This is a genomic window from Aureispira sp. CCB-QB1, assembly GCF_000724545.1.
Lineage (GTDB): Bacteria > Bacteroidota > Bacteroidia > Chitinophagales > Saprospiraceae > Aureispira.
The window spans coordinates 1-115343 of the sequence record NZ_JHBV01000041.1; the positions used below are offsets into that span (position 1 = coordinate 1).

General features: G+C 35.7%; 82 protein-coding genes and 2 tRNA genes (1 of these 84 running past the window's edge). 49 read left to right on the forward strand and 35 right to left on the reverse strand.

Features of this window, described 5'->3' with window-relative positions; genetic code table 11:
- Together CG11_RS30225 and CG11_RS20590 are read right to left on the reverse strand one after the other, a co-directional pair.
- The coding region (locus tag CG11_RS30225; protein ID WP_156039841.1) for a hypothetical protein at positions 1–277 on the reverse strand (277 nt) is incomplete at its 3' end.
- Between the two features lie 310 nt (positions 278–587).
- Positions 588–1625, reverse strand: coding sequence for a T9SS type A sorting domain-containing protein (locus CG11_RS20590; RefSeq protein WP_052598741.1), 1038 nt, complete (start codon positions 1623–1625; stop codon positions 588–590).
- Between the two features lie 531 nt (positions 1626–2156).
- Between CG11_RS20590 and CG11_RS20595 the strand changes: the two genes are divergently transcribed.
- On the forward strand, positions 2157–4745 hold the full coding sequence (locus CG11_RS20595; RefSeq protein ID WP_052598742.1) for a TonB-dependent receptor: 2589 nt from the start codon (positions 2157–2159) through the stop codon (positions 4743–4745).
- Positions 4746–5178: 433 nt separating this feature from the next.
- A complete protein-coding gene (locus CG11_RS20600) occupies positions 5179–6168 on the forward strand; it encodes a DUF6089 family protein (protein ID WP_156039842.1) in 990 nt (329 codons plus the stop codon).
- Positions 6169–6291: 123 nt separating this feature from the next.
- Here the strand turns inward: CG11_RS20600 and CG11_RS20605 are convergent, their stop codons facing one another.
- The gene (locus CG11_RS20605; protein WP_052598744.1) at positions 6292–6996 is read right to left on the reverse strand and encodes a head GIN domain-containing protein; all 705 of its coding nucleotides are present in this window, start codon (positions 6994–6996) and stop codon (positions 6292–6294) included.
- A gap of 254 nt (positions 6997–7250) precedes the next feature.
- Here CG11_RS20605 and CG11_RS20610 point away from each other — a divergent pair, with 254 nt between their 5' ends.
- Both CG11_RS20610 and CG11_RS20615 read left to right on the forward strand, forming a co-directional pair.
- Positions 7251–8345, forward strand: coding sequence for a methyltransferase (locus tag CG11_RS20610; protein ID WP_052598745.1), 1095 nt, complete (start codon positions 7251–7253; stop codon positions 8343–8345).
- Between the two features lie 294 nt (positions 8346–8639).
- The gene (locus CG11_RS20615) at positions 8640–9008 is read left to right on the forward strand and encodes a response regulator (protein ID WP_052598746.1); all 369 of its coding nucleotides are present in this window, start codon (positions 8640–8642) and stop codon (positions 9006–9008) included.
- 65 nt (positions 9009–9073) lie between these two features.
- Here CG11_RS20615 and CG11_RS20620 read toward each other — a convergent pair whose 3' ends face one another.
- On the reverse strand, positions 9074–9805 hold the full coding sequence (locus CG11_RS20620) for a DUF5683 domain-containing protein (protein ID WP_052598747.1): 732 nt from the start codon (positions 9803–9805) through the stop codon (positions 9074–9076).
- A gap of 245 nt (positions 9806–10050) precedes the next feature.
- Positions 10051–10542, reverse strand: a complete 492-nt coding sequence (locus CG11_RS20625; RefSeq protein WP_197043898.1) for a peroxiredoxin — start codon at positions 10540–10542, stop codon at positions 10051–10053.
- Between the two features lie 298 nt (positions 10543–10840).
- On the opposite strand from CG11_RS20625, the gene CG11_RS20630 reads away from it, so the two are divergent.
- From CG11_RS20630 to CG11_RS20645, 4 genes are all read left to right on the forward strand, one after another.
- Positions 10841–13840 (forward strand): CHAT domain-containing protein, encoded by a 3000-nt coding sequence (locus CG11_RS20630; RefSeq protein ID WP_052598748.1) that lies wholly within the window; start codon positions 10841–10843, stop codon positions 13838–13840.
- Positions 13841–14164: 324 nt separating this feature from the next.
- Positions 14165–14872 (forward strand): YebC/PmpR family DNA-binding transcriptional regulator, encoded by a 708-nt coding sequence (locus CG11_RS20635; protein ID WP_052598749.1) that lies wholly within the window; start codon positions 14165–14167, stop codon positions 14870–14872.
- Positions 14873–15045: 173 nt separating this feature from the next.
- Positions 15046–15816, forward strand: coding sequence for a TIGR02757 family protein (locus tag CG11_RS20640; RefSeq protein WP_052598750.1), 771 nt, complete (start codon positions 15046–15048; stop codon positions 15814–15816).
- A 57-nt stretch (positions 15817–15873) separates the two neighbouring features.
- Complete coding sequence (locus tag CG11_RS20645) at positions 15874–16812, forward strand: ADP-ribosylglycohydrolase family protein (RefSeq protein ID WP_052598751.1); 939 nt, start codon at positions 15874–15876, stop codon at positions 16810–16812.
- A gap of 23 nt (positions 16813–16835) precedes the next feature.
- Here CG11_RS20645 and CG11_RS20650 read toward each other — a convergent pair whose 3' ends face one another.
- On the reverse strand, positions 16836–17687 hold the full coding sequence (locus CG11_RS20650) for an AraC family transcriptional regulator (RefSeq protein ID WP_052598752.1): 852 nt from the start codon (positions 17685–17687) through the stop codon (positions 16836–16838).
- A gap of 108 nt (positions 17688–17795) precedes the next feature.
- On the opposite strand from CG11_RS20650, the gene CG11_RS20655 reads away from it, so the two are divergent.
- Positions 17796–18758, forward strand: a complete 963-nt coding sequence (locus tag CG11_RS20655) for a polysaccharide deacetylase family protein (protein WP_052598753.1) — start codon at positions 17796–17798, stop codon at positions 18756–18758.
- Positions 18758–19876, forward strand: a complete 1119-nt coding sequence (locus tag CG11_RS20660; RefSeq protein ID WP_052598754.1) for an alkene reductase — start codon at positions 18758–18760, stop codon at positions 19874–19876. The genes CG11_RS20655 and CG11_RS20660 overlap by 1 nt, the downstream gene beginning before the upstream one ends.
- A 7-nt stretch (positions 19877–19883) precedes the next feature.
- On the opposite strand, the gene CG11_RS20665 is transcribed toward CG11_RS20660, so the two are convergent.
- The 3 genes from CG11_RS20665 to CG11_RS20675 all read right to left on the reverse strand — a co-directional run bounded on the left by CG11_RS20665 (position 19884) and on the right by CG11_RS20675 (position 22023).
- Positions 19884–20210, reverse strand: a complete 327-nt coding sequence (locus tag CG11_RS20665; RefSeq protein ID WP_052598755.1) for a hypothetical protein — start codon at positions 20208–20210, stop codon at positions 19884–19886.
- 141 nt (positions 20211–20351) lie between these two features.
- Entirely contained in the window at positions 20352–20930 is a 579-nt protein-coding gene (locus tag CG11_RS20670; RefSeq protein ID WP_052599041.1) for a non-canonical purine NTP diphosphatase, read from the reverse strand.
- 256 nt (positions 20931–21186) lie between these two features.
- Positions 21187–22023 (reverse strand): queuosine precursor transporter, encoded by an 837-nt coding sequence (locus tag CG11_RS20675; RefSeq protein ID WP_081909615.1) that lies wholly within the window; start codon positions 22021–22023, stop codon positions 21187–21189.
- 318 nt (positions 22024–22341) lie between these two features.
- On the opposite strand from CG11_RS20675, the gene CG11_RS20680 reads away from it, so the two are divergent.
- From CG11_RS20680 to CG11_RS20690, 3 genes are all read left to right on the forward strand, one after another.
- Positions 22342–23100, forward strand: a complete 759-nt coding sequence (locus tag CG11_RS20680) for a gamma-glutamyl-gamma-aminobutyrate hydrolase family protein (RefSeq protein ID WP_052598756.1) — start codon at positions 22342–22344, stop codon at positions 23098–23100.
- Between the two features lie 373 nt (positions 23101–23473).
- Positions 23474–24160: a lipoprotein signal peptidase gene (locus tag CG11_RS20685; RefSeq protein ID WP_052598757.1), complete on the forward strand. Its 687-nt coding sequence runs from the start codon at positions 23474–23476 to the stop codon at positions 24158–24160.
- 106 nt (positions 24161–24266) lie between these two features.
- On the forward strand, positions 24267–25013 hold the full coding sequence (locus CG11_RS20690; RefSeq protein ID WP_231512823.1) for a lipoprotein signal peptidase: 747 nt from the start codon (positions 24267–24269) through the stop codon (positions 25011–25013).
- A 62-nt stretch (positions 25014–25075) separates the two neighbouring features.
- Here the strand turns inward: CG11_RS20690 and CG11_RS20695 are convergent, their stop codons facing one another.
- The 7 genes from CG11_RS20695 to CG11_RS20725 form a co-directional block, all read right to left on the reverse strand.
- Complete coding sequence (locus tag CG11_RS20695) at positions 25076–27406, reverse strand: GH92 family glycosyl hydrolase (RefSeq protein ID WP_052598758.1); 2331 nt, start codon at positions 27404–27406, stop codon at positions 25076–25078.
- 11 nt (positions 27407–27417) lie between these two features.
- Complete coding sequence (locus tag CG11_RS20700) at positions 27418–29673, reverse strand: DUF5682 family protein (RefSeq protein WP_052598759.1); 2256 nt, start codon at positions 29671–29673, stop codon at positions 27418–27420.
- 36 nt (positions 29674–29709) lie between these two features.
- Positions 29710–30900 (reverse strand): exodeoxyribonuclease VII large subunit, encoded by a 1191-nt coding sequence (gene xseA, locus CG11_RS20705; protein ID WP_052598760.1) that lies wholly within the window; start codon positions 30898–30900, stop codon positions 29710–29712.
- Between the two features lie 134 nt (positions 30901–31034).
- Positions 31035–31697, reverse strand: a complete 663-nt coding sequence (locus tag CG11_RS20710) for a transglutaminase family protein (protein ID WP_052598761.1) — start codon at positions 31695–31697, stop codon at positions 31035–31037.
- A gap of 244 nt (positions 31698–31941) precedes the next feature.
- Positions 31942–32253, reverse strand: a complete 312-nt coding sequence (locus tag CG11_RS20715) for a DUF1573 domain-containing protein (RefSeq protein ID WP_255351964.1) — start codon at positions 32251–32253, stop codon at positions 31942–31944.
- Positions 32254–32324: 71 nt separating this feature from the next.
- Positions 32325–34616, reverse strand: coding sequence for an OmpA family protein (locus tag CG11_RS20720; RefSeq protein ID WP_052598763.1), 2292 nt, complete (start codon positions 34614–34616; stop codon positions 32325–32327).
- A 107-nt stretch (positions 34617–34723) separates the two neighbouring features.
- On the reverse strand, positions 34724–35851 hold the full coding sequence (locus CG11_RS20725) for a PorP/SprF family type IX secretion system membrane protein (RefSeq protein WP_052598764.1): 1128 nt from the start codon (positions 35849–35851) through the stop codon (positions 34724–34726).
- A 479-nt stretch (positions 35852–36330) separates the two neighbouring features.
- Here CG11_RS20725 and CG11_RS20730 point away from each other — a divergent pair, with 479 nt between their 5' ends.
- From CG11_RS20730 to CG11_RS20740, 3 genes are all read left to right on the forward strand, one after another.
- Entirely contained in the window at positions 36331–37125 is a 795-nt protein-coding gene (locus tag CG11_RS20730; protein WP_052598765.1) for a hypothetical protein, read from the forward strand.
- A gap of 168 nt (positions 37126–37293) precedes the next feature.
- Complete coding sequence (locus CG11_RS20735; RefSeq protein ID WP_052598766.1) at positions 37294–38016, forward strand: DUF547 domain-containing protein; 723 nt, start codon at positions 37294–37296, stop codon at positions 38014–38016.
- A gap of 23 nt (positions 38017–38039) precedes the next feature.
- A complete protein-coding gene (locus CG11_RS20740; RefSeq protein WP_156039843.1) occupies positions 38040–39059 on the forward strand; it encodes a DUF4846 domain-containing protein in 1020 nt (339 codons plus the stop codon).
- Between the two features lie 355 nt (positions 39060–39414).
- Here CG11_RS20740 and CG11_RS20745 read toward each other — a convergent pair whose 3' ends face one another.
- A complete protein-coding gene (locus tag CG11_RS20745) occupies positions 39415–40413 on the reverse strand; it encodes a T9SS type A sorting domain-containing protein (RefSeq protein WP_052598767.1) in 999 nt (332 codons plus the stop codon).
- A 216-nt stretch (positions 40414–40629) separates the two neighbouring features.
- Between CG11_RS20745 and CG11_RS20750 the strand changes: the two genes are divergently transcribed.
- The 12 genes from CG11_RS20750 (at position 40630) to cmk (ending at position 66476) form a co-directional block, all read left to right on the forward strand.
- Positions 40630–42129, forward strand: a complete 1500-nt coding sequence (locus CG11_RS20750; protein ID WP_052598768.1) for an acyl-CoA synthetase — start codon at positions 40630–40632, stop codon at positions 42127–42129.
- A 219-nt stretch (positions 42130–42348) separates the two neighbouring features.
- The gene (locus CG11_RS20755; RefSeq protein ID WP_052598769.1) at positions 42349–48186 is read left to right on the forward strand and encodes a T9SS type A sorting domain-containing protein; all 5838 of its coding nucleotides are present in this window, start codon (positions 42349–42351) and stop codon (positions 48184–48186) included.
- 219 nt (positions 48187–48405) lie between these two features.
- A complete protein-coding gene (locus CG11_RS20760) occupies positions 48406–54249 on the forward strand; it encodes a T9SS type A sorting domain-containing protein (RefSeq protein WP_052598770.1) in 5844 nt (1947 codons plus the stop codon).
- Between the two features lie 250 nt (positions 54250–54499).
- Entirely contained in the window at positions 54500–59476 is a 4977-nt protein-coding gene (locus CG11_RS20765) for a gliding motility-associated C-terminal domain-containing protein (protein ID WP_052598771.1), read from the forward strand.
- Between the two features lie 57 nt (positions 59477–59533).
- Positions 59534–60511, forward strand: a complete 978-nt coding sequence (locus tag CG11_RS20770; RefSeq protein ID WP_052598772.1) for a PorP/SprF family type IX secretion system membrane protein — start codon at positions 59534–59536, stop codon at positions 60509–60511.
- A 411-nt stretch (positions 60512–60922) separates the two neighbouring features.
- Entirely contained in the window at positions 60923–62440 is a 1518-nt protein-coding gene (locus CG11_RS20775) for a hypothetical protein (RefSeq protein ID WP_052598773.1), read from the forward strand.
- Between the two features lie 6 nt (positions 62441–62446).
- Positions 62447–62986 carry a hypothetical protein gene (locus CG11_RS20780; protein WP_052598774.1) on the forward strand — a complete coding sequence of 180 codons (540 nt, stop codon included), beginning with the start codon at positions 62447–62449 and terminating at the stop codon, positions 62984–62986.
- A 2-nt stretch (positions 62987–62988) separates the two neighbouring features.
- The gene (locus CG11_RS20785; RefSeq protein WP_052598775.1) at positions 62989–63996 is read left to right on the forward strand and encodes a glycosyltransferase family 2 protein; all 1008 of its coding nucleotides are present in this window, start codon (positions 62989–62991) and stop codon (positions 63994–63996) included.
- Positions 63997–64210: 214 nt separating this feature from the next.
- Positions 64211–64600 (forward strand): hypothetical protein, encoded by a 390-nt coding sequence (locus tag CG11_RS20790; RefSeq protein ID WP_052598776.1) that lies wholly within the window; start codon positions 64211–64213, stop codon positions 64598–64600.
- A 245-nt stretch (positions 64601–64845) separates the two neighbouring features.
- The gene (locus tag CG11_RS20795; RefSeq protein WP_156039844.1) at positions 64846–65247 is read left to right on the forward strand and encodes a hypothetical protein; all 402 of its coding nucleotides are present in this window, start codon (positions 64846–64848) and stop codon (positions 65245–65247) included.
- A 6-nt stretch (positions 65248–65253) separates the two neighbouring features.
- Positions 65254–65646, forward strand: coding sequence for a hypothetical protein (locus CG11_RS20800; RefSeq protein WP_052598778.1), 393 nt, complete (start codon positions 65254–65256; stop codon positions 65644–65646).
- Between the two features lie 122 nt (positions 65647–65768).
- Entirely contained in the window at positions 65769–66476 is a 708-nt protein-coding gene (gene cmk, locus CG11_RS20805; protein WP_052598779.1) for a (d)CMP kinase, read from the forward strand.
- Positions 66477–66650: 174 nt separating this feature from the next.
- Here the strand turns inward: cmk and CG11_RS20810 are convergent, their stop codons facing one another.
- Positions 66651–67199, reverse strand: coding sequence for a pyridoxamine 5'-phosphate oxidase family protein (locus CG11_RS20810; protein ID WP_052598780.1), 549 nt, complete (start codon positions 67197–67199; stop codon positions 66651–66653).
- A 22-nt stretch (positions 67200–67221) separates the two neighbouring features.
- Positions 67222–69261 (reverse strand): hypothetical protein, encoded by a 2040-nt coding sequence (locus tag CG11_RS20815; RefSeq protein ID WP_052598781.1) that lies wholly within the window; start codon positions 69259–69261, stop codon positions 67222–67224.
- Between the two features lie 496 nt (positions 69262–69757).
- Here CG11_RS20815 and lpdA point away from each other — a divergent pair, with 496 nt between their 5' ends.
- Both lpdA and CG11_RS20825 read left to right on the forward strand, forming a co-directional pair.
- A complete protein-coding gene (gene lpdA / locus CG11_RS20820) occupies positions 69758–71155 on the forward strand; it encodes a dihydrolipoyl dehydrogenase (protein ID WP_052598782.1) in 1398 nt (465 codons plus the stop codon).
- A gap of 236 nt (positions 71156–71391) precedes the next feature.
- On the forward strand, positions 71392–74865 hold the full coding sequence (locus tag CG11_RS20825; protein ID WP_081909617.1) for a CHAT domain-containing protein: 3474 nt from the start codon (positions 71392–71394) through the stop codon (positions 74863–74865).
- A gap of 38 nt (positions 74866–74903) precedes the next feature.
- Here CG11_RS20825 and CG11_RS20830 read toward each other — a convergent pair whose 3' ends face one another.
- The 5 genes from CG11_RS20830 to CG11_RS20850 all read right to left on the reverse strand — a co-directional run bounded on the left by CG11_RS20830 (position 74904) and on the right by CG11_RS20850 (position 82322).
- Entirely contained in the window at positions 74904–75878 is a 975-nt protein-coding gene (locus CG11_RS20830; RefSeq protein ID WP_197043899.1) for a glycosyltransferase family 2 protein, read from the reverse strand.
- A gap of 109 nt (positions 75879–75987) precedes the next feature.
- On the reverse strand, positions 75988–77454 hold the full coding sequence (locus tag CG11_RS20835; RefSeq protein WP_052598784.1) for a hypothetical protein: 1467 nt from the start codon (positions 77452–77454) through the stop codon (positions 75988–75990).
- Between the two features lie 103 nt (positions 77455–77557).
- Entirely contained in the window at positions 77558–78388 is an 831-nt protein-coding gene (locus CG11_RS20840; RefSeq protein ID WP_052598785.1) for a hypothetical protein, read from the reverse strand.
- A gap of 552 nt (positions 78389–78940) precedes the next feature.
- Positions 78941–79882 carry a hypothetical protein gene (locus tag CG11_RS20845; protein WP_052598786.1) on the reverse strand — a complete coding sequence of 314 codons (942 nt, stop codon included), beginning with the start codon at positions 79880–79882 and terminating at the stop codon, positions 78941–78943.
- Positions 79883–80189: 307 nt separating this feature from the next.
- On the reverse strand, positions 80190–82322 hold the full coding sequence (locus CG11_RS20850) for an HD family phosphohydrolase (RefSeq protein ID WP_052598787.1): 2133 nt from the start codon (positions 82320–82322) through the stop codon (positions 80190–80192).
- 320 nt (positions 82323–82642) lie between these two features.
- Here CG11_RS20850 and CG11_RS20855 point away from each other — a divergent pair, with 320 nt between their 5' ends.
- Both CG11_RS20855 and CG11_RS20860 read left to right on the forward strand, forming a co-directional pair.
- Entirely contained in the window at positions 82643–83209 is a 567-nt protein-coding gene (locus tag CG11_RS20855; RefSeq protein WP_052598788.1) for a hypothetical protein, read from the forward strand.
- Positions 83202–83687, forward strand: a complete 486-nt coding sequence (locus tag CG11_RS20860; RefSeq protein WP_052598789.1) for a DUF4442 domain-containing protein — start codon at positions 83202–83204, stop codon at positions 83685–83687. Before CG11_RS20855 ends, CG11_RS20860 begins: the two co-directional genes overlap by 8 nt.
- Before the next feature lie 28 nt (positions 83688–83715).
- On the opposite strand, the gene CG11_RS20865 is transcribed toward CG11_RS20860, so the two are convergent.
- Complete coding sequence (locus CG11_RS20865; protein WP_052598790.1) at positions 83716–84597, reverse strand: SDR family oxidoreductase; 882 nt, start codon at positions 84595–84597, stop codon at positions 83716–83718.
- A gap of 453 nt (positions 84598–85050) precedes the next feature.
- On the opposite strand from CG11_RS20865, the gene CG11_RS20870 reads away from it, so the two are divergent.
- Together CG11_RS20870 and CG11_RS20875 are read left to right on the forward strand one after the other, a co-directional pair.
- A tRNA-His gene (locus tag CG11_RS20870) sits at positions 85051–85127 on the forward strand.
- 336 nt (positions 85128–85463) lie between these two features.
- Positions 85464–85540, forward strand: a tRNA-His gene (locus CG11_RS20875).
- A 157-nt stretch (positions 85541–85697) separates the two neighbouring features.
- On the opposite strand, the gene CG11_RS20880 is transcribed toward CG11_RS20875, so the two are convergent.
- On the reverse strand, positions 85698–86363 hold the full coding sequence (locus tag CG11_RS20880; protein WP_052598791.1) for an outer membrane lipoprotein carrier protein LolA: 666 nt from the start codon (positions 86361–86363) through the stop codon (positions 85698–85700).
- Positions 86364–86694: 331 nt separating this feature from the next.
- Positions 86695–87738: a pirin family protein gene (locus CG11_RS20885; RefSeq protein ID WP_052599044.1), complete on the reverse strand. Its 1044-nt coding sequence runs from the start codon at positions 87736–87738 to the stop codon at positions 86695–86697.
- Positions 87739–88472: 734 nt separating this feature from the next.
- Between CG11_RS20885 and CG11_RS20890 the strand changes: the two genes are divergently transcribed.
- The 3 genes from CG11_RS20890 to CG11_RS20895 all read left to right on the forward strand — a co-directional run bounded on the left by CG11_RS20890 (position 88473) and on the right by CG11_RS20895 (position 90486).
- Positions 88473–89174 carry a hypothetical protein gene (locus CG11_RS20890; RefSeq protein ID WP_052598792.1) on the forward strand — a complete coding sequence of 234 codons (702 nt, stop codon included), beginning with the start codon at positions 88473–88475 and terminating at the stop codon, positions 89172–89174.
- Between the two features lie 366 nt (positions 89175–89540).
- Positions 89541–89684 (forward strand): hypothetical protein, encoded by a 144-nt coding sequence (locus tag CG11_RS30410; protein ID WP_197043900.1) that lies wholly within the window; start codon positions 89541–89543, stop codon positions 89682–89684.
- A 100-nt stretch (positions 89685–89784) separates the two neighbouring features.
- Positions 89785–90486, forward strand: coding sequence for a hypothetical protein (locus CG11_RS20895; RefSeq protein WP_156039845.1), 702 nt, complete (start codon positions 89785–89787; stop codon positions 90484–90486).
- Between the two features lie 6 nt (positions 90487–90492).
- Here the strand turns inward: CG11_RS20895 and CG11_RS20900 are convergent, their stop codons facing one another.
- The gene (locus CG11_RS20900; RefSeq protein WP_052598794.1) at positions 90493–91251 is read right to left on the reverse strand and encodes a TerB family tellurite resistance protein; all 759 of its coding nucleotides are present in this window, start codon (positions 91249–91251) and stop codon (positions 90493–90495) included.
- A 361-nt stretch (positions 91252–91612) separates the two neighbouring features.
- Here CG11_RS20900 and dnaE point away from each other — a divergent pair, with 361 nt between their 5' ends.
- The 3 genes from dnaE to CG11_RS20915 all read left to right on the forward strand — a co-directional run bounded on the left by dnaE (position 91613) and on the right by CG11_RS20915 (position 96269).
- Positions 91613–95179 (forward strand): DNA polymerase III subunit alpha, encoded by a 3567-nt coding sequence (gene dnaE, locus CG11_RS20905; protein WP_052598795.1) that lies wholly within the window; start codon positions 91613–91615, stop codon positions 95177–95179.
- Positions 95180–95199: 20 nt separating this feature from the next.
- Positions 95200–95781 carry a hypothetical protein gene (locus tag CG11_RS20910; protein WP_052598796.1) on the forward strand — a complete coding sequence of 194 codons (582 nt, stop codon included), beginning with the start codon at positions 95200–95202 and terminating at the stop codon, positions 95779–95781.
- Positions 95782–95870: 89 nt separating this feature from the next.
- Positions 95871–96269 carry a Fur family transcriptional regulator gene (locus tag CG11_RS20915; protein ID WP_052598797.1) on the forward strand — a complete coding sequence of 133 codons (399 nt, stop codon included), beginning with the start codon at positions 95871–95873 and terminating at the stop codon, positions 96267–96269.
- A 38-nt stretch (positions 96270–96307) separates the two neighbouring features.
- On the opposite strand, the gene CG11_RS20920 is transcribed toward CG11_RS20915, so the two are convergent.
- From CG11_RS20920 to CG11_RS20930, 3 genes are all read right to left on the reverse strand, one after another.
- Entirely contained in the window at positions 96308–96655 is a 348-nt protein-coding gene (locus tag CG11_RS20920) for a DUF4296 domain-containing protein (protein ID WP_052598798.1), read from the reverse strand.
- Between the two features lie 45 nt (positions 96656–96700).
- Positions 96701–98878, reverse strand: coding sequence for a glutamine synthetase III (locus CG11_RS20925; RefSeq protein ID WP_052598799.1), 2178 nt, complete (start codon positions 98876–98878; stop codon positions 96701–96703).
- 165 nt (positions 98879–99043) lie between these two features.
- Positions 99044–99505, reverse strand: a complete 462-nt coding sequence (locus CG11_RS20930; protein WP_052598800.1) for a type I restriction enzyme HsdR N-terminal domain-containing protein — start codon at positions 99503–99505, stop codon at positions 99044–99046.
- A 455-nt stretch (positions 99506–99960) separates the two neighbouring features.
- On the opposite strand from CG11_RS20930, the gene CG11_RS20935 reads away from it, so the two are divergent.
- The 5 genes from CG11_RS20935 to ggt all read left to right on the forward strand — a co-directional run bounded on the left by CG11_RS20935 (position 99961) and on the right by ggt (position 106664).
- Positions 99961–101229 (forward strand): Ser-Thr-rich GPI-anchored membrane family protein, encoded by a 1269-nt coding sequence (locus tag CG11_RS20935; protein WP_052598801.1) that lies wholly within the window; start codon positions 99961–99963, stop codon positions 101227–101229.
- A gap of 492 nt (positions 101230–101721) precedes the next feature.
- Complete coding sequence (gene queA, locus CG11_RS20940) at positions 101722–102780, forward strand: tRNA preQ1(34) S-adenosylmethionine ribosyltransferase-isomerase QueA (RefSeq protein WP_052598802.1); 1059 nt, start codon at positions 101722–101724, stop codon at positions 102778–102780.
- A gap of 136 nt (positions 102781–102916) precedes the next feature.
- Positions 102917–103717 carry an META domain-containing protein gene (locus tag CG11_RS20945; RefSeq protein ID WP_052598803.1) on the forward strand — a complete coding sequence of 267 codons (801 nt, stop codon included), beginning with the start codon at positions 102917–102919 and terminating at the stop codon, positions 103715–103717.
- Positions 103718–103993: 276 nt separating this feature from the next.
- A complete protein-coding gene (locus CG11_RS20950) occupies positions 103994–104761 on the forward strand; it encodes a thiazole synthase (protein ID WP_052598804.1) in 768 nt (255 codons plus the stop codon).
- Positions 104762–104939: 178 nt separating this feature from the next.
- Entirely contained in the window at positions 104940–106664 is a 1725-nt protein-coding gene (gene ggt / locus CG11_RS20955) for a gamma-glutamyltransferase (RefSeq protein WP_072011010.1), read from the forward strand.
- 4 nt (positions 106665–106668) lie between these two features.
- Here the strand turns inward: ggt and CG11_RS20960 are convergent, their stop codons facing one another.
- The 4 genes from CG11_RS20960 to CG11_RS20975 form a co-directional block, all read right to left on the reverse strand.
- On the reverse strand, positions 106669–107553 hold the full coding sequence (locus CG11_RS20960) for a DUF4249 domain-containing protein (protein ID WP_052598805.1): 885 nt from the start codon (positions 107551–107553) through the stop codon (positions 106669–106671).
- Positions 107554–107559: 6 nt separating this feature from the next.
- On the reverse strand, positions 107560–109911 hold the full coding sequence (locus CG11_RS20965; protein WP_052598806.1) for a TonB-dependent receptor: 2352 nt from the start codon (positions 109909–109911) through the stop codon (positions 107560–107562).
- Positions 109912–110130: 219 nt separating this feature from the next.
- Positions 110131–111213 (reverse strand): hypothetical protein, encoded by a 1083-nt coding sequence (locus tag CG11_RS20970; RefSeq protein WP_052598807.1) that lies wholly within the window; start codon positions 111211–111213, stop codon positions 110131–110133.
- A 214-nt stretch (positions 111214–111427) separates the two neighbouring features.
- Complete coding sequence (locus CG11_RS20975) at positions 111428–111934, reverse strand: hypothetical protein (RefSeq protein ID WP_052598808.1); 507 nt, start codon at positions 111932–111934, stop codon at positions 111428–111430.
- A gap of 531 nt (positions 111935–112465) precedes the next feature.
- Here CG11_RS20975 and CG11_RS20980 point away from each other — a divergent pair.
- From CG11_RS20980 to CG11_RS20995, 4 genes are all read left to right on the forward strand, one after another.
- Complete coding sequence (locus CG11_RS20980) at positions 112466–113101, forward strand: hypothetical protein (RefSeq protein ID WP_052598809.1); 636 nt, start codon at positions 112466–112468, stop codon at positions 113099–113101.
- A gap of 169 nt (positions 113102–113270) precedes the next feature.
- Positions 113271–113561, forward strand: coding sequence for a transcriptional regulator (locus tag CG11_RS20985; RefSeq protein WP_052598810.1), 291 nt, complete (start codon positions 113271–113273; stop codon positions 113559–113561).
- 52 nt (positions 113562–113613) lie between these two features.
- Positions 113614–114066: a hypothetical protein gene (locus CG11_RS20990; RefSeq protein ID WP_052598811.1), complete on the forward strand. Its 453-nt coding sequence runs from the start codon at positions 113614–113616 to the stop codon at positions 114064–114066.
- Between the two features lie 69 nt (positions 114067–114135).
- On the forward strand, positions 114136–115343 hold the 5' end (the start) of the coding sequence (locus tag CG11_RS20995; protein ID WP_052598812.1) for an XrtN system VIT domain-containing protein. The gene runs 1294 nt beyond the window's last position; the window shows 1208 of its 2502 coding nt (coding positions 1–1208); the start codon lies at positions 114136–114138; its stop codon lies off the right edge, out of view.

Sequence of the window (115343 nt, forward strand, 5' to 3'; positions counted from 1 at the left end):
CACCACCACCGCCAATGGAACTTGGCTGCCCTTGACTGTCTAAAGCTGCTACTCCTTTCTTCGTAATAATATATTCTACATTTGGTAAATCTGGCGAAGCATTAACAGTCAATGTTGGCGTAACTGTCATTTGGTTCAAATCGATGGAAGTACCTGATGTTGTTGTATTAATTTCAGGTGCTACCGTTGAGATGGAGCAACACTTGTTTTGTGCGATTGCAAAAGTACTCAGGTTTAGGAAAAGTACGAAGGTCTGCAAAAGGTTAATCGTTTTCATATTTTTTTGTTTTAAGATAAAAAAACTACAAACCATGAAAGCATGATTTGTAGTTTTATAATTTATATTAGTAGTTCGTTGATTTTTTACTTTTTTATCAAAAAGATAAAAAATCACATTTATATTAGTTTGATAATCAAAATCTTAGCACAAAATGTAGTAAATTCAAAACTTATTGATTATCAAACTAATAAAGTTTTTCAACGAACTATTGTTATATAATAAACGAACATAATAACAAGCTACTTAAATAGCGAGTTTTTAATGTTAAATTTTTATATCTAGTGCCTTTAAAGCTGTAATAAGTTTTTTACTCTACAACAACTTTAAGTAATTGATTGCTATGACCATCTGTTAATTCAACATAGTACATTCCTGCTGCTAGGTTTTGAACTGGAATTGTTGTATTAAAATCTCCAGAAACATTCCCCAATACTTGGCTGTGTACGCGTTGCCCTAAAGCATCAAATAGGTTGATTGTTAAATCAACTTCTTTCTTAGTTGTGAAGTAAATATTTACAGCATCTTTGTTAGCTGGGTTTGGATATAACATAAACAAAGAAACATCACTCAACTCTTGAACGGCAATCGTTCCTTCTCTGTCATAACCATATTTAGCATTTCTATTGATACCATAAGACAAGAAGTTGTTCGCTCCTGTCCCTCCACAATCTTGAGAAATTTGAGTACCATTGCTATTAATTAAGCCTAATGTAGATACTAAAGTACCTATAGAAGTTTGTCCTTTAGCAAATACATCAAAAATAACTAATACTTCATTCATCCCGTGAATTTGAGTTGAATTGTAAATACCTGCGTTATTAACACTGTCACAGAAACCTGCAATTGCTGGTTCGTTCAAAACAATAGCCATTACACCAAACAAACCACAACAAGGACCTGACCCAGGAGAGTAACCGTTTAATAAAGAATCTGCCAACTCTTTGATTCTTGGCAAATCGTATCCAACAGCTGTCAAATCAAAGGTATCTCCAGGATGCAACGTAACTCCATAACGTCCCATATTATCTGGCATAAAAATACCGTCAGTATCTGCTCCAATAATCACATCACCACCTCCTCCAGTAGTATCTGGGGCACCTGTATCGTCCAAAGCTGGTGTGTTTCTTTTGGTAATGATGTATTCTACAGTAGGTAAGTCTGAAGAAGCGCTTACAGCCATTAAAGAAGTGGGGTCTGGAGTATTTACATTACCACCAATTTGGCTAGTCGTGTAAAAACCAGTTGTAATTTCAGGAGCAGTAGTTGATGGGGTACAGCAAGTTTGGGCATTAACAGCAGAAACTGTCATCAAACAAGCTGCGAATAATGTAGCTAATTTTTTCATAAAGAAAACTTTAATTTTTTTTTAATAAATAGGTTCGATTTTAGAGATTCTGTCCTCAATCCCAACAAAAATAGTGGTTTATTTGAGAGTTTAAGCATTCTTTAACACTTTTTTTTAACCTTTTGTTTAAAAGCAATCCGCCAACGTTGAGCTTAGAGAAATCGTTATTTTCACCAATATGGAAAAATATTCGAATTAAACTTAAAAATCTTTTTTGTACTCTATAAAGGTTCCATTAACTTCAAAAAATAACAAAAAAAACAAACTCTAAACAACTCGCTTTCAAAACACAGTATATCATTTTTTTTATTTCTTATTGAGTAAACTGCCCCTCTTTTTGTAGCCTTTGTTTCTTCATTTTGGGCTTTCTTTTAAGTAGGATATTTAATTTTTAGCTTGCGAAAAACAAATATTGTACTATTTTTACTTGATTTTAAAGTCAAAAAATTCACGTTTCGCCCCGAAAAAACCAATATTGTATTGACTACGAAACGTACTATTTTTTAATTAATTCAATTATAAAAAAGACTTATGAAAAGACAACTATACTGGCTGCTGAGCATAGTCCTAATAATGATGAGTTCCGCTGTTTTAGGACAAGGAACCATCAAGGGAATTTTGATAGATTCGGTCGAAAATGAACCTATGCTAGGAGCTGAAATTCGCATCAATGATAAAGAGGGCAATTTTGTAACTGGAGGTTCTTCTGATGTTATAGAAGGAGCTTATCAAATATCTGTTCCTGCAGGTACTTACGATTTGACCTGTAGCTATATGGGATATGCTACGTATCAAAAAGAAATCACCATCAAAGATGGTCAGACATTGGAACTAAACATCAATATGACCGAAGAGGTCAATGTATTGAAAGTCGTCACCAAAACTGCCTCTAGATTTGAAACCTCTGTTGGTAAATCATCGATTTCTATTGATGTCGTAAAACCTGATTTGGTAGATAATACAAACGCCACAAAAGTAGATGAAGTTGTAGACAAAGTCCCTGGAGTGTCTGTTGTAGATGGGCAAGCCAATATTCGAGGTGGATCTGGTTTTTCTTATGGTGCAGGAAGTCGTGTTTTGTTGTTAGTTGATGACCTTCCCTTGCTAACAGGAGATGCCGGACAACCCAACTGGCGTGATATTCCAGTTGAAAACATTTCTCAGATTGAAGTTGTTAAAGGAGCTGCCTCTGCCTTGTATGGTTCCTCTGCTTTGAATGGAATTATTAATATCCGTACTGCCTACGCCAAAAACAAACCATTTACCAAAGTTTCGGTATTTCAAACGTCTTTTTTAGATCCTGCTCGTGCTGAAACGGCTTGGTGGAACAGAGATTCCATAGAAGTTTGGGATGCTGGCAGCAATGATCCAAACGATCCTGACACCATTAGTCCTCAACTTTTATCTGGTCGCAATGGTTATAGAAAGCCAATTGAATTGGGTGTGCAATTTGCTCATAGACGCAAATTTGGAAAGTATGACTTAACTTTAGGTGGGAATTATTTTTATCAAGATTCTTATCGTGCAGGATCTTACGAACGAAAGTTTCGTATCAATGCCAATAACAGATATCGTTTTAGCACTAAAGTTAATGCGGGGATCAACTTGAATTTTAACTATGGTCAATCTTCTAGCTTTTTCTTATGGAATAATACTGGAAAATACTTAGCAGGTTTTGCAGGTTCTAATGACGCGGGGCATATTTACGAGCCTTTGGCAGGAAGTATTACGGAATCTACTATTCTGCGATTTAACGTTGATCCATTTTTGACGGCTTATGACAACAAAGACGGTCGCCATAGATTGCAAACTCGTTATTACTATGTCAACAACCAAAATGGTCAAGATCAATCTAACTTATCGCATTTGGCTTATGGGGAGTATCAATATCAACGAAAATTTAAAGTAGAATCTTCTTTCTTTGGGGATTTTAAATTGGTAGCTGGGGCTGTTGGTACTTATACTTTCTCTCGTTCCCAACTATTTGGGAATGCTGATTACAATATTTATAATGCAGGCGCTTACATTCAAGGAGAGCAAGGCTTGATTAAAGGTGAGAATTCAGATAATACCAAACTGAATATCACATTTGGAGTACGTTGGGAAGTATTCAATATCGAAAGCCCTGACTCTATTCAAGTAGATGCTAGAAATGATCAGCTGGTTAAAAATCCAGAGCCAAATTCTATTGATAGCACTGGCGTTCCTAGACCTCGTTTTCGCATAGGTTTAAATTATGAGTTAACTCCCTTTACTTTTCTTAGAGCATCTTGGGGCGAAGGTTATCGTTACCCAACAATTGCAGAGCGATACATTACGACCCAAGTTGGAGCTGGTTCAAATGCTCTTGTAATTCTTGCCAACCCCCAATTGCGCCCTGAATCAGGTTGGTCTGCTGAAATTGGAATTAAACAAGGGTTTAAAATTGGCAATTGGAAAGGTTTTGTCGATTTATCAGGGTTCTGGACAGAGTATCAAGACATGATGGAATTTACTTTTGGTGGTGGCGATCCATCTGCTACAAGCATCACTCCTCCTAATATTTTCTTTCAATCCATCAATGTGGACGATACAAGAATTAGAGGTTTTGAGCTCAGTCTGATGGGAACAGGTAATGTTGGTCCTGTTAGCTTTAATGTATTGGCGGGATATACCTTTATTGCCCCTGAATTCCAAAACTGGGATACGGATACAGTAATCCAAACTCTTTCTACTTCTAATTACAACGTTCTAAAATATCGCAATGTCCACAATGTAAAATTTGATATTGAAGCCTTTTTCTTAAAAGACAAAGCTTTATCCGTTGGTTTTACAATGAACTACAACAGTAGAATGGAAAATATTGACAAGGCATTTGAAGATATTATTTATAATGTCCCTGGCAATGACGATATTTTTGGAATTGCTTATTATAGAGAGAATTTTAACAGTGGAGAGTTTTTGAATTTAGGTGCTCGAATAGGGTACCGCTATGCGTTCAAAAACAAGGATGATAAAGAGGTTGCAGCCGTCAAACTTTCTTTGGTAGGCAAAAATCTACTCAATCAAGAATACATGATTCGCCCTGCATTGGTAGATGCACCAGCCAATATTACAGTACGTCTAGACGTCGAATTTTAAATTTAACTACAATAAGTAATTGCATTCTCAAAATAGTCGATAAAATACATTTTTTATTATATATTTTTTAAATCACTTGCTTTATACTAAAGAACACCTTTTGCAAAAAGACAAAAGGTGTTTTTTTTATCCTCTATATTTATAAAAAGACTTTTGTTTGCTTAAGTCCATTTTGTTCATTATTTTTGCCTCTATTAACATTCAGCTTTATCATTACAAAGCTATCATCTCCTATATTTTATATATTAACATTAAACTATAACTAATAATACAAATAGGTAGTGTTATTCACGAATAATTTACAGAAAAAATTCTTTTCTTAAAAGTTATTTCAAAACTGCGTTACCCTACCTTACCTATTTATTCCCCTTATAGAATTTGAGATAGACAGATTAAGACTCGTTTATTCAATCTATAAAAATTCACATATTCAATGAGACTCAAGTTCTTTATCTGTTTTCTTTTTTTGTTGGGCTGTATCTCTAGCTATTCTCAAGATTACGAGTACAAAGAGAGGAAAAAGAAACGGATGCACTACATTCCTCGATACCCCATCGAGCTTGGTTTTCACATTGGTACAAGTCAATTCCTTGGAGATTTGGGAGGGACAGAAGCCATTGGGCAATCTTTTATCATTGATACTGATTTGCCTAGTATTCGTCCTGCTGTTGGCTTTTTTGGGCGTTATAATATGGGAGGACATTTTTCATTTCGACTGGAAATGTCTTATCTTAATTTAAGTGGAAACGATAAATTTGCTGGCAAAGGATTTTCAGCAACGACACACAGCGATAAAGACGGTTGGTTTAGATTTTATCGAAATCTGCATTTTCAAACACACGTATTTGAATTGACGAATAGTTGCCAATTCATTCCCTACAATTTCAAACTAACGGGTAGTCGATATACCAAAACCAAGCAAAATACACTTTCTCCCTATATTGTCCTTGGAGCAGGCTTTTTGGTCTTTAATCCTCAAGCTGAATACAATGGAGACTGGGTTGATTTGCGCCCTTTATCTACAGAAGGACAAGGCTTGGTTGAAGGGCGTCCTACCTACAGCTTGGTTCAGTTTATTATTCCTGTGGGATTTGGTGTGCAATGGGAACACAATCACGATTGGATACTTTCTTTAGAAATCAATCATCGGTTTACCTTTACCGATTATATAGATGATGTTTCGACGGATTATGTAGACCCTGCTGTTTTTGAGAAAAATTTTAATGCTGAAACAGCGCAACTAGCAACTTCATTAGCACGACGTTCAGTAGAACACGATCCCAATAATATCTATGGTTATATTACTGCACCCAATGCCCAAAGAGGCGACCCCAAAGACAATGATGCTTATTATACCATTAATATAAGACTTGCTTTCTACCTCAAAAAGAGCCGTTTCTTAGCTTTGGTAAAAGATTACTAATTATGGTAAATTGTGGTAAAACCAAAGCAAATAATGAAATATCTTTTTTGTTTTATTAATACTTCGTGGCTTTTAAGGGTTTCTAAAAGCCACGAAGTAAAGTTTTTACTTTTAAAGGTAAGCTTAATTGGCGTTGATCACGCTCCCACTTCCTGTTATTTCTGTATTGACTGTAGGTTGCCCTTTATAGCTCACATTACCACTTCCAGAAATATCTACGCTCAAACTATTATTAACCGTAACATCAATATTGCCAGAGCCTGAAACTTTTACATCACTAACATCTACTGGCATTCCAAAGCCTGCATAATTACCAGAACCAGATATTTTAATATAAGAAGAAGCTGCTACACCACTAACACTTACGTCTCCAGATCCCGAAATATCTGTAATCAATTTGTTTTGCCCCAAATCTAGATTTCCTGTACTAATATTTCCACTGCCAGACACATTTAAAGACAAGTCTCCTAAACCAGAAAAATCATTCACCCAAATATTTCCACTCCCTTTTACCTCTACAAACTCTACAGTAGGAATTGTAATATTAGCAACAATGTCCATATTATTATAAATGCCTGGTTTCATCTTAACAATCAAAGTTGTACCATCAACATAAACCTCTGCTCTATCCAAAAGATGTTCACTTCCTGTCAATTCAACTTTTTGGGTAGCTCCAGAATAAATATTTGCATCACAAGCGCACTGTATTGAGACCTTGTTTATTGTCGACAAACTGTAACCATTAGTGATCGTAGGGCTAGTTTTGTCACACGATGAAAATGCAACTATTAATAAGGCAAAAATGGATAAATTGAATATGGTTTTCATGACTATAATTTAATTAAAAAATTGGATAATAATTGGTATTTTGTTGCACCAATACGTAATATACGTAAGTATATTGTCATTAGAATTCGTGCAGCTATTCACCGTTATAAAATAAATTTGATTTTTAAAAATTAAGGCATCTATTAGATGGGCAAAAGTAATCGTTTTTTTTATAGAAACTTTTAAAAAAAGGTTAAATCTTCCGCTTCAAAATAGTACATTCACAAAAAAATAGTTAAACATATCTTTCTCTTGTGGACTTCCAATATCAACAAAAACATTACACCGTCGAGCGTTATCCTTTAACAAAGAAAGGAAATTTACAAGCTTGGAATGCTGCTGACGAGCACTTGCTACAACACTTGGAAAACATTACCTTGGAACAAAAAGAATTGGCCATCCTAAATGATCGTTTTGGTTTTCTTAGTTGTTTGACTCATGCTTATGCTCCCTCAACAATACAAACCAACCACTCGCACGAAAAAGCACTGCGCCAGAATTTACTTTACAACCAAATAAAAGATGCCAATGTTTCTTCTTATACGGTATTTAACATACCAATTCAATCATTCGATGTTGGGCTTTTAAAAATTCCAAAATCATTAGAGCTTTTTCGTCTATATCTACAAGTATTATCCTCTAAATGGAAACAAAATGCCGTCCTATTTTGTGGTTTTATGACCCGACACTTTAGCCCACAGATTTTAACCATAGCTACAACATTTTTTGAGGATGTACAGCAAAGTCGAGCTTGGAAAAAATCAAGGGTTCTTATTTTAAAATCTCCAAGAAAGTTTGAGGATAGAACTATTTTGCATCAAATTCCTTTTCAAGGTCGAACTTATCAACAGTATTTTGGTGTTTTTTCAGCCAAGCACATTGATTATGCTAGCCAATTCTTAATTGCCAACTTGGATGTTGATTTAAATGAAAAAGTCGTCTTAGATTTAGCTTCTGGCAATGGGATACTTGCCGCTACGGTTCGACAAAATAATGCCAACTGTACATTGCATTTACTAGACGATTCTCATTTAGCAATTGCCTCTTCTAAATTAAACCTAAGCTCTGATAATACTTTTTTTCATTGCAATAATGACTTATCTATTTTTGAGGAGAATTATTTTGATTGTGTCCTCTCTAACCCTCCATTTCATTTTGAATATGAAGTAAGTATAGAGACTAGCGTACAACTTTTCAAAGAGGTTTATAATTGTTTGAAGCCTAATGGTCGTTTTATAATAGTTGCCAACAAACACTTAAACTACAAGACGCATCTTCAGCGATTGCTGTTTAAAGTAACTGTTGTCAATGAAAATGAGAAGTTTGTTATTTATGAATGTCGCAAATAATCCCATTTGTAGAATTTATAACCCGTGCTATTAGCTATATAATACTAGAAATTCACGTTTATTGATTCTAGTAATGCATTCAAACAAAAAATATACTTTTATTATAAACAGATATAATAATAAAAAAATAAAGTATTAATTATTGATAGTGATTATTATTAATTATTTTTGGAGTTACCTTTAGTTAGTTAAAATTTGATTTTGAACTACCCCCTCCCTAGTCAAAATAAAAATTACAATTTCCATAAACTCACTTACCTTTATTAAAATACAAGACAAACAACTCAAACAAGAATGGAAGGAAAGAAAATTTTTATTGTTGAAGATGACATGATTATTCAAATGTTCATTGAGCGAATCTTAGGAAATTTAGGCTTGGATATTATTGGAGAGGCACGAACAGGTGATGAAACACTCGCATTTTTAGAGTCTCAACGCCCAGATTTTATTTTAATGGATATAGGATTAGCTGGTAATAAGGATGGCATAGAAACCGCTGAAATTATCAATGAAAAATATCAAATACCTATTATTTTTTTGACAGGCAACTCCGATAAACCTACCTTGGCTAGAGCCAAAAAGACAAATCCAATTGGCTTTATTAACAAACCTATTGATGAAGCAAGCCTAAAAAGCGTTATGCAAAAATATTTTAACAATTAGACCGTTCTCTTGGTTGTCATCGTCTAATCTCAATCCAATCAAAGATACTCCTTCTTCATTTTTATCTAAAAATGTACGGGATAAGCTTGTTTGGTTGCAACTCTAGGCATTACTGCCAACCCTACACTAGGAACATAGTTCTGTGTAACAAAATTATATTCTACTCTAGGCTCTATTCGCATGCTTAAATCATCACTAATATCAAATCGCATTAAGTGAGCATCTACAAAAGCATCAATAATTGTCAAGCCATAAAATAATGTCAAACCTATTAAAAACAATTCTGCACTCTCTTGAGCATTGTCTCTATAAATTTTCAAACTCAAAGAATCTGCATCTGGTGCCCGATAACACTTGTCATTGGTTTGATCGTTTTGATCAACAGTATGCAAATAAGCTTTTCGAAAACAAGCATATTCAGAATAGTTGGCTACAGTAAAGTATCCTAATGCCCCTAGCCCACCATACACAATTGGCAATTTCCAATATCGGCGATTGTAAATTTGCCCTGCCCCTGGTATTAATGCTAATAGGGTCGCTGTTTTCGGGTTATGATTTTTAGGGAGCGTACTAAGGAATTTTTCTCGGCGAGCTTCTTTTTTATATTGCCTTTGTCTTGCCCGACTTTCTCGTAAAAACTCGGAATTATCAGTGGTATTGATTTCTTGAACGATTGAATCTTGTTGTGCATAAGTAAGATTGTTTTGACTAATAAATAAAAGTAATACCCAAAGACTATGCCTCCAATAATTACGCTTTTTACAAACCACCCATTGCAAGAAATTGATCCCAAACATAAATATTTACGTCATTTTGATTGTTATAAAACAAGTTTTTATCCCTTGAACTCTAAGTATAGGTAACAAAGAAACGCAAAAGTAAGGATTTATCAACAAGGATTAACACTCTTTAATAGAATATTGATGCGCAGTAACTAATAATAGCATACCTTTAACTTCCCAACAATACAAAACAAAAATTAGTTCTCCTATTTTCTTAGATTACATCATAATGTAATCTAAGAAAATAGTCATTGGAGCAATCAGGTATATATTTTAATTGCTTCCAAGGCTTTTTTTACATGTTCTTTAGCCTTTATATCAGCATGGTATCTAAAAACTAGTTTTCCTTTGGCATCAAAAACATACGTAACACGCCCCGACACCAATCCCAAAACGCCTTTGGGTACTGCAAATAAATTTCGCACTGCATTATTCGAATCACTTAATATATCAAAAGGCAATTGATAGGCTGTTGCAAACTTTTTATGCGATGCCGTATCGTTGTGACTAATCCCAATCACCTTTACATGATACCCTTCAAAATCATCGAACCGATTTCGAAAAGCACAAGCTTGGGCGGTACAAATTCGTGTAAAATCATCTGGATAAAAATAGATAACAACAGGCTGCCCAATCCAATCTCGACTATGCACCAATACTTCATCTTGGTTTTTCAATGAAAAATCAGGCAAATTATCTCCAATTTCTATTTCTTTCATTTCTATATAGTTTTCTAATATTTTTACGCTCATCTAGTTTGTATTTTTTATACAATCCTAATCGAATTTAGTTCAAGTTGATTTACAAAATTAACAAAGAGGCTTCTTATTTTGCTTTTATCCCTCCATTACTCTGTTGAAAACACGCAGAAGTAACACCGTAGCCAAACAAACAAAGTTAGCAATATTACTAGTCTCAATTCCAATAAATTACTATCCACAACTTAAAATCCACAAAATCCATCTTTTCAATAGTTTTTTTGTATTTTCAAAATACTCCTGACTATCCAAGATACGTTATTCATTTTTACAATCGTCCCAAACAACGACTATGCGACAACTTATACTCTTAGCATTTCTTGTCCTAAATTGTCACTCCTTAGCACAATCGCCCATCGACAACTTATTGGTAAAAATAGAGGATGCAAGTTCACAAGATAATCATTCATTAGTTGTAGAACTTTCTCTACAATTACAGCATCTCAACCCTCCAGATAGTGTCCTAATGGATGTGCTCTATTATCAAGCTCAACACGCGCAAGCACTAGGAGACTTTGAAACAGCTAACCATAGTTATTTGGCATTATTAGCTCTCATAGAGACGATACATGGAAAAGCCTCTATGCTTTACATATGGAACTTGGAGGATTATACCATGATGCTGTATCAATCAGGACAACAAGAAAAAGTTGTTACTTGGTATCAAGAAGCATTAACTACAGCTAAAGCCAATCAGCACTATTTAGAGTATGTTTACCTTGGTTATAGTTTGGGGGCTTATTATGAATTGATTGGTGCCATGACGTATGCCATTCGCTCTTACAAAGATGCTCTGCAATTTGTTCCCAAATCAGGAGAAGAAAATGCTACCATCCATATTATGATTTTGCGTAGTTTGGCTCGTGTACTAGAAATTCAGCACCGTTACGACCAAGCAGAATCTCTATATAAAGAAGCCATCCAACTAGCCAAAGATACACTCCAAGAAAGTGACCCTAATCGATATATTTTAGTTAATGATTTTGGTATGCTCTATTTTTTTACTCGTCGATACAAAAAAGCATTGCCTCATTTCGAATACCTCAAACAATTAATAGACAGCAAAAAAATTCCCATAGATTTCAACACAAGTTTACTCGCTAACTTAGCAGATTGCTATGCTCATTTGGGACGTTATAAAGAAGCAGAGAATATCTATTTACAAGTTGAAGAAATAGAACGGACAACTATCGAAGACTCTTACTCCAACTACCCCGTTACCATTTCAAGAATGGGAGATTTATATGCTTTTCAGGGGCATTATGAAAAAGCCCGAACATTTCACTTACGTGCCATTGACTTGGCTAAAGAATACTTTTTGCCCCAAAATCTTTACTTATTTTATAACATGGAGCAAGCTTACTTATTTTTTGAAAGCATCAAAGATTGGCAACAAGTTCAAGCAATTGCTTTGGACTGCTTTAGAAGCAATTGCATGGATAGTATTGCTACGCCCAATATTTTGGAGAACATCCAAAAACTGGCTCAAGAACAAACCTTTGCAACGATGCCTTATGCTCTAAAATCATTAAAAATTGCTAGCAAGAGTTATTGGGAACGCTATTCAATAGAAAAAGATATTGATTTGTTACATCATGCTTATAATTTGCAGTTGGCTACTCGACTCATTCTACATCGACTCAAAAATTCATTTTCAACAGAATGGGATAAATTAGAATTACTGTCTACTATACAAGAAATATCCGAACTAGGAATTCTAATCTCGCAAGCCTTGTATGAAAAAACAGGGGATCTTGTTTACCAAAATAGTGCTTTTGATTTTCTGGAAAATAATAAATACGTTTTATTGCAAGAGGCATTGCAAAACAAAGAAGCAAAAGTATTTGGGAATTTACCAGATTCTTTGATTCAAAAAGAAGAAGCTCTTGAACAAGGGCTGTTAATTGCTAAAACAAAAAAGATAAATGCGACAACTGCCCGTTCAAAGCAAAAAGCAATAGAGGATTACAATCGCATTTTAACAAAAATTGATCAATTTAAAATTAAACTACAAGAGCAATACCCTGCTTACTATGAGTACAAGTATGTTTCTAAAAAATTTTCTATCTCAGACCTACAAAAACAGCTGGACTCCTCAGAACTGCTTATTGAGTATTTCATTGGCAAAGAACACGTTTATATTTATTCTATAGATCATAAGAATGTTTATTATAACACCTTGCCTATTACTCAACAGATGATCAAAAATCAAGTAAAAAAATTCAGAAAAGTATTGTCTAATTATCAATATATTCTAAAAAATAAAGACGCTGCTTTGCAAGAATACAAAACCTTAGCCTATTGGTTTTATAGTCAATTGGTGGCACCAGCAATAGACCCCTCTGGTAAGAAAGAACATTTGATTATTATACCTGATGGGTTACTGGGGCACTTGCCTTTTGAAGCTTTTTTAACTGTCGTTCCCAACCAAACTTCGCCACTTGATCAATTAACTTTCTTGCTTCAAAGTCATAAAATTAGCTACGCTTATTCGTCAAATTTACTATCCAAAAATGTTTCCAAGGTTTTTCATAATTCTCAAATATTAGCGATGGGTGCAACCTATACAGCCCTTCCTCCTAAAAATAACTTGAATCGAAGTGTAGAGTTGAGCAAGCTCAGAAAAAATTTGGCTCCGTTGGAAGCTATTAGTCACGAGCTAGAAGCACTAAAACCTATTGTACAAGGACGTTATTACTATGGTGAAGCTGCCAACGAAAAAACATTTAAAGCAGAAGCAAGCAACTATGCCATCTTACACTTGGCAATGCATGGTATCTTAAATGAAAAGCACCCGATTTTATCTTCCTTAGCCTTTACTGAAGATGCAGATCCCGATGAAGATAATTTTTTACAAGCTTTTGAAATTTCTCAAATGAAACTAAATGCAGCACTAGTTGTCCTATCTGCTTGTGAAACAGGCTATGGAAAATTCAAACAGGGAGAAGGTATTCTATCTTTAGCCCGTTCTTTTATGTATGCTGGTGTGCCTTCAATGGTGGTCTCTCTTTGGCAAGTCAATGATGGTAGCACCTCTATCATTATGAGTGCGTTTTATAAAAATTTAGCAGAAGGTATGGACAAAGCAGCAGCACTTCAAAAAGCTAAATTGGACTATATTCACCAAGCGCAAGGAGTAACAAGACATCCTGCTTTTTGGGCTCCATTTATTCAGCTTGGAGATGCTAGTCCCATTCCATTACAGGCAAAACGATTTCCATGGTGGTTATTAGGAACCATCGGGGTCTTATTTGCTTTATTCTTTATTTGGCGTATAAAACGAGAACAATAACGCTCAATAGGACAAAATTTAGACAATTGCTTTTTATCATTCCCTTGAAATTGCATAGTAACAACAAACCGAGTTGTGCAAGCCTACGTAACAAAGCTAATGAAGCAAAGCGATCTCACGAAATACCACGCAGTAGCAGCGCAGCTAATCAATAAAGTATTATTTTATAGCGATTAGAAGATATTATTACAAATTGGTTTTATGAATTCAATTAAGTATATTTGAGACCGAAATAATATGAATAGTCCTTGAAACGACTATTATACAAATGACATCACATAATATCCATGAGTATTCTCTAGGACAAAAATAAAGTAAGAACATATGGGAAGAGCGTTTGAATATCGCAAAGCACGCAAAATGAAGCGTTGGGGACAAATGGCAAAAGTATTCACTAAAATTGGTCGCGAAATTGCCTTAGCAGTAAAAGAAAGTGGTCCAGATCCAGACAGTAACCCAAAACTACGTTTGGCTATTCAAAATGCCAAAGTAGCCAATATGCCTAAAAAAAATGTAGATGCTGCGATTCAAAGGGCATCTTCTAAAGACGCAGAGAACTTAGAAGAAGTGGTCTATGAAGGCTATGGTCCTCACGGTATTCCATTTATCGTCGAGTGTTTGACCAACAACACCACTCGTACAGTCGCTAATGTCCGCTTTTATTTCTCCAAAGAAAAAGGCTCTTTGGGAACAAGTGGTTCTGTAAGTTTTATGTTTGATCGCAAAGGTGAATTCATCTTTGACTTAGGAGATCGTGACATGGACGAATTAGAGCTAGAACTAATTGACGGGGGTGCTGATGAAATTGATATTTCAGATGGAAAAGCTTACGTTTACACCGCTTATGAGGACTTTGGAACCATGCAAATGACGCTAGAAAACTTAGGAATTGAAGTAGAAGAAGCTTCTTTACAACGTTTTCCTCAGGTTACAAAAGAGTTAAGCGAAGAAGAAAAACAAGACATCGAAAGTCTGATTGAACGTTTTGAAGATGATGAGGACGTACAAAAAGTTTTCCACGGAATGGCTTAAGACTTTTTCAATATCTTTTAATATTGACCAATAGCGACAAGGCACTATACTTTGTCGCTATTTGCTTATTTGCCTTACTCTATTTTTATTAATGTCAATCAATAGCAGTCCTCTACGCTCCTGTTATGTGGTCTGAATAAGCAGTAATTTTAACAAAACTTCATAATAAAACAATGCTCAAAGAACTTTTGGACGAAAAAGTGGCTCTTTTTAATTGTCCTAAATTTATTGAAGACGATCCCATCAGCCTTCCTCACCAATTTAGTCAGTTGCAAGACATAGAAATCATTGGTTTTTGGGTAGCTATGTTGGCTTGGGGAAAACGGACTATGATTATCAACAGTGGTCGAAAATTAATCGACCTAATGGATGGTGCTCCTTATGACTTTATAGTCAATCACGAGGAGAAAGATCGAGAAAAGTTTTTGAATTTTAAACACCGTACCTTTCAACCTTTAGATACGCTTTATTTTTTGGAATTCTTACAACAGTTTTATCAAAAAAACACTTCTTTAGAAACGGCTTTTAGTCAACATCTTACCGAAGAAGATACCACCATAGAAAAAGCCTTAATTGGTTTTCACGATCTATTTTTTTCGTTGCCAGATGCTCCCCAACGTACTAGAAAACACATCGCAACTCCTAAACGAAAATCTACTTGTAAGCGTTTGTGCATGTTTTTGAGATGGATGGTTCGACAAGATGACAAAGGGGTTGACTTTGGGCTTTGGAAAGAAATTTCTCCCAGTCAATTATTAATGCCTTTAGATGTACATGTTGATCGAATTGGTCGTCGCTACAATCTTATCCAACGCAAGCAAACCGATTGGAAAACAACCTTGGAACTTACTGATAACCTAAGAGTTTTTGATAAGGACGATCCTGTAAAGTATGACTTTGCATTGTTTGGAATTGGAGTCTTAGAAAAAGATACTTTTGGTTAAAATCAATAACATAGTTTGTTGCTATAAACTGTAGTACTTGCTAAACTCATAAAACTCATGACTCAATATAATTTTGTAACAAACAGCCTTTTGGGAGTAGCGATTGGAGATGCTCTAGGTGTTCCTGTTGAATTGGTTTCTAGAAATTTTTTAAAGAAGCATCCCGTTCTAGACATGACTGGTTTTGGCACTCACAAACAACCTAAAGGTACATGGTCTGACGATAGTTCTTTAACCTTTTGCTTAGCAGAAAGCCTTTGCAATGGTTATGACTTACAAAACATAGCCCAATCCTTTATTAAATGGCTTCAAAATGCACACTGGACACCTAACAACCAAGTCTTTGATGTCGGTCATGCTACATCAAAAGCGATTGAAAAACTAATCCAAGGGGTATCTCCTTTAAATGCAGGTAGTACTCAAGAGAATGATAATGGAAATGGTGGCTTAATGCGCATCGTCCCTCTTGCGTTTTATCTTAAAGATTATGATATTAAATATCGATTCAACATTGTAAAAGAGGTAACAGGAATCACTCATGCGCATCTACGTTCCACCTTATGTTCTTTTCTTTATATTGAAATATGCCTTCAGCTCTTAACAACCGAAAATAAGCGAGAAGCCTATTATGAAGCGGTTTATAATGTCAATGAATTTTGTAAAAATAGCTATGAGTTAGAAAAAGAAAGTCTTCATCTAAAAAGAGTTTTAGATTATTTAATCGAAGATATTCCCGAAAACGAAATTTATAGTAGTGGCTATGTAGTTCATTCTTTGGAAGCAGCCATTTGGTGTTGGCTAAAAGAGGATTCCTATTCAGATATTGTATTAAAAGCGGTTAACTTAGGAGATGATTCCGATACAACAGCAGCCATAGCAGGCGGTTTAGCAGGGCTTCACTTAACAGATGGTTTTCCTAATAATTGGCTTCATGCTCTAGCTAAAAAAGATGAAATCATACAATTGGGCAACCAACTATATTCTAAGTATTTTTAAGGTGCATCCCTATTTCTAGAACCCTAATTTTTCTTTCTAAACGCGGAGGGTCTACAACCTTTGTGTTTCTTAAATGTATTACTAAAATGTGCGGCATCTGTAAATCCTAGCTTCTCTGCAATTTCAGATATTGTATAGCTGCTCTGTTGTAATAAGCTTTCTGCCGTCTTGAGTCGGGTCTCTATGATTAGCTGTTTGATCGAAAATTGGGTATGTTTTTTTATAAAAATACTAATATAGTTTTCTGATATAAAAAACTTGTCGGCAATCGCTTTAAGGCTTATTTTTTCTTTTTCCATAATATGCTGTCTTATATGCGACAATATCTTATTTATTTTTTCCTCCTCTTTAAAAACAGCTTGTTCTGATGATGGATTTTTTACATGTAAATTGCGTACAATGATTAACATCATAGACTGAAAAATTCCTCTCAAAATTTGATAGGTATACATTCTTTTGGTAGCATACTCTTCCTTTAGTAAAGCAAGCAGTTGAAATAGCTTTACTCGATCGTTCTCAATACATATAATATCTTGCGGAATTACATTCGGACTATATAAAACTTGCTCAATCGTTTTTTCCCATATTCCTTTTTCCTCTTTGTTCACTTGCTCTAAGAATAACTGTTCTGTAAATTGAATAAATTCAAACGTAGTTTTTTCTACAATTTCAAACAAATGCTCATCCTTTGGAGATAAGAAAAATATATCTCCCTCTTTGTAAGGAAATAGCACACCATTCATAGATTGTTTTCCTTTACCTTTTTTGATAAAGATTAACTCATAAAAATTATGTGTGTGCATGGGAAATTTCCATGCGTCTAACTCAAGAGTAAATATATTTAGTGCATACCTAGTGTAAAATCGCTTTGCCATACTCAAAGATAGTTTTTTACAAAAATAGCATGGTTTTTTACAAAATAAAAAATAATATTTTCGCTGAAATTTGAGCTATTAATACTTAAATCAACTAAAATTACTCTTATGCAGTACCATTGGAAACACTCTTTTATTCTAATTCTATTGATAATTATAAATAGCAGTTGTTCAAAAGAAAAAACAAACACGACACCAACAAACACGACAACTCAATACTGGCCCAATCAAGCACAATTAGTTGTTTCTTTTTCGATGCAATTTGAAACAGGAGGACAACCTATGGGAGCCGAAAGCCCATTTTCGGGAAATCCTCTCCCTCCAAACACCGTAGACCTACCTGCCGAAAGTTGGTTTAGATATGGAGCTAAAGAGGGCATCTATCGGATGTTAAAACTTTGGAAAAAACACGATATCAAGGTTACTTCTCACGTAGTTGGGGAGGCAGCTATAAAATATCCTGATGTAGCAAAAGCTATTGCTAATGGTGGGCATGAAATTGCAGCCCATGGCATTGCTTGGGATGATCAATGGAATTTGAGTTATGAAGAAGAACTGGAATTTATAAAAAAAGGAATTGATACCGTAGAGAGCATCACAGGACAAAGGGGAATTGGTTATAACTGCAACTGGCTTAGAAGAAGCCCTAATACCTTAAAGGTCTTACAAGAACTTGGTTTTCTATACCATATAGATGATTTAAGCAGAGACGAACCATTTATTACCAATGTACGTGGAGAAAAATTTGTGGTTATGCCTTATACCCTAAGGAATAATGATATTGTCAATATATCGGGTAAAAATTGGAGTCCAGAGCAATTTTTGGCACAACTAAAAGCAGAATTCAACCAATTGTATGAAGAAGGCAAACATCAGCGACGAATGATGAGCATAAGCCTACACGATAGAATTGGAGGAGCTCCCTCCATTGTCAATGTTGTGGATGAATTTATTGAATATGCCAAAACTCATAGTGGTGTCGTATTCATGCGCAAAGATGAAATCGCCCGCATGGTAAAAGAAGACCCTAAAACATTATTAGATGATTCTGAACTAAAATATAATAGATAATGAAGTCAATACGAAAATCTACAGCACTTTTTGAACCATTTGCAATGGGAACTATTCCTCTAACCAATAGATTTGTGATGGCTCCTATGACACGTTCTAGAGCAAACGAAAAAGGGGCTGTTCCCAATAACCTTATGGCTGCTTATTACGAACAAAGAGCATCTGCTGGGCTTATCATTACAGAAGCAACCCAAATATCCAAACAAGGCATGGGCTATGCTCGAACTCCTGGTATTTTTACCAAAGCGCAAATAGAAGGTTGGAGAAAGATTACTCAGAAAGTTCATGCTCAAGGGAGTAAAATTTTCTTGCAACTTTGGCATGTTGGCAGAGTATCTAGTGCTCAAGTCAATGGCTTGCAACCCATCGCTCCTTCTCCTATCATTGCAAAAGATACCAATGTTTATATTTTTGATGGAGCACCCAATGGCGATGCTACCTTTATTCCTGTTGAGCAGCCTAAAGAAATGACAACCGATGACATTCAACAAGTTATTCAAGAGTTTAAGAATGGAGCAAAAAATGCTATTGAAGCAGGATTTGATGGGGTTGAAATTCATGGTGCCAATGGCTACTTAATTGATCAATTTCTGAGAAGCAATACCAATCATAGAAACGATCAATATGGAGGTTCTAAAGAAAACCGCCTCCGTTTTTTGATAGAAGTTACTCAAGCTGTTGTTAAAGCAATCGGAGCAGAAAAAACAGGTATTCGCCTTTCTCCATTTATAAAATTTAAAGACATGGATGATCCTGAAATTATGGATACCATTATGCTTGCAGCAAGCGCTTTAAACGATATTGATGTAGCCTATTTGCATCTGTGTGAAGCAGATTGGGACGATGCGCCCAATATACCGATCGGTTTTAGAGAAGCGTTAAGACAACGGTTCAAACACACCATTATAGCAACAGGAAATAAAACGCCTCAAACTGGCAACGATTTAATTCAACAAAACTTAGTTGATTTGATTGGTTTTGGCAGAGCGTTTATAAGCAATCCCGATTTTCCTGAACGAGTCAAAGTTGGTGCAAAGATGAATCAAATTACGGATACCCACACGCTTTTTGGTGGCGGAGGTGCCAAAGGATATACCGATTATCCCAAACTTCCTTAGTATTTCACTACCCATCTGCCTCTAAAGAGTCCACACCTATCCAGATATTTTTCTTTAATTCTAAACAATCAGACGAAAGACAAGTGTCTGCTGTTGTCAATGGCAAGCTATCTATTTCCTTTTTGGAAACAGGAATCTGAAAAGGAATGGTAGCTTGTGCAAAAGCAGAAGAAACAGGCTCAATTCTTACAATTCCAATAAAAGGCAAATTTAAATCTATCATGCGACAAGATTCTTTTCCCTTTATGGTAGAATCTACTTGGGCAATGTAGGCTTGCGCAGAGACGGTTTGATTGATACACAAAAGGACAACGAATAGGGCTAAATATTTCATAAGATGTTCTTAGTTATGAATTACAATAGTTCGTTAAAACCACGCAGTAGTAGCTAAGCGAATCAACGAACTACGATGATTATATACAACAGTCTTATTGAAAATTTCATACCAAAATGAAAATAGCCCTACTATCCTATATTACAAAGACAATAAGAACTTTCTCAATTTTTCGGTAGCACGCCCCCTGTGACTAATTTTACCTTTTTCATCAGAAGACATTTCCGCAAAAGTTCGATCACTTTCTCTTGGTCTAAAAATAGGATCGTAACCAAATCCTCCTGTTCCTTGACGTTCTTTTAGAATATACCCTTCCACAATTCCTTCGAAGGTGTACTCTTTGCCATCCAAAATTAGTGCAATGACAGTTTTAAATTGGGCCGCTCGATTATCTGTATCCCCTAATTCTGTTAGGACTTTATCCATATTATTATTGGCATCTCTCGCAGGACCTGCATAACGAGCAGAATATACCCCTGGTGCGCCATCTAAAGCATGAATTTGCAAGCCAGTATCTTCTGCAAAACAATTCATTCCATATTTTTCGTAGACATAACGTGCTTTTTGGAGTGCATTCCCAACAATAGTGGGTTGTGTTTCGGGAATGTCTTCCGTACAACCAATGTCTTCTAAAGACAGGAAATCATATTGCGCTCCCATTATTTTTTGGATTTCATTAACTTTGTTTTGATTAGCAGTAGCAAACACTAGTTTACTCATTGTTTCTATAAATTTTATGATGAAGTTGTTTAAAATTGCGTCTTTTTGACTGTGAGCATAATTGGGAAGCTTAATCAAAGGCAACAGATTTGAAGAAAAGCATAAGCAGACCTAAGGAACTGCCCTCGCTATAAACTTAAAATCGCAAGTCGTATGTTTTTATTCTTAACATACGGCTCACGATTAAATTTTATGGTAACAATCCAACAGATTGATATTATTGTATGGATTAACTAGATTTTTTCAGAGGGCAATATTAGTTCTTTTTCAAAGCAAGTTCCTTTAATTCATCGGCAACCTCTTTGCCTAGATATTTGTCGATAAGTTTGTGTATTAGATACAACAACGGAATAAAACAGATCGCAATCGTTACTTTATAAACATAATTGGTCGTTCCTATTGAAAATAGCATATCCATAGACCAATCGGCTCCCAGCACAAATGCAATATACAACACTAAATAACTGTCAATCAATTGAGAAACCATTGTAGAAAGTGTTGCTCTTAACCATATTCTATTCTTGCCCGTCCATACTTTTACTCTTCGAAATACAAGTGCATCAACGATTTGACCAACCAAAAAAGCGATCAAAGACCCTGTTATAATCCATAATCCTTGCCCAAAAACACCAGCAAAGGCAGCTTGCATGTTGGGGATTCCTTTAGCGGTATACCCTTCTACCCACCAGTCGGCAGGCGACAAACTGATTGACGCAAATACCATAATAAAAGCATAGGCAATAAGACTAGCCGCCAAATACGACAAAAACCGCACCCCACTAACTCCAAAATATTCATTAATAACATCTGTCATAATAAATACAATTGGCCATAACAATACTCCTGCCGTAAAATTCAATGGACCTTCTCCCCCCATAGGATCTAAGCCCCAAGGAGACATACCCAAGGTACCTTCTAGAGAAAAAATCTTTACTCCAATAAATTCTGCAATAAAAGCATTGGCTAAAAAGAATCCTCCTAAAATAAAAAACAAACGATTGCTTTTAAACTCTGTGACTCTTTTTCCTCCTTCATCAAGTCCCTCCTGAACTTGATTTTCACCTAAAATTTGTTCGTCTTCTTCTATTTTCATTTACATTTTTATCTTTATACTTAATATACGGTAGTATCGATAATTCAAGAGGGTTCTTACCGTTTACATTCGTAATAATAAGTACTATTTTTTATAACTATTAATAAAGGACAAACATTTTATTGAATTCCTTTTCCAAAAATAAACATTCTCTGATTTTAGATACTTTACAGTAAAAATCTAAACCTTTGATTAAGAAGTACATTTACATTTAGTCCTATTTTTTGGGCGGGAATTATATCAATTTAATAAAAAAAAACTTTTTAATATCATCTTCGGCACTTTTTGTTTTGGTTTTAATAGAAAAAATAATTTAATATGATAAAACTAGGCATTACAGGTGGATTATTTCCACCCAACGAACAACGAACTATCTTTCAAAAAAAGCAACTCTGCTATTTAGAAAAGGAGTTTGCAAACTATTGGGCATCCTTTGGGGTAATGCCTATTTTGATCCCCAATCTATCTCCCCAATTATTGCCATCTTTCTTAGAGCAGTTAGATGCCTTAGCATTATTAGGAGGTACAGACATTAGTCCATTGCAATATGGAGAGCAACCCATAGGAGAATGGCACGGAGATTCTTTGAGAGACGACTATGAGCTTTCTATTTTGGACTGGTTTGTGCAAAAAGAATATCCAGTGTTTGGTATTTGTCGAGGATTCCAGCTTTTAAATGTTTATTTTGGAGGTAGTTTGTATCAAGATTTGCCAAGCCAGTATTCTAAACAAGTCAAGCATCACTGCTCAAAAAAATATGACTTACATACGCATCCTATAAACCTAGTAAAAAATGAATTGTTAGATGAATTGGGCGTAAATAAAAGCGCTCATTTGGTAAATTCTATTCATCACCAAGGAATCAAAAGACTAGCCAAAGATTTAGTCCCAATTGCTCATGCAGACGACGGCTTGATAGAAGCTTTTTATTATAATAATGCACCTAAAGGAAAAGTAATGGGTGTACAGTGGCATCCAGAGTTTTTCTTTAATGCTGCTGAAAAATTTATTGATGATAAAGTTATTATTGAGCACTTCTTGCAATTCGCTAGCATCAAACCATCTTTAGTGAAATGACAATGAGATACGCAAATTCATAAGTAAAACTTAATTTTAGATTTACTTTTCGCCATAATCATAATTCTTTCTTATTTTTGATACTTTGGATAAATAGTTTTCCACACTATAATATAAATGTGCTTTTTTATCTTTTTGGTAACTAAGCTTGTGATCTCACGAGCGCAATGAGCTAAAAAAGTAAAAATCAACGAACTACTATTTATTAAGAAGTTGTTTAAAATTGTATCTTTTTTTAAATAGGAATACAACTTTTGATCCTAGTAGGGTAAAAAGTAATTTCATATTTGCTTATTACTTAAGCAAATTCTAACATTACTTCGTGGAAATAAGTAACCTATATTGTTTTTGCAAACTTTTGAAATAAAAAACTTTGAAGAAATCACATTATACGATAGCACTCGCTTTATTGGTCTTGATTTTGGACCAAACTCTAAAAATTTGGGTAAAATTAAACATGCCCTTGGGCGATTATTTTGAAGTCTTAGGATTAAACTGGTTTCACATCCACTTTATAGAGAACCCTGGAATGGCATTTGGAATTGAATGGGGTGGCGAATATGGTAAATTAGCACTAAGTTTGTTCCGCATTGTTGCTATTTCTTTTATAGGATATATGCTGTACAAACTGGTCAAGCAAAATGCCTCTTTTATTGTCCTTACTAGTATTACCTTAATTTTTGCTGGAGCTGTTGGTAATATTTTAGACTCTGTTTTCTATGGTCTTGTATTTTCAGAAAGTACTGCCATTGATGTGGCAACATTTATGCCTCCAGAAGGAGGATATACAGATTTTTTACATGGCAAGGTGGTTGATATGTTTTATTTTCCATTAATTGATTCCCATTTTCCAGAATGGTTTCCTATTTGGGGAGGCAAACCCCTGCAATTTTTTGAATTTATTTTCAACATTGCCGATGCCTCTGTTTTTATAGGAACAGCTATTATATTTGTTTTTTACAAACATTTCTTTAACAAAGAGGAAGAAGAAAACGTTACCATCAATAACAACAAGGAGTCTTCGATTAATGAAGAAAATCTTTCTGTTAGTGATTCCTAGATTTTTACCACGTACCATCTAAGTAAGCGATCGTAACTACCAATATCTAATTTCATTTTAATACACTGTAAAAGAGCACAAAGCTTGCTTAACAATTTCCCTTACAGTGTATTTAATATACAAAAGCACTTATAACTTGAAACGCTCACATTTCGTCTTAGGTCTAATTTTTTTCATTCTAATAATTGATCAAGTACTCAAAATTTGGGTAAAACTAAACATGCCTTTGGGCGATTCTTTTAAAGTTTTGGGCTTGGATTGGTTTCGGATTCATTTTACAGAAAACAAAGGAATGGCATTTGGGATTGAGTTTGGTGGAGATTATGGCAAGTTATTTTTAAGCCTTTTTAGAATTGTAGTTGTTGGATTTATTGCCTATTTTTTAAATAAGCTAGTCCGAAAAAAAGCTAGCTTTTTACTATTAGCTTGTATTTCTCTAATTTTTGCAGGTGCTTTGGGCAATATTCTTGACTCTATTTTTTATGGCGTTTGTTTTTCTGACAGCGGTACCTTTCACAATCCACGTTTGGCTACTTTTATGCCTTCTGAAGGAGGATATGCTGGGGTTTTGTATGGCAAAGTAGTAGACATGCTCTACTTTCCAATGTTTGAAGGTTTTTGGCCCAAGTGGATGCCCTTTGTTGGAGGTAAGTATTTCATGTTTTTTCAACCCATCTTTAATATTGCCGATAGTGCTATTAGTCTAGGTGTATTTATTGCTATCGTATTTTGCCGCCGTTTTCAAAGAGAATTTGACGAACAACAAAATGTCTCCAATGAACCAAGCATAGCCGTTGATAATTCGGATTCTACTCCTGTTAACAATTCTAAAGATTCCATCGATCAACTTTAAAAAAGAATAGTCCGCCATAAATTAGCGGACTGTCATTGCACAAATTATATATAGCTATTAGATTATTTCGATTCTATTGCAGGTTTATTCGACATCTCAAATAAAAGATGTCCCCCTTTGACTAGGTCATGATGAGATAACATTGTCCCATCAAGTTTTTTTCCATTCAAGTAAACTTCTTTTACATACACATTATCTTTATGCTGATTTTTAGCCTCAATTCTTAGCGTTTTTCCATTTTCCAAATGAATTACAGCATCTCTTACTAAAGGACTTCCTAATGCATAATCCGAAGAACCAGGAGTTACAGGATAAAACCCTAGTGCGCTAAAAACGTACCATGCACTCATTTGCCCTGCATCGTCATTTCCACACAAACCATCAACATTAGGAGCGTACATCGTATCCAAAATCATACGAACACGTGCTTGTGTTTTTTCAGGATGCCCCGTCCAGTTATACAAATAAGGGATGTGATGCCCTGGTTCATTTCCATGCACATAATTTCCAATGATTCCATCACGAGTAATATCTTCATGTTTAGCAATATACTTTTCATCAATATCGACTGTAAATAAAGAATCTAAATGTTTACTGAAATGATCTTTTCCACCCATCATCTCAACCATTTTATCAATATCCTGAGGAACATACAATCCGTAGTTCCACGCATTTCCTTCTATAAACCCTTGACCATGTGTGTCCATTGGATCAAAGGATTCTCTAAAAGTTCCATCCGACAGTTTGGGTCTCATAAAACCAATAGAAGGGTCGTAAACATTTTCATAAGATTTAGACCGATCTTCAAATTCTCTTGCAACAGCAGTATTTCCCAATTCCTCTGCCATCTTCATAATACACCAATCATTATAAGCATATTCCAATGTTTTAGATACAGACGAATGCCCTTTATCATCTGGAACATATTTATAATCTATATAAGCACCAAGCTCATCAAAATATCTAACCTTAGCTGTGCTTACTGACGCAGCCAAAGCTTGCTTTTGATTAAAATTTCCTACCTTCTTAACCATTGCATCTGCAAGAACTGAAGTCGCATGATAGCCTATCATACACCAATTTTCATTAGCATAATGACTCCATATAGGTAACATACCATGTACACTTTGCTCATAATGCGCCAACATAGATTTTATCATATCATTATTGCGGCTTGGTTGGGTGATGTTAAACAATGGGTGCAAAGCTCGATAAGTATCCCACAATGAAAAAATAGTATAATTTGTAAATCCTTTGGAAGTATGTATGTTTTGATCTAAACCTCTATACTGACCATCCACATCTTCATAGAGAATAGGTGAAAGATTAGTATGATAAATTGCTGTGTAAAAATTCACTTTATCTTCTTCCGTCAAACTAGTCACTTCTATTTTAGAAAGTTCTTCGTTCCACTTCTTTTTTGTCTCTTCTTTTGTTTTTTCAAAATCCCAATGCGGTATTTCAGCTTCTAAGTTTTTCAAAGCTCCCGAAGTACTGACAGAAGACAAAGCAAACTTAACTTTAATTTTTTCAGCGTTCTTTGTATCAAAATTGAAAAATGCTCTAATGTCCTTGCCCGCCATTTCAGGAAAATTATATTCTTGGTCAAAACGTCGATAAAAGCCATCGTATTTAACAGCGTCATATTTTTTGTGCCCATAGCTTTTGAAAGGCTTAGAGAATTGCATGGCAAAAAACACCTTTTTATCTCTAGCCCATCCCTTAGTTTGTCGGTACCCCGTTACTAAAGAATCATTCTCAACTCGAATAAAAGTCCAAACATTCTTATTATCATGATGATATACATTGTACACCATATCTAAGATAACATGCGCTTCTTCTGACTCTGGAAAGGTGTATTGATGAAAACCAACCCGTTCGCTAGCTGTTAATTCTGCTAAAATTCCATAACTCTCTAAATTAACTTTGTAATACCCAGGAGATACTTTTTCTTCACTATGCGAAAACGTAGAGTAAAACCCCTTTTTGCCTTCTTGCCTCACCATAGGTTCAAGTACCAATTCTCCAGTCGTGGGCATTACTAAAAAATCCCCCAAATCAGAATGCCCTGTTCCACTAAAGTTCGTATGGGTAAACCCTAGAATAGTTGAATCTCGGTACTGATAACCAGCACAATACTCATACGTTTCTGTGTTGTAACTACCGTCCTCATTAAACATCACCTCAAAGTTAGTTTGGGGGCTCAACTGTACCATTCCAAAAGGTGCCGTTGCTCCAGGAAAAACATGCCCCATCTTGCTTGTTCCTACCAAAGGGTCGACAAATTGAGTATAATCAGGCTTTGATTTAGTAGAAACAAGAGTACTTTTTGCTTCTTTTTTGCAAGCATTTAATACAAATAGTATCAACAGAGAAAGCAATATGTTTTTCATTTTACAATTATTTATTCACCAAAAAACAGTTGTAGCATTGGTAAGACAATTTTTACCCGTTCAGGGTCTAAATTTGTATCAAAAGTAGGGCGTTCGATTAATTTACCATCTCGCACCAGTTGTAGCATTTTTTGACGTTCTGCGGGCGCAAAAGCTGCGAAAGTACGGCGTAAAGCAGGCAACATTTGTTGAAATTGCTCGTCCTTTAATCCACTAACCCATTCGTCTACAATTTCCCATAAAATAGGGTTGTGAATTAAGAGCAAACCACTTCCATATAAGAAACCATTCAACCAACTACTTGCGACAACAACATCGACACTTTTAGACAAAGCATAACTTAATATCCCTGCTGCCGTTTCGACATTTAACACCTCATTATCCAACAAAATTCGGGTAGCAGCTCCTCTTATTTTTCCATCAATATGTTGATTATCTAATAATCGTTCTAACGTTTCTTCCCAAACCGTTAAATACATTTCCTCATTTAATAATAACAAAGAGCGATTAACAGACAATACTTGGTCAAACATTTCCTCGCTAGCTGATTCATCCAAAGAAGTACATGCATTGGGTAAAGAAATGCAAATTCGAGGCACTATTTTTTGGAGCAACGCATCGACCATACCAATTTCAGTATTTCGAACATCGCCATATCTATAAATTCGAACCAACGGAGGCAAAGCTGTCATCAAATGATTAATATCCTTTGTTATAGCAGCCAAATTTTTTAATTCCTGCACCAATTCATTGATTGCTTCAGGCAAATTAGCATGAATTACTTTTTCTAATAATTGGGTCAACTCTACCAATGTTTGAGCATGAGTTGCTTGGTTGATCACAAAATTGATTGTCGCTTGCTGGATGGTATTTCCCCACATTCCCGCCTCAATAATTTGCAGAGCAAATTCAGGACGCCATTCCATTTTCCAATATTCATTCTTCGTACTCAACTCCCTACCTGTTGCAACATCGGGTATTCCCCATTGTATGGATAGCAAATTTAAACGATGCAAAAATTGGCTTTGCTTTAAATCATGTTCTTGTCTCAAATCTAACCCTCCCTTGGGTTTGTTGGCAGTAGCTTTTAACCACACCACGTCTGCTTTTTTATACTTTTTTAGTTTTAATGCTTTAATGTTCAGTTCTAAATCTTGCTGTAAAGGAATAATTGGAATTGTTTCTGGAACATCCCCCATTTTATCCCCAATCACCAACTTGTGTCGAATTAAGTCCAGTTGACTTTGATATCCTCCTGAAAAAATAGTCATTACAGATTCCGTCAGTTCTCCTATTCCAGGTACTTCTAGACCTCTAAGAGCAGCCAAAGTTTCTGCCAAACGTACGCCTTCGATCGCATGAGCTGAACTCGTTTCTAAGTCTTCCTTTTTGAATAACTGAGAAACTTTTGCCATCCAGTTAATTGTGGCATTGTCTCTATTAAAAAACAGCAATTCATACCAAGCAGGTGATACAACTCCTGCCCCATACCCACTGGAAGTAGCGATTCGGTCATATGTCCAAGGGATCCAAGTAGCTTTTGTTTTTACTTTGGGAATCCCTTTTAACAATGCATTATCATCTTTTACTTTATAAGCATTCAAATCATCCAAGGCGGGTGTATGCCAAGCTCCACAGACAACAGCAATGCGCTCGTATTTGTCTTTAATTGCTTTACGCAATTTCTTACGCATATATGCTTCTCGAATCAAGTTATAGGCTTGTCCTTGATTGCCTATCTCTGTCCTTAAAGTTTTCATCAAGTCCAGAATCACTCCGAAAATATCCTCGTTGCCATCTCCTTGTTCAAACATAGCCTCCCACCAACGTTCACTATCTGTGTATCCTGCTAAAGATGCCATATAGCCCAACGGATCCTTTGCTATATCCTTTACATCTTCTTGCCCTTCCAGTTTCTTCAATTCAGCTATTTTTTCAGGCACTTCGTCCAATCCTAACCGCAGCGATTGAGGCAAATCCATTTGAACTACAGGGATACCATATTTTTGAGCAAATAAAAACGTTTGCCATTCGGGAGAAAAAACAGTAAATGGGTAATAAACAGCTTGTTGTAAATTCTTAGGATTATAAATCAAAGCAGCAACAGGAGGCACCAATGTTTCGTCTTGCACATAAGGAAGGAGGTTACTCAATTCTTCTGCTCCTTCTATTAAAATTATATCTGGCTGATAGACACTCAATGCCTTTATCAAACTTTTAGAAGAACCAGGACCGTGATGTCTTATTCCAAATAATTTTATATCCATTCTTTAATCTCTCAATAGTTCGCTAAAATATTATGTTTACAGGGTTGTTAGCAAATCTAACTTAATTGGCACTTTTCCATCTTTCAAATGCAAATAATAAATCTTTTCTTTTTCAAGTTTATTGATACTTTTTATTAATCTCCCCTCTTCGTCTGTTATCATAGAAAAACCTCTCTCTAAAATCGTCTGAGGGTTTAACAAACGAAGTTTTTCTTCTATAGCATCTAGTTCCTGATGTGCGGCTTTTAACTGTTGTGCGGCAACCTGTTTTAATTTCGCTTCTAATAAATCTACTCTATTAGAGGCTTGTTGAATTTTTTGTATTGCTAAATGCTTAATATCCAAAGCAGACTGTACAATAGTAGACTCAAAATTTAGCATTCGATGAATCAAATAATCCGCAACAGCTGTTGGTGTTTTCAAGGTTTGATAAGCGACCAAATCCGCTAAGGTTTCATCAATATCATGCCCTATTCCTGTTATAATGGGCAACTCGCAAGTCGCCAAAGCCACACACAAATCGTAATCATCAAATCCCATTAAATCTAGACGAGCACCACCACCTCGAACAATAACAACACAATCAAATTCATCTTTCCGAGCTTCTATTTTATCAATTTGTAACATGACCTCTTGGGGTACATTCACCCCCTGCACAACAGCCTCAAACAATTCATATTGGAATTTATATTGATGAGGATTTGTTTTGATTTGCTGTAAAAAATCCTGTAGTCCCGCAGCAGTACTAGAAGAAATGATAGCAATTCGCTGCCAAACCAAGTTAGTAGGAACTTGCATATTGAGTTCTGTAAACTGTTCTGCCTCTAATTTTTTTTGTGTTTGTAGACGTTTAAGTTCCAATTGCCCAATGGTTACTGTTGGGTCAATATCTTTAATGGATAGTTTCATTCCGAAATACTCATGAAACTCAACCTGCACACAAAGCAGTACTTGTCGACCTACTTGCAAAATTGACCATAAAGAATCTCCAATTTTTCTAGTAATTTTCTCCAAAGAACGCCCCCATATAACTCCTTCGGCTCTAGCAGATATTTTAAAATCATCCCGTTCTACTAAAGATATATATACATTCCCTTTGCTTGTTCCGACATCTGCAATTTCACAATTAATCCAGATCGTTTCACGCATATTAAAAGCAACCACACGTTTAAGATGCTCATTCAGTTCAAAAAGAGAAAAAGTTGGTTGATTGATTTCTTTAGGCATATTCTCAGAGACTTAATTCAGACAGTAGATTAATAAAATAGTAGGCTTACTATTGTCAACAATAAACATCCAATATTCTTTCCCTCCGCAGGCTCACTAACATTAGATTAAAACAGCCACAAAATATAAGATATTTAAGCCTCATCAAATTCAAATATAAATTTAGAGTTGCGAATTTCTTCTTTAAATAGATGGGGATAATGCGCTTTCATTCTTAAATAAATTTTCTCCAAAGGAACGTCTGCAAACACTCCATGATCTGCAACATACTCCATAAAAGGATTGCCTTCTTTATCTGACTCTTGAAAAACAGCATCTTGCTCACCATCAAAATCTAATGGTTCCACCCCTAATTTGTCACATAATTCTGTATTAAATACAGGCGTAGCTTTGATCCATCTATTATTCAAAAACACTTCTGCGTATCCATGAAACACCAAAACATCTGTTTTTAGACGCTCCTCTAAATTAGCGGTTCCTAAATGATTTCTTACATCGCCATAAGCCAATCGGCTAGGAATTCCTAACGAACGCACACACGCCACAAATAAATTTGACTTTTCAATGCAATGACCATAATCTTTGGTTAACAAATGACTAGCCTTTAGGGCATAGGGCTTTAAAACAATGTGATAAGGCGAATATTTAAATCCATCTCTAATAGCATAATACAATGCAATGACTTGATCTTTTGCATTCGTTATTCCACTTACTTTCTCTTGTGCATATGCAACAACAGTAGGATGATCACTATTGGTATAAACCCCTGCTTTTAAATAATTCTCGTTTTCGTCCATTCTAATTATAATATTCCAATTTTTTTAGCAAATAACTTGAATTAATAGTCCACTAAATCAGCGATCAAAACAAACTAAATACAATGAACTAACAAGTTGAGGCAAGATAGATAAAATAGTCTTATTCTTAGTCCGAATCAATCATTTTCTATATAGAGCAACACAAAAAGGAAGCTATAAATGTAAACAAAAAAAAAACCATCTTAAATAAATTTAAGATGGTTTTTTAAAGAGTATATCAACGTTATTTGGTAACGTTTGCTTCAATATCGTAAATAATCATATCATCAGGAACATTTCCATAGATATTCAAACTTGACGAGTATGCTGGATCAACTTTAGCTTGTGAAGAATCAAATTTGAATTTCACAAACCCTTTTTCTCCTGGTTTGATTGCTCCTCTTGACCAATCAATTGGCTCTGTACAAATACAACCACCTTCTAAGTGAAATACTTTAAAATCATTTTTTCCAGTATTCGTAAATTCAACAGTGTATTCTTCTACATCACCAAATTTCACAGGTCCGATCTTCATAACTGGTTCGTCAAAAGCCAAAGTAGTTCTTGGCTTATCTCCAGGATTATTAGAAGGAGAAGTCGTTGTACTAACTACGGTTGTATTAGCCGTTAGTTTTTTTTTTCAGGGGCTCCGTTGATGCCCAATGTTCCATTCACAATTTTGAATTCTACACGACGGTTAAGTGCACGTCCTTCAGGATTATCAGAACCATCTGTTTTAGTATTATCAGCAGCAGGTTGTTGTTCACCTAAAGCTTTTGGTTGCAAACGGTTTTTGTCAATTCCTTTTTTAACCAAGTAAGCAATTGTCGCATTAGAACGTCTGTCAGACAAGCTGATATTGTATTGATCAGATCCCAAAGCATCGGTATGACCTCTTACTTCAACGATCATTTCAGGATTGTCTTTTAAAGTAGCCAATACCATATCCAAAGTATCAGCAGCACCTTGACGGATATTTGATTTATTGAAAGAGAAATAAACATTGTAGAATACAGGAGGAGGCGTCAAATACATTTTTTGTACCATTCCCAAATCTTTTTGCGCTACAACTCTTGTGTCAGCAATATAACCTTCACGATTTGCAAAAATTTTGTAATCTTTATCTCTTGGCACAACGAAAGCAAATTCATTTCCTGTTCCTTTTGTCAATTGTTTTACTTCTTTACCAGAAGAAGCTTCGTAAATAATTACGGTAACGCCATCTAAAGCAGCATTGGTTTTCTTGTCAAATGCTTGAACCATCAAACCAAGTTCTTTGATTTTAACTTCTTTAGTAATCTCCATTGGTTTAGTAATATCTAGACCTGCAGCAGTCAATGCTTCTTTAGTCGCATCAACACTTTCTTTGCTACCCTCTACACCATCTTTTTTAGCAACGATATCATACTTTTTCCCCATATCAAGGCTAAACGTATAATCGTTTCCTTCTGTATTACTTTGCTCATCTACAACTTTACCAGTTTCTTTATCAATCAACTGAACAGTTGCACCAATCATTGGCTCTCCTGTTGCTTCATCCATTACCGCAACATCCATAATAATATCACAACGCTCTGGCATAATTACAGAGAAAATATCATCACAACAAGTTTCGCTTTTCATGGACATAGTACCAGGACGGTTAGACAAGATATAAGCATAACAATCATCTTTTCCTACTTTGTTCACTGTAAAACTAAAGTCATCTACATAAGTATTAAAACCAGCACCCATGTTAACAACTTTTCCCATAGAACCATCAGCAGCACGCTCTGTACGGAAAATATCCCATCCACCAAAACCAGGGTGTCCATCTGAACTAAAGTACAATGTATTGTTTCTTTCGTCAAAGAACGGTGTTAAATCATCTCCAATTGTATTAACTGCTTCCAAGTTTAATGGCTCTTTAGTCGTACCATCTTCATTGATCTCAGCATACCAGATATCCATACCACCTTTACCACCTTCCATGTTAGAAGTAAACAACAAGTAATCTTTTCCATCCCATGTTGCAAAAGCAGGATCTTGACAAGAGTAAGAACTAGAGTTAAAATCTAGCAATTTAGGGTTGCTAACAGTACCATCTGCATAATCAGCTACATAGATACGACTGTTTTCCAATTGATTACCAATCAACTCAGCACGTACAAAATAAAACTTCGTTTGATCATCGTTAAAAGCTGGTTCAACAACATGCAATCCTTCTTTTTGAAGAACATCAGCATTAAATTCTTTTGCTTCTCCCCATTTGCCATCGCCTTCTGATTTAGCGATATAAATTTTAGCATGCTCATAATCCTCACCTTCTTCTTTTACAATAATTGTATCTGCACGCAAAGAAGCATAGATAATTTCATCACGTCCCAATGGGAAAGCCCCACCTTCTGTAGACAAAGAGTTAACGTTAGGACCAGCATTTTCAATAATTAATTCCTCTGTTGGTTCCATGTTATTTTTAGCCCATTTAGCACCATCGATGTGGATTTGAGCCATTTTTTTGTAGTAATCTGCCTTTGGCGCATCTGATGGATACTCTTTGATAAAGGCTTCAAACTCTGGAATACAGTTGTCATAATCTCCTGTCATTTTCATAACAACAGCATGCTCATAACGACTCAATGGAAATTCATCTTTTTTATTTAGAGCAACTAATTTTTGGTACCATTCAGCAGCAGCTTTGTAGTCTCTCAACATTTCATTGGTGGAAGCTATTTTGTAAATAGCAGCACCATCATTGTTATCTGCTTCATAAGCACGTATATACCATTCTAAAGCAGTGTAGGTATTCTTTTTATTGCGTTCTTCATCTCCGATATTTTCCTTCATTTCGGAGGTTAAGTTATTATTTGTTGGTTGAGCAAATGCAGCTTGACCAACAAATAGTAAAGCAATAATTACTAATATATTATTAAGTTTCATTATTCGAAATAAGTTTAGATTAAGTTGTGGATTACTATACTATTTTATAATAAAACAAGATTAGAAATCTTCAAGAGTAGATTTCTAATCTCTTATTGGAGTTATTATTAAAAACGAGGACAGAATAAGATATCATCAATAACAGGTACTTTGTAAATTTTAGCAACATAAGACAATGCTACTTCAAATGCCATACCTCTGTTATTATTACTAAATGCTTGATAGTTCAAACCTTGTGCAGCTGTATTGATATCATATGCAAAACCAAATTTTAGTCCTTTAATATCTAAGCCTATACGAGCAACAGCATCACCACTAGCACGGTAACCACCTCCCAAATATAATGTAATATCTTGCATATCGTTGAAGTGAATCCCTAACAATAACTGCCCGTTGAATTCAAATGCGCTCAAACCTTCTCCTTGACCAGTTGTATTGATTGTATTTTGGAAGAAGAACAAAGGTTTCAAGAACAAGTTACCTTTTTTAGTTAATGCAATTCTAAAAATCAAATTAGAAATAGTAGTCATTGGTAATCTTGCTTCACCATCCTCATTTGTTTGAGGTGTCATAAAGCTATAATTAGGATTCGTAAAATGATTCAAAGACACTCCTGCCTCAAAACCAAAACGTCTACCTCTATGGCTCAACATCAAACCACCAGAAAAATCAGGCAATGTTTTAGTAGCATTTCCTAAAGACATGCCCAATGGGTCAGTCGTAGCATTACCACCATTAACCAACTGATCTTCAAATGTAAAATCTCCAGAAAGTCTACGTTGTAAGATACCACCTTTGGCAGCAAAAGATAAGATTGTATTTCCTTTTTTGCCCAAGCCCAAGTGATAAGACAAAGACAAACTAGCAGCTAAGTTAGAAAGGTTTCCTACGGCATCATAATAAAAAGAAATACCAACACCTGCCCAATTTCTAAGTGGCTTGCCTTTTTTATTACGAATAGCAAAAGGAACGTCAATATAAGCAGATGGCGTTTGGAATCCTGAAAAGCTTGAGGAAGTATTATCAATAGATGGAGCTTGAGAAATAGACAATCCTGCCCATTGAGTTCTATATATACCACCTATTCTAAAAGTACCTGCATAATATCCTGTATGTGCAGGATTTAGCTCTAGTGGAGCCATGTCAAACATCGTAAAACGAACGTCTTGAGCTTGGCTACTGGATGTACAAAAACCTACTATAAAAAGCAGGCATACACTCGTTAAAATTTTCATCGTCTAAGAGGAGTTTTTAAGTACGAATACCGTAAATTAATTCAATAATAAGATTTATACCGCTATAAATAACTTTGGGTAAATATACAGTTTTTATTTACAGAAAGTAAGTAAACTTACATTTTAGTTTAGAACTTTTAACAAAAAAACCTTTATTTCTCGTATTTCTGCTTTCCAAAACTACATTTTGTCACATCAAAAAGTACTTCCTATAGATTTCCTTTGTTAAAAGAACCTTAACATTTTATTAAGCGCTAATGTATGCTTTTTCAAAATATTTTCCCTATTTCATTGCAATTAATTCCCTTTACCCTGTTATATACTTTATTCTTCTTGGAATAAAGGATTGTAGCTTATACATTTGCATACACGATAATTGTTTTACAAATGTTAAAGTTTTTTTCTAGTATTGTTAATAAAAATAAAAAATCCTAGTCACAAAACAACAAAACTTCTCATATTTTTCAATATTTACCAATATGTTCAACACTAATTCTAGGCAATTTTTATACTTTTTTAGCGTTATCCTTTTCGGAAGTAGCATTTTTAGTTCTTGCACCTCCAATACACAAACAGAAGATCCCCTTACCGATCTTCAATCAATCCAATTAGTGCCTTGCCCTCCCCTAGATTCATCTATTTTGTATGATGATGTCGTATTGCAAAATTATACCTACACTCAAAATCAGATGATGTTCCGTCCTGTAAACCTTCGTTTGGGAGGGATGACTCCCCTAACAATAAGTCGCCCCAAATCATATCCTAAGACTAACAAAGGAAATCATTTACATATTTGTATTGACAATCAACAACATCACATTACCAACAATAATATATTTGACTTTCCTCTCCCCGATGGCAAGTATAGATTAACTGCTTTTATCGCTCGATCGTTTTACGAATCTATTAAAACACCTAAAGCAATCATGGCGAAGGAGATAGGCATAAGAAAAGGGGAACTTTACCTTAGTAAAAACCTTTTGAATGCAAATATTGTTTATAATGCACCAATGGGTACTTACCAAAAAGGAGATAAAATTTTATTGGATTTTGTTTTGGTCGGCACAACTATTGAGGAAGGAGGTAATCAAGTAAAAATAACGATCAACAACCATAAGTCATTCTATGTCAACAATTGGCAAGCATACCTTTTGGAGGGACTTGACATAGGAACTTATGAAGTTAAGTTAGAATTGTTAGATGCTTCTGGGAAACAAATTGCGGCTCCTGTCAGTCAAAATTTCATCATAAAAACATCTGAAAAACAAAATTAAAGATTTAATTTCCAAATATTTACCTTTTTTTTAACTTTAACCAAAAGAGGTAAGATTTTTGAACCATTTGTAACATTCAATTAATATCAATGCAAATTGAATCAATAGCATTAGATAAAAAAGCCCCCGATATAAATTATGGACCTAAACTAAAAAAATTATTGTATCATGAAAAAGCTCCTATTATCTGTCTTATTAACGGCAATCTATACGCACCTTTTTGCAGCTACTCCCATCAAAGATGCTGCTGAATTTTTTATCAAAGCGGATGACTTTTTTAAGGCATATGCCATAGAAGGCAATATCAAATATGCCGATCTAAAACAAGATCGCTCCGACTTAGCACTTCTCGTTGATTTTATTGGCGAGACTCCCGTCAACTCTGTTGACGTTTATAGACGCAAAGCTTACTTAATTAATTGCTACAATCTATTGGTTATAAATGCTGTGTTGGAAACTTATCCGATAGAAAAAGTTGCGGACACGAACAAATTCTTTAAAAAAGATAAACATAAAGTAGGCAAAGAGATGATGACATTGGATCATTTAGAGTATAAAATCATCTTTAAGGAATATAAAGACCCTAGGCTTCATTTTGTTTTGGTTTGTGCTGCCAAAGGTTGCCCTCCTATCCCATCATTTGCATATACTCCTGGAGATGTCAACAATCAAATCAATCGCCAATGCCAATTGGCATTAGACGACCCTTCTTTTTTGTACTTAGAAAAAGAAAACAATATGGTAAAATTATCTCCTATTTTTAAATGGTATAAAGATGATTTTTTCCCTTCAATTCCCGAATTTATCAATGCACATCGCAGCACCAAAATCCCTCACGATTATTCATTGGGTTTTTATGAATATGACTGGACATTAAATGCGTGGAAATAATCTTTTTTAGTTAGTCTAACCTTATGAAATTACTACTCTTTTTGATTGTAGCAAGTCTGCTCAATTGTACTAGTTGTGGAGAAAAACACGCTCGTTCTAATAAAACAGCAATTACTACGACACCTATAGAAAACGCAATTGGCTCTACTACTCTTTCGAATTCTTCTACCTCGACAACAAACAATACAAATGGTAGCAAAAATATTCCTGCTGAGGTTATTCAAACAACAAATAATAATGCATCCGCTACTCTAGCCAATTATACTCAGTATAGTTGGCTGGATACCTATCATCCCCAATCAGCACTTCAAAAGCAGATTCCCACACCACCTCAATACACCAGAACACCATCCTCTCCCACTAGCTTTGGGACATGGTTAAGAGGATTGCCTTTGCTTCCAAAGACATCCAAAGTCATGCTTTATAATGGCACAGAAAAGCCCTATCAAGAGGGTGCTTTTCGTGTTTTAGATATTGATATCGGACAACGTGACTTGCAACAATGTGCAGATGCTGTAATGCGCTTGGTAGCAGAATATCATTACAGCAAAAAAGATTACGATGCTATCCATTTCAATTATACAAGTGGACACACCATTCGTTTTTCAGATTGGGTTAAAGGCAAAAAACCGATTATCAAAGGCAGTAAGGTTAGTTTTAGTGCTGCAAATAATAGCCACAATACTTCTTATAAAAATTTTAAAAAGTATCTGACTAATATTTATTGCTACGCAGGAACCGCATCCTTAGCAAAAGAATTAAAAGAAAAAACAATAAGTAACGTTTCGCCTGGTGACGTTTTTATTTGGGGAGGATTTCCAGGGCATGCCGTTATTGTGTTAGACGTGGCGCAACATGAAACAACGGGTAAAAAGATTTTTTTACTCGCTCAAAGCTATATGCCTGCTCAAAGTATACACGTTTTGCATAACTTCAACGATTCTGATCTGTCCCCTTGGTATTCCGAAGATTTTGGCGCGCAGCTTGTAACTCCTGAATGGACATTTGATCGTAATACGCTTAAAAGTTTTGACATTGATTGACCTCCCCATTATCAATATAATATAATATAAATCCTTTTTTATCTTTTTGGTAACTAAGCTTGCGAGCTCACGAGCGAACCGAGCATAGCGAGCTCACGACCGTAGGGAGTAACAAACCGAGCTAAAAAAGTAAACAACTAAGCGATAGCGAACTACCACGAAGTAGCAGCGTAGCTAACTACTACATTATCAATAGTTCGTTGAGAAACTTTATTAGTTTGATAATCAATAAGTTGCAGATTTATTGTGTTTTGTGTTAAAACTTTAATTATCAAACTAATATAAATGTGCTTTTTTATCTTTTTGGTAAAAAAGTAAAAAATCAACGAACTACTAACATTATATAACTTCTTTTTTACTCTAGTACAATTTTCTCACTCTTAACTCCTTTAGGATTATTTAGATAAAGCCAATAAATGCCTTTGGGCAATTCACCTAAAGGTAAAGTAACATTTTCTCTAAAACGTTCCTGCACCATCGCTTGCCCCAAATTGTTGTATAAAACAACTGTTGTTTCCTCTTGCTCCTCTACCACAATATTCAATTTATTTTGAGTTGGATTAGGGTATAATAAGACATTACGAAGCTCATTTTGAGGCTTGATCGTTCGTATTCCAGTTGTTAAATTATTAGTATTAGGCTGAGTAGACTCCGACTGTGTCACCGATTTATTATTGGTATTTTGGATCATTGCAAAAGCAAAGATGCGAGAAAAGTCCCAATTAACATTCCCAAAAGCGGTATAATCATAAACCAAAGAATCTCCAACTGTTGAAGGAATATTGATCGGTAAAAAACCTAAACTAGCTCTATATACATCATAGTGTTCTGCTTCCCCATTTGGTCCCATATAAAATACACTATCTTCGGCTAAACCAACCCACAATTGTTCGGTTCCCAAATTGTGACTGGCTTCCGTTTTAACAATTACACGTACTCGCATAGAATCATCACCATATTTTTGCTGTTCCATTCGAATCCGAATAGGACTAGTCTGAGATTGAAAAGGGGCAAAAATAGACGCTTGACTATAATCACTGTTCAAAGGAATTGAAAAACCATTGATAATCAAAGCAGGGGTTCCAAGTATTCCATAATAAAAACGCCTAGCATCACTGGGCGAAGCATTTTGTTGATACAACAAACATTGTGTGTAAGGAACTCCTGAATGTATTGAAATATGTATTGCCTCATTTTGATTATTCAAATTGGTATAAAAACCAGGATTTCGATTGGCACAATGCGAACAAAGTGTGTTTGTAAAATGTTCTACAAATATCTTTCGAGGGACTTGTGCCTCTACAATATTATTATACAAAAAAGCAAAACACAGACATAGAAATAGATGTTTCATAATTTAGCAACTAGTTTAATTTTTTATGATTTTATGTATCAATATTCAAGGATAGATGGTCTGCTAAAATTTCACAACGGACAGATCTATCAAACTGCTAGAAAAAACTGCCTCTGCTCCAAAAAGGTTGTCAAATCTCAGTTAAGATCCTTTATTTTTATCTGTATTTTGCTAACTTGACAAAACATTGACATTTACTACTCCAAATTACTAACTATGACACTTGGCTTACAGCTAATAGAACGTGCCCAAAATTGGCTAAATCGTACTGCGATTATTTCTAATCATAAAAAATATAGTTATCAAGAATTACTAAACCAATCCACTCATGTTGCCAGCTATTTACTAAATGGTTCAGAGGATTTAAAAGAAGCACGAGTAGCTTTTTTAGTAAGTCCAAGTTTTGAATATACAGCCCTACAATGGGGCATTTGGAGAGCGGGTGGTATTGCTGTTCCGCTCTGTGTACTGCACCCATTACCATCTTTGGAATATGTACTTCGAGACACTGGTGCCAAGATATTAGTTGTTGACCCAACCTACTATGATTTATTAGCACCACTTGCAGCAGAAGAAGATATTCGCTTGCTAACAATCGAAACTGTTTTACAATCTAGGGTTAAAGCCACACTACCTATCATCGAAGATAGTCGCAGAGCTATGATTTTGTATACTAGTGGCACCACCAGCCTACCTAAAGGGGTCGTAACGACACACGCCAACTTAAATTTTCAAATTAGTACTTTAGTAGACGCTTGGAAATGGCAACAAGAGGATCACATTCTAAATGTTTTGCCTCTACATCATGTGCATGGTATTATCAATGTGATGAGTTGTGCACTTTGGGTTGGAGGATGTTGCCAATTTCTACCTAAATTTAATGCGGCTAAAGTTTGGGAATTATTTAGTCAAGGAAAGATCAATATTTTTATGGCTGTTCCAACCATATATTTCAAACTGATTAACTGTTGGGAACAAACAACGGAAGACACACAACAAAGATGGTCAAAAGCAGTTGAAGCCTTTCGTTTGATGGTTTCTGGATCTGCTGCGTTACCTGTTCCTGTCTTAGAGAAGTGGCAAACAATCAGTGGGCATATCTTGCTTGAGCGCTATGGAATGACAGAGATAGGTATGGGCATTTCAAACCCTTATAATGGAGAAAGAAGAGCAGGTCATATTGGACAAGCATTGCCTGGCGTACAAATTCGTTTGGTCAATGAACAAGGCGTCATTAACACAGAAAATATTTCAGGCGAAATTCAAATCAAAGGACCAAATGTTTTTAAAGAGTATTGGAGAAAACCAGAAGCTACTCAAAAGGCATTTAGTGAAGATGGTTGGTTTTTGAGTGGGGATATTGCTCTGTTAAACAACAATTATTACAAGATTTTAGGAAGAGATTCTGTTGACATTATAAAATCAGGTGGTTATAAAATCTCTGCTTTAGAAATTGAAGATATTCTTAGAAAACATCCTTTAATTAGCGATTCTGCGGTTGTTGGTATTCCCAATCCTGAATGGGGAGAATTGATCGTTGCTTGCCTTGTCCTCAAAGATGGCAATCAAACTACTATTGACATAAAAGCACTGAAAGAATGGCTCAAAGAAACGCTTCCTGCCTATAAAATCCCCCGTCAGTTTATTATCCAATCTGCTTTGCCTAGAAATGTTTTGGGGAAAGTAACTAAAAATGAACTAAAAAAATGGTTTTAATTCCTTGCTTAAAATACAGTAGTCAATCAGCTATTCCCTACGGTCGCTGTTCGTTTATTCATATACACCATTCGTTAACCCATTTTCTCTGTTTGTCAAACAATTTGCACCATTCGTAAAGTTACATCTACCATTCATAAATAGCTCTTTTTTCTATACCGTTATCGTTGTATATTTGTGTTTTAATATAATTTATAATTACCCTTACAAACACAAATTATGTTTAAAACTTCAATTTTAACTTTACTATTATTGGTGTTATCCATTCACTTAGTTTCTGCACAAGCAGCAGCTAATTTTGATGGCACTGATGATAAAGCAACGGTTTATCACCACAGTGATTTTAACCTATCTACCCACGATTTCACCATAGAAGCTATGGTTCGAGATGTTGCCTTAGAAAGCCCCATGCTTACCATCATCTCTAAAAGAAATTTAGCTAGCAATGGCTTTGCCTTAATGATTAATACACAGGATGGCATGCAACTAATTGCTGAAATTGGCAAAAACAGATATGAGGTCAATACTTCTGTTTTTGAAGATCGGCGATGTCATTCCGTTGGGCTACGACGTTCTAGGGATGAAATAACTTTATTTATAGATGATAAAGCCTATCCTCTAGGCAAAAACACGACGAACATCAACACCACTGAAAATCTAATTATTGGTGACGATGGTTCCAATACACACCAACCTTTTGAGGGGTACATTGAAGAAGTTCGCTTTTGGAAAGATGCTCGAACGGATGGAGAAATTTTTGACTGGAACCAAAAATGTATTCCTTCCTCCAGCAGTGATTTACTGGCTTTGTGGAATATTGAGGAAAATACAGGGCAATTTTTTCACGATGTTGCCAGCATTCAACACCATGCTTATTTAGGCAGTGGTTTTAGCAGCGACAATCAAGATCCTCTTTGGGCTTCTAATGAGTGTTTGGAATCTTGTTGCGGAACAAAAGCCGATTTTAATGTTTCATTGACTACTCCCAAAGCATATCAGTATGTCAATTTTACGAATACTAGTATTAATGCAACCAGCTATGTATGGATGGTTAATGGCACCGTAGAAGCAACAACAACTGACTTTAAATTTGGTTTTCCGATTGGTACACATATCGTTCGGTTATTAGCTAAAGACAGATCTTGCCAAAGCATGCAATCTTGGGTCGTTGAAGTAACTGATTTCTTAGACAACTGTGGTGCTCCTACCAACATCTCTCCTTGCCCTCCTGACCCACTACTACACGAAAAGCCGCAGATGCGTATCTTGGATGGTTTTGGCAATTGCTATAGTCCAGAAGAACTAGCATTACCGACTCCTATGGTAACTAGAAGTAATGTTCCTGGTTACCCTCCTGGACAGGTTTGCGAATGTGGCATTTTTACCTTGTATTATCAAGATGTTATCAACAATACAGATGTTGGATTTGATGATCCTGCTGCCCCACAAGGCACAGGTTTCACAACCTTGGGAGAAGAAAGAAGAGCCTCACTTTGCCGAGTTTTCGAAGACTTAACCCTACTTATTGGCGCCAATCCTACTGCTAGTAACTTGGGCGTAGAAGATCTCAGAATTACGGTTGGCGCTTCTGACGGAACAGGTGCACTTGCTCTACCTAACAATGCTGTAGCAGCAGCAAGCTCTTACTTTTTTGAACTAACTTCTCCTAATATTCATAAATTTGCATTGGGGGAAGTTGGAAGAACAATTATCGGAGGTAGGGACTCGTATCAGGATTGGTTGTTGTATAATCCCGTTGTTGCTAACGATCCTCATGGAATTGTTCAATTTAATTTTGCAAACGCATCGTTTAATTCAGACTTAGCATCCATCACAGGAAACCATATATATGTAGTTGGTCTACATGAAGTTATCCATGCACTAGGTTTCCGATCTTTGATTGGAGGAACCAATGGTCCTAGTCGATTTGCTAGTAGTAATGCTCCTAATATATATGCCTACTGGGATCAATTTATAGAAAGTAATCAAACTCCTGTTATCAATAGCACCATTACCAACAACAATCTTTCTTTGAGTTTTACGACCAATACCGTCAATAGTTGTGGTTCGCCTAATGCCACCAACGGACTTGCTTTAGATGGCATTTCTGCTGCGGGGAATCATCCTGTTTATTATAATGGGACATATCAAGAAGGGAGTTCTTTTAGTCATTTTAACTGTACAGCAGGGGTATCTGGGTATGTCATGAATTTTAGCGGTATTGCTAGCATTACTCCTAATCCATTGGAAGTAGAAACTTTGTGCAAATTGGGTTATACTATTTCCGGAACATTTGGGCAAAACTTAACTGCGTCCAATCAAAGCAATACATTGGCTACTTACAATGCCTGTACACCTTCTAATTGTATTCCCATAGGATTTACAGATGTTCAAGATCCCAATAACTTGGGCAATCCATTTACAGTCAATAGGAATGGCACGAACAACCAAATTACCATTGACTTTTCAGACTTATTAGCCAATGATTTTGTCCCTGCTGGAACTACAATCGAAAACCTTCAAATTTTGCAGGGCGGTGGTACACTATCAGCTACTAGTTCTAATGGAAATACTTCCTTTACCTACAGTCCAGATTTAGGGTATGGTCTTTCATGGGCATCTCTTAGTTATGTTCCTAGATGCCCAAGTGGCGAATTGGGTGAAATTGTTTACGTTTATATTTGGGTACCTGCAGCACCTTATCCTGCTTGCGATATTCCTACCAATGCTTGTAATTTAGTTTGTAATTACGACTTTGAAGCTTTTGCTCCTAGCATATTCCAAGGCATCCATTCTCAGTTAGAAAATTATTGGTTTTCTTATGGCAATATCCGAGCTTTAAATCGATCATGTGATTTGCATGGTTACGACATCAACAACCTTCCAGGGACACACCCTTTTTTATGCGGACAGATACCACTTCCTGTTGATTTTCCACAAAAAAACAATTACATTGGTATTGTGCTAAATACGAACACATCCGAGTCATTTAATTTAAAATTACAACCAGGAACAACTCTAACACCATCGACAACCGATAACTATAGAATTGGCTTTTGGGTTTGGACTTGCCAACCACAAGATTTTGACGTAAGAGTAGCTTTCCTCCCTGCAAGTCCATGTGCTTCTCAATATACTGACTTACAGGACGCTTCTGGCTACCAACCACCTTGGTTAAATCCATTGTATACAGGAACCGTTTGTGCTAGTTTTACAAATCCCAATGACAAATTCAACTTACAAATTCCTGTTTCCAATCCAACGACAGCAGGAAATGGCAATTGGTTTTATGTCACACAAGATTTTCATACTACTGTCCCTAACTTACAAGAATTTATTGTTCATTTGGATCAAGCCAATGTAGCCAATAATCTGTATGTTCTTTTTGATAACTTTACAATAGAATCGCTGACAACTCCTAAAATTAATATTTCTTCTACTATTATTGGAGGCACTTGCCCAGGAGCTACCCCTATGATCCGTTACACCATTGAAGGAGATGCTAGCATACCAGTCAATGCTCCTTTAACCAATGTTCAATTAGACATTACCCTACCAACAGGAATACCTGCCAACTTAAGTTGGGCAACAGGTGGCGACTTTGTTAATGGACAACACACAATTCCATCCTTGGCACAAGGTGATATTGTCACCTTAGATTTACCACTTAATATCAGCGCCAATGCTCTAGTTGGTTCTTCTAACCAAGTTCTTATTGAGCCCACCATTGCAGGAGCTTGTGTTTCAGCATTTTCTAATCAGTCTACCAATATTATTGTCACCAATACTGCTAGCCAATTAGCCATCAATACCAGCATATTGAACAGTACTCCAACTAGTGCACAATATGAAATTAGTGTTACCAACAATGGTCCCGACGGTATCTACAATATTGATCTAGAGGTTCCAACGGTAAATGGCTTAACCTTTACATTTAATCCTCCTTTATTCGATCTTTTGCCTGGAGCAACACAAACATTTACATTAAATAGTACGTTCTCTATTACTTCTGGGTGTCCTGTTCTTTGTGCAGAAATTCACGCTGCAAGTTTTGCTTGTAATCTACCTGTCTCAGGCTGTGCTCCTCCTGTTTCTATTGGATCAGGTGGAAATAGCATTGATTTTCCAATAGAAGCAGAAAATACAGCTCATACAGATCCAACTCTTTTTACAGCAACAGCAATTAGCAACAATAATGATGTTTATAGTGTAGGAATTTTTAGTAATGATATTGATTTTACAGATGGCAGCAATACAAATACTTTAACCAAAAATCATAGCTGTGCTAGTGGCTTCAGTCCATTTCTAGTAAAATACGGAGCTTGTGGTTTTGAATGGGCAGTTGAAATACCTGTTTGTAACTTGGTTGACTTGAAAGTAGGTCCAGACGTTGAACTTGGACAAAACGGTGATGCTTATGTTTCTTTTTCATTTATAGGCTCTTTTACAATTAATGGCACGACTTATACCAGTCAAGGCGGTTCTGACATTGCAATCATAAAATATGATGCGACAGGAAATCCTATATGGGTACAAACTGCGGGTGGAAATGGCGATGATTTAGTGACCGATCTTGAAACCTATAACAACGGCACCAATGAGCAAGTAGCTATTATTGGAACGCTGATCGGAAGCTCTCCCAATGTTGCAACCTTCTCTAATACCCTAAGTGTTAACTATAATAACCTAGGTAATTTTTGCTCTGGCTGTTCTCTCCCTGGAGGTATTACTTATGTAGCATCCTACACAGACAATGGCACTACGAATACAGTCAACTGGGTGAATTCTTTAAGCAATACAGCTACTTTTTCTGGAAAACTAGATATTGATCCAACAGGCAATATCTATGCAATTGGAACAACAAACTCTGGTTTTACATTTAATGGTTTGACTGTAGGCGCAACAACAACAGCCGTCAATGAGGGTGCTCCATCTTTTGCCAACAACGACATTGATTTGTTTGTTTTAAAATACAATAACTTAGGAAACGAACTATGGGCAGAAGTCTATGGTAGTAATAAATTTGATTTTGGATACCTAGAAGGAATGGGGTTGGAATTTGATATCGAATGTGAGGGCTCAACCCATTTGGGCATATTACTTCCTAGTGCAGCTACTATAGCTTCAGGTAGTCAACCATATATGCAGAATTATGGAACTCATTTACTTCGACTAAATGCCAATAATGGTAGTCTAGATTGGGTACAGCCTCTAGCTTTACCATCAACCACCCCCAATACTACTTTAACTGGAAACACAACTTATCGTTCTAACTTAGCTATTGATGGCACTAATTACATTGTAAATGGTAGCTTTTTCTTGAGTGATCCTAATGGAGTATCTCCTAGTGGATTTGCCAGTATTGATTTTCATGGCACGACACTTAGTTATACATCAATGAGTGCTCACCCTGCTTATGATAGGTATCAAGGAACCTTCACCCTAAGCTTTAATAATACTGGAGCAATACAATGGGTCAATGAAAATAGCACCATTGTTCCTCTTAGCCCTGCCATAGACATGCATGCGTCTCTTGCTATTTTAGGCGTGGAAGTAGACAATTCGGGAGATATTTACAGCCCGTTCTTCCTTAGGGGCACAACAACTTTAGGCTCTGACAACTTAACGGGTGGTGTCAATGGCAATCAAGATGTTGTAGATGGATTTATTAGCAAAATAGATGGCAACTTGGGGAATTATCTTCGCCCTAATGTTAATTCACCCAACACAAATAGTTTGAATGATGTCACTACCATAGGTAATCATCAAGCTTTGACAACAACTGAAACTATTACTAACTCAAATTTATCAACTAGATTATACCCTAATCCAACCACAGGAAAGGTAACTTTAGAAATCAAGAGTGACCTAGCAAACAATCAAATAGAGTACATTACTATTTATGATGTAACGGGTAGAAAAGTACAAGAAATTAATACCCAAACTTCTCAAAATAGTTTTGACATCAACTTGAGCAGCCAACAAGCTGGTGTCTATTTTGTCGAAATGATGATTAATCAAGAATTGATTACCAAACGAATTGTTTTAATGAAATAAAATTTCTTTTTCAAAAAATGGAGCCCTTAAGCACTTACCTGTTTAAGGGCTTTTTTGTTTTTTAGATTGTCCCTTCGTTAAGTGATATATACCTTTCATTAGATAACTTGTACCCTTCATTAGGTAATTTGTTCCTTTTACAATTATTAATTTTTTCATGCTTTTAAAGCCGTATATTTGTCCTTTAATATATTTTACCTATTCATTAAAAAGCCAATTATGTTTAAAGCTTTAATTTTGACTTTACTGCTGTTACTATTATCTTCCCACTTAGTTGTTGCTCAAGCAGCAGCTAATTTTGATGGTGTAGATGACAAAGCAACTGTTTATCACCACAGTGATTTTAACCTTTCAACCCACGATTTCACGATAGAAGCGATAGTTAGAGATGTTGCTTTAGAAAAACCGATGTTAACTATTATTTCCAAAAGAAATTTAGCCACTAATGGCTTTGCCTTAATGATTAACACACATGACGGCATGAAAGTAATTGCAGAAATTGGCAAAAACAAATACGAGGTTAACACCTCAGTTTTTGAAGATAAAGGATGTCATTCAGTTGGTCTACGGCGTTTAGAAAATAACATCACTTTGTTTATAGATGACAAAGCGTATCCACTAGGAAAAAACACTAGTGATATCAATACAACTGAAAACCTAATTATTGGTGATGATGGTTCTAGTACACACCAACCTTTTAATGGTTACATTGAAGAAATTCGCTTTTGGAAAAATGCTCGAATAGATGAAGAAATTTTTGACTGGAATCATAAATGTATTCCTTCCTCAAGTAGTGATTTGCTAGCTTTGTGGAATATCGAGGAAAACGCAGGGCAGTTTTTTCATGATGTCGCTAGTATTAAACATCATGCTTATTTAGGGAACGGTTTTAGGAGTGATAATCAAGATCCTCTTTGGAGTTCTAATGAGTGTTTGGAATCTTGTTGTGGAACAAAAGCCGATTTTAATGTCTCTAATTCTAATCCTCTTGCAGCTCAATGGGTAAACTTCACTAATACATCAACCAATGCTATTTCATACGAATGGAGCATAGATAACCAAGTAATTACTTCTAATCAAGATTTACAATATTCCTTTGCTATCGGCGTTTATATTGTTGGTTTAAAAGCTACGAATAAAAGTGGTTGTTCTGCTTATTATAGTACAGTCATCGAAGTAACAGATAATAATTTTTCTTATTGTGGAGAAGAAAAATTTACATCTCCGCAAATTCAAGCACTAGAAGACTGGGAAAATTCGGAATTGATTCCTAGTCCATTTCCAACCATAAAAATGTATGATCGTTTTGGAAATCGATATCTCCCCAATGACGTTACAATTCCTAGCCAACTAAGATCTACAGGAAGCACTAATTCCTCTTGTGGTTGTGGAATTTTTGAACTTTACTTTGAAGATGTATTTTATAACAGAGACTATGGCTTTGACGATCCAACTTTAGGGGCAGATAGACGAGCTGTTGCTTGTCGAGTTTTTGAAGACTTATCTGTTTTAGTAAATCCATCAGGAACATTAACAAACAATTTAGTTAAAATTCAAGTAAAAAAATCCGAAGGTAAAGCTCCTTTAGAAAGGGCTCCTATTGATGAACTAGACTCGGGTATTCTTGCTGTAGCAGGTCCTTATTTAGTTACGACTTATAACGTAGGGACAATCGATGGTTTAGTTTATAAAACCATTACTTCTGGAACTAATGCTCTTGCCAATACACCAGGCTGGAATACCAACTCTTTTCATGGTTCAATGCGTGTTGATTTTGAGTTACCAAACTTTTTTCTTAACAACAATAACTGGACTAGTATAGCTCCTAACAATCAAACTGATTTATATTCTACTTTGTTACACGAATCCTTACATCTTTTAGGTTTCTATTCTTTAATAGATGCTACAAATAATTTAAGTATAATTAATGGTACACAAGTATACAATAGATATGATACTTACTTAGAAGATGCTGCTGGCAATCCTTATATTGACCCATCTACAGGTATATTAAATCCAACAAGTAATTTTATTGGGAGTACAAGCTGTACTGCTGATGTGAAATTTAATGGTAATGTAAATACCAATCAACAAGTATATTTACCTTCTCCTTGGAATTTCTCGATATTAAGTCATTTCAATTGTAATGCAAGTAATTATCTAGCTTGTGCTTCCAATAATGGATATATTATGAATGCTTGTATACCAGCAGGAGAAATGCAACGTGCTCCTAGTCAAGCAGAATATAGTACGCTCTGTGATATTGGGTATCAGTTAAGTGGGGTATATGGAAATTCAAGTGTAGGAACTCCCAATAATAACATTCCCTACCAAACTTATGTTAGTTGCAGCTTCCCTTGTGCTGTTGCAGGCATTAATGATGATTTAACTACTACGATTTCTGTAGCTCCAGGAAGAACAGTTACCATCAATGCAAATGACTTTTTAGCCAATGATAACAACATAGGTGGTTCTTATAATTTGACAACCTTATTAAGTAGTTTTGGAACATTTACCAATGTAACCACTTCTAGTTTCGACTTTACAGCTGATCCTAACTTTTGGGGTACAGCTATTATTCAATATCACCCAACTTGCGCTAATGGAAACAATGGTTCTAATGCTTTAATATTTATTCAAGTTACAGCACCACCATTCCCCACTTGTGATTTACCTGCTAACAGTTGTAATTTACTTTGTTTTGGTGATTTTGAAAATATTGTTGGGGCACAAAGTGGTACTACTGTTGGTATTTGGGATGATTTTTTGAGTACATATAACGATTCTGGAACGCCTTTATTTGGTAGTGTTACTCCTTTTCCAATTACAACGGAACTCATTCGTTTTAATACAAACACCAATGCACCTATCGGGGGAATTAATTTGGACCCCAAAATATACCAATGTATTGGTGCTACGCCTTCTGCCCCTGGACCTTTGCAAGCTCCACTTCCTGTTAACTACCCCAATAAGACCAGTTATATTGGCATGAATACTACAGCTTCGGCTTATCCAATCTATGACCAAATTTACTTACCTTTAGCAACACCACTAGATGTTTCTACCGCAGGAACAGATAACTATCGACTTACTTTTTGGGCATTTACTTCCTGTGTAGATGTGCATCTAAGAATGATATTAAGTGATGCCCCACCGTGTATTAACGGAGTGAATAATTTCTATGACCCTGTTCATGCACCATATTCCCCAACTCCTATTTGTCCCTCTTTTTATTATGTCTTTGCACAGTCTCCCAACTGCTCAGCCTATACTGCTGCTTTAAATAAAGGCATCATTCTAAACAACCCTTCTAATAATCCTCCTGGAGTATACACTTGGAAACAATACAGTTTAGATTTTCATGTAAATACACCCAATGTTCAACATGCCGTATTTCATCCTGTTCTAGGTACAAGTCCCGTCCCACAGGGTGGTTCAACAACTTGTGCTTCGTCCTACATACTCTTGGACGAAATGGTCATTGAAAAAATTGATCCTCAACCTCAACTAACCATCAACTCCTCTATCATAGGCACCCCTTGTCCAGGTAATAAAGTAATCATAGAATACGATATATGTTCCGATGCCCCTGTGTCTAATCTTAACTTAAACGCTCCGTTGCCATTGGGGAGTGGATTATTGTACACCAATACTTTAGATTTCAACAACGGTCAAATTACAGGTTTAGACTTAGGCACTGGAGGAAATCCACTTTGCACTTTAGTTCAATTAGAAGTCGAAATTCCTGTTGGAGCTAGCACACCTAGCACGCAACGTATTGTTTTGGATGCTACAGGAGGGACGGCTTGTATTAGCGCTTCTTCCAATCTAACTATGGACATCAACATTACAGGAAATACAACATTAGCTCTTGCTGTTGTGCCTTCTGTATCAGGAAACGTAAGTATTGGGAATAATTTCACAGCTGACATAGTTGTTTCTAATACAGGCAACAATGCTGCTCAAAATGTCGTTGTCGAATTGCCAATGGGACCTTACTCTTTAGGTCTTAATTATGTTCTAACTACCACTACAATTCCTAGCATTCCAGCAGGAGGACAATATACCATTAGTGCCATTCCTATTAGTGTCTCTGGTCCTTGTGGAGATGCGCAGGTTTGTGCTGAGATAATTTCTGCTGATAATACTTGCAATTTACCGTCCGCCTGTAGTCCTTTGTTAACTGTTATTGGGGCTAGTACGACTAGTTTCCCAATACAAATGAATGCTGTTCCAACAAATATGACCACAGGAAGTGATGGGAGTATTTATGCTACAGGTTTGTTTAATCAAAATCTTAATTTCGTTGAAGGAACCAATACAAATACCTTATCTTATACTGGAACAGGTGGACTAAGTGTCTTTGTTGTTAAATATGATGGTTGTGACTTTGCTTGGGCAGAGGAAATTCCTATAAATATAAACTTCCTAAACTTCCAAATATCTCCAGATATTGAAGTTGATAGTTATGGTAATGTATTTGTCTCCTTCGTTTTTAACAATTCTTTCTCGACCTATACCAGCAATGGAGCCATTGATATTGCTATTGCAAAATTTAATAACACAGGCATCTTGCAATGGATAAAAACAGATGGAGGTATTGAAGACGATTTAGTTGTTGATTTAGAATTACATGAAACAGGTAATCAAACACATATTATCATTGCAGGGTATACTAGAGGAATAGGCACAAGTGGAACTGCAAATCCCAATAATTCAACAATTGCCTCTACACTTATCCCATATTTTAATGAAATTAACTCTAGTAGTTATGGATATAACTATGGAGTTAGTTTTATCGCTTCTTATTTAGATGGTTTTACTAATAGCATAGGACAGTGGGCACAATATATTGGTGGAGCAACTAATATATTCGCCCCTATTCCACCAAATGATTTTGCCCCAACAATTCCATCTAAAATAACTATAGATCCATCTGGTAATATTTATTTTTCAGGAATTGCCTACGAGGATTTTTCATTTCCTAACAAAAGCAATAATAGTGTTAGTTATCCTAATTCCTTTTATGGCACTAATCCAAGTCTTGATTTTGATATTTTTACTCTTAGTTATAATCTATCAGGAACTAAAAACTGGGGTGTATTTTATGGAGACGATGTTTATGGTGGTTTTGGTAGTGGTGAAAGTTCACGTATAGGAATTGATCTAAAATATAATAACAATATGCTTTATTTGATTGCACCATATAGCCAACACTACGGATCTATTGAAACTCATTTAGTAAAAATTAACACTATCACGGGAACTATTTCAGGCTTCAACTCTCTAACTAATGGAAATGGAACAATTCTGCACTCTAACTTAAGCATTGATAATAATGGTAACCCAATAGTAAGTTCAAACTTTCTCTTAAAATCACCTGATAACCAAAGTATAGACTTTCATTCTAATTTACCCAATGGTCAAAACATAACAATCACATCAGGTGAAATGACAGGCTGGGTTATTCAAAAGTTTAATCCTTCTTTAAATTTTGAATGGATTTTAGCAAACACAAGTATTGTTCCTACGCAAGTGGGTGGTTCTCACCTTGCCGCTCCACCCTTTGATATCGATATTACGCCTAATGGGGATATTTATAACTGTATACTAGTTAATGGTGATATTACACTAAATGGAGGCACCTATGGTCCCACTTTGACAAACTCAATGGGTTACATTGTCCGTATCCAAGACCAAGGAACGGGTGGAATATATGCGAGACAAGCCAATGGCGATAATGGCATTGTACAAAGCCCAAATACGATGTCTATCTTATCAACTGATGAGACGACAAATACAACCAATAATTTGTCAACTAAGTTACACCCCAATCCAACCACAGGAAAGGTAACCTTAGAAATCAAGAGCGACCTAGCAAACAATCAAATAGAGTACATTACTATCTATGATGTAACGGGTAGAAAAGTACAAGAAATTAATACCCAAACTTCTCAAAATAGTTTTGACATCAACTTGAGCAGCCAACAAGCTGGTGTCTATTTTGTCGAAATGATGATTAATCAAGAATTGATTACCAAACGAATTGTTTTAATGAAATAAAATTTCTTTTTCAAAAAATGGAGCCCTTAAGCACTTACCTGTTTAAGGGCTTTTTAGGTTTTTGACCACACAGAACCAAACATTTAGTGCTTTTAAAACTTATTTTAACCTAGCAGTAGAGAAAAGAATTATTATTAAATATTTTCAAAGCGTTAAAAATTTCCTAATTTTAGAGGTTCGATGAACAAAACTTAAAATTGCATACAATCCTTAAAAAAATAACCTTTTTTAATACAAACTTATTTTAAGTATGATAAAAACTACTTACAAAAAACTGCAACTCTTACTCTGTTGTCTGTTCTTTTGCTCGATTGGCTATACGAGTTGGGGGCAGGCTAATATACAGGTTCGAGTAACTTCTATCGAAGTTTTAAATAATCAAGACTGCGATAATGTTTTGTTTAACATAACAGGTGACAGTGATTTTATGTGGGAATATAAAGTCACTGATAATACAATTGGAAGGACAAATAATAATGCCAACTTAATTTCTGGTGGAGAAATTAGTAGCCTATTCTCAGCTCAAGCTAACTATGCTTTAGTCAGTGGAAATAATGGTCCTTATGTAAGAACTACTCCTAATAATTCCATTTTTGAGCCAGGTAATGGTATATTTTTTGACTGGGATTATGTCTGCCCTACTGACGTGCCAACTTCCCTTAATTTTGAATGGGCCGCTTACGAAGCCGATGAACCTATATTTGGTTCTGGAATTACTGTTCTTAGCAAAGATGCGAATACAGGAATTATCAATCAAACTTTGAGTGTTCCTGCATCTGGAGTCAGTGCTCCTCAAACATTTACAACATCTGCTTCTAATGGTAACTGTAGCCAAACTTATACTATAACAGTAGAAGTTACTAGAACAAATTTAGTCATCAACAATTGGGAAGATAATATTTGCAATGCCTCTCAAATTGTTGTAGGTACAAGTGATACACGTGCGTGGTGTCCAAACTGTACATTAGAACCTAATGAACCACACCAAGGAGATGTATCCAATAACCGTTCACGTTGGTTTTATTTTATTGCACCTCCTAGTGGTGAAGTTGATATTAGCACGGATAATGGTAACACAGACTTTGGAACCTATATTGAAATATATCACGCTGCTGATGGTGTTGGATGTACTTCTGGACTTCAACCTGTAAGCGGAACTTTGATTAAAGATAAATTTGAGTATTTATCCCACATCAACAATGCAGACTTAGGTGGATTTGCTAATATCCAAGGTGAAGCGGATATCACATTTACAGCCTGTGATCCTGTGAGCGGTTTTAGTAATCAAAAACTGCATCCTGGCGAGGCGTATTATGTACAATTGACCACAGATGATGCTAATGAAAGAGGTTATATTGAGGTTTCTGTTTCTGATTTAGGTGGAAGTTCTCCTCCTGATATAGAGGATATTCCTTGTACGGCTCCTACTACTTCTTTTGGAACGACTCCCATTAGCTCTTCGGCAGGTAGCCCTGCTACAATTAACCTCAATTTTGGATGCGCCTTGGACGGAGGCAACGACAATGGTGAAACAGGAGCAGCTCATACCAATAATAATCCTGACAATTATCATGCTTATGATTACGACCATCCAGCTGTTAATAACAACACAATGAATGAGTCGGTTTGGTTTAAATTTACAGCTCCAAACAGTGGACGAATTGTTTTCGAAACAGATTATCAAAGTGGTATCTACAGTGAAGGCTCTGCATTTTTTGCTAATGATGCTCGATTCGCTCCAGGTGTTCCTTCTGATTACTCTTGTGCAAACTTGACGAATGTTTCAGCAGCAGATGGAGGTCTAAATGGACTTTTAGGAGGTGCTGCAGAAAGTGCAATCATTATGGAACAGTGCTTAGAACCTGGTTACACCTATTATGGGATGGTTGACCCTGCCAATAACTTAACTCTTATCAATTCTCAAGATATAGATGTATGGTTACACGATCCTAGTACTTCCGACCCTGCCAACAACCCTCCACCAAACGACATTTTATGCTTGAGTATGCTAGATACCCTATTTGAGGTTCCTGTTAAGCCAGCCAATCAAACCATTCCATTTTCGGCAGTAGCGGGTGATAATACCAACGCTTGTATTGAAACCTTGGCAGGAGAACCTTTTTCTAATCCCAATCCAGCAGCACGTGCTGATCAAACCGTTTGGCACTATTTCACCGTACCACCATCAGGAGTGGTAGAAATTAAGTTGCGTGCTTATGTCGGTTTGGATAGTCTAAATTATGCTATTTATCCTTTGTTCCAAGATAGTTTGTGTTATGGAGGTTTGCAACCAGCCACCTATACCACTGATGGGACACAAGCAACACCACAAATTACAGCTGAATTTAGTGGTACCACAGGCTTTAATGGAGATATAATAGGGCTTTGTTGCTTGACTCCAGGAACAGTATATGCCATTCAATTAGATGGTGGACACCCTGGCGATGAAGGACAATACATTATTGAATACATCAATGAAATTGAGGTATATGCAGGGGATGCTCAATATAGTGTCTTGGGCGATACCGTTAACTTTATGGCAAGCGATACAGGTTTTGTCTGCTTTGGTGATACACTTTTCCCTAGTGTCATGGTAGATGGAAATGGTGTTTCAACAACAAACATTGCCAACTGTTTGGATATTGGATACATCGTTCAAGATAGCGTCAATATTCCTGATTCAATCATTAATGGTAACTTTACTTTTATTGACTCTGTTTATGCTCGCCCACACTATTGGGTGAATGATGGTACGCATCCATTTTCTCAAAATGCAGTTCATTATGTTGGTCCTATGGCTGATGAAACAGCAACCTGGGGTTCTTTAACTTGTCCTAGTGCAAGTTCTGAGAATGGTGCTCCATTTGTTTTCCTAAGCGAAATTATTTTAACCACGAATTATAATTCCAATAATTGTATTATTGATTTTAGTGCAACAGGTGGTTTCCCTAGTTATAACGGAAGTTTATTTGATTATTGGATTACCAATACAGCAGGCGATACCGTGCTTATGGGACAAACCGCAGTTGGGCTAACCAACCAATACGCTATTCCAGTTGCCGATACCTTTACCATAGTTATTACCGATGGAATGGGATGCAACCAAACAGCTATTGTTGATGCTACTCCTTGTTTAGATCCTTGTGTCAACAATCCTGTTTTTGTAACACCTGACCCGATTGACAGCTCCGTTTACACTTGTTACCCTGGTGGCGATTCGGCTTTGGTAACCATATTCTTAAATGGCGGCGCCCCAAGTACAACCGTTGGCGAGGCTTATACGGCTACGGTAAGCGGATCAACTACTCCTAATGGAAATGGTGTCTATACCACAACTGGCACAGGAGCACCTTCAGCTACTCCTTTCAGCTTTAGTGTAATGGATGGTGACACTTGGATGGTCATTGTTTTGGATAGTAATGGTTGTCCAGATACGACATCAGGAACATTTGATTACAACTTAATGAACTGTCCTGATTACTGTGCCTTAAATCCAATTACTAGTACCTTTAGTTATAATTGTAATATGGATGGTACTGCTTTGGTACAAATTACAGTTAACGGTGGTCAACCTACCATTGATGGCTCTAATTATACGGTCAATATTTCAGGCTCTACTGTCTTTGGGCAAAACTTCCAAAATGCCCAATTAAATGGTGTCATTGGAGGAGCAGCAAACTTCTCATTTTTAGTAAATGATAGTGATACTTGGACGTTTGATGTCTTTGACATTAATATGTGTGCAGATACCTTAACAGACATTTATACCTTTGATACGTCTAATTGTCCAATTTGTACCATGATGCCTGTTCAAATTTTACCAGACCCTGTTGACAGCAGCGTTTATACCTGTAGTTCAAACGGTGATGCTGTTGTTACTTTGTTTATTACGGGAGGAGCACCTTCTTTCAATGGCGGTCAATTTACCGTCACCACAACAGGTTCTAGTATTGCAGGACAGAATGGAACAACTCAAGAAAATGTTGGAATTTATCGCTTTAACATAGCCGATGGAGATACTTGGTCGGTTGTCGTTTCGGATGAGAATGGTTGTGCAGACACAGCAACAGGTTCCTTTAACTACAATCCTCTTGATTTGGCTGTTAACGTAGAGCCTTATGTTTGTTTTACAGATAAAACTGCGGATGTAACCATTCGTTTAAGTGGTGGTGAACCTGCTGCCAATGGTTCTAATTACTTAGTAACTATTATTGGTGCTTCTACGCTTGGTGCTTCTGGTTACCAAATTCCTGTACTAGGAACAATTGGAGACACGACTGATTATACCTTCAATGTTCAAGATGGAGATAATTGGTTAGTGGTCGTCACTGACAACAGTCAATGTGGAGTAGATAGTATTAGTGGCCACTTCCTTTGGAATGCAACGAACTGTGGTGATATTTGTAACGATCCTAATTATGTTGGGGTAAGTATTAATAATGGTTCTGGTTTATACAACTATTCTTGTGATTCGATTGGCAATGCTACTCTAAATCTTCAAATTACAGGTGGTATGCCTGCTCTAACAGCTGGTAATGATGATTATATTGCCAATGTTACCATCAATGGAGTAACCAACGCTTATTTGGTCAACTCGAATGGCAATTTTGGAACCTTGACGCTTAACTTGACGAATGGCGATGCTTGGTCGGTCATGGTGTTTGATGCCTTACAATGTGATACGGCTATGCTGTCAGCTACATTTACTTCTGTTAATGCTGTTGCCAATGCCATTACTCCTCCAGGTATGTTACTCGGACAATTTGCAACCTTAGACGGAACAGCCAGTACAGGAAATATCAACACGTATAATTGGGCACCAACCGCCAATGTAAACGATCCTTCGGCAGCTACTACTACGATTCAACCATTGAGTACAACAACTTATGTACTGACGGTAGCAGATACGTTGGGCTGTACAAGTTTGGATTCTGTACTTGTCGAAGTAGGGCGTTGTATTCCACACCATGCAGGATTTACCCCTAATGGCGATGGAGTTAATGACTTCTGGGAAATTCCTTGTTTGAATTTATTTACCAACCGTGTTCAAGTATTCAATAGATGGGGACTTCCTGTCTTTGAAACGGTTAATTACGATGGCACTTGGAATGGTAGAAACCTAGGACAAGACGTACCTGACGGGACATACTATTATGTTATCTCTGTAGATGAGCCACAATTAAGTGAGCCTAAAATTTACAAAGGAACAGTCACTATTATTCGATAATTTTAAGTTGCTAATGCCTTCCATGAAGGTATTAGCAACTATTTAACTATATCAATTATGAAAAATTTCATCATAATATGTCTTGGTGTATTGTTGCTTTGTACGACTGATACACTTCATGCACAACAAGACCCTCTGTTTGCTCAATACAATAGCAATCCTTTTTTAATCAACCCTGCTGTTGCGGGATCGAAAGGCAACCATTCTCTAAACTTATTTCACCGTTGGCAATGGGTTCGCTTCCCTGGAGCGCCTCAAACATTTGGGTTGACCTATCAAGGAACCATATGGAGAGACAAAAAGAATGGAGATTGGTTGGTCGGTTTAGGGGGGCTGCTATTTGGGGATGTTACAGGTCCTAGCTCTCGTTGGGGAGGAAAAATTTCAGGGGCAGTGCATCGTAAATTAGGCAAAAAAACATTTTTGTCGCTTGGTTTTTCGGGGCGTTTAGCGCACAATATTATCCGTACCGATATGATCCAACTCATTGATCCCAATGACCAAGCGGTTGCGAATGCTGATCCAGGAAATTGGAGCATTGATTTAGAGGTAGGTTTGTATTTATATACAAAAAATTTAACCGTTGGTTTTGCTGCCCCTAATCTAGGACAACGAGTGCTCAATTTTAGCTTCCGCCCCAACAATAGTGAACCAATTGGAAGGTATTATCGCCACTACTACCTATCTGCTGCATACAAAATTAGGCTTCCTGAGAAAAAAATCATTATTGAGCCTTCTATTATGCTTAGATACATTCAAGGTGCCGTTCCTCAATTTGAAGGAGGCGTTACGGTGCATGTTTTAAACGAACAAGTAGCCTTAGGACTATACTACCGCTACCCCGCATTCTTATCCTTCCAGTGCAAAGTCTTATTCGACAAACGTGTTCCAGTCTTGTTGGGATTCGATGTTGCTCTAAACACATTTCAGCAGCATAGCTTAGGCTCTACTGAATTGATGATTGGCTACGAATTTCCAGGTACAGATGTATTTGAAATGCCAGAGGTTGAAGAAACTCCTGATGGTTCTCTGTAAGAAATAATTTAGATTTAATATTGCCCAATACTATCAATGGTATTGGGCTTTTTTATGCACGTATGTTTTTTTTTATCTTTTTAATTAGTACATTTATGCCAAAATGTGACATACAGCAAGAAGAAAAGTTACGTTTATTGATAATATGATAATACAATATTACTATCACCTGTTGTAGAATTGCATCCTAAAAACAATCAAAGGTTGCATCACCCTCAACGTTTTATCAAGGAATACTCTTCTGCATATTTATTGTAATAGTTTACTAATTTTTCATTCGCTACAGCTCATTTGAACAGTTTAAAAAGGGAATCAAAAATTCATTTTTCACTTTGGGAAAGGACAAAACTGCATTCATTATTGCTGCATTCTTTTAGCGAACTATTATTATTGGGGATAATAAAATAACAGATGAAGCATCTAATCGAAATTTCAAAAATTGTAACAAAGAAAAAGGTCAAAAAAATTGAAATATTTGACGACCACTCTTTAAAACAGAAAAATTCAAAGTTTAATGAGTTCTATGAACTCTTAATGAAAGGGGATTTAAAAAGTGACCAAGAGGCCGCTCATGCCCTTTATAAGAGCATGCCGACTGACGACAAATACCGTCAATTAAAATCTAGATTCAAAAAACGTCTATTAAATACATTGTTTTTTTTAGATGTTAATCAGGCATCTAGTTCAAACTACAACAGAGCTTATTATAGTTGTCATAAAGATTGGACGTTAGTCAAGATATTGCTATCCAACAAAGCACAAGACACTGCTGCTCAGCTGGCTAAAAGTATCGTTGGTACGGCATTAAAATTTGAATTTTCAGACATTATCGTTAGTGCATCTAGAATTCTTCGTACACATGCAATGCAGCAAGAAGACGAAAAATCATACAACGAATACAATGCGTTGTGCCAAAAGTACCAAGCTATATTACAAGCTGAAATAGAATCAGATGAGTTATACGAACGAACCATTCTCAATAGCAAAAAGTCAAACTCTAAAGCACCTAATAAAATTGAATTATTACAATCTTATTGTGATCGATCTTTAGAATTGTCGCAAAGCCACCCTTCACCTGTTATTCTGTACAATCAATTCATGATCTTTGCTACTTTTCATGAAGTTCAAGAAGATTATCACAATGTTTACTCAACTTGTGAGACGGCAGAACAATATGTTTTGGAGCATCCCCATTTATACCGAGAAGACAAGTTAGCTAAAATCGCGTTGAAAAAGTTATTGGCTTTAGTTCATCTAAAAGATTTTGAAAAGGGACAAATTCAAGCTGAAGCGTATTTAAAAATTTTTGAAAAAAACGAAATTTGGCTACAGCTTTACGAGTACTATCTCTTGCTAGCCATACACTGTCAAGAATATTCTGTCGCACACGATGTTTTTGAGCGAGCTTATGAAGATAAACGTTTCAAAAAAATATCGAATGAAGACCAAGATAAATGGAATGCATTTGAGGTCTATCTTTGTGTCTTGTTGTGGATACAAACAGATAGCAAAAATGAGAAACCCAAACGTTACAAACAATTTAAAGTGAAACGGTTCTTGGAAGAGCCTATTATTTTCCCTAAAAACCAACGTATTTTCACTGTAATTTTAGTCATTGCTCAAGTGCTATTTCTCCTACAAGAAGAACGCTTGGGAGAAGCTTTTGAACGAGTGGAGCGCCTAAAAGGGTATTCTACGCGTTTATTAAAGCAAGAGGAGCACTATAGAATTACTCAGTTTGTCCGTTTGTTGCAACAATTAGCAAAGGCACATTTTGATTACAAGAAAATTGGAGTCCACCAAAAATACGTAGATCGTCTAAAAGAGTCTTCCATCAAATATAGAAACTCCCCCAATGAATTGGAAATTATCCCTTATACACATTTGTGGGAGATGATTTTAGATATTACCAATTACGAAAATAGTTAAGAATTTATGGAAGTGACAATTGAAAACATACATCAATGGGCTTATGATGAAAATCTACATTTTAAGAATCAAGATGAAGCTTCTTCTTTCTATAATCCAACATATATTCCGACATTAGTTGAACTAGCAGGGAAAAAGGATTGCCCCAAACAGGAACGAATTCAATCTATACTAGAATCTTATATCCAAGAGAGTTTTTTAAAACGAAAGACAGAGGTTCTAAAAGAGATCAACGGAAAGCTACAAGAAATAAAGCCTTTTTTAAATACCCAGTGGTTGGTTTTATGGTTTGTTAATTTTCAATATATTTACAATATTTATCAAACTCCACAGCGTTTAACAACTGCTGCTTGTGATAAGATTGCTCATGACTTACTAATTGGTCATTTTACACAGCGAACGTTCAAAAAACACGGTCCCTTAAAAGATGGCGCTTTGGAATATAGTGCAGAAGCAACTCCTTTTAAGCTTTACCTGTATATCCATCCAGTTGATGGCTTGTGGCGAACTTCTAAATACCTTCGTTTGTTAAAATTCGACCAATAGACATGAACGAATCCCTTGTTAGTATTTTAATGCCCGTTCGCAACACAGCTCCTTTTTTGGAAGAATGTTTGGATTCTATTCGAGAGCAAACGTATAAAAACTGGGAATTAATTGCCATTGAAGACCATTCTATAGACAAGAGTTGGTATATTTTACAAAAGTATGCATCATTAGACCATCGAATAAAAGTTTATCAAAATAAAGGCAAGGGTATCATTGCTGCCCTGAGAATGGCTTACCAATATTCCAAAGGTTTTTTTGTTACTCGAATGGACTCTGATGACAAAATGCCTCCTAAAAAAATAGAAATATTACAGGCTCAACTCCATCAAGCAGGACCTGGGCATTTGGCAACTGGCTTAGTAGAGTATTTTAGTGAACAAGCTTTAGGAAATGGCTATTTACGCTATGCCGAATGGTTAAACAAACTTACTCGGGAAGGAAGTAATTTTCAAGAAATTTATAAAGAATGTGTCATTCCTTCTCCTTGTTGGATGGTATTCAAAACAGATTTAGATGCTGCTGGAGCATTTGCGCCAGATCGATATCCCGAAGATTACGATTTATGTTTTCGATTTTATCAACAAGGCTTAACCTGTTTGGCTTCTAATCATATATTGCACTATTGGCGCGATTCAGAAGGTCGCACATCTAGACATGACCCTAATTATGCTGATAATAATTTTTTGGATATCAAGCTAGACTATTTCTTAGCATTAGACTATGATCGCACCCGCCCATTGATAGTCTGGGGTGCTGGCAAAAAAGGAAAATCCATTGCCCACAAGCTTATCGACCAACGTGTTTCTTTTACTTGGATTTGTAATAACAGTAATAAAATAGGCAAAGATATTTATGGCCAACGGCTGTATCCCGTGCAGGAGCTCTCCAACTTAAAGCAACCCCAAGTGATCATCGCTATTGCTCAACCTGATGCACAATTCTCTATTCGAACAATATTAAAAGAGCAGCACCTAAAAATTAAAGATGATTTCTTTTTCTTTGCATAAAGACAACGGTTTATTCAATTAAAGCCTAATAGCATTAAAATTTTCCTTAGAGTTTGTCTATCTTCGTTTTAGAAAACAAATTTTAATACAGCACAAATCATAAAAAGACTGCTAAATTTATAAAATATCGTTCTTAAAATCGTATTTTATCTTTTAGTCATCCTTTTATTTTGTGTAAAGAATATTATTAACTACTCGAAATCCTCACAAATAGATGGATTATCATACAAAAGAATTTACATACAAGCTCCGACCCGATGACATTATAGAAATTTCCATGCGAAAAGATTTTGAAGGCAATTTAGTTTTAGAGGAAGTGGAGGAAAATTTGCGTATTTTAGATGAGGTTATTGGAGGCAAACCCAAAGGAATTATATTGCATTTTCCTGAAAAATATGTCAAAAAAGAAGTTCTAAAACAATATACAGAACCTCCTAAACATGTTGTAGCACGAGCCTTTTTAACTCAATCCTTTGCATCCAAATTGATTGGCAATCTTTACCTAACTCTAATACAACGTTTCATAAAAGAAAATATACCTTCTAAAATTTTTAGCAAAAAGCAAGAAGCTATAGAATGGTTGACAAAAGAACTCAACAATTAGCAGCGCAATTTTTGTAGCAAGTATTTAAAACAATTATTTAACTCCTTACTTTTGTTTTCACCCCCCAAAGCACATTTATACTATTTAACTTTATAAGTGTGGCATGATTGATAAACAATAAAAAGTTTACCTCTTGAGATCGCCAATGTAATTGATTATAATACTATTACGCGGTTTCAACAAACTATTACTAGACGAATATCCCTTTTTGTAAACTTTTGCTAAGTTGGCAAATAAATATAAATATGATGGAATACAACACCAAAGAGATGCATGTTGCAGTGCATTCAAACGGAATTCTAGAGTTACGTCCTGCTCCAGGTTATAATGGAACCTTGACTATGGAAGAAGTTGATAATAATATAGCTGCGTTGAAAAAAGCATTGAACAATCAACCTGGCGCTACTTTAATTTACTCTTCGGGTATGTACGTCAAAAAAGATGTCCTAAAACGATATACCGACACAGGGCTTCCTATTGTTGCTACAGCTCTGATAGCAGATTCATTTGCCTCTAGGTTGGTAGGAAATTTATTTCTGACACTTAGAAAACGGATGGATGCTAGCCAACGTCCTACCAAGATTTTTGCAGAGCGTTCAGAAGCTATTAAATGGTTGGAAAAACAACTTTCGTTAGCCAAAAAATAAAGCAATATGCGGTACAAAACTAAAGAAATAACTATTATCTCGTACCCTAATGCCATCTTGGAAATATCCATAAATAAAGAAGTTCAGGGAGTTTTGACATTGGAGGAAGTAGAGAATAACTTAAATACACTCCACAAAGCAGCCAACGGCAACACTGTAGCTACTCTAATTCATGTTTCAAATACTTATATCAAAAAAGAAGTCTTGCGACATTATGCTGATGTAGAATTTATCGTTGCTACAGTTCTCTTGGTCAACTCTTACCCTTCTAAATTGATTGGGAATATTTTCTTAAGCATTGTATCTCGTTTCAACACCAGACAAGTTCCTACCAAACTATTTACAAGCAAAGAAAAAGGTATTCAATGGTTGGAAAAACAGTTGGCGTTGCTAAAGTAAATCTTAAAAAAAACGAACTCTTACACTACAAAACGAACTAATATTGCTATTTTTGTGTACGATATTAAGAATAATCGTTTAAGGAAATGCTTCATTTCTCAAAAAATCACAAAGCTCTTTTCATGGAAACTTCTAAAATTACGATTGCTGTTGATGGCTTCGCAGCCTGCGGCAAAAGTACACTAGCTAAAGCACTTGCCAAAAAATTAGGATATGTTTACGTCGATTCTGGCGCTATGTATCGTGCTGTTACGCTTTATTTTTTAGATCACAATATAGACATTGAAAATCCAGCTTCGGTAGAAGAAGCGTTGCAAAACATTAACATTCACTTTGAAAACATTGAAGGTAAAAATCATACTTTTTTAAATGGCGAAGACGTAGAAGATGCCATTAGAACCATGCGCGTTTCTAACTTTGTAAGCCCCGTTGCCACGATCTCTGCGGTACGCAAAGCTATGGTTAAGCTTCAACAAGCTATGGGTGCCAAAGGTGGGATCGCAATGGATGGTCGTGATATCGGAACGGTTGTTTTTAAGGATGCCGAACTAAAACTCTTTCTAACAGCTTCCATCGAAGAACGGACACGCAGAAGGTTAGCAGAATGGCAAAGTAAGGGAATAACAGATATTTCTCCTGAAGAAGTAGAAAAAAACCTACGCACACGTGATCACATTGACTCTACTAGAGCAGATAGCCCTCTTTGTCAAGCAGAAGATGCCATCGAGATTGACAATAGCTTGCTCACTCCTACCGAACAATTGGAATTTGCACTTCAACTTTCAAAAGACATCATCGAAAAAAAGGCTATGGGATTAGTGACTAACTAATCCTTCTAGTTTATCAACCATTTATTTTATTATTGTAATTGGCTGCATTGTAGTGTAGTTTCAACGAGTCAGTATTAAATAGAATCGGCATTTTAGTAGAGTACTACTAAAATGCTTTTTTGCTTGCAGGAAACAAACTTCAAATCGTAACAACGATCTACCAAATAATGACCATTATTCTTCTTCAAATATACCTGTCTCAAAACCATCCAAACTCGTTGTATTTTTTTCTTTCCAATAACTTTTAATTTTTGCCCTTCCCTTTTTTTCTGCCCAATTTCTTAAAATGCTCCTTTCTTCTTTGAAATCCATCAAAGGTACCGCATACCCACAGGATGTTTGCACCAAATCTAGGTCCAGCACAATAATTTGACGCGTTCCTACATCGGCAGGAAAACAATCAATGTACTGATGAAAAACTTCGTCTCGTTCATGATAAGCCTTTGCTTGACCATACAAGCGTAAGATAAGAGGTTTGCCTTCAAAAGCACAAAACATAATAGTCATTCGGCTATTTTCTAATAAATGCGCAGCCGTTTCATTGCCACTTCCCGTCAAGTTCAGCCACACAATACGCTTCCCATCAATTACTCGAAACGTATCCATCCCTTTTGGGGATACATTGACATGTCCTTCTTTTCTTGCTGTTCCTACAAAAAATAGTTTTTGTTTTTTAATAAATTCTATGAGCTCTTGGTTCAATTCTTTTAGTAATGTTGCCATTTTCAACGATTTACATTAGAAGTTATAAAATATCCTGTTTTTTTGCCTCCTTTTTGATCAAATCAATAGATCTAGAGCAATTTTTAACAAAAGACATTTCTAAATTTAATAAAGTTTTATTGTATCTTTCCTTCTTTGCTAACAAGTCATCTTCCAATTTTGACAATCGAAGACGAATACTTTGCCGTAGCACCTTTATCTGATTATTAGCACTATTTTCAATTTCATACAGCTGCTCAATATAATGCTTGACAGAGGTATGAAGTATTTTTTTTTGATGTTCGTAAGTATTCTTTGCTACGTTTTTCTGATTTTTAATAGCATCAATAATGACTTGGCGTTCCCTTATAAAGCGAATTTCTTCTTTTGCCTTTTCTTCTACTTTTCGAGTCGGTTTTATTAGATTGTCTATTCGATTTAATATCTCATAGTGTGTATTCTCTAGTGCTTCCCATCTAGGCTGATAACGAGCATCTATTGTTGCAATTTGTTGCAAATACCCTTCTTCTAAATCTTGTTGCTGTGTGGGTAAATATTTATTCTCTAGAAAGCGTTGTTTACGACTTGCCGTTTTTCCTATAAAAGCCTTCCACAAAGGTTGTGTATTTTGATTTTGCCGAATTTCTACGCACTTTTTTCGATACGCTTTAGACAATTGATGATACTGTTTTTGATAAAGCATTTGGCAAGCTTTCCAAGCTTCTTGATGGCTAGTAAACTCTTTTTTGTAAGATTCGTTGAATACTTTGTAACGCTGTTGCTCGCATTGATATACGTCAAAAACCTTTTGAATCTTTTGAAAAAGCAATACTTTCCACTGATCAGGAATAGCTGTCTCAGTAAATAAGTTGGTCAAAAATTCCAAGTCCTTGTCAACTTTCAAGAAATCTTTATTTGACCTTAGTTTCCAAAATCGTTTAATAGATTTCCACCAGTTATACCGTTCTTTCTTGAATTTATCCAACAGCGTAGGCAATGCAGCTTGAATCAACGGATGAAACAAGCATTCAAAAGAATTCGTAAGCCAATCTATGTTTTCAATTTTTAATATAGGGGCATATATTTTTAAAACATCGTCTCCTAACGGAGTCATTAACTCTTCATCTTGTCCTTGTTCATTTCCAAAAACCAAGCACCAATCTTCAGCACTAGGACGCATACGCTCATTTTTAACCCCTTGTATAAAACAAAGATTAAATAAATATTGCAAAGCAATTGGAAAATGATCAAATGCTCTGTGCAATGAAGGTATTGCCGAAAAATAGGTCTGTTGATTGGGATTATGTACATACAGACCATGTTTTAGTTTTTCTCCCAAGCCATTAGCGTCTTTAAATTGTCCCTTGGTCGTAGCAGCAAATGGATGGATACCCAATAAAATTTTATAAAAAACAACCGCCATACTAAAGGCATCCCAACTAATAGGCAATGCTTTAGAACTACGCTGCAAAGCATGGAACTCTGGCGGTGCAAATTCTGGGGTTGCCATCGCTGCTGGAAAAAGTATTTGCTCCCCTCTTATAACTTCAATAGAATCCATATCTACCAAAGCAACCAGCCCATTGGATTGGATCAAAATATTATCAGGCTTCAAATCAACCATTACATACTTTCCCGTTTGATGAATATGATACAAGGCAACAGCAATGTTAAAACATACTTTTTGTCTCAAAGCTAAAGCTCCTTCTGTTCCTAATTCAAAACGTTGCCATTTTGTAGGGAGATGCCTTGGCAATTTGGGTGTTACTAAAATCTCTAACAACTCGCCTTCGACTTTTGGCATCAAAAACCCAACAAAACGTTGCTGCATTTCCAATATGGCAACGGGCCAACTAATTAATTGCCCTTGGGTATTATTATCAAAAATAGGTGGGTTTTCTATCAAGTATCGCAACTTATGTTGCCGTTGCTTGGTTCTCTTATTAGAATGATAAATCTTGGCGACTAAGTGAACGTATTCTTGAGGCTGAAGGACTTTGTACAAACACCCTTCTCCTCCTTGTGCAAAAGGAGTTGCATTCAGTATTAAAATAACATGGTTAGTTGCATTCCAAACTTTCACTAAACAGATGTTTTAAGGCTTAAAGTAGCTAAGTGCCCTGCAAAGTATTTATCTAATATTTTTTCTGAACGATTATTTAAGCAAACCTTTTATCTACGTTTTAGCACAAAAAAAAGAGATTCTAAAAAAAATAAGGCTACAAATAATCGACTAATTAATAGAAAATGTACCTTTGTGGCAAGATAGAGACTTATTGACATTATATTAGCGATGTACTAATATTAATATGGTGTAGCTTTCCTTTGTTTTTTATAAAAAAAATCAAAAAAACACCTTTGTATTAAACTCGCTGCCAGCTCTTTAAACATTTTCAATCAGCTACGCAGCATTCATACAATAAATTGATGCAAGTTAGCTACGCTGTTACTATATGATTTTCACAAAGTAATATACTATAAAAGTAATCAAAAAAAATGGAGACAGTAGTTTTAGTTATCGTCAGGTTTTGTAATAATTAAAACTACGCTACTATTCACACATAAAACTTACTCAAATTATGAACTACGATGTAATTGTAATCGGATCTGGACCAGGTGGTTATGTTGCGGCTATTCGCGCAGCTCAACTAGGACTAAAAACAGCTGTTGTTGAACGTGAGTCGTTGGGAGGTATTTGTTTAAACTGGGGATGTATTCCAACCAAGGCACTTCTTAAAAGTGCGCAAGTATTTGAATACATCAATCATGCATCTGATTATGGTATTGAAACTGCTGATCCTAAAGCAGATTTTGGCGCTATTGTAAAACGTTCTCGTGGCGTAGCGGACAAAATGAGTAAAGGGATCAAGTTTTTGATGGGTAAAAACAAAATTGATGTTTTGATGGGTACTGGTAAATTAGTGGCTGGCAAAAAGGTAGCCGTAACTGATGATAAAGGTAACACAAAACAATATGGCGCCAAGCATATTATTGTTGCTACAGGTGGTCGTGCTCGCCAATTACCTGGTATTGACATTGACAAAAAGAAAGTTATTGGTTACCGTGAGGCAATGGTCTTAGAAGAACTTCCTAAGAAAATGGTTGTTATGGGATCTGGTGCGATTGGTGTAGAATTCGCTTACTTTTACAACACGCTAGGAACAGAAGTTACTATTGTTGAATACATGGACAATATTTTGCCTAGAGAAGATGCCGATGTCTCAAAGGAGATGAAAAAAATCTTCAAGAAAGCTGGTATGCAATTAAAAACTAGCTCTGCTGTAACTAATGTTGATACCAAAGGAAAAGGTTGTAAAGTTACTGTTAAACACAACAAAACAGGAAAAGAAGAAGTCTTAGATTGTGATGTGGTTCTTTCTGCTGTTGGTGTTGTTCCTAACACAGAAAACATTGGCTTGGAAACAGTGGGCGTCAAAACCAACAAACATGGTTTCATTGAAGTAGATGATTTTTACAAAACCAATGTAGATGGGATTTATGCTATTGGTGACGTTTTGGCAACACAAGCTCTAGCTCACGTTGCTAGTGCAGAGGCCATCACTTGTGTTGAAAAAATTGCTGGACACCATCCTGAAAAAATAGACTACAACAACATTCCTGGTTGTACTTATTGTAGTCCTGAAATTGCTTCTGTTGGTATGACCGAAGCACAAGCTAAAGAAGCTGGTTACGAACTACGAGTAGGTAAGTTTCCTTTCTCTGCATCAGGAAAAGCTAGTGCAGCAGGCTCTAACCACGGTTTTGTAAAAGTAATTTTTGACAAAAAGTATGGCGAGTTTTTAGGTTGTCATATGGTTGGTGCTAATGTTACCGAAATGGTGGCAGAAATTGTTGTTGCTCGCAAGCTAGAAACGACAGGAATGGAGATCATCAAATCGGTACATCCTCATCCAACAATGAGTGAAGCAGTTATGGAAGCTGCTGCTGCTGCTTATGATGAAGTCATTCATTTGTAAAGGCTAATAAGCTAACTTAATAATATACTTACGCTGATTCTTCGGAGTCAGCGTTTTTTTTATGCCTAGTTCCCCCTAATCGCTGTGTAAAATCTTGGAGCAATTATAACAAACAATTAAATGTGTATTTTAATCTTCTAAATCCAAGAGAATCAAGTAATTTTTCTATCTTTAAAAGGCAACAAAACTAGAAGGTTTATCCTCTCCCCTTTTTTTATAAACCAACCGTTCTTATCATGCAGATTTTAAAATCCGTTTCAAAATCTATGGCATTGCTATGCTTTAGTATAAGTATTCTAGTTATTGGGCTTACGTTTCCCCACTATGCCCAACAAGACAGCAACCAACTGCTTTCTCCAGATGCTCCGCCACAATCCGCAGATGATTTTCTAAAAACTGGATTAACGTTTCAAAAAGAAGATAAATTTCAGGAAGCTACTCCTATGTTTCAAAAGGCATTGGCGCTTTATGAAAAAGATAAAAACTGGAATAAAATTGCAAAGACCATTTACTACGCAACCAAGCAGTGTAATTGTGGCGTAGCCAGCAAGTTTAATGGTCCTGTTATAGAAGCTTCTTTAAACCAACTCACTCCTTTGTTACCAGATACTAGTTATTGGATTGGACGCTTATATATTGCCAATGGTCTTTATTATAAAAGAGCAAAAGGAAAAAAAAGGGATCATAAAAAAGCGATAGAGTTGGTTCAAAAAGGAAAAGAAATCCTACAATTTCACAACAAACCTGAAGACATTCTTGCTGCGGATTTTATTATTGCCAGAGAGCTCAAATACACCTTTAAGAATAGAAAGAAGGGCTGGGAAGCCACCTTTAATGCTCTTATAAAAACGGCCATAGATGCTCGTAGGTTGCCTATAGAACATCCTACTCGTAGAGAAATACATTCGTACATACTCGATGAAATTGTTAACAAATCGAATGCTGCTAGGGCTTATGTTGAAGCAGAAAAAGAATTGCTAAAGCAAGAAAAACGTTGGGCAGATTACATTTATAGTAGCATTATGCTTAGCCAAGGGTATTACTCCATTCAAGACTACAAGGCGATGCAACAACAACTGCAACAAGCTTTAAACGTTCTAGAACAATATCAACTTCCAGACGACAAAGCCTATTTAGTCAGCCAAACGTATTACCTTTTAGCAACATATTATCGACAGGTAGGTGATTTGGAACAAGCTGCCAAATTTTATAAAAAAACAGAATCTGCTCCCCTCACTCCTCAGGTGGAGTTAGCTTTGTACCAAGGTATGGGAATGCTTTATTTGCAAAAAAATGATTTTGAAAATGCTGCTCTTTATTTTAAGAACTTAGAAATACTCACTCAAACGACCAAAAATGATGTTTTAGAAGGGCGTTTACCTCATGATTTAGGTTGGATTGAAGAGCAAAAAAACTATTTGCGATTAGCCTTGCAGTTCTATCAAAAATCACATAAAAAAACATTAAAAAGTTTTCAAAAAAGAGGAGATGATACTGGCAATAAAATTCAAAGTCTGATACATACTAATCATGCCATTGCTAGAGTCAACTACAAATTAAATCGTCCAGATTCTGCTATGTACTATTTAGAGTTCAATCAGCATTTGCACAACCATCCATTTCCTGCGCATCCCAATGGTGCACCTTATCATAACTATACGACCAATCTTTGGTTGGGAAGAATTTATACTCAAAAAGGAGCATTTGAAAAGGCAAAACTTGCATTTGATAAAGCCTTAGAGCAAGCGCATCAAGTTCCCTCCGATATTCCCTATGACTTATATAAAATTCACCATGCCATCGCGGATCATTATTATGCTCAGGCGTATTGGGCTAAGAGCCTAGAAGCCTGCCAAATAGCCATTCAACATCTAATTTCCGACTACCCTATTGATGCGATTGACGCCTTGCCCAATCCTGAGAAGACACCATTTTTGCGAGAATTGTGGGAGTTGGTTTTATTAAAATCTAACGTATTCAAACAAATAGGAAAAATAGATTGGGCCTATCAAACTGTTCAACATGCTATTGTTATTATTAATCAGCTGCAAAATAGTTTTAATGGCGAAGATTCTAAGTTATTTATCACACAAGTAACCATTCCTACTTATGAACTAGCCATTGAATTAGCCATTCAATCCAAGGATAATCCAACAGCTTTTCTTTATTCTGAACAAAGCAAAAGCGTCTTACTTTTGAGTGCGCTAAAAAATAATACGGCCAAAAAATTTGGCAACCTTCCCGATAGCCTAATTGAAAAAGAAACAACTTTAGCTCAGAATTTAGTAGCCTATGAAAAGCAGCTTTTTGAGGCCGAAAGCTCTAAAGATACGTCCATTATTAATCATTCTAGACCTAAAATATTGCAAATTCGACAAGAAATAGAAGCACTTCAGCGTTTGTTTGAACAAAAATATCCCAAGTATTATGCACTCAAATATGCGCCACAAATTGCAACCGTTCAACAGGTTCAAGATTATATTAACGATAGTACTTTGTTAGTTGAATACTTTGTTGGTGATAGTAGCATTTATCTATTTTCTATTCAAAAAGAAGCTTTTCTTATCAAACGCATCCCTAAAGAAGCTAACTTTAATCGTACAACCAATGCTCTTTATCGTTCGCTAAAAAACATTGGCAAAATTAGTAGCGATTATGATGGCTTAGTAGAAAAATTTAGTCGTCATTCGCATTCTATTTACCAACAATATTTGGCTCCCGTCTTGATTCCCAACAAACAACAGCTTATCGTTGTCCCAAGTGGCAAGTTTGCTAATTTACCCTTTGAAGTTTTTCTACAGACACTTCCCAATCAGCAAGAAACAACAAGTTTTAAATCCCTAGATTATTTAATCAATGATTATACAATCAATTACCAATACTCTACTTCTTTGATGTTGTATTACCACCCTGAATTGTCCAACAATGGGAAAGTTTTGGCGATGGCGGCTTCTTATGATTTGACGTCTCAAGAACTAGCAACCATAAAAGCTCGGGATACTCGTGCTGGCGATTTAAGAAGTAGCTTGGACCCTATTCCTGGAACTAAAAAAGAAGTCAAAGCGCTTGAAGAACACTTTCACGGAAAATTCTTGGTTGACCAAGATGCTAACGAAACCAATTTTAAACACTTGGCTCAAAGCAACGAATTTTCAATTATTCATATGGCTATGCACGGGATTGTAGACAAACGAAATCCAGAATACTCTTGCATGGCTTTGACAAAAGGCTCTAAGGATAGCTTAGTAGACGATTTACTGTATGCCTATGAGATTAATTTACTCGACTTGCAAGCCAATTTAGTGGTGCTTAGTGCCTGTGAAACAGGATATGGCAAATATGAACGAGGCGAAGGAGTTATGAGTATTGGGCGTGGTTTTATGTATGCAGGAGTACCTAGCATTGTAATGACATTGTGGCCCTTGAGCGATGGTTCTGGTCCTTTTTTGATAGAAAAATTATACCAAGGTTTAGCCGAAGGATTACCAAAAGATCAAGCGTTGCGCCAAGCCAAATTAGCTTGGATTGATCATGCAGGTGATAAAACGGCACATCCGTTCTTTTGGGCTAGTTTTATTACATTGGGTGATAATAGCCCAATTTATGTCAAAAAACACAGCTTATTAAAGGATTATTGGATCCATGGAGTTTTAGCATTGCTTCTTTTGAGTGGATTTGGTTTCTTTCTTAAACGAAAAAAAATGACGTAATTATTGGGGGAGAATAAAGACCAAGGAAGGTTAAACACCTACCTGCTAGATTTTGTAGAAATCCCTTCATTTTTTTGTCTAATTTTCAGCATAGTATTTTTTTTCTCAATGCGTACAATCGAATCGAGAATTAATCCACAACATAGTAACAATAAAGCAATAATAATCAACCCTAATGCCAATATCGCTGTGGGAACTTTATAGACATAACTAAATTTGATATATTCATAAATAGGAAACATCCCTATTCCTACTCCAATCAAAGATAAAATTAACGCTAGAATAGAAAAAAAAGATAATGGTTTATAGAAGCGATATAAATTAAAAAATGTCATGATGATCTTTATTCCATCCTGAAATGTATTCAACTTAGAATGGCTATCTTCAGGTCTGTCTCTATAATCAATGGGCACTTCTCTAATCCCTACGCCATAGTGTAGGGCAAAAATAGATAAGTCTGTTTCAAGCTCAAAACCTTGTGCCAATGACGAATAGTTTTTAACAAATGAATATGAGAAAATCCTATAACCGCTCAAAATGTCTTTCAAATCTGTATTAAAAAACACATTAATTAGCTTTTTGATTAAGTAATTCCCAAAAACATGAAATTTTCTTTTGTTTTCTTTCTGATAAGATTGATTGGATAGCCGATCTCCTACAACCATATCAACATTGTAAACCAATAATTCATCTATCATTAAATTTACCTTATCAATAGGGTAAGTATCATCTCCGTCTATCAGTATATATATATCAGCCTCAATTTCGCCAAACATCCGAACAACAACATTGCCTTTCCCTTTATTGTACTCTTTGCGCACAATAGCATTAAATCTCATTGCGACTTCAGACGTTTTATCACTAGAGTTGTTATCATAAACATAAACCGTTGCCGCAGGTAGCTCCTTTTGAAACTGCTCTATAACATTTCCTATTGTTTTTTCTTCGTTCAAACAGGGAATAAGAACGGCAATATTCAAATTGTCTTTATTCTCTAATGTATACTTATTCATTATGTTCAATTAGTAGTTCGTTGGTTGTCGTTAGTTTGACAACATAGTTTCAACAAACTATTGTTACATAAAAAGATTAAAATAATAAAATGAAACGTCTAAAACGCACCTAACGTCCTTGATAGATAAAAGTATTGACCCTATCAAAAAATCCTCTAACCAAAACATTATTCCCTAAAAAGAATGAAAATAAAATCATGACAGCAAACAACCCTCTTTTGTAAGAATAGACCATTACATTGTAGAAGCTATCCCAATTATAATCAATAAAGTAGAAAAAGATAGAATATACTATTAGCGTCAATAATGTCATGTAAACCATAATCCAATGATCTAATACTACAGACTTTAGTTTATTTTTTTCTTGCTTAATTGTATATCTAAAAAACAAATACAACGAGCTAATTACTAAAAAAGCAAAGTATAAATAGGGCGTTAATCCAAAGAAAGTTTTGTTAAACAAGACACCATTTTTTATGGCATCTCCTCCCCATAAATATCCCCACCATTGAAGTAACTTGTCGTAGTTAAAGCTAAAGTCCAAGCCTGTTTTGGGCGTATGAGGCAATAGATTATTGACTTGAGTATACAACAACCAGAATAGTATGGGAAATAAAACAATTACTCCGTAGCCAATTAATTGAGCCACATTTTCTTTATTTAACTGTTGAATAGTATGCGCTAGCAAAAGCAATCCTATCAAAAAACTAAACAAGACGTTTTCCAATCGGATCAAAGAGTTAATTGCCAGAAATAACAGAGTCAATATGAAATAAGGCTGTTTGTTTTTTTTGTCCCTAAACCAAATAAAAAATGAAATAAACCCCAAAGAAGTATACACCCCTTGCGGCATATTAGTTTGTGACAATGAAGAATGAGCAACAAACTCAGGGATTAGTAAAATCAAAATTACTATAAATATGCTATTAAGATGTGTCAATTCTAACTGCCGCAATAAGCCATACATCATGACTAAAAATGAGGTAAAAATAACACTTGTTATGATTTTCGATGTAATGGCTCCTGTCATGTAAGCATAGCCAAAAGTACCTGCAACAAAAGGAGGATAAACCAAACGGTGAGCCGTATTAAAAATAGAACGTCCGTCTGAATTAAACAAACTATTGTCAAAAGTGCCTTCGGCAGCGAGTACCTTCGCCATTAAATCATATCCTGCTACGGTATCAAATTCAAAAGGGGGATAAAATAAACATTTCTGAGTGACCATCCACCATAGATAAATCGCTAAACTTGCTAAAAAACACCAAACAACATTTATTGATATTCCTTTTTTATAACTGCTCAAATTGCTTGGTAAGAGTATTTTTTGGATGGGTGTTTTTTGGATTGCCAGACAAGCAACAGATCCAATAACTGCTATACTACTACCAATATAGATGTTGGTTAGTGAGACAGAAATTCCTACAAAATCGAGAAAAATCATGAGCATCACTTGCACTCCCAACCCCACCAAACTTGCACCACCTAAACGCTCTAAATATGAAAAATTAGATGCTATTGTTGTTAGTATAAAAAAGCCAACTAAAAACGTGATTAACAAACTTATAAATAACATAAATTAACTTTTAACAATAAATGGATACAGAAGTTTTGCCGACAAAAATTCTTGTTTTTAGTATGTCCAGCCACCACTAGTAGACGGGTGATTTCCTAGGCAATTACCTAGTATTTGAAGGGATAACAGGTTTTTGCTGTGCATTGGAATCGTTAATTGGAAGTACAACATGGGCTTCTCTACGCCGAGGGATATAATTCAAATGTTCGTATCCTCTCCCATTAACAATAGCCACATGAGTAACTTTTTTACGCAATTCCTCATAATCACAATTTTGATAATAATTCTTATGCCCTTCTAGTGAATCTAGCCCTTCATATTCATCATATACCAACTGTCTAGGATAAACAAAATAATAACACCATGCCTTTCTCTTCAAGTCTGGAAACTCCAACGCATTATCAGGTGCTCCCTCTGGCAACACTAAATCTTCCTTATCTGGCATTAATATAATTGCATCTTCAGGCGTTTTATCTATGATACAATAGCGCAAGTATTGATAACTTGTACCACTTTTACTCGCTTGAATATCTTCTTGGCACAAAGTGTCTAATTCGATTATGTTTTTATAATTTTGAAGTAGATGCGTATTGTATAACCACTTATAGCTATGAAACCACTCATAGTTTTTTGAAGCAAAATAAGTCTGTGAATTTATTGCCATCGTTCGTTCATCAGACGTAACACTAGTATCTTGAGCGTTAATTTTGGCAACAATACGTTGCACTTCATTCAAATCGTAAAAGTCAACAACCAATACATACCAAAAACCCAATGCAAAAAAAGCAGCTACAATAGAGGAGCGAAAAAACACACTTACAAAAGTAGTTTCCTTACCTTTGTCTTGAGATATTTGAATATTTCCACTAATAGCTTCCGATTCTTTCGGAGACTTGTTCTTAGACTTTTTCTGTTTCCTGTTTTTCTTTGACATATCCAATAGGTATTTTCCTACATTTTTTATTTTTGCAACGCCATCACTTATTTAGAATATCCATAGGATTGCCCTTTCTTAGTTGCCTATTTTAGCAACAAGAATTGTATTTTGGGGAACTAAATTTTATAATTTTGCTATCTCCCATCACTTCTTTAAAAAACATACCAAGCTGACTATCAAAAAAAATAAAAGATTGCCTTTCTATTTTTCATAGAAAAACTAAGCTTCCACCCTATCTTAATAAGATGCATCCATTGAATGTCAAATTGGATAATAATGGTTTTTTAAAGACAACAAATAACTAAGCAAAGTGCCTCATTAATCGAAGCGAGGAATTAATCCTATTAGTTTTCATTTTAGGATAACTCTTTCATTTCTAATAGAAAGAAAAGAATCTAAAGCGTATAGATAGAGGTGATTTTTTGTCCCAATAAGACAAGAAGTCATAGTTTTTTGTTAAAGAGGCTATCAGAAAAAGTTTTCCGATAACCTCTCACTACTAATTTAACTATAAAAACACCCTATTTATTTTTACAATACAACCTAAGCCTATAGGTTGTTGATTGTTGTTTGTAATTGAGTTTGGGTTACAGGTGACATAGGAACTTGTATTGGGCTAGTAACAGCAGATATTGTTGTATTTAAAGTTCCCAAGTAAATTTGAGAAGCATCCATTCCAACAATTACGATAGTTACAGACTCGCCTATTGGTAATTGGAAAGAAGTACCAAATGTTCCTGTTGTAGGATTATAATACAAGGAAGCTACTGAGTTTAGGTTGTTAAAAACTACATACGCTGTTACATCTGTCAAATTTACACCTGCTGAAAGTCGAGGTTCAACACTAAATGCATTGGTCATATTTGCTCCTCCTACAAAATAATCGCAGTTGATCCAAGTTAAACTGTCAAAATAAAATTGATAGTTGCTGTTCAAAGAATCTATTCCTACCCAAGATGAATCAACAGGTGTCCAAGTAGAGTCTGATTCTGTAGACGTAAACAAATCCATAGCTGAAGGATTAGAGGTAGCACTGCTAATTGGAACCTCCATGAAGTAATCTTGATTCAAAAAAACTTCCTGCCCTCCAGATGTTGCACTCATAAAAAATTCTCCTCCAGATTCTAGCAACTGACCGTTAGAAGCTACCGTCATACGCTCTGACCAAATCATATCTCCTTTTGAATAAATTTCTTGGAGCTCGAAATCAATTTGCCCTGTAACAAGATTGCCCTGTGCATCGACAAAACTATTGGCAGAAAACGTAATTTTTGTTCCGTCCTCTCCTGTAATCGTTTGCGCTGATGTGGGTGTAATGGTAAACTTCTGCTTTTTAGGTTCTTGAGTATCAAAAAGATCACTAACTTTATTATAAGGCAAAAGCACATCATTTCCAACAGGCTGTTCAATTTCTGTTTCTTTACAGCTCACAAAACATAAGGAAGATATAGTTACTAAAACCAACAAAGACTTAATTGCATTGATTGTCATAAATGATTGTATTAATTTGTGTTTAGGTAATTATTATTTACCCTACAAATATCCAGCATCTACCAACAAGAGCAAAAAACAGTTTTGCAACAAACTTTTTTAATTAATACATCCCAAAAACCATAAAACAATAATAATCAAACCATTAAAACACCAATCAAATAAAATTTCTTACAAAAACTATTTCATCACAAAGGCTATTTTCTAAAAAAAATGTTTAGCCACCAAATTTCAGTTTATGCTTTTTCATTTATTTTATTCCCTCCATTTCATATTACTTAGAACAAAATAAAGCCTATTTTGAGTATTATTTTTTTTCTTCGTCAGGATAAGCAATACGAACGTGGTTCATACTTTTTAATAACTTTTTGAACACCTTTTTGACCTCCTCTAATTCTTGAAAAGACAGGTTTGTATTTTCAAGTTGCCCCATTGTTATTTTTCCTTTAATAATATTCTCTACCAAATTATTAATATCCTCTTCTGTTGGTGATTTCAAGCTTTTTGAAGCAGCTTCCAAAGAATCTGCCATCATCATAATAGCTTGTTCTTTGGTTTGTGGCTTGGGACCAGGATAAGTAAAATTAGTGGGGTCTATCTCTTTGTCAGGTTGTTCTTTTTGCTCCATTCTATAGAAATACTCGACTCTAGTTGTACCATGATGAGTCAAGATGAAATCAATCAGCACTGTTGGCAATCGATTTTTCTTAGCCAGTTTGACCCCTTCTGTCACGTGCTTAATAATCATTTGAGCACTTTCTAAATTTGTCAATTTACTGTGCGGACTACTATCATTTTGATTTTCTATATAATATTGAGGGTTCGACATTTTACCAATGTCGTGATACAAAGCCGCTACTTTTACCAACAAAGAGTTGGCTCCAATTACCTTTGCAGCTGCTTCCGATAAATTTGCTACTTGCAAAGAATGTTGTAACGTCCCAGGTGCTCTAATCGAAAGTTCTTTTAGCAAATAATTGTCCATGTCTGCCAATTCCACCAATGTAATATCCGAAGTTAACCCAAATAGTTTTTCAAAAAGAGGAATCAAAGGGTAAGATAACAGCGTCAAAAACACATTAAACAACACCCAACCCAACATGTGCCAACGTACTCCTTCTTCTATAACTGTTCCATTATCCGAAACAATTGGGAATATGGTTCCTGTATGAATTAGCTCTAAGCTAATGAATCCAGCCGCATAAGCGATTCCTATATACAACAAGGAAACAAAAAAATCAGATAAATGTCTTGTTTTTAATTTATTAACAACAGCTACCATTCCTACCAAGATCTGAATCAAAATAAAATGATAATCCAACGACAACAACATGCTTATTAGTAGTATAATAATAACATGTGTAAATAAAGCTAGTTGGGCATTGAAGAAGTTAATAATAATAATTGGAATGATACAAAACGGAATAACATATAAATCTAATATATAAATATCATGCACAATGTAAGCCAAATAAGCATAGCCAGCAATAATTAATAAAATCAAGGACAAGTGCCTAAAATTGTAAAAAACCTCTGGTGTATAAAACTGTACAAACAAGGCAAATATGGCAATTAATGCAATTGTTAAAGCAAGATACCCCAAGTAAATCAACCAACTATTTTTATGCTGATTAATCTCTTGGTTATACTTTGTTTGGTATGAAATTAATTTTGAATAAGTAATAGAATCAATCAATCGATCTCTAGTAACAATAGGGTCACCTGCCTTGACCATACCCCGATAAGGAGAAACACTATTAAAAGCGTCTTCTAAAGATTTTTGTGTCACTATACTATCGAATGTGATATTAGGAACAACTAAAATTTGCTCCAACAAATCTGACAAAAATTTGGATTCTGTCAATTCATCTTCCACACTATACAGCGTATCGACCAAAAACTGAATAGCAGCTTTGTTAGTATATACATCTTGCACCGAAAACTCTCCCAAATCTACATTACCATCCAACAAATCAAATACAAAATTTTCTTTTTGTTCTCTGTGCTTAGGTTCTAACTCAATCAAACGCTTGGTATAGATTTTATCCAATACCTCTAATCCAAAACGAACATACTCCAAAGAATCTAACAATTGACTGGAGTCATTGGGTTCATAAAGCGCCCAAGCTGTATGAAATGCCTTTTCAAAAGCTTGCTTTTGCGTTGTAATAACTTCCTTATCCCATCGATAATAAGGATCTATTTGCTTGGCAATTCGCGCTCGTTCCCATTCTATTTCTTGGGGGGTTTTCTTTATTGGAAAATCAAAAGGAGCTTTTAAGTCATTGTGTTTCCAACGTTTGCCTTGCTCAAAATCATAATCAAAATTCAAGTTCGTAGGAAAAAATAAACTAATAAATAAAGCCAACATTCCTAGCAAAATGAAGCGCACAATATGCGGTATCGTATCAATGGAATTTTGTATTATTTTTAAACTCATAATTTTAGTTATAATAGCCAAGGAGATTTTTTAACAATTCACAACATTGGACTGTATTGCTCCTTATAATTAGTCTGCTTCAATCTAGTCATAATAGCGTACTCTTATGGAGCATTGCTATCTAAAAAAATGCAATTTAATACATTCATTTGAACAAAAGTTGAATTGCTTCTATTTAATCTTTTGTATGTTTGCAAAAGCTATAAAAATACTTCTAAATTTGTTACTTTTTACTTTTAGTTAGCTCTGCTGCTATTGCACGTTTTCCATGAAGTAATGCTATAGAGCAAGTTCTATTTTTTATTATAAAATCATCTAATATGCAATATTTAAGTAAATATCTATTCTGTTTTTGCTTAATTATCTATCTATTTTCTTGTGACGTACCTGCTGCTAAAGAAAGCAAACGTCTTCAAACTAATTTTTTTGACATAAAGGCTTTTTTCGAAAAAGAAGCCGCTTATTTAAAAGCTCAAGATGTTCAAATTCTAAAAACAATTCAACACAATCAAACAAAGGAAACACAAACTATTACTCCCAAAGATTGGAATAAAGAACTTTCTATGTTTGCGGGAAGTGACATCAACAAACCTTCGTGGAAAGACAAATATTTGTTGGACTCTACCAACCGAGGCAATGGCTTAACATTATTACATTACAAAGCTATTGATGACAAATTAAGCATACAAGTCTTAGATGTTGAGCTAAAAGAAAACAAGGTGCACTCTATTTTGATTGTCAAAAAAATATCCAATCAAGTCTACGAGTCGCAACAACATTTAACGTATATACCTCGTAAAGGGTATACTATTAAAAAAAGCCAAGACGTTACTTTATTTGACAAAGACGATTACAGCATCGAAGCAAAATATATTTATCATGAATAAACTAAGCAAGATTGTACATAAGATTTACAAGTTACCTGCTTTTATGCAAAAAACAGCACTCTCCTATTCTATTGGTAATGTTGTAAAATTTGTAGGAACGGCAGGGCTTCGATTTGAAAAAATGAGTCAGCATGAAGTAATTTTGTCGCTAGAAAACAAAGCGAAGGTACAAAACCATATTGGTCAAGTTCATGCTGTCGCCACTGCTTTGTTAGCAGAAACGGCCACAGGCATGGTGGTAGGCATGAACCTGCCTGACGACAAGATTCCTCTTTTAAAAAATATGTCTATAGATTACACCAAACGCAGTCAAGGTGCTCAAAAAGCTATTGCTACGATTACTCCAGAAATGATCGAACGGCTAAAAGTAGAGGACAAAGGGGATTTATTAATTCCTGTTACAATCACTGATTCAGTAGGTACGGAAGTAGTTCAAGTAGAAATGCTTTGGGCTTGGATTCTCAAAAAAAGAAAATAAATCAATTCGGTTGGAGTATACCTAAAAATTAGGCATACTCTTGCTCCGTCACTCCATAAGATTTGATGTTTGCCAACTCCATGCTCTTATCCCAAATTCTTTGGGCAGCTTTTTTGTCCTTTGCCAATCGGCTAATGCGTGCCTTCTTGCCGTGTGCATAATAGGTTCCTGTTACAGAAGCTACTTCTTCCGCTGTTGCTAAATAAACAGAAGTCTTAGCCCCAGTATCTGCTTTGGGCAAAAAACGCCCTCCTAACTGCACTAATTTTGCAAAAGCCTTACTCCCTGAAGCACCAAACCCTGTATAGATTGATCCTGGGTGCAAACAATTTACAGTAATTCCAGTGCCCTCATCAAGGAGCTTTTTTGCCAACACTTTCGTAAAATAAATATTATAAAGTTTAGACAATCCATAAGCTTTGAATTGACGGTAAGATACATTTCTCAGTTGCAAATCTCCCCATGGAATGCTCGATGGAATTTTGTGCGCCAGAGAAGCCACGCTTACAATTCGCTTTCCTGTTCCTGCTTTTACTAAATCTAGCATATAATGTGTAAACAAAAAATACCCCATATGATTTAGCCCAAAAGTCATCTCCAAACCATCTTTGGTCAATTGATGTTTGCCGAATATTCCTCCAGCATTATTAATCAATACATCTATCGCTCTGTATTTTTGGTGCATGACAAGGCTACAGGACTTAATGGACTCATGAGAAGCCAAATCGCATAACTCTAACGTGACATTGTTATTACCACTTTCTTTTATAATCTCTTGTTGTGCGGCGAGTCCTCTTTCTTTGCTACGACAAATCATTACAACTTGATTGCCTTGCTTAGCCAGTGCTAAGGCTGTTGCCTTTCCTATTCCTGAATTAGCTCCTGTGATAACAATTATTGGCGCTGTCATGCTCTTATTTTTGGTGATTATACATTCTTATTACTTCGAAAAAATCATATTACATTGATTATCAAAAGAGTAAACTTTCACCACTTAATTCCTTATTAAGAATTGATAATCAAACTGATGCAAAGATGCTTTTTTAGTTTTTTGCAAAAAAGCTAAAAAAGCCACGAAGTACTAAATTCTAAGACTTCATTCGTTAATAATAGTTCATTCAAAAGTGCATGAAACTATCGTATGGTTCCAAAGTTAAAAATATTTTAATAATAATAATACCAGTCAAACTCCTTATTTGAGGTGGTTTTACTGCCTTGAAAAAAAAATATTTTTTTTATCCCCTCTATATTTTTGATTCTTAACTAGATACAAATCCATGCTTAAATAAAAAGAAAAAAAATTCAGATTGAACTTTTTTATTCCAATTGAAGTTTATATCTTTACATCGCTTTAGAAAAGATGGTGCCTGTAGCTCAGTTGGTTAGAGCATCGGTTTGTGGTACCGAGGGTCGTGGGTTCGAACCCCATCAGGCACCCCATCATAAATTAAGCTGCAAAGCGTTTATCTTAATTGGTAAACGCTTTTTTTATTGAAGTTATTAAAAATACAACTAAACAAGTGATTTCTTTTAAAGATTGTAAAGAGCAAATCTCAGCTCAAAATTTTGTCTTCGAAAAATAAATTTCAAATCATTATTTTAATTGAAGGTAAAAAAATTGCCAGACAACAAATCTTTTATACACTTGATTATCAATAAACAATATTTTTAGAGTTAAATTCCTCCAAAAAACATTCAAAAAAAACTACAAAAACAAGCAAAATAATTTGGACTTTTAAACTTACTTCGTATCTTTGCATCGCTTTAGAAGATATGGTGCCTGTAGCTCAGCTGGTTAGAGCATCGGTTTGTGGTACCGAGGGTCGTGGGTTCGAACCCCATCAGGCACCCCATCATAAATTAAATTGCAAAGTGTTTGTCTTAATTGACAAACACTTTTTTTTTGTTATTTGCCCCTCCATTTGTTGTTATTTTCAAAAAAAACTGCTTCAAATAAATTTTGAAGCAGTTTTTTTTGAAAATAACAACAATGCTGTACTCTATATCCAATTAATCTCGTAAATCAATCTCTGTCACTCCAGGATACTGCGATTTGTCAAATTTGAAACTATTACTTGTTTCTTTTATATTTTTAATATCTTTTACGATAAACGTCATGCGACTACCATCGTCCGAAAATATTTTTACAGAACTAATTTCTGTTTGCGCTTTGTTAACACGAATACGAATTTTCATAATTTCGGAATCTCTATCCAAAGGTTTGAATTCAATTTTATACCCCCTACTATCTTCTCCTGTGATGGCATAAACGAAATCTTTATCGTTTTCATCTATGTTCAAAATCTTAGCAGGTGTAAAAGGTTGTTCTTCTTCAGGAATAATATCATTTACTTGCAATTCATTTTGCTTCTTAATATACATCAAGACCTTTTCCCCATCATTAATAATAATATTCCCATTGTTATTTATTTTATACTTCTCTCCTTTTTGATAGATGCTTCCTTTTTGAATTTCTTCCTCCTCTCCATACTCCAACTTTAGCTCATAATCAATCTCCAATCCATCGTATTTTCCATATACCTTTTTTAGGTTTTTAAGAATTTTGGTTGCTTCTGGATCAGATTTCTCTTTGAACGCCTGCCCTGGCTGTGCATAAGTATTAATAAAAGTAAAAAGTAAACAACTAATTAAGGTGATATTTTTGAGTAATTTCATAACGTATATTTAATAATAGCCTACTTCATTGTGCCTATGAAAGGACTATCAGTAGTATGTGTTTTTTTATAAAATATAAACTCCTACAAAAAAAATTTATTGTATCTGTAAAAAATTAAATGCTGTAAATATTAAGTAGGAATAATTCTAGTAATTCAAATGCAATGCCAAAAGTCTACCTTGCTTTCAAAAGAAAACAATAAATTGATCAAAACAACACAAATACGATTTACTTCGTGAGATCGCTTGGCTTAGTTTGCGGTGCTGTTACTACATGGTTTCAACAGAGTAGTCCCTAGAACAATTATAGACTAATTATGCTTGATTCTATTTATCCTTTCATAATCTCTTCTCTACCGTCGGCATGCTTGGCAAAACGTCCTAAGTTTCTATCATGTACTTGATCGTACTTTGGCCAAGGCCATCCTCCAAAACGAGTTTGCTGATAATCAGCAAAAGCTTGTTGAATTTCCTGTCGTGTATTCATCACAAATGGTCCATGCTGTACAACTGGTTCATTGATAGGCTTGCCTTGAAGCAACAATATTTTTGCCTCTGTAGCCCCCACTTTTAATTCCAAATCCTGATCAGAATGCACTTCTATAGCATGGTATGGTGCTATCGTTGTTCCTTGAAGCTCTAAATCATTCCCCTCATAAAAATACAAGGTACGGTTAATCCCCTTTCCTGCTTTAGGTATTGTCCAAGTTCCATTCGCTTCAATTCTAATATTCCAAATAGCTACCTCATTAGCAGCATCAGCTGCCCAAGAATTTGGAGGCGGCGCAGGTGCCTTGTACTCGCCCAATGTTCCAGCCATTACTTCTACCTGTGTTTGCTTCCCATTGGTATCCTGATGCTCATAATTTGGAATGGTGTCGCCCCACAACATCTTATAATGTGCATCTACCATTTTATTTTTTTGAGGCAAATTAAGCCAAATTTGGAACAACTCCATATGATTTTCTTTGTCCTTGTGTATTAGTGGAAACATTTCAGAATGCTGAATTCCTTTTCCTGCTGTCATCCACTGAATATCTCCATCTCCATAACGCCCAGAGCCGCCCAACGAATCGGCATGATCTACCATCCCCTTTCGGACTACCGTAATGGTCTCGAATCCACGATGAGGATGCCCAGGAAAGCCAGGCACCGTTTCTCCATGATACATTCGCCAACCATCTTTCAAGATAAAATCTTGTCCAATTGCACGCCCTTTTAACAAAGCAGGGTCTGGTCCCATCTGATCGTTTCCCTTTGGGAACTTATCGTCATGATGCACACAAAACAAAAATGGATCGGCTGTTTCCCACTGAAAGCCCAATGGTTTAATTTTTATAATAGGATGTTCTTGAGGCGAATCTTTGTGTTTCATAATATCGTTGTTTATAGGAGTTTCTTTGAGAGATTCATCTGCCAACCCTTTATAGGCTAGTCCTAAAGTTGTTGCTAATCCAACACCTAATTTTCCTAAGAAACTTCGTCTTGATTTTTTCATAATTTTATCTTTTAATCGTATACCATAGTAGATGCGACATCTAAACAAAGCAAGTACTTTCTCTGTTCATTCGGAATCCAAATTATACAATTTTCTTGCTTCAAGCAACAGTCAACAATTCAGCTAAAAAGTTTTTTTCATTGAGAATCAAGTATTCCGCAACAACTTCTTGTTAAAGTTTTATCTTATTATTCCTTTTAACATTTATATCTCATCCATTTTTTCTTTTTGGAGCTATTCTTGTATCACCTCCTTACAATTGTATATTCTGCTAAAAAACACCCAATACAATACTTTAGTAGTTCGTTGATTAGTTCGCTACGCTCATGAGGGCGCAAGCTTAGTTTTTTACTTTTTTAGCTCGCTACGCTCGTGAGATCGCAAGCTTAGTTACCAAAAAGATAAAAAAGCACATTTATATTAGTTTAGCTGCGCTGCTACTTCGTGGTATTGCATGAGTGCTGCGCAGTTGATAATTAAAATTTTAACACAAAACGCAACAAAAGCGCAACTTGCTAATTATCAAACTAATAAAGTTTTTCAACAAACTATTGATACTTAAAAAGACTCCTCAAACTTGTATTCATCACTCTAAATAATAAAAGACAAGTATGCAACAATTCCTAACTTATTCCTTTCTATTTCTTATTCTAAGTTCTTGTTCTCGGCAAACTTCTTTAGTTCCTTTGTCTGACAATACAGAATATATTCACAGTCGATTAACAGCAATTGAAAGCAATCAAAACCTACAGTTAAAGATCAATTTTGAAAGAAAAACTAGAAACCATCTTATCTATCACGTATCTATTGATAACCTTTCTAATGCGCCCCTAGACATTCTTCCAACTGATTTTTACTATACAACATCCAATAGTTCTACCAAATTTAGAGCTGTTGAATATCATCACCTTATTCAAGATATTGATAAAAACATTGCACACGGGCATAATACAAACGAAGTAATTGGTTACCTACAATTAGCTCATGCCCTTGAGGATTTGGTTACAACAATTACTGATAGTGATAAAGACTTAAATAAAGAGGCTAAATTGCAAAAAGACTTAGATCGTGAGCAGGAATACAACAGTTATGTTGTTCAAGAAAATAGCAATTCTGAAGAGATCATCAAACTTTACCAATTAAAAGAACAATTAAATCAGTTTTATTTAACTCCTGCAACATTAGATGTCGGTCAAAGTTATTCAGGAATTATCTATTTTCCAAGAGCAAAGAACCGAATTAAAGATGGTTGTCATATAACTTATTCTAGTTCTAATGGGAAAATAAGCATCCCTTTTGGACAAAAAAAATAACTTAATTCACAGCTTACAGGCAGTTTCTTTGGGCACCACTTGTGTGAAAATTCACATATATTGGTGCCTGTTTTTATTCTAGAACCGCTCTGCTTTTAGTAACAATTAGCCAGCAATTGCCAATTCAAAATTTGGATTTATAAATTTATTAGATTACTTTTATTAAACAAATATTCAGTTAATTTAATCGTTACTCTGTTAAAAATTGTATTAATTTGATTATCAGCAAAATGCACCTCTTTTAATCTTGATACTAAAAGGCTGATAATCAGATTAAAAACTAAGCTTGCGCTCTCACGACCGCAGGGAGCTACCACGAAGTAGCACCGCAGGTAATCAACAGAGTATTATTTAATAATAAACAAGATGAAACTCCCACTCTATTGGTTTTTATTGTTAAGTCTCTTAGCATTTCCTCTGCAACCATTTTCTCAAAATACAACTTCCAATACTTCCATCGCTAGCGTAGAATATTTACAAGAACGCACTCCCATTCAAAAAAAAAATTAAAAAGAAAAAACGAAAAAAGAAGTTTCAACGTAAATTCAAGAAGACAACAAAGTTGCAAACTACTAATAGCAAAAAGGGAATTCCTACCTTTTTTCTAATCATGGCTGGAATCTTATTACTAGCACTGATTGCTTGGTCTATATACTTTTTCCCCTTATTAGCTTCTGGCGCCTTGAGTGCGTCTTGGGGGTGTTTGGCTCCCATAGGAATCTTATTTTTTGGTTTTATAGGAATCCTGTTTAGTGCTATTCTTATTGCGGGTATTGTTCTATTTACTTTCTTTGCCATCCGAATGATCAACAGAAAAAACCGACCTGCACCAACCCCAAATACAAAAGAAAGCACTGCTCAAGAAGAAGATTACATTCAAGCTCAGATTAAAGACAAGGCTTCTAAAGACCTGCCTTACCTTGCTCCCAAAAGCTTAGAAAAATACACCAATATCAAACGCAACATTGTGGAATTAAAATACAAACGAAGTCAACTAGAAGCAAAACAAACCAACAGTGCCTTAAAAGGCAGAATACAACGTGAAATTACTGACTTGAACGAAAAAATTGCACGAAAGGAAGCATTAGTCAATGCCATTGAGGCGCTTCATTCTGATTTAGAAAAGATGCCTGAACACAAAAAGGAGCCTTATACAAACATAAAATTAAAAATTGCAAAACTTCAATTCGATAAAAAGAAATATCAAGAAAGAGAGGATTACAGAGCCATTCAAAAACAAAAGGACATCGACGAAGCAATTCAAGAGCAAGAAGAAGAACTAAAGTTGCTTCTTGGCATTGGCAACAACTAGCAAAAGTTAACGAAATCCACGCTCTTGCTTTATATTCTCATAGGCTTCTTGTACTTTTAAGAACTTAGCAGTAGCGGCTTTTTTAACACCTTCTCCCAAGTGCTCTAACTTATCAGGATGATATTTTTTGAGCATAAAATGATAGGCATCTTTAACGTCTTCATCTCGGGCAGAAGGTGAAATTTCTAATATTTTATAATAGGCATCCATCGCTTGATAAAACATGGCTTTGATAGAGTCAAATTCTCCCGCCTCTACGCCAAGGTGAATGCTAATAACTTTTATGGCCGCGATTTCTGCCTCATCTATTGAATAATCGGCATTGGCTATCCCAAACAAAAAATGAATCAATTGCAAACGAGTTTCATAGCTAGTTGTTCTGCGAATTTGTTGAGTTGTTTTTTTTAAATCAAAGTCATTGTTTATCGCTTCCATTAAAATATGCCAATAATCATCCATCTGAAGGGTACCAAACTGCTCTACTAAAAAAGAACGCACATAACTTAGTTCTAAATCATCAACCTCACCATCAGCTTTTACAACGGCACCAGCCAATAATATAGAGCCAACAATAAAATCATTAGGATCGGTATCTTCAATCGAAGCTGGCGCATTTTTATTCAGCCAAAGCTGTCCCCCATCTCGGTGCAGTTTATCCAAAATAGCCCCCAAAATCAAACCAATTAATCCGCCCCAAAAACCACCTACACTTGCCCCTACTATTGGTCCTACCAGTTTGCCTAACCAAAATTTTAGTTCCTTCATAATTTTGCACGATCCGCTATGAAGCCTTTTTTATGCCTCACAAAATGAAAAATGTTTATTAACGATTATCGCTATTCCGTTTTCAAAAGTAAGAAATTATTTTTTTTGATAATGAAATTGTTCCAATAATACTATTTCCACAGCACTAAATCAACAACATTTGCTGTTTCATTTAAAAACTACTTCAAACTCAATTAAGTGTATTTGAACATCAAAAAATAGAAACAAATTATTTCAAAACAAATTCAGTCAGCGAGCATTTTTCGCTAAAAAAACGTATCTTAGTAGTTTGAATTAAAGTAGGTATTTTTAAGTTGATAATAACATACCTTCTCAAACCTTTGTTCGCAAAAAAACAGTCATGCCAGAATTCGTACACTTACACTCTCATACTCAATTTTCACTTCTAGATGGAGCTTCTAACATTGATATTTTGATGGAAAAAGCCGCTGCTGATAATATGAAAGCCGTCGCTTTGACCGATCATGGAAATATGTTTGGGGCGTTCAAATTTGTGGCTGCTGCCGAAAAACAAGGCATTAAGCCAATCGTGGGTTGTGAATTTTATTTGGTAGAAGATCGACACAAACAATCTTTTGCCAAAGCAAAAGGAGAACGAGACAAACGTTACCATCAATTGATGTTGGCCAAGAATCAAGTTGGTTATCAAAACCTGTGTAAGCTTTGTTCTTATGGCTTTATGGAAGGGCTTTACAGCAAATTCCCACGTATTGACAAAGAGTTAATTGAAAAGTATCACGAAGGTTTGATTGTTACCAGTTGTTGTGTAGGGGCAGAAATTCCCCAAGCTATTATAGAAGGTGACATCGAAAAAGCTGAAGAACTGCTTAAATGGTGGTTGAACATTTTTGGCGAAGATTATTATATCGAAATTCAACGACATCGTGGCTTAGAAGACTTGGACATTTTCAAGAATGGAAAGCGTGTCATGAGTGGCGTTAGTCAGGAAGATGTCAACCAAGTTCTATTAGGTTTTGCCAAAAAATACAACATCAAAGTTATTGCAACGAACGATGCCCATTATGTGGAAGAAGAAGACTGGGAAGCTCATGATATGTTACTGTGTATCAATACGGGTTCTTTGGTAGAGGACACGAATCGTTTTAAATTCTCTAGTTCTGATTTCTACTTTAAGACTCAAGCAGAAATGAATGCTATTTTCACCGACGTTCCTGAGTCGATCGCCAATACGATGGAAATTTATGACAAGGTAGACAAACTTACTTTGGCACGAGACATCTTATTGCCAGCCTACCCTCTGCCTCCTCAATACAATACTCAAGATGAATACCTTAGAGGTTTGACCTATGAAGGAGCCAAAAGAAGGTATGGCATGATAACAGCCGAAATTTCGGAACGATTGGATTTTGAACTAGGAGTTATCAAAAATTCAGGTTATCCTGGATACTTCTTAATTGTACAAGATTTTACAACAGAAGCTCGAAAAATGGGCGTCTCGGTTGGTCCAGGACGTGGTTCGGCAGCTGGTTCGGCAGTGGCTTATTGTTTGGGAATTACCAATATTGACCCGATTAAATACGACTTACTTTTTGAGCGTTTCTTAAATCCTGAACGGATTTCGATGCCCGATATTGATATTGATTTTGATGATGTGGGACGTTCTAAAGTAATGGATTATGTGATTGAAAAATATGGTCGTAACCAAGTAGCTCAAATTATCACCTATGGTTCGATGGCCGCCCGTTCTTCGCTCCAAGATGTGGGACGAGTAATGAACATTCCCTTACAAGAAGTGATTGCCGCCAAAAAAGTATTGCCTGAAAACTTGTCTGTCACACTAAAAAAAGTTTTAGCAGATGGCGATATTGATCCTAAATTAAAAGGCAAACTAAATTCTGAAGAGGTAGAATTAGCCTATCAATTCAGAAAATTGGCAGAAGATCAGGGGCATATCGGAACGATGATTCAAAATGCTAAAAAATTAGAAGGTTCCATTCGAAATACAGGGATTCATGCCTGTGGGGTAGTTATTACGCCTGACGATATTACAAATTTCGTTCCCGTAACTGTAGCCAAAGATTCTGATTTATTGGTTTCTCAGTTTGATAACTCTGTTGCAGAAGATGCTGGGCTTCTAAAAATGGATTTCTTGGGACTCAAAACCCTAACCATTATCAAAGATGCTTGTAAAATCATCAAAGCAAAACATGGCGTAGAAATAGAACCGGATGAAATTCCTCTAGATGATCAAAAAACATACGAACTCTTTCAACGTGGTGAAACGATTGGGGTGTTCCAGTATGAGAGTCCTGGCATGCAAAAATACATGAGGGAATTGGTGCCTTCTGAGTTCTCTGATTTAATTGCAATGAACGCTTTGTATCGTCCTGGTCCAATTGCTTATATCCCACTTTTTATTGATAGAAAGCATGGTAGAGAGCCGATTGAATTTGACTTGGAAGATATGCGAGAGTACCTTGATGAAACCTATGGTATTACAGTCTATCAAGAGCAAGTGATGCTTCTTTCCCAAAAGTTGGCTGGTTTCACAAAAGGGGAAGCCGATATGCTACGAAAAGCAATGGGAAAGAAGAAAAAGAAATTGATTGACCAAATGTTTCCTAAGTTCGAAGAAGGTTGTGCTAAGAATGGTCATACAGGAGATGTTGTCAAAAAAATATGGAAAGACTGGGAGGCCTTTGCTTCTTATGCTTTTAATAAATCCCATTCTACTTGTTATGCTTTTGTTGCTTTCCAAACAGCCTACTTAAAAGCACATTACCCTGCTGAATTTATGGCTTCGGTCCTCACGCACAACAAAAGTGATATTAGCAAGGTTAATTTCTTTTTGCAAGAATGTAAAAATCAAAATGTTGAGGTACTGGGTCCAGATATTAACGAGAGTTATATGAACTTCTCGGTTAACCAAGAAGGAAAAATACGCTTTGGCTTGTCAGCATTAAAAGGCGTTGGTGAAGGACCTGTTGAAGAAATTTTAAAAACTAAAAAAGAATCTGGAGAGCCTTACAAAGATATTTTTGATATTGTTCGACGCATCAATCTAAAAGTAGCCAATAAAAAATGCTTTGAAAGTCTAGCTTATGGTGGTGCCTTTGATGCTTTTGGTTTGGATAGAGCAGTTTATTTTACAAAAATAGACGGCAAACATACATTCTTGGAATTGGTATTGCGATATGGGAATGCCTACCAAAAACAAAAATCTGAATTAGCCTTCTCCCTCTTTGGTGCCGATGCTGTCGATCAAACAATGCCCGAGCCGAAACTTCCTGAGACAGTCACAGAGTGGAATTTGATGGAAAAGCTAAAAAAGGAAAAAGAGGTAACAGGAATTTACCTCAGTGGGCATCCTTTGGATGATTATCGTCTAGAAATTTCTAAGTTTACTAAAACCATCAATCGTTTAGACGAATTCAAAGACCAAGAAGTAGCTATCGCAGGTATTATCACTTCTGTCAACCATCGTGTTAGCCAAAAAGGAAGCTTATTTGGTTTTGTTGGTATTGAAGATTATGAAGGAAGCGTTTTTGAATTTGGCTTGTTTGGTGATTCTTACCTCAAACACCGTCATTTATTAGAAACAGATACCGTTATCTATATCAAAGGAAAATACCAAAAAAGCTGGCGAGACCCCAATCAATACGAATTGCGTATCAACGAAATCCAACTCTTAGATGAGGTAGGAAGTAGTAAAATTAAAGGGATTGCAATCAATTTGCCCATTCAACAACTCACACCTCAGTTGATCGATCAATTGGATAGAATTTGTGATAAATACAAGGGAGAGCAACAGTTTTCGGTTAATTTGCTTGATGCAGCTAATAAAATTATTTTGCAATTAGATTCTGCCAATCGCCGAATTAACGCTGATAGTTTGTTTACCAACGAATTGGATAGTTTGGGTCTTAAACACAAAACAATTCTTTAGAAAAGAAGATACAAGACACTATGTTTCAATATATCGAAAAGGTTTTAGCCAAAAACACATTTCAGTTTCAAATAACACAAGACGATGTTTTGATGACATTTGAACAAGTGTTAGAATTATGGGAATGTTCTAGAACCTTTCGATTGTTTTATACTCAAATCTTAAGAGAAGTTCCGTTTGCTGCTTTCTTTTGGGAGCATAAAGGTATTCATAAAACAAATTTGCAACAAACCTATGAGTTCGTGATTGTTGGAACCAATGCTTTTGATGGCAAGCAAGCAAATTCGACACCTTTTAACACCTACTTTTCTTCTAAAGAAGAATCTGTTGTTTGTTTTTCTAATTTGGGTAATAATGCTCGATTAGTTGTGCCTTGCCCCAATTCTTCTAAAGAAGTATATACCCATTTGGGAACCTTTATCCGAAATGCTCCTTACCAACAAATTGATACTTTTTGGCAGACTGTAAGCAAAGAATTACAACAAAATATTAATCAACAGCCACTTTGGTTAAGCACGTCTGGCTTAGGTGTTTATTGGCTACATGCTCGTTTGGATCAACGCCCCAAATATTACACCCATGCGCCTTATAGAAAAGTATAAGCACTCTATTTGTTAGGAAATGCAACTGAATTGCATTAAATTTGCAGTAAACAGATTAACTTTTAGTGTTTCAAAAGCCTTCAAATTATATGAAATCAACTAGAAATACTGCTGCGAAATCAGCTATTCAATCCTTATTACAACAATCTGATACTGCTTTATCTCATAAGGACATTCAGAATGCAATTGGTAAATTATGCAATCGGGTGACTATTTATAGAATTTTAGATCGTCTTGTAGAAGAAGGAGAAATTCATAAAATCATCAATACTGATGGCGTTATCAAATATGCAGCTTGCCATCAATGCGAATCCCATCACAACCACAACCATGATCATGTTCACTTCAGCTGTACAAAATGTAATTCTGTAACCTGTTTGGAAAATGTACAACCAAGTTATAACCTACCTCCTAATTATACCGTTCAAGAAGTTAATTTCACACTTTCTGGGATTTGCCCCAATTGTATGGATTCAATCGTTCGTTAAGTCAAACACAACAAACCACTGTAAATTGACGCCTTTATTTATTTTTTAGAAGCAGAAGAATGCTTTTTTCCCAAAATTGCCTTTTCTTTCGCTAGCGTATCCATTACAGCTTGATATAGAGAATCTAAGGCTGGAGGGTTGGTAAAATAAGCATGCATACTTTGATTGAATACTGCTGTATCTACCTTATGTATTCTAAATATTTCACCATAATATAATCGAGCTAAACTATCCTTCTCTCGTCTATCCACAATTTCTGTCAACAAAGCTTCTGCTACATGAATATCTTTGAGAATAGGAATAAGTTCGTCATCACTCAATAATGGTTCTACTACGGGAACCTCTCGAAAGCAACCAGAAAAGAGTATGACTACTAGTGTAGCCATACTCCATAACTTTCTGTATGTTGTTCCTCTTAACAAGTTTTATTTTTATCTTAAGAATAATAATTCACGGTATTTAACCAATGGCCAAAGCTCATCGTCTACCAATTGCTCTAAATCGTCTGCTGCATTACGCAACGTTTCCATAATTGGTTTTACCTCATCACAGTAAGCAAAAGCTTTTTCTCTAGAATCCAACAAACTCGCTTTTTCACGTTCGTCCTTCATCTTATACGCACAATCTCTAATTGTGTTCACATAAGTAGCAATGTCTTTCACTAAGCCCAATTGCGCAGCATAACTCTCCTCTCCTAAGCCTAAATCTTTCAATGCACGGATATTTTCCATCAGTATATTTTGATAATGTACTGCTACCGGCAAAATTTGATTCATACACATTTCAGCCATAGTACGCGACTCAATTTGAAGCTTTAATACGTATTCCTCCAAGCGAACTTCATAATGTGCGTGTAATTCTTCTTCTGACAATACCCCTGATTCCACAAATAACGCTTTAGTCGCTTCTGCCGAGTATGTTTCTAATGCTCTAGGTGTATCCCCATGGTTGCCCAACCCTCTACGAGCAGCTTCATCTCTCCATTCGTCGCTGTAACCATCTCCTTCGAATCGAATGCTCTTAGATTCGTGAATGTAGTTCTTTAAAACTAACAAAACAGCTTGATCTTTAGGCGTATTATTAGCCATCAAGATTTGAACATCTTGATAAAACTCTTTTAACTGTTTACCAACAATCATATTCATAACAGCCATTGGAGCAGCACAGTTGACCGTAGAACCAGCCATACGAATTTCAAATTTATTGCCAGTAAAAGCAAAAGGCGATGTACGATTTCTATCCGTATTATCTAACTCCAAATTAGGAATTTTGCTCAATAAATTTAGCACTGTTTTTACCCCATCATCTGTTACATCAACTCCTTTTTCAATTTCGTCCAATACTTTTGTTAAAGCATCTCCGATAAATACCGAAATGATAGCAGGCGGTGCCTCATTGGCTCCCAGACGATGGTCATTAGAAGCAGAAGTAACACTTGCACGCAAAATATCTGCATACTTATAAACGGCTTGAATAGTATTGACAAAGAATGTCAAAAACTGTAAATTCTTGCCTGGTTCTTTTCCTGGAGAAAGTAAATTCTTTCCAGTGTTTGTTGCTACCGACCAGTTGTTGTGTTTTCCAGATCCGTTTACCCCAGCATAAGGTTTTTCATGGAACAAGACACGCATTTTGTGACGAATAGCAACACGTTCCATAATGTCCATCAACAACTGATTATGATCTACAGCAATGTTGACATCTTCATAAATTGGTGCAAACTCATACTGACAAGGAGCTACCTCATTATGACGCGTGCGTAGTGGAATTCCCAACTTGTAACATTCTTGTTCCAAATCTGTCATATAAGCATATACACGCTCTGGAATTGTTCCAAAATAATGATCATCCAACTGTTGCCCTTTAGGAGCCAAACGTCCCAATAATGTCCGTCCTGTCATGACCAAATCTTGGCGCGCATTAAACAATGCTTCATCCAACAAGAAATACTCTTGCTCCCACCCTAGTGTTACCGAAATTTTTGTAATGTTAGCATCAAACAATTGACAAACATCAACCGCAGAACGCTCCAAAAATGCCTGTGATTTTAATAGAGGCAATTTATAATCTAAAGACTGCCCACCATAGGTTACAAAAATAGTTGGAATACAAAGTGTTTTCTGATTGTTAACATCCAAGATAAATGCAGGTGAAGTTGGATCCCAAGCGGTATAACCTCTTGCTTCAAAAGTTGTTCTCAATCCTCCTCCTGGAAAACTAGAACCATCTGGTTCTTGTTGTACCAGTTCATTTCCTGTAAACTCCTCAATTGCTTCCCCGTCTGAGTTTAGCGTAAAAAAAGAATCATGCTTTTCAGCAGTACGCCCTGTCAATGGCTGAAACCAATGCGCATAATGGGTAACGCCTTTACTTAGTGCCCATTTTTTCATGGATTCTGCAACATGGTCTGCCAAATCTCTATCCAAGTTATCGCCTGCATCTATAATTCCTCTAAATTTTTTGTACAGTTTAGGTGCGAGATACTGCTTCATAGTGACATCACTAAAAACATTGCAACCAAACATTTCTGAAACATTGGAAGATAAAGGAGCCGTTGTGAATTTTTTACGGTTGGATAACAGATCTAAAGCTTTAAATCTACTGTTCATGATTTTGATGAATTTTTTTAAAATAGGTCTATAAACCTACTTAGGTGAAAATTACTTAATTTTGGCGCAAATGTAATGAATTTGTTACTTAAAAAGAGGCTTATTGCTAACTAATTAAAAATTATTTTTTAGTCTATTTTCTTATTCCAAGAACACGGCAACAATCTACTTTATCAAATCATAATGAGGGACTTCTTCTAAAAATTCAAATGTTTTTTCTTCTTGGTTTATCAGTGAACAGTAATTAACAGGACCATTAGTTACTAATAAATAAGGCACCTTTAACGTCATATTATACTGTGCAATTTGGTGAAACACCTTATTGTCCACTTTTACTTTAGCAGATTTACATTCTACTAATAACGCAGGCTCTAACGCTTTATTAAAAACCAAAATATCGCAACGCTTGGTCATGGTATTAACTTCTAGTCCCATTTCTGAACGAATTCTATTCTTAGGATAACCTTTTTCCTCTACCAAGTAGTGCAAGATTAGCTGTCGCACGATCTCTTCAGGAGTTAACACTAGGTATTTTTTACGAATCAATCCTAAGATGTATTTCTGGTTATTTGTGTATTTGATTTCTAACCTCGATTGGTATTTTAACAAATCTATTTTTAATAACATTAAATCTATTTTTTAATAGTCTACTCCCCCATGAACAGCGCCTATCCAGAATGTTCTAGGTTAAATACAGCGCTAAAGCTGTCATTCGTCGCAAAAAACAATATAAGTTTTTTAATTATAGTATCATTGCCTTATCAAATTTTGGTTGTTGATTCTGTGTGCAATCGCAAATAAAAGACTCCCATCTATTTTATTTGATAGTAATACCTAAGAAATGCTATTTAGCTACTTGATAGGCTTCCTTAGCAACTTTGCACCTATTACTTCTTCTAAAAATCACTTAAACTTTATTAATTAATCTCAAAAATATTCTATACCAAGCACGAATCTAATTTAATCCATCAAAAGATGCGCACATTGATTTCAAAAGCTAATTTAATTGTTTTTGAAGCATCCTTATTATAAGTATTCATCCTTAATTTTTATTTAATTCATATTAACATTTTAATTAAAAAATGAAAAGTACATTAAAATTCAATTGCAGCAATTATTTATTCATATTCTTTTTTATAATTAGCATTAATAATAATGGTGAGGCGCAATTTGGGCAAAGACCATTTATTAATATAACCAATCCAACTGCCAGTACTGTTTGGGTAAAGGGGCAAACGATAGACATCGAATGGGACGATAATATTTCTTCTGATGTTAGAATTCTCCTCTACCGTGGGACTACACCAATTACTTACATTTCTAACGGCACACCTAGCGATGGATCTTTTAGTTATACTGTTCCCAATAGTTTTGTTTCAGCCAATGATTATAGAATTAGAATCTTTAATATTAGTGGCACTAATGTTTTTGATTATAGCGACTTCTTTACAATTTCTAATCCTCCCAATATTACTGTCACGAATCCGAATACTGGCACTGTTTGGGAAAAAGGGACAACTCAAGCAATACAGTGGGCAGACAATATCCCTTCTAATGTCAAAATACTTTTATTTCGTGGTTCTAATTTAGAAGCAACCTTATTTAATAGCACCCCTAGTGATGGTTCCGCAATTTATTTTGTTCCTTTTAACTTGCCAAGTGCCAACAACTATAGAATTCGAATTGTAGATGTATCTAACTCAAATGTTTTTGGTATCAGTAATTTCTTTACCATCACACTTAGTCCTACAATTACAATAAGTAACCCTACTTCTAATACAGTCTGGACAAAAGGGCAAAATCAGACAATACAATGGACAAGCAATATTGCAGCTAATGCAAATATGAGAATTAATTTATACGAAGGAGGCAACTTAGTTTCTCAAATAGCTAATTTTATACCCAATACAGGATCTTTTACATATTCGGTACCTAATACCTTAAATAGTTCCTCTGTTTACCGTCTCCAAATTTACGAGATAGGCAACTCTGCGTCCGCCACTTATAGCGATTTCTTCACAATTGACGACAACAATACCAAACGCCTAACAAATCCTAAGCCTTCTCATTTAGAGAACATAAAAAAAACAGACCTAATTCAGTCACTTACACTTAATCCAAACCCTCAACTTTCAGGCGCAACATCTACCATTACAATCGGTGTCAATCAAACAAGTTCGGCTATACTGCTTATTTCTGATCTTTCAGGTAAAATGATTGGCAAACAGGCGCTTCATTTGACTGAAGGAAACAATCAAGTAAACCTTAAGCCAATCCTAGAAAAAGGAGTATACTTTGTTTCTATTCAAACTCCAAGTGCTACTAAAAGTTTGAAATTAGTTATAGAATAACTCTAAGCAAAGGCAAGCACTACTACTTTAAAATTCTAATTTATGGGTTAACTTCAAGAGGCATTGAATTTAATATCAATTGCCTCTTGTTATATTATAGTAGTTCGTAGTACTACTACTCCATAGTGCTTCACAAATAGTTCTCCTACGCTGCTCACACAAGCCTACTCGACAAGCCTTGCTAACAAAAAAACAAAAAAGAACCTCCATACGAACCTGGCAATCAAAAAAATTAGCACAAAAGGCAACACAACTGCAACTTACTAAATTGCAACAAAGTAAAGTTTTCCAACAAATGATTGATTTAGAGTACTACTTCAAAAATTCACAACAAAGGTTGTATTAATCTTCAAAGAATTTTTATATTTGCGACTATTGCTATTCAAAAGGTAATTTCCCTCCCCTCTAAAAATAGCGTATACTACTATAATATTTCAAGTCTAAAAAGGCAAAATATTAACTTTAGAATTAAACAGAATATACTATTCAAACATGAAACTATCGCAGTTTAACTTTAACCTTCCGAGTAAACTTATTGCTGAATATCCTGCTGAGCGTAGAGACGAATCTAGATTAATGGTCGTTAATCGAGCTGAAGGAACAATATCTCATCATATTTTTAGAGACATTCTTGACTTTTTTGATGATGGGGATTGCTTTATTTTAAATAACACCAAAGTGTTCCCTGCTCGTTTGTATGGTCAAAAGGAAAAAACAGGTGCTAGAATTGAGGTTTTCTTGCTTCGTGAATTGAACGAAGAAATGAAGTTGTGGGATGTATTGGTTGATCCTGCTCGTAAAATCCGTGTGGGTAATAAATTGTACTTCAACGATGAAAATGGTGCTGAAATTTTGGTAGCAGAGGTTGTTGACAACACAACATCAAGAGGTAGAACTATTCGTTTCCTTTACGATGGTAGTGACGAAGAATTCAAAGCACATTTGGACAAACTAGGTCATACACCATTGCCAAAATACATCAATAGACCTGCCGAGGACTTGGACAAAGAGCGTTACCAAACTATTTACGCCTCTGAAGTAGGTGCTGTTGCTGCTCCTACAGCTGGCTTGCACATGAGTCCAGAAGTCATGAAACGCTTAGAGATCAAAGGAATCAATTTTGCTACTTTGACGCTTCATGTTGGTTTAGGTACTTTTCGCAGCATTGAAGTAGAAGACTTGTCAAAGCACAAAATGGATGCAGAATACTTCAAAATTGATCAAGCTACTTGTGATTTAGTTAACAATACGATCAAAAATGGTGGTAAGCGTTGCGCTGTAGGAACAACATCTATGCGTTCTATTGAGTCGGCTGTTTCTGCGCACGAAATGCTGAAGCCTGCTGAAGGTTGGACAAATAAATTTATCTTCCCTCCTTACAATTTTAGTATTGCAGATTCTATGATTACTAATTTCCATTTACCAAAGTCTAGCTTGGCTATTATGGTTTGTGCTTTTGGTGGTTATGACTTAATTATGGAAGCTTACGAAGAAGCTATTAAAGAAGAATATCGCTTCTTTAGTTACGGAGATGCTATGTTGATTATCTAATTCGAAAGCTTTTCGGAACTAATAAGAACAATATATTAAAGACTGCTTTAAATAAAGCGGTCTTTTTTTGTTATACCCAAACAACAACGGTATTTTTGCATTAGACACAAATTTAAACCATCAACGACTATAAATTATGATAACACTAAGAAAACATATCTTCTTTTTCTTTCTATGCACGTTGTTGCTAAATGCTTGCAACAAAAAAGGAACTGTTGACAAAGCAACTACTTCTTCCTCAAAAACTGAAAAAACCGTTAGCCCAGTTGGTACTTGGACTGTCATTAGTTTTCCAAGTAACACCCAAGAAACTCCAAATCAAAAATCTTATGTTGTTCATTTTGACGCTGATAATTCGATGGGGTTGACGTTAGATGTCAATACTTGCGGTACCTCTTACAAAGTCAAAGATGGGATGCTCACCTTTCAAGAAGGTATGACTTGCACAGAAGCTTGTTGCGATAGCAAAGAAGCTAATTTCTTGACCAGCCAATTTAAAGGAAGCCTACACTATTCTATTGAGGGCAGTCTTATGACGATAAAAACAGATAAAGGAGATATCAAATTGATCAACAATAAAGATGGTATCATAGGCACTTCTTGGACTGCTATGAGTTATAAAAATTTTAAGAGTGATAATCTCACAAAATTTGAAAAAACCTATCGTTTGAGTTTTGATAAAAAACGAATGATGCTAAACTTAGATGTCAATACTTGCAATACCAATATCAACTACCTGCCACAGATTTCTACATTTGAACTTCCTGATGGGATGGGATGTACCCGAAAATGTTGTGACAGCAAGGAAGGTATTGCTTTGATGAATGCATTAAAAGGAAGAATTACGTACCAAAAAACCGATAATCAATTAACTTTAAATACAGCAACACAAGAAATTAATTTTGTCCTCTACAAAGAAATTTCTAAAGAAGAATAAGAGAAACTCTGACATGGTTACTTTTGACTTATTTAATGGTTGATTAACCGTTCCACCTTATATTTTAATACTTCGTTGCTTTTTTAGTTTTTCTATGAACCAAAAAACTCTTGGGGTAAAACATAAAAAGCAATGGAGTAATGATATTTGTAATTTATAAATAGTCATCCCTTAACTACTCTTTCTAGGTTGAAGAATTATTACTCCTTAACCAACTCATGTTAAGTGGATACAAATTAGATCAAGAAAAGTTGTTGAGTCAACATATTCAAACTTATGCAAGCACTAACAATCGCAGACAAAACGCTTCAGTCTAGATTATTTACAGGCACTGGCAAGTTTGCCTCTAGCTTAATGATGAGAGATGCTTTATTAGCATCTGAATCTGAATTGGTCACCGTTGCCTTAAAGCGAGTAGACATTAAAAATGAAGAAGATGATATTTTAACTCATCTAAATCATCCTCATATTCATCTGTTGCCGAATACTTCAGGAGCTCGAACCGCCAAAGAAGCTGTTTTTGCTGCTCAATTGGCGCGCGAGGCCTTGGAAACAAACTGGCTAAAGTTAGAAATACACCCAGATCCTAAATACTTAATGCCTGATCCGATTGAGACACTACTTGCAGCAGAAGAATTGGTTAAATTAGGGTTTGTAGTATTGCCTTATGTGCACGCCGACCCTGTTCTTTGCAAACGACTAGAAGAAGTTGGGACACAAGCCGTCATGCCTTTAGGCTCTCCAATTGGTAGCAACAAAGGTTTAAAAACAATTGACTTTTTAGAAATTATCATCGAACAGGCCAATGTCCCTGTTATTGTAGATGCAGGCATTGGAAGTCCCTCAGATGCTGCGAAGGCTATGGAATTGGGTGCAGATGCTGTTTTGGTGAATACGGCTATTGCTGTTTCTGATAATCCAATTGAAATGGCCAAAGCGTTTAAACTAGGCGTTGAAGCTGGTAGAATGGCTTATGAGGCTCGATTGGCAAGCCCATTCAACCATGCCAATGCAAGCAGTCCTTTGACTTCTTTTCTGGACTAGTTCGTTCAATAACACACTTTTTTGCAAGAAGTAGGTATTCTTAAAAATAGAATATCTACTCTTTAGTAGTTAGCTACGGTGCTACTTCATGGTTTCAACGAACTATTGCTCTTATAAAATCATTCCTTATCATTAAGCATTATCAAATATTAGAAAATGTTTATTAACTAATAAGAACATGCCATCCACTTCTTGTTTTCACTATGTTATTTTGCTTTTTGTTGGCGCTATTTTCAGTGCTTGCCAAGAGTCAAAACCACAAAGCAATCAACCTGTTTTCGACATTACCAAACAAGTAATCGAAGATTCTTCAATGGTCGTATCTGCTCATCCCTTGGCGACAGCAGCAGGAATTGAAATACTAAAAAAAGGAGGAAATGCGATTGATGCCATGGTGGCTGTTCACTTTGCTTTGGCCGTAACCTATCCACGTGCAGGTAATATTGGTGGTGGTGGTTTTATGATTTATAGAGATAAGAATGGCAATACAAATACATTAGACTTTAGAGAAAAAGCGCCTAGTTCTGCCCATAGAGATATGTACTTAGATAATACTGGTCAAATTATTGATTCCTTGAGTTTAACAGGACCTTTAGCATCTGGTGTTCCTGGCTCTGTTGAGGGGATGTACGCTGCTCATCAAAAATATGGCAAATTGCCTTGGAGCACATTGCTACAACCTGCCATTGATTTAGCCGACAATGGCATTCCTGTCAGTCAAAGAGAAGCGGATGCATTCAACGAACATATGGCATTGTTTAAGAAGTTTAATTTGCATCAGAATGCCTTTGTTAAAGATGCCAATTGGAAAAAGGGAGAAACGCTGCTTCAAAAAGACTTAGCCAATGTTCTAAAACGCATCCAAACAAAAGGTCGAGCAGGTTTCTATGAAGGGGAAACAGCTGATTTATTGGTTCAAGAAATGGGCAAAAATAAAGGGATTATTACTCATGAAGATCTAAAAAACTATAATGCAGTATGGAGAACACCCATCCAGTTTGAATACCAAGGATATAATATCATTTCGATGCCTCCTCCTTCTAGTGGTGGTGTCTGCTTGGCAGAATTGTTTAACATGGTAGAACCCTTCCCGATGTCTGAATGGGGATTTCAATCTGCTAAAAGTATTCACTTATTCACAGAAGCCGCTCGTCGAGCTTATGCAGACCGTACCGAACATCTTGGAGACATAGATTTTTATCCTGTTCCTGTGGATGTATTAAGTAGTCAGGCTTATGCCGATAAACGCATGCAAGATTATGTGGATACTATGGCAACTCCTAGCGATAGCATAAGACATGGGAACCCTTACCCCAACGAAAGTGAGCAAACAACGCATTATTGTGTCGTTGATGCCGAAGGCAATGCTATTTCTGTTACCACAACTATTAATTCTAACTTTGGAAGCAAGGTTATTGTAGAAGGAGCAGGCTTTTTTATGAACAATGAGATGGATGACTTTAGTGCCAAGCCAGGTGTACCCAATCAGTTTGGTTTGTTGGGAAATGAAGCGAATGCCATTGCCCCCCACAAACGAATGCTTAGCTCTATGACCCCAACGATTGTAGAAAAAGACGGGCAATTTTTCATGGCTGTTGGCAGTCCTGGGGGATCTAAAATTATTACAACTGTCTTTCAAGTTGTCACAAATGTTATTGATTATCAAATGCCCTTGAAAGACGCTGTCCATCAGCCTCGTTTTCATTTCCAGTGGTATCCTGACTTACTTTACCATGAAGAAGGAGCCTTTTCAGAACAATTGTTGGACGAATTAAAAGCGTTGGGGCATACGCCTCAAAGCAGGGCTCCCATCGGACAAGTGGAAGCTATTTTGCGATTGCCCAATGGGCAGCTAGAAGGTGTCGCAGACATCCGTGGAGATGATGATGCTCAAGGCTTTTAAAACATTACCAAGGTATGTAAAGTGTATCTCTATCATATGCCAAGTACGTAAAAATTCCATAACCATTCTGTATATTAGTAGCAATTTTAGATGGCTCTACAAAAGGATTTAAGTTTGCAGATTGTGCTGCTCTTGTTGTTTCTAAATAATCATAATAAGCTTTAGATATGTGGTATATAGTTCCTATAGCTGTATCTGTTCTATAAAAATCATAATTACTAGCATGACCAATCTCTCCATTAGCAAATAACGCCTGATCATACAAAACTTGATCAAAATAGGGATTGGTTGCAACATGATTAAACAACGCATTGGGATCTTTTTTGGATAAAGAAAACTTGTGTAAAGTCATTCTATAATAATTGAAGGTATTTAAATCGTCCTCACAAGTCAAAAGACAATAAGCAACCGAATCTTTGTTGAACTCTGCTTTAAAAGTTTTGATTGGCACAGCAGGTAAGGCTGTTGCAGAGGCTTTAACATACCGATCATTCAAAGTATCCCAAACTTCTAGGACAAACTCTGTATTAGCACTAAAGGGACACCGTGTGTTGGAACCATAGTTAAAAAACCGAGTAGAATCAGTATTCCAATAGGGCATGATACTGCTACATCCACTGCCACTATAAGGTGCCTCTACCAACGTATCTTTAATCCCATTTTGCGTAATAACAACCAGTGCATGTCGTACAAAAGGGCAAATATTGGTAATATCAAAATAGCTTTTTGTCTCTGTTAACATCAGTTGATAAGGTTTTCCTGCTTCTAAATAACATTCCACAACTAGACTGTTATCAGATGTTTCCAACTCTATATCAATGGTATTCTCCAATTTTTGGCAGGCAGAGAAAACGATTAACACCCAACAGATATAACTTATTCTTTTCATCTTAAATTACCATTTAAAATTCCAAGTAATGCTTGGAATAATTGGAAATAACGAAACCATTTTAGCTTGAAACTTTTCTGGAATCTGTGTATTGTTTGCCCCTGAACCACCGTCCTCATAAACAGCATCTATATACATAAAAAAAGCATTTCTTCGATCGTATGCATTGTAAATACTCAAAGTCAAATCACTTTGAAAACGCTTTCTTTTTAAGGGAAATAGTTCTAATACCAACCCCAAATCCAAGCGGTGATATGCTGGCATTTGGAACCCACCTCGTTTTTCATAAATCGGTATAAATTGGAATAAATTGGTCGCCGTTATATCCATTTGAATATAACGTTTGGTAGGAAGTGAAACAGGAGTACCTGTACCATAAACCCAAGATGCACTTAATGTTAATGGAAATTTAGGTTTTGTCCATGGAATATCCCAAGTTATTACAGCTGACAAATCGTGTCTCCGATCTTGTTGAGGATGGTAAGGCTGCCCCCCATTAATTTGATCAAACACCCTCCAAGTCCAAGACAATGTATACCCAATCCAACCTCTTAAGTTTCCATTTTTCTTCTCCAAATAAATTTCTCCACCATAGCTATATCCCCTTCCAAATAAAAATTCATTTTCTAAATTATTATTCACAAACAACTTTGCCCCATCTCTAAAATCAATTTGATGATGTAACCACTTGTAATACCCTTCTATGTTAATAAAGAAATCCTTTCCCAATGCGACTGAAACACTAGCTGCTACCAAATCTGAAATCTGTGGTTTCACCTTTGCACTAGAAGGATACCAAGTGCTTGTAGGTAATGTCGCTCCTGAAGTAGATACTAAATGCAAGTACTGGCTCATTCGAGCATACGATGCTTTTAAGGCAACTCGTTGGTGAATTTTATAGTTAATAGCGAGTCGAGGTTCTATGTTTGGGTAGAATGCCTTGTTATTATAAAAACCACTTACACGCAAACCAATTAAGGCACTTATACGATTGTTAATCTTCCAATCATCAGACCCATATACTGCAAATTCCCCTGCATGAAATAGTGCCCCTGCTCTTAGATTTAACCCCGCTTGATTTTTAGCATCAAATTGACCTACTGAAAATCTATGATAAATCGCATTGGCTCCTAATCGAACTTCGTGTTGGTTGCTCGGCAGCCATGTCATATCCGTTTTAAGATTAAAATCTCGAATTCCCGAACCTATTCGTACATTAACCTCTGCCAACCTACTGTTTATAGCATAAACATAATCTGAAAAAGTGAAAGAGGTGTTTACAAATAGTTTGGAAGAAACAATTCTATTCCAACGCAGTGTACTAGCAATATTTCCCCATCCTAAGTTAAAATCAATTTGATCTCTTTTGAAAGAAAAAGCGTCTCGCCCCATATAAGCGCTAAAGAAAATGCGATCTTGAGTCGTGATATCATAGTTCCATTTTGCATTGACATCGTAAAAGGAATAATTAGGAATATCAAACCAATCGGGATTTTCTCTATTTGCTTCGTTTAAAGCAGAAGTCAGTAAGCTTACATAAGAACTCCGTCCAGCCACAACAAAAGCCCCCTTATTTTTCTTTAAAGGACCTTCTACTGCCAATCGAGCCGATGTTACACCTAACCCTCCTGAAATTTGCCATTTCTTGCGATTGCCTTCTCTAGTTTTTACATTTATAACTGAGGATAGTTTTCCTCCAAATTGTGCAGGGAATCCTGCTTTGTATAAGGTCAAATTCTTAGTAATGTCAGCATTAAATGTACTAAACAAACCTAGCAAATGGCTTGGGTTATAAATCGAAGCCTCATCTAATAAAAAATGATTTTGATCTGCCCCTCCTCCTCTAACATATATTCCAGCTGCGCCTTCAACTCCTGATTGTACACCAGGTTTTAGTTGCAACAATTTAATAACATCAACTTCTCCAAACAAGGCAGTGATTTTTTTTCCCTCTTTCACATTTATCTCCTCCTTGCCCATTTGCGTAGCATTTAATCGCTCTACATTAGATCCTTCTGCCACTACGACTTCACCTAGAGCGACTGCCTCCGTTAGTTCTATATTTTTTGTAGTATTATCATTCAAAAAGATAGGCTCCTTTATGGTTTGGTAACCAATATAAGAAACGACCAAAAAAAAGGTATCTCGTTGTTTTGGAATGGTCAAAGAATAAAAGCCATACTCATTTGTAATAGTCCCCCAAGTCTTACTAACTACATAAATATTCGCACCAATTAATACTTCACCACTTTCAGAAGAGGTAACCACACCACTAATCGTATAGTTTTTTGCTTGCCCTAATGCTGCATTCGCAATTAATATCAAAAAGAAAGAAAATACTATAGGGATAAATTTCACAATTGCTTAATTGTTTTGGGTTTTAAAGAATAAATTTAATAGACTGTTTAGTCCCTGTTTCTGTGTGCTACTATATGTTTTTAGCGGAGTAATAGCAAAAGAGTATTAATATTAAATCAAAAGCACTAATACCCTCAAACTGATACAAGGCATTAATGCTTTTGAATATATTCCGCTACAATGTGTTAGCGTATATCGTGGTCTTTGATTGATACTTGCCTATCTAGGCCAAGGACCTGTAAATTCTACGAGTACTAATTCTAAACGATCTACAAAGTCATCATAGTAGGTTTCCAAATCTTCTCTTGTTTCGTCTTTGTATTCGATAATAATGTCTGCGTATCCTTGAGGATCTTTAGCATAATCTAAATTCGCAATCTTAGTGCCTTTGTAGAAAACATCTGCATCAAACAAAGCATTGATTTGTGTATTGGTAGGATTAAATAAAGAGCGTGTAGTCTCAAAATCTGCCGTAAAAGGCAATTTAAAGTCACCATAAACAAACTCACCAGAAGCACTTTCACAGTCCTCAATATAGTTTAGGGTTCTATAATCTGCATTTTTGAACACTAAATCGGTTACTAGTGAGAACTTTTCTACGCCATTATTTTTTGCTTTTAAAACAACATTCAATTCAGCAGGTGCTGTTCTTGTTGCACTAATTTCGAAGACATAAGGAGACAATTTAAGCTCCATTTCAAAACTTACAGGAATTTGAAAAGAAGTATTATCATAAGACGCAGAAATCAACTTAGCGGCATAACATTCTTCATTAGCAACAGTTGCAGAGGCAGCAAAAGACGTTGGCAACCAATATTGATAACTATCAAACGTCACCATTTGGTCGTTGTAATAATCGGCTGTAGCAACTACTGTATTATTGGTTGAGTTCATTTGTTCTGGAAACTCTATAACAATCTTATCCGTTGGAGTGGCAGTTCTAGACCACGATTGATTGCCAATATTCCAAGTATGCGTCCCTACATGATTGTTAAAATTAAATCGATCGGTTTGGTAAGCAGTAATATTTAAGTGCGTCTTTAAAGTATTGTACAACAACTCCGCCCAGTTTGAATTCAAGGCACTTCCTTGATCTAGGTTTAAAAAGTTATCAAAAGCCTGAACCGCACAGCCTGCTTTTAAAGCTTGTGCCTCTGAAATCACATCATTAAACAAGTTTTCAATATTTTCTTTGTCTTCTTCTACAGTTGTTTCGACTACCGTGTCATCTGTTTTTTCGGTACAATTACTAAAAATAATCGCGACCAAAAATAGGGTTAAAATTAGATTGAGTTTAAACATCTTGTGTATGAATTTGTTTTGGTTTTTAAAATAAGGTTACTCGATTAGAGTTATTATCAAACAACCTTTTGATAAGCTTTCAAAGATAGACTCTTTTTTATAAAAAAGAAAGTAATTTGATTTTCATTCATTAAATAATCATTGAAAAACATATACTTAAATCAAGTAACACTTAAAAAGAGGAATACCTTTTTTCCTGATCTTGTTCCGTAAGTTAAACTTCGTCATCCAACAGATTAATTTGTAATGGCTCTAACTTTCTATGGATGTAACGCAAGCTGACTTTAGGTGGTACAGTAATTTCCACCACCGTTTCGTGAAAACTAAAATCGTCTGCTTCTAATTTTCGAGATAAAGAATTAGCTGTATTAAGCATGCTCAAAATCATATTAAACATTTTTTTGTTTTCGTATTCTTTCTTCAAAGCTTCCAACTTCTCTTCTGGAACTTCTGCCATTTTCGAAAAACTCACTTCAATAACGGGAGCTAGAGCAATTCCTATTTTAAACTCATTCGTACGATAGCCCGCTTGTTCCAACAAAGGCAGTACCGCAACCACATCATTAACCACATCTACAATTTTTTCCTTAGCCGCAGGACCTACCTGACCAATTTTTTCAACTCCTTCTTTTATTTTTTCAACAACATCTTCAGATGATTTTTTCACAAAATTGGTCGTCTTTGTTAAACCATCTTTTAAATTTTTTCTAAAATCTTTCATAATTCTATTTTTGGTAAGAGGGCAAAAATAGGTTTCTTAGAAGTTGTTTAAAACTACCTTTCCCTCTAATTTATTTAATGATTTTTTTTCATATCAATCGCTAACTGTATTGCTACATCAACTAAGAACAAAAGATAACTCAAACTAATTCAAACTTCCTACTTAATAATTGCTTTTTTATAAAAAAGGCAAAAGTACACACAGCATTTCTCCCAATATTGCCCAAGTATTATCTCAAAAAGAGTCTCCATTTTATCTAAAAAATTGTTAAAAGATTGCAATTGTAAAAAAAATAGACTTACTTTGAATTTCAAAGCACTTTTAAAGTCATTAAAACTTGACTCATTAGAGCATTGGTAATCCGTTAAAATTTACATACATAAGATTAGTAGTTCGTTGATTACTTCGTGAGCGCTTTGCTTTTAGTTAGTTCGCTACGCTCATGAGGTCGCAAGCTTAGTTAGCTGCGCTGTTACTGCGTGGTTTCAACGAACTATTGCAAGATATAATCCAACAACCAATCTATCAACCATGGATAACTTTAGCAGAGAAGAACAACTTCAGCAATTATCAGAAATTCGTTCCCTAATGGAACGCTCAAGTCGATTTATTTCACTAAGTGGATTATCAGGAGTTGGAGCTGGTGTAACAGCATTAATTGGGAGTGCCATAGCTTATTGGCGTATTGAAGAACACACCAATTCTCTTATAAACCATGTTCGTTATGATCAATATTCTAATGCATTGCTCTGGGAGCTAATTTTTATTGCTACTGGAATTTTAATAGTTGCTCTTAGCGTTGGTGCTTTTTTCACTTTGAGAAAAGCCAAAGAACAAGGACAAAGTATTTGGGACAAAAGTAGCCAACAGCTCATCATTAACTTGCTAATTCCATTGGTAACTGGAGGTTTGTTTTGTTTATTGTTATTGGAACACGGTATGTTGGGAATGGTTGCCCCGGCAACACTGATTTTTTATGGCTTGGCTTTGGTTAGTGCCAGTAAGTATACATTGAATGATATTCGGCATCTAGGATTTTGCCAAATCATCTTGGGCTTACTAAACGCTAAATTTATGGCTATTGGCAATGGTATTTTATTTTGGACAATTGGCTTCGGTGTGCTGCATATTATATATGGAATTTATATGCACTACAAGTATCGATAAAAGATATCACTTGTACTTGTACTTCCTATTGCTTTAGTACTAAAATTAGCCTTGCCCAAATAGATAGCTTTTCAAAATTTAATAGAACTTTACTACCTTTGAGACTTAAACGTAGATCTATATTTATGTTCTAATAAATATAAATCACCTTGAACACAAAAAGCATCCAATGATAGAAAATCTAAATAAAGTATTTGAAAGTCGTGTAAGATTAGGCATTATGTCTATTCTAATGGTCAACGAGTGGGTAGAATTCAAAGCTTTGAAGGATTTACTCAAAGTAACGGATGGGAATTTGGCTTCTCACCTTTCTGCATTAGAAAAAAAAGAATTATTAGTAGTGAATAAAGAATTTGTTGGTAAAAAACCACGAACTACTTACAATGCCACCAAAGAAGGTAAAACCCTATTTAACAAACACTTGGCTGCTCTTGAAGCTTTAATCAATAAAGAAAAATAATTTTTTTGCTCAACAACTTTGAAATTCAAAGTACTTTTAAAAACAACAAACCATGAGTATTATCAAATGGCACAACCAGCTTTCAGCTAAAATCAGAGGCGCTCTTTTAATTTTTATTTTGCTAACCATCTTAGACAATTCCACCCTATTTGACATTCCTATCTCCGAAACCTTCACTACGTCAAGCAATCTAAGTACTTGGTTGAGTTCCCTAATCATTGGCATTGGTTTTATTGATAGCTTTGCCTTTCATTTGGTCACGTTGCATTTAATGCTTATTGTGCTTTTATTTGGGGTTATCCAAGCCCCATTCAGAAATATATGGGCATTAAAATTCACGCTTGCCAGCTCTTTTTTTGTTATTTTTATTACGAATTATCAACTCATAGAACCTAGCAACTCTAGTGCCGTTTTATTGAATGCCAGCTTTCAGTCCATCAAGTTAATTCCTTTAACATTGGCTTATCAGTGGACAAAACGCTTGGCCATTCCTGCCCTTATATAAACAGTGTTCTAAACAAATTCTAATTACGAAAACGCTTACCATTTTTATTCATCATCTAGCCCTACAACAATGGAAACAACCATCGAATCAACCAAGCATTATTATGAAAAAAGAGATACCCACTTTTTTCTAGGACTAGGCTTAATTGCCTTGTGTCTCAGTAGTTATCTTTTTGTAAGTGCAAGCCCCTATAATACTTATCATGTGAATTTCATCATTATTCTCAATTATAGCTGTGTTCTATTGTACTTCGCCTTCATGACCAGTTCAAACTATGTTCAAAATCGAAAATTCTTCCAACACACCAACCGTTATCAATACATCTGTTTCTTAACGCTAGCGACGATTAGCTGCCTGACTTTAAACTTGGGAATTAATGTTTTTGATAAATTTTCATTTTGGGTCGATCTTTATATGATTGCAATGTATGGCGGACTGCTTGCCTTTTGTTTCAGAGACCAAATGCCCCGCCAAGTACGAACAGTTATCTTTTTCACCTTAGGAATGGGAACGGCTTTAGCTACTTATTTTACATTATACTTGCTTCCCCTAATGCCTTTTGGTATTCTACTTTGTTTTTTCTTTGGAGTAACGCTACACTTAGTCGTTCCTCTATTGGTACTCATCAACAGCATCATATTATTTATAAGAACAGAAAAAAATCAGGCTGACAAAACAGCTTATGCATTGGGCTTAGGTGCGCCAATCTTAATTTCCGTACTTTTCACCATGCAATGGCACCAAACCAATCAGTTGATTGAGACAACTTATACCAAACAAGAACATTCCAACGCCTATGGCTTGCCTGCTTGGGTGACACTCAGCCAAAAGCTATCGGATGGTTTCTTTACACAACGCATTCTTAAAGGAGAAATTCTATATACCACATTATATGGCGACAGTTGGAGTTTCGGGCGAAATACAGGCACTTCGTTTCAAGATCGCAAAGAGCATGATCCTCTGATTGCCATTGCCAGTTATTTTAGTGGTAGAATTAATCTTTCTAGAAACGATCGCATTCAAATTTTAAAATTTTATAGCAAAAACAGACACGATACGCAACGCAAGCTCTGGTCAGGAAAACATCTTTCGACTACTCAAATAAAGAAAAAAATTTCGCTCTATCCAGCCTATCGTTTAGCTTACATAGAGCAAACATTTACCATCAAAAATAATAGTTCCAGTTCTTGGCGTCAAGAAGAAGCCTTGTATACATTTACTTTGCCCGAAGGCTCTGTTGCCTCTTCTCTTTCGTTATGGGTCAATGGCATAGAACA

What these genes read in the sequence shown, in the direction of transcription:
- CG11_RS20700 (WP_052598759.1), bottom strand. Translation starts at nt 29,673, where the DNA reads ATGGATATAAAATTATTTGGAATAAGACATCACGGTCCTGGTTCTTCT.
- CG11_RS20720 (WP_052598763.1), bottom strand. Translation starts at nt 34,616, where the DNA reads ATGAAACTTAATAATATATTAGTAATTATTGCTTTACTATTTGTTGGT.
- CG11_RS20795 (WP_156039844.1), top strand. Translation starts at nt 64,846, where the DNA reads ATGATGGAATACAACACCAAAGAGATGCATGTTGCAGTGCATTCAAAC.
- CG11_RS20835 (WP_052598784.1), bottom strand. Translation starts at nt 77,454, where the DNA reads ATGTTATTTATAAGTTTGTTAATCACGTTTTTAGTTGGCTTTTTTATA.
- CG11_RS20605 (WP_052598744.1), bottom strand. Translation starts at nt 6,996, where the DNA reads ATGAAAACCATATTCAATTTATCCATTTTTGCCTTATTAATAGTTGCA.
- CG11_RS20890 (WP_052598792.1), top strand. Translation starts at nt 88,473, where the DNA reads ATGCAACAATTCCTAACTTATTCCTTTCTATTTCTTATTCTAAGTTCT.
- CG11_RS20990 (WP_052598811.1), top strand. Translation starts at nt 113,614, where the DNA reads ATGAGTATTATCAAATGGCACAACCAGCTTTCAGCTAAAATCAGAGGC.
- CG11_RS20800 (WP_052598778.1), top strand. Translation starts at nt 65,254, where the DNA reads ATGCGGTACAAAACTAAAGAAATAACTATTATCTCGTACCCTAATGCC.
- CG11_RS20810 (WP_052598780.1), bottom strand. Translation starts at nt 67,199, where the DNA reads ATGGCAACATTACTAAAAGAATTGAACCAAGAGCTCATAGAATTTATT.
- CG11_RS20860 (WP_052598789.1), top strand. Translation starts at nt 83,202, where the DNA reads ATGAATAAACTAAGCAAGATTGTACATAAGATTTACAAGTTACCTGCT.
- CG11_RS20975 (WP_052598808.1), bottom strand. Translation starts at nt 111,934, where the DNA reads ATGAAAGATTTTAGAAAAAATTTAAAAGATGGTTTAACAAAGACGACC.
- CG11_RS20830 (WP_197043899.1), bottom strand. Translation starts at nt 75,878, where the DNA reads ATGAATAAGTATACATTAGAGAATAAAGACAATTTGAATATTGCCGTT.
- CG11_RS20670 (WP_052599041.1), bottom strand. Translation starts at nt 20,930, where the DNA reads ATGAGTAAACTAGTGTTTGCTACTGCTAATCAAAACAAAGTTAATGAA.
- queA (WP_052598802.1), top strand. Translation starts at nt 101,722, where the DNA reads ATGAAACTATCGCAGTTTAACTTTAACCTTCCGAGTAAACTTATTGCT.
- CG11_RS20675 (WP_081909615.1), bottom strand. Translation starts at nt 22,023, where the DNA reads ATGAAAATAGAAGAAGACGAACAAATTTTAGGTGAAAATCAAGTTCAG.
- CG11_RS20590 (WP_052598741.1), bottom strand. Translation starts at nt 1,625, where the DNA reads ATGAAAAAATTAGCTACATTATTCGCAGCTTGTTTGATGACAGTTTCT.
- CG11_RS20850 (WP_052598787.1), bottom strand. Translation starts at nt 82,322, where the DNA reads ATGAGTTTAAAAATAATACAAAATTCCATTGATACGATACCGCATATT.
- lpdA (WP_052598782.1), top strand. Translation starts at nt 69,758, where the DNA reads ATGAACTACGATGTAATTGTAATCGGATCTGGACCAGGTGGTTATGTT.
- CG11_RS20710 (WP_052598761.1), bottom strand. Translation starts at nt 31,697, where the DNA reads ATGGACGAAAACGAGAATTATTTAAAAGCAGGGGTTTATACCAATAGT.
- CG11_RS30410 (WP_197043900.1), top strand. Translation starts at nt 89,541, where the DNA reads ATGAAACTCCCACTCTATTGGTTTTTATTGTTAAGTCTCTTAGCATTT.
- CG11_RS20650 (WP_052598752.1), bottom strand. Translation starts at nt 17,687, where the DNA reads ATGGCAAAGCGATTTTACACTAGGTATGCACTAAATATATTTACTCTT.
- xseA (WP_052598760.1), bottom strand. Translation starts at nt 30,900, where the DNA reads ATGCCTAAAGAAATCAATCAACCAACTTTTTCTCTTTTTGAACTGAAT.
- CG11_RS20790 (WP_052598776.1), top strand. Translation starts at nt 64,211, where the DNA reads ATGGATTATCATACAAAAGAATTTACATACAAGCTCCGACCCGATGAC.
- CG11_RS20755 (WP_052598769.1), top strand. Translation starts at nt 42,349, where the DNA reads ATGTTTAAAACTTCAATTTTAACTTTACTATTATTGGTGTTATCCATT.
- CG11_RS20930 (WP_052598800.1), bottom strand. Translation starts at nt 99,505, where the DNA reads ATGTTATTAAAAATAGATTTGTTAAAATACCAATCGAGGTTAGAAATC.
- CG11_RS20985 (WP_052598810.1), top strand. Translation starts at nt 113,271, where the DNA reads ATGATAGAAAATCTAAATAAAGTATTTGAAAGTCGTGTAAGATTAGGC.
- CG11_RS20640 (WP_052598750.1), top strand. Translation starts at nt 15,046, where the DNA reads ATGCTCAAAGAACTTTTGGACGAAAAAGTGGCTCTTTTTAATTGTCCT.
- CG11_RS20825 (WP_081909617.1), top strand. Translation starts at nt 71,392, where the DNA reads ATGCAGATTTTAAAATCCGTTTCAAAATCTATGGCATTGCTATGCTTT.
- CG11_RS20695 (WP_052598758.1), bottom strand. Translation starts at nt 27,406, where the DNA reads ATGAAAAACATATTGCTTTCTCTGTTGATACTATTTGTATTAAATGCT.
- CG11_RS20865 (WP_052598790.1), bottom strand. Translation starts at nt 84,597, where the DNA reads ATGACAGCGCCAATAATTGTTATCACAGGAGCTAATTCAGGAATAGGA.
- CG11_RS20680 (WP_052598756.1), top strand. Translation starts at nt 22,342, where the DNA reads ATGATAAAACTAGGCATTACAGGTGGATTATTTCCACCCAACGAACAA.
- CG11_RS20635 (WP_052598749.1), top strand. Translation starts at nt 14,165, where the DNA reads ATGGGAAGAGCGTTTGAATATCGCAAAGCACGCAAAATGAAGCGTTGG.
- CG11_RS20925 (WP_052598799.1), bottom strand. Translation starts at nt 98,878, where the DNA reads ATGAACAGTAGATTTAAAGCTTTAGATCTGTTATCCAACCGTAAAAAA.
- CG11_RS20960 (WP_052598805.1), bottom strand. Translation starts at nt 107,553, where the DNA reads ATGAAAAGAATAAGTTATATCTGTTGGGTGTTAATCGTTTTCTCTGCC.
- CG11_RS20615 (WP_052598746.1), top strand. Translation starts at nt 8,640, where the DNA reads ATGGAAGGAAAGAAAATTTTTATTGTTGAAGATGACATGATTATTCAA.
- CG11_RS20645 (WP_052598751.1), top strand. Translation starts at nt 15,874, where the DNA reads ATGACTCAATATAATTTTGTAACAAACAGCCTTTTGGGAGTAGCGATT.
- CG11_RS20745 (WP_052598767.1), bottom strand. Translation starts at nt 40,413, where the DNA reads ATGAAACATCTATTTCTATGTCTGTGTTTTGCTTTTTTGTATAATAAT.
- ggt (WP_072011010.1), top strand. Translation starts at nt 104,940, where the DNA reads ATGCCATCCACTTCTTGTTTTCACTATGTTATTTTGCTTTTTGTTGGC.
- CG11_RS20915 (WP_052598797.1), top strand. Translation starts at nt 95,871, where the DNA reads ATGAAATCAACTAGAAATACTGCTGCGAAATCAGCTATTCAATCCTTA.
- CG11_RS20660 (WP_052598754.1), top strand. Translation starts at nt 18,758, where the DNA reads ATGAAGTCAATACGAAAATCTACAGCACTTTTTGAACCATTTGCAATG.
- CG11_RS20970 (WP_052598807.1), bottom strand. Translation starts at nt 111,213, where the DNA reads ATGTTTAAACTCAATCTAATTTTAACCCTATTTTTGGTCGCGATTATT.
- CG11_RS20625 (WP_197043898.1), bottom strand. Translation starts at nt 10,542, where the DNA reads ATGAGCGTAAAAATATTAGAAAACTATATAGAAATGAAAGAAATAGAA.
- CG11_RS20895 (WP_156039845.1), top strand. Translation starts at nt 89,785, where the DNA reads ATGGCTGGAATCTTATTACTAGCACTGATTGCTTGGTCTATATACTTT.
- CG11_RS20935 (WP_052598801.1), top strand. Translation starts at nt 99,961, where the DNA reads ATGAAAAGTACATTAAAATTCAATTGCAGCAATTATTTATTCATATTC.
- CG11_RS20655 (WP_052598753.1), top strand. Translation starts at nt 17,796, where the DNA reads ATGCAGTACCATTGGAAACACTCTTTTATTCTAATTCTATTGATAATT.
- CG11_RS20780 (WP_052598774.1), top strand. Translation starts at nt 62,447, where the DNA reads ATGGAAGTGACAATTGAAAACATACATCAATGGGCTTATGATGAAAAT.
- CG11_RS20630 (WP_052598748.1), top strand. Translation starts at nt 10,841, where the DNA reads ATGCGACAACTTATACTCTTAGCATTTCTTGTCCTAAATTGTCACTCC.
- CG11_RS20600 (WP_156039842.1), top strand. Translation starts at nt 5,179, where the DNA reads ATGAGACTCAAGTTCTTTATCTGTTTTCTTTTTTTGTTGGGCTGTATC.
- CG11_RS20775 (WP_052598773.1), top strand. Translation starts at nt 60,923, where the DNA reads ATGAAGCATCTAATCGAAATTTCAAAAATTGTAACAAAGAAAAAGGTC.
- CG11_RS20740 (WP_156039843.1), top strand. Translation starts at nt 38,040, where the DNA reads ATGAAATTACTACTCTTTTTGATTGTAGCAAGTCTGCTCAATTGTACT.
- CG11_RS20750 (WP_052598768.1), top strand. Translation starts at nt 40,630, where the DNA reads ATGACACTTGGCTTACAGCTAATAGAACGTGCCCAAAATTGGCTAAAT.
- cmk (WP_052598779.1), top strand. Translation starts at nt 65,769, where the DNA reads ATGGAAACTTCTAAAATTACGATTGCTGTTGATGGCTTCGCAGCCTGC.
- CG11_RS20665 (WP_052598755.1), bottom strand. Translation starts at nt 20,210, where the DNA reads ATGAAATATTTAGCCCTATTCGTTGTCCTTTTGTGTATCAATCAAACC.
- CG11_RS20725 (WP_052598764.1), bottom strand. Translation starts at nt 35,851, where the DNA reads ATGAAAATTTTAACGAGTGTATGCCTGCTTTTTATAGTAGGTTTTTGT.
- CG11_RS20945 (WP_052598803.1), top strand. Translation starts at nt 102,917, where the DNA reads ATGATAACACTAAGAAAACATATCTTCTTTTTCTTTCTATGCACGTTG.
- CG11_RS20765 (WP_052598771.1), top strand. Translation starts at nt 54,500, where the DNA reads ATGATAAAAACTACTTACAAAAAACTGCAACTCTTACTCTGTTGTCTG.
- CG11_RS20840 (WP_052598785.1), bottom strand. Translation starts at nt 78,388, where the DNA reads ATGTCAAAGAAAAACAGGAAACAGAAAAAGTCTAAGAACAAGTCTCCG.
- CG11_RS20920 (WP_052598798.1), bottom strand. Translation starts at nt 96,655, where the DNA reads ATGGCTACACTAGTAGTCATACTCTTTTCTGGTTGCTTTCGAGAGGTT.
- CG11_RS20620 (WP_052598747.1), bottom strand. Translation starts at nt 9,805, where the DNA reads ATGTTTGGGATCAATTTCTTGCAATGGGTGGTTTGTAAAAAGCGTAAT.
- CG11_RS20845 (WP_052598786.1), bottom strand. Translation starts at nt 79,882, where the DNA reads ATGACAATCAATGCAATTAAGTCTTTGTTGGTTTTAGTAACTATATCT.
- CG11_RS20885 (WP_052599044.1), bottom strand. Translation starts at nt 87,738, where the DNA reads ATGAAACACAAAGATTCGCCTCAAGAACATCCTATTATAAAAATTAAA.
- CG11_RS20595 (WP_052598742.1), top strand. Translation starts at nt 2,157, where the DNA reads ATGAAAAGACAACTATACTGGCTGCTGAGCATAGTCCTAATAATGATG.
- CG11_RS20950 (WP_052598804.1), top strand. Translation starts at nt 103,994, where the DNA reads ATGCAAGCACTAACAATCGCAGACAAAACGCTTCAGTCTAGATTATTT.
- CG11_RS20735 (WP_052598766.1), top strand. Translation starts at nt 37,294, where the DNA reads ATGAAAAAGCTCCTATTATCTGTCTTATTAACGGCAATCTATACGCAC.
- CG11_RS20980 (WP_052598809.1), top strand. Translation starts at nt 112,466, where the DNA reads ATGGATAACTTTAGCAGAGAAGAACAACTTCAGCAATTATCAGAAATT.
- CG11_RS20770 (WP_052598772.1), top strand. Translation starts at nt 59,534, where the DNA reads ATGAAAAATTTCATCATAATATGTCTTGGTGTATTGTTGCTTTGTACG.
- CG11_RS20910 (WP_052598796.1), top strand. Translation starts at nt 95,200, where the DNA reads ATGTTTCAATATATCGAAAAGGTTTTAGCCAAAAACACATTTCAGTTT.
- CG11_RS20900 (WP_052598794.1), bottom strand. Translation starts at nt 91,251, where the DNA reads ATGAAGGAACTAAAATTTTGGTTAGGCAAACTGGTAGGACCAATAGTA.
- CG11_RS20880 (WP_052598791.1), bottom strand. Translation starts at nt 86,363, where the DNA reads ATGAAATTACTCAAAAATATCACCTTAATTAGTTGTTTACTTTTTACT.
- CG11_RS20730 (WP_052598765.1), top strand. Translation starts at nt 36,331, where the DNA reads ATGTTCAACACTAATTCTAGGCAATTTTTATACTTTTTTAGCGTTATC.
- CG11_RS20855 (WP_052598788.1), top strand. Translation starts at nt 82,643, where the DNA reads ATGCAATATTTAAGTAAATATCTATTCTGTTTTTGCTTAATTATCTAT.
- CG11_RS20785 (WP_052598775.1), top strand. Translation starts at nt 62,989, where the DNA reads ATGAACGAATCCCTTGTTAGTATTTTAATGCCCGTTCGCAACACAGCT.
- CG11_RS20760 (WP_052598770.1), top strand. Translation starts at nt 48,406, where the DNA reads ATGTTTAAAGCTTTAATTTTGACTTTACTGCTGTTACTATTATCTTCC.
- dnaE (WP_052598795.1), top strand. Translation starts at nt 91,613, where the DNA reads ATGCCAGAATTCGTACACTTACACTCTCATACTCAATTTTCACTTCTA.